Origin of the sequence: Janthinobacterium sp. NKUCC06_STL (genome assembly GCF_019345455.1) — a bacterium.
Taxonomy (GTDB): Bacteria; Pseudomonadota; Gammaproteobacteria; order Burkholderiales; family Burkholderiaceae_D; genus Janthinobacterium; species Janthinobacterium rivuli.
The window spans coordinates 115,343-230,685 of record NZ_JAHKQY010000009.1; the positions used below are offsets into that span (position 1 = coordinate 115,343).

The 115,343-nt window shown below is 61.5% G+C and carries 96 protein-coding genes, 4 tRNA genes and 1 pseudogene (2 of these 101 running past the window's edge); 47 read left to right on the forward strand and 54 right to left on the reverse strand.

The window, feature by feature from the left end:
- From KO539_RS23520 to ahpF, 8 genes are all read left to right on the forward strand, one after another.
- Positions 1-613, forward strand: the 3' portion of a protein-coding gene (locus tag KO539_RS23520; protein ID WP_035823046.1) for an ABC transporter permease. It extends 359 nt beyond the left edge of the window; 613 of the gene's 972 nt are visible here — the last part of the coding sequence; its start codon lies off the left edge, out of view; the stop codon is at positions 611-613.
- Positions 614-622: 9 nt separating this feature from the next.
- The gene (locus tag KO539_RS23525; RefSeq protein ID WP_219312067.1) at positions 623-1,678 is read left to right on the forward strand and encodes a LacI family DNA-binding transcriptional regulator; all 1,056 of its coding nucleotides are present in this window, start codon (positions 623-625) and stop codon (positions 1,676-1,678) included.
- Positions 1,675-2,583, forward strand: a complete 909-nt coding sequence (gene rbsK / locus KO539_RS23530; protein WP_219312069.1) for a ribokinase — start codon at positions 1,675-1,677, stop codon at positions 2,581-2,583. The genes KO539_RS23525 and rbsK overlap by 4 nt, the downstream gene beginning before the upstream one ends.
- Positions 2,584-2,587: 4 nt before the next feature.
- Complete coding sequence (rbsD, locus tag KO539_RS23535) at positions 2,588-2,980, forward strand: D-ribose pyranase (RefSeq protein WP_035823039.1); 393 nt, start codon at positions 2,588-2,590, stop codon at positions 2,978-2,980.
- A 134-nt stretch (positions 2,981-3,114) separates the two neighbouring features.
- Positions 3,115-5,916, forward strand: a complete 2,802-nt coding sequence (locus tag KO539_RS23540; RefSeq protein WP_257626417.1) for an EAL domain-containing protein — start codon at positions 3,115-3,117, stop codon at positions 5,914-5,916.
- 169 nt (positions 5,917-6,085) lie between these two features.
- Positions 6,086-6,484: a DUF3597 domain-containing protein gene (locus KO539_RS23545; RefSeq protein ID WP_219312071.1), complete on the forward strand. Its 399-nt coding sequence runs from the start codon at positions 6,086-6,088 to the stop codon at positions 6,482-6,484.
- Between the two features lie 188 nt (positions 6,485-6,672).
- Complete coding sequence (gene ahpC / locus KO539_RS23550; protein WP_034780873.1) at positions 6,673-7,236, forward strand: alkyl hydroperoxide reductase subunit C; 564 nt, start codon at positions 6,673-6,675, stop codon at positions 7,234-7,236.
- A gap of 98 nt (positions 7,237-7,334) precedes the next feature.
- Positions 7,335-8,930, forward strand: a complete 1,596-nt coding sequence (gene ahpF, locus KO539_RS23555; RefSeq protein ID WP_219312073.1) for an alkyl hydroperoxide reductase subunit F — start codon at positions 7,335-7,337, stop codon at positions 8,928-8,930.
- A gap of 68 nt (positions 8,931-8,998) precedes the next feature.
- Here ahpF and KO539_RS23560 read toward each other — a convergent pair whose 3' ends face one another.
- The 8 genes from KO539_RS23560 to KO539_RS23595 all read right to left on the reverse strand — a co-directional run bounded on the left by KO539_RS23560 (position 8,999) and on the right by KO539_RS23595 (position 14,186).
- Positions 8,999-9,337, reverse strand: coding sequence for a CzcE family metal-binding protein (locus KO539_RS23560; protein ID WP_219312075.1), 339 nt, complete (start codon positions 9,335-9,337; stop codon positions 8,999-9,001).
- 132 nt (positions 9,338-9,469) lie between these two features.
- Positions 9,470-10,096, reverse strand: a complete 627-nt coding sequence (locus tag KO539_RS23565) for an ATP-binding cassette domain-containing protein (RefSeq protein WP_219312077.1) — start codon at positions 10,094-10,096, stop codon at positions 9,470-9,472.
- The gene (locus tag KO539_RS23570; protein ID WP_257626418.1) at positions 10,087-11,190 is read right to left on the reverse strand and encodes a hypothetical protein; all 1,104 of its coding nucleotides are present in this window, start codon (positions 11,188-11,190) and stop codon (positions 10,087-10,089) included. The genes KO539_RS23565 and KO539_RS23570 overlap by 10 nt, the downstream gene beginning before the upstream one ends.
- Positions 11,191-11,291: 101 nt before the next feature.
- Positions 11,292-11,368, reverse strand: a tRNA-Asp gene (locus KO539_RS23575).
- Positions 11,369-11,425: 57 nt separating this feature from the next.
- Positions 11,426-11,501: transfer RNA gene (locus KO539_RS23580), tRNA-Val, on the reverse strand.
- A 216-nt stretch (positions 11,502-11,717) separates the two neighbouring features.
- Positions 11,718-11,794, reverse strand: a tRNA-Asp gene (locus KO539_RS23585).
- A gap of 54 nt (positions 11,795-11,848) precedes the next feature.
- Positions 11,849-11,924 (reverse strand) — tRNA-Val (locus KO539_RS23590).
- 99 nt (positions 11,925-12,023) lie between these two features.
- Positions 12,024-14,186, reverse strand: a complete 2,163-nt coding sequence (locus KO539_RS23595; RefSeq protein WP_257626419.1) for a S9 family peptidase — start codon at positions 14,184-14,186, stop codon at positions 12,024-12,026.
- A 185-nt stretch (positions 14,187-14,371) separates the two neighbouring features.
- On the opposite strand from KO539_RS23595, the gene dinB reads away from it, so the two are divergent.
- Positions 14,372-15,526 (forward strand): DNA polymerase IV, encoded by a 1,155-nt coding sequence (gene dinB / locus KO539_RS23600; RefSeq protein ID WP_219312080.1) that lies wholly within the window; start codon positions 14,372-14,374, stop codon positions 15,524-15,526.
- 118 nt (positions 15,527-15,644) lie between these two features.
- The gene (locus KO539_RS23605) at positions 15,645-16,541 is read left to right on the forward strand and encodes a recombination-associated protein RdgC (protein ID WP_034754435.1); all 897 of its coding nucleotides are present in this window, start codon (positions 15,645-15,647) and stop codon (positions 16,539-16,541) included.
- Between the two features lie 140 nt (positions 16,542-16,681).
- On the opposite strand, the gene KO539_RS23610 is transcribed toward KO539_RS23605, so the two are convergent.
- Both KO539_RS23610 and KO539_RS23615 read right to left on the reverse strand, forming a co-directional pair.
- Positions 16,682-19,327, reverse strand: coding sequence for a TonB-dependent receptor (locus tag KO539_RS23610; protein WP_257626420.1), 2,646 nt, complete (start codon positions 19,325-19,327; stop codon positions 16,682-16,684).
- Positions 19,328-19,935: 608 nt separating this feature from the next.
- Positions 19,936-20,421 carry an asparaginase domain-containing protein gene (locus tag KO539_RS23615; RefSeq protein ID WP_034781194.1) on the reverse strand — a complete coding sequence of 162 codons (486 nt, stop codon included), beginning with the start codon at positions 20,419-20,421 and terminating at the stop codon, positions 19,936-19,938.
- 161 nt (positions 20,422-20,582) lie between these two features.
- On the opposite strand from KO539_RS23615, the gene KO539_RS23620 reads away from it, so the two are divergent.
- Positions 20,583-21,356 (forward strand): L-asparaginase, encoded by a 774-nt coding sequence (locus KO539_RS23620; RefSeq protein WP_219312083.1) that lies wholly within the window; start codon positions 20,583-20,585, stop codon positions 21,354-21,356.
- Here the strand turns inward: KO539_RS23620 and KO539_RS23625 are convergent.
- Complete coding sequence (locus KO539_RS23625; protein ID WP_219312085.1) at positions 21,344-22,357, reverse strand: D-2-hydroxyacid dehydrogenase family protein; 1,014 nt, start codon at positions 22,355-22,357, stop codon at positions 21,344-21,346. The genes KO539_RS23620 and KO539_RS23625 overlap by 13 nt on opposite strands.
- Before the next feature lie 328 nt (positions 22,358-22,685).
- Between KO539_RS23625 and KO539_RS23630 the strand changes: the two genes are divergently transcribed.
- On the forward strand, positions 22,686-24,557 hold the full coding sequence (locus tag KO539_RS23630; protein ID WP_219312087.1) for a phosphoenolpyruvate carboxykinase (GTP): 1,872 nt from the start codon (positions 22,686-22,688) through the stop codon (positions 24,555-24,557).
- Positions 24,558-24,751: 194 nt separating this feature from the next.
- On the opposite strand, the gene uvrA is transcribed toward KO539_RS23630, so the two are convergent.
- Positions 24,752-27,601 carry an excinuclease ABC subunit UvrA gene (uvrA, locus tag KO539_RS23635; protein ID WP_219312089.1) on the reverse strand — a complete coding sequence of 950 codons (2,850 nt, stop codon included), beginning with the start codon at positions 27,599-27,601 and terminating at the stop codon, positions 24,752-24,754.
- A 380-nt stretch (positions 27,602-27,981) separates the two neighbouring features.
- Here uvrA and ssb point away from each other — a divergent pair, with 380 nt between their 5' ends.
- The 6 genes from ssb (at position 27,982) to KO539_RS23665 (ending at position 33,513) form a co-directional block, all read left to right on the forward strand.
- Positions 27,982-28,611, forward strand: a complete 630-nt coding sequence (ssb, locus tag KO539_RS23640; protein WP_374106481.1) for a single-stranded DNA-binding protein — start codon at positions 27,982-27,984, stop codon at positions 28,609-28,611.
- Positions 28,612-28,839: 228 nt separating this feature from the next.
- Positions 28,840-29,064 carry a hypothetical protein gene (locus tag KO539_RS23645; RefSeq protein ID WP_219312091.1) on the forward strand — a complete coding sequence of 75 codons (225 nt, stop codon included), beginning with the start codon at positions 28,840-28,842 and terminating at the stop codon, positions 29,062-29,064.
- Positions 29,065-29,199: 135 nt separating this feature from the next.
- Positions 29,200-30,321, forward strand: coding sequence for a hypothetical protein (locus tag KO539_RS23650; RefSeq protein ID WP_035823004.1), 1,122 nt, complete (start codon positions 29,200-29,202; stop codon positions 30,319-30,321).
- 108 nt (positions 30,322-30,429) lie between these two features.
- Positions 30,430-31,515: a DUF455 family protein gene (locus tag KO539_RS23655; protein WP_219312093.1), complete on the forward strand. Its 1,086-nt coding sequence runs from the start codon at positions 30,430-30,432 to the stop codon at positions 31,513-31,515.
- Positions 31,512-32,270, forward strand: coding sequence for a nucleotidyltransferase family protein (locus KO539_RS23660; protein ID WP_219312095.1), 759 nt, complete (start codon positions 31,512-31,514; stop codon positions 32,268-32,270). The genes KO539_RS23655 and KO539_RS23660 overlap by 4 nt, the downstream gene beginning before the upstream one ends.
- Positions 32,245-33,513: an MFS transporter gene (locus KO539_RS23665; RefSeq protein WP_219312097.1), complete on the forward strand. Its 1,269-nt coding sequence runs from the start codon at positions 32,245-32,247 to the stop codon at positions 33,511-33,513. The genes KO539_RS23660 and KO539_RS23665 overlap by 26 nt, the downstream gene beginning before the upstream one ends.
- Positions 33,514-33,519: 6 nt before the next feature.
- Here KO539_RS23665 and KO539_RS23670 read toward each other — a convergent pair whose 3' ends face one another.
- The 3 genes from KO539_RS23670 to KO539_RS23680 all read right to left on the reverse strand — a co-directional run bounded on the left by KO539_RS23670 (position 33,520) and on the right by KO539_RS23680 (position 38,592).
- Entirely contained in the window at positions 33,520-33,948 is a 429-nt protein-coding gene (locus KO539_RS23670; protein ID WP_219312099.1) for a hypothetical protein, read from the reverse strand.
- Positions 33,949-34,082: 134 nt separating this feature from the next.
- The gene (locus KO539_RS23675) at positions 34,083-37,664 is read right to left on the reverse strand and encodes a M1 family aminopeptidase (RefSeq protein ID WP_219312101.1); all 3,582 of its coding nucleotides are present in this window, start codon (positions 37,662-37,664) and stop codon (positions 34,083-34,085) included.
- Positions 37,665-37,674: 10 nt separating this feature from the next.
- On the reverse strand, positions 37,675-38,592 hold the full coding sequence (locus KO539_RS23680; protein ID WP_219312103.1) for an ABC transporter ATP-binding protein: 918 nt from the start codon (positions 38,590-38,592) through the stop codon (positions 37,675-37,677).
- Between the two features lie 258 nt (positions 38,593-38,850).
- Between KO539_RS23680 and KO539_RS23685 the strand changes: the two genes are divergently transcribed.
- Complete coding sequence (locus tag KO539_RS23685) at positions 38,851-39,360, forward strand: GNAT family N-acetyltransferase (protein ID WP_219312105.1); 510 nt, start codon at positions 38,851-38,853, stop codon at positions 39,358-39,360.
- 6 nt (positions 39,361-39,366) lie between these two features.
- Here KO539_RS23685 and KO539_RS23690 read toward each other — a convergent pair whose 3' ends face one another.
- Complete coding sequence (locus KO539_RS23690) at positions 39,367-40,215, reverse strand: MipA/OmpV family protein (protein WP_051959192.1); 849 nt, start codon at positions 40,213-40,215, stop codon at positions 39,367-39,369.
- A 225-nt stretch (positions 40,216-40,440) separates the two neighbouring features.
- Between KO539_RS23690 and KO539_RS23695 the strand changes: the two genes are divergently transcribed.
- A complete protein-coding gene (locus KO539_RS23695; RefSeq protein ID WP_219312107.1) occupies positions 40,441-41,178 on the forward strand; it encodes a metallophosphoesterase in 738 nt (245 codons plus the stop codon).
- On the opposite strand, the gene KO539_RS23700 is transcribed toward KO539_RS23695, so the two are convergent.
- From KO539_RS23700 to KO539_RS23720, 5 genes are all read right to left on the reverse strand, one after another.
- Positions 41,179-42,522, reverse strand: a complete 1,344-nt coding sequence (locus KO539_RS23700) for a sigma-54 dependent transcriptional regulator (RefSeq protein WP_219312109.1) — start codon at positions 42,520-42,522, stop codon at positions 41,179-41,181.
- Complete coding sequence (locus KO539_RS23705) at positions 42,515-44,422, reverse strand: ATP-binding protein (protein ID WP_219312110.1); 1,908 nt, start codon at positions 44,420-44,422, stop codon at positions 42,515-42,517. The genes KO539_RS23700 and KO539_RS23705 overlap by 8 nt, the downstream gene beginning before the upstream one ends.
- Before the next feature lie 121 nt (positions 44,423-44,543).
- Complete coding sequence (locus KO539_RS23710) at positions 44,544-45,536, reverse strand: porin (protein ID WP_219312112.1); 993 nt, start codon at positions 45,534-45,536, stop codon at positions 44,544-44,546.
- A 108-nt stretch (positions 45,537-45,644) separates the two neighbouring features.
- The gene (locus tag KO539_RS23715) at positions 45,645-46,958 is read right to left on the reverse strand and encodes a dicarboxylate/amino acid:cation symporter (protein WP_035822991.1); all 1,314 of its coding nucleotides are present in this window, start codon (positions 46,956-46,958) and stop codon (positions 45,645-45,647) included.
- Positions 46,959-47,342: 384 nt separating this feature from the next.
- Entirely contained in the window at positions 47,343-49,685 is a 2,343-nt protein-coding gene (locus KO539_RS23720) for a catecholate siderophore receptor Fiu (RefSeq protein WP_219312114.1), read from the reverse strand.
- Positions 49,686-49,978: 293 nt separating this feature from the next.
- Between KO539_RS23720 and nudC the strand changes: the two genes are divergently transcribed.
- Both nudC and folE read left to right on the forward strand, forming a co-directional pair.
- On the forward strand, positions 49,979-50,815 hold the full coding sequence (gene nudC, locus KO539_RS23725) for an NAD(+) diphosphatase (RefSeq protein ID WP_219312116.1): 837 nt from the start codon (positions 49,979-49,981) through the stop codon (positions 50,813-50,815).
- Positions 50,816-50,889: 74 nt separating this feature from the next.
- Positions 50,890-51,456: a GTP cyclohydrolase I FolE gene (gene folE, locus KO539_RS23730; protein ID WP_035822985.1), complete on the forward strand. Its 567-nt coding sequence runs from the start codon at positions 50,890-50,892 to the stop codon at positions 51,454-51,456.
- 45 nt (positions 51,457-51,501) lie between these two features.
- On the opposite strand, the gene KO539_RS23735 is transcribed toward folE, so the two are convergent.
- Entirely contained in the window at positions 51,502-52,320 is an 819-nt protein-coding gene (locus tag KO539_RS23735; protein ID WP_374106482.1) for a helix-turn-helix domain-containing protein, read from the reverse strand.
- Positions 52,321-52,513: 193 nt separating this feature from the next.
- Here KO539_RS23735 and KO539_RS23740 point away from each other — a divergent pair, with 193 nt between their 5' ends.
- Positions 52,514-52,948 (forward strand): hypothetical protein, encoded by a 435-nt coding sequence (locus KO539_RS23740; RefSeq protein ID WP_219312118.1) that lies wholly within the window; start codon positions 52,514-52,516, stop codon positions 52,946-52,948.
- Here the strand turns inward: KO539_RS23740 and KO539_RS23745 are convergent.
- A complete protein-coding gene (locus KO539_RS23745) occupies positions 52,942-53,307 on the reverse strand; it encodes a hypothetical protein (RefSeq protein WP_219312119.1) in 366 nt (121 codons plus the stop codon). The two genes, KO539_RS23740 and KO539_RS23745, sit on opposite strands and share 7 nt — an antisense overlap.
- Before the next feature lie 313 nt (positions 53,308-53,620).
- Between KO539_RS23745 and KO539_RS23750 the strand changes: the two genes are divergently transcribed.
- Positions 53,621-55,267: a methyl-accepting chemotaxis protein gene (locus tag KO539_RS23750; protein WP_219312121.1), complete on the forward strand. Its 1,647-nt coding sequence runs from the start codon at positions 53,621-53,623 to the stop codon at positions 55,265-55,267.
- A gap of 4 nt (positions 55,268-55,271) precedes the next feature.
- On the opposite strand, the gene KO539_RS23755 is transcribed toward KO539_RS23750, so the two are convergent.
- Complete coding sequence (locus KO539_RS23755; protein ID WP_219312123.1) at positions 55,272-55,697, reverse strand: hypothetical protein; 426 nt, start codon at positions 55,695-55,697, stop codon at positions 55,272-55,274.
- Positions 55,698-55,886: 189 nt separating this feature from the next.
- Between KO539_RS23755 and KO539_RS23760 the strand changes: the two genes are divergently transcribed.
- The gene (locus KO539_RS23760; protein ID WP_035822974.1) at positions 55,887-56,585 is read left to right on the forward strand and encodes a glutathione binding-like protein; all 699 of its coding nucleotides are present in this window, start codon (positions 55,887-55,889) and stop codon (positions 56,583-56,585) included.
- Between the two features lie 12 nt (positions 56,586-56,597).
- Here the strand turns inward: KO539_RS23760 and uraH are convergent, their stop codons facing one another.
- Positions 56,598-57,020: a hydroxyisourate hydrolase gene (gene uraH, locus KO539_RS23765; protein WP_219312125.1), complete on the reverse strand. Its 423-nt coding sequence runs from the start codon at positions 57,018-57,020 to the stop codon at positions 56,598-56,600.
- Positions 57,021-57,031: 11 nt separating this feature from the next.
- Positions 57,032-57,526: a heme-binding protein gene (locus KO539_RS23770; RefSeq protein ID WP_219312127.1), complete on the reverse strand. Its 495-nt coding sequence runs from the start codon at positions 57,524-57,526 to the stop codon at positions 57,032-57,034.
- A 138-nt stretch (positions 57,527-57,664) separates the two neighbouring features.
- Here KO539_RS23770 and KO539_RS23775 point away from each other — a divergent pair, with 138 nt between their 5' ends.
- Positions 57,665-58,375 carry a heavy metal response regulator transcription factor gene (locus tag KO539_RS23775; protein WP_219312129.1) on the forward strand — a complete coding sequence of 237 codons (711 nt, stop codon included), beginning with the start codon at positions 57,665-57,667 and terminating at the stop codon, positions 58,373-58,375.
- Positions 58,372-59,790 carry a heavy metal sensor histidine kinase gene (locus KO539_RS23780; RefSeq protein WP_219312131.1) on the forward strand — a complete coding sequence of 473 codons (1,419 nt, stop codon included), beginning with the start codon at positions 58,372-58,374 and terminating at the stop codon, positions 59,788-59,790. The genes KO539_RS23775 and KO539_RS23780 overlap by 4 nt, the downstream gene beginning before the upstream one ends.
- 115 nt (positions 59,791-59,905) lie before the next feature.
- Here KO539_RS23780 and KO539_RS23785 read toward each other — a convergent pair whose 3' ends face one another.
- A complete protein-coding gene (locus KO539_RS23785; RefSeq protein WP_257626422.1) occupies positions 59,906-63,244 on the reverse strand; it encodes a DEAD/DEAH box helicase in 3,339 nt (1,112 codons plus the stop codon).
- 213 nt (positions 63,245-63,457) lie between these two features.
- Here KO539_RS23785 and KO539_RS23790 point away from each other — a divergent pair, with 213 nt between their 5' ends.
- The 4 genes from KO539_RS23790 to KO539_RS23805 are packed head-to-tail and all read left to right on the forward strand — an operon-like array spanning position 63,458 to position 68,733.
- Positions 63,458-63,868 (forward strand): GntR family transcriptional regulator, encoded by a 411-nt coding sequence (locus tag KO539_RS23790; protein ID WP_219312134.1) that lies wholly within the window; start codon positions 63,458-63,460, stop codon positions 63,866-63,868.
- 9 nt (positions 63,869-63,877) lie between these two features.
- Positions 63,878-64,801 carry an ABC transporter ATP-binding protein gene (locus tag KO539_RS23795; protein ID WP_219312136.1) on the forward strand — a complete coding sequence of 308 codons (924 nt, stop codon included), beginning with the start codon at positions 63,878-63,880 and terminating at the stop codon, positions 64,799-64,801.
- 12 nt (positions 64,802-64,813) lie between these two features.
- Positions 64,814-66,643 carry a hypothetical protein gene (locus KO539_RS23800; RefSeq protein WP_219312137.1) on the forward strand — a complete coding sequence of 610 codons (1,830 nt, stop codon included), beginning with the start codon at positions 64,814-64,816 and terminating at the stop codon, positions 66,641-66,643.
- Entirely contained in the window at positions 66,640-68,733 is a 2,094-nt protein-coding gene (locus KO539_RS23805; RefSeq protein WP_219312139.1) for a prolyl oligopeptidase family serine peptidase, read from the forward strand. Before KO539_RS23800 ends, KO539_RS23805 begins: the two co-directional genes overlap by 4 nt.
- Here KO539_RS23805 and KO539_RS23810 read toward each other — a convergent pair.
- Together KO539_RS23810 and KO539_RS23815 are read right to left on the reverse strand one after the other, a co-directional pair.
- A complete protein-coding gene (locus tag KO539_RS23810; protein ID WP_219312141.1) occupies positions 68,730-70,436 on the reverse strand; it encodes a methyl-accepting chemotaxis protein in 1,707 nt (568 codons plus the stop codon). The two genes, KO539_RS23805 and KO539_RS23810, sit on opposite strands and share 4 nt — an antisense overlap.
- A gap of 207 nt (positions 70,437-70,643) precedes the next feature.
- Positions 70,644-71,534 (reverse strand): LysR family transcriptional regulator, encoded by an 891-nt coding sequence (locus KO539_RS23815; RefSeq protein WP_219312143.1) that lies wholly within the window; start codon positions 71,532-71,534, stop codon positions 70,644-70,646.
- Positions 71,535-71,648: 114 nt separating this feature from the next.
- Between KO539_RS23815 and KO539_RS23820 the strand changes: the two genes are divergently transcribed.
- Entirely contained in the window at positions 71,649-72,830 is a 1,182-nt protein-coding gene (locus KO539_RS23820; RefSeq protein ID WP_219312145.1) for a serine hydrolase, read from the forward strand.
- Positions 72,827-74,017, forward strand: coding sequence for an MFS transporter (locus KO539_RS23825; RefSeq protein WP_219312146.1), 1,191 nt, complete (start codon positions 72,827-72,829; stop codon positions 74,015-74,017). Before KO539_RS23820 ends, KO539_RS23825 begins: the two co-directional genes overlap by 4 nt.
- Here KO539_RS23825 and KO539_RS23830 read toward each other — a convergent pair.
- The 3 genes from KO539_RS23830 to KO539_RS23840 all read right to left on the reverse strand — a co-directional run bounded on the left by KO539_RS23830 (position 73,982) and on the right by KO539_RS23840 (position 76,063).
- On the reverse strand, positions 73,982-74,527 hold the full coding sequence (locus KO539_RS23830; RefSeq protein ID WP_219312148.1) for a DinB family protein: 546 nt from the start codon (positions 74,525-74,527) through the stop codon (positions 73,982-73,984). The genes KO539_RS23825 and KO539_RS23830 overlap by 36 nt on opposite strands.
- Positions 74,528-74,558: 31 nt before the next feature.
- On the reverse strand, positions 74,559-75,158 hold the full coding sequence (locus KO539_RS23835; protein WP_099403785.1) for a MarC family protein: 600 nt from the start codon (positions 75,156-75,158) through the stop codon (positions 74,559-74,561).
- A 116-nt stretch (positions 75,159-75,274) separates the two neighbouring features.
- Positions 75,275-76,063: a helix-turn-helix transcriptional regulator gene (locus tag KO539_RS23840; protein WP_219312150.1), complete on the reverse strand. Its 789-nt coding sequence runs from the start codon at positions 76,061-76,063 to the stop codon at positions 75,275-75,277.
- A gap of 101 nt (positions 76,064-76,164) precedes the next feature.
- Between KO539_RS23840 and KO539_RS23845 the strand changes: the two genes are divergently transcribed.
- From KO539_RS23845 to KO539_RS23855, 3 genes are all read left to right on the forward strand, one after another.
- The gene (locus tag KO539_RS23845) at positions 76,165-77,079 is read left to right on the forward strand and encodes a DMT family transporter (protein WP_219312152.1); all 915 of its coding nucleotides are present in this window, start codon (positions 76,165-76,167) and stop codon (positions 77,077-77,079) included.
- 41 nt (positions 77,080-77,120) lie between these two features.
- A complete protein-coding gene (locus tag KO539_RS23850) occupies positions 77,121-78,731 on the forward strand; it encodes a toxin-antitoxin system YwqK family antitoxin (RefSeq protein WP_219312154.1) in 1,611 nt (536 codons plus the stop codon).
- A gap of 349 nt (positions 78,732-79,080) precedes the next feature.
- A complete protein-coding gene (locus tag KO539_RS23855; protein ID WP_219312156.1) occupies positions 79,081-80,811 on the forward strand; it encodes a methyl-accepting chemotaxis protein in 1,731 nt (576 codons plus the stop codon).
- 1 nt (position 80,812) lies between these two features.
- On the opposite strand, the gene KO539_RS23860 is transcribed toward KO539_RS23855, so the two are convergent.
- Together KO539_RS23860 and KO539_RS23865 are read right to left on the reverse strand one after the other, a co-directional pair.
- A complete protein-coding gene (locus KO539_RS23860; protein ID WP_219312158.1) occupies positions 80,813-81,964 on the reverse strand; it encodes an AI-2E family transporter in 1,152 nt (383 codons plus the stop codon).
- 161 nt (positions 81,965-82,125) lie between these two features.
- Positions 82,126-83,133: a hypothetical protein gene (locus tag KO539_RS23865; RefSeq protein ID WP_219312160.1), complete on the reverse strand. Its 1,008-nt coding sequence runs from the start codon at positions 83,131-83,133 to the stop codon at positions 82,126-82,128.
- A gap of 122 nt (positions 83,134-83,255) precedes the next feature.
- Between KO539_RS23865 and KO539_RS23870 the strand changes: the two genes are divergently transcribed.
- Positions 83,256-83,399 (forward strand): hypothetical protein, encoded by a 144-nt coding sequence (locus KO539_RS23870; protein ID WP_161784189.1) that lies wholly within the window; start codon positions 83,256-83,258, stop codon positions 83,397-83,399.
- On the opposite strand, the gene KO539_RS23875 is transcribed toward KO539_RS23870, so the two are convergent.
- Both KO539_RS23875 and KO539_RS23880 read right to left on the reverse strand, forming a co-directional pair.
- The gene (locus KO539_RS23875; RefSeq protein ID WP_219312162.1) at positions 83,396-84,457 is read right to left on the reverse strand and encodes a diguanylate cyclase; all 1,062 of its coding nucleotides are present in this window, start codon (positions 84,455-84,457) and stop codon (positions 83,396-83,398) included. The two genes, KO539_RS23870 and KO539_RS23875, sit on opposite strands and share 4 nt — an antisense overlap.
- A 199-nt stretch (positions 84,458-84,656) precedes the next feature.
- Complete coding sequence (locus KO539_RS23880; protein ID WP_219312163.1) at positions 84,657-84,851, reverse strand: hypothetical protein; 195 nt, start codon at positions 84,849-84,851, stop codon at positions 84,657-84,659.
- A gap of 502 nt (positions 84,852-85,353) precedes the next feature.
- On the opposite strand from KO539_RS23880, the gene KO539_RS23885 reads away from it, so the two are divergent.
- Positions 85,354-86,100 (forward strand): FRG domain-containing protein, encoded by a 747-nt coding sequence (locus KO539_RS23885; RefSeq protein WP_219312165.1) that lies wholly within the window; start codon positions 85,354-85,356, stop codon positions 86,098-86,100.
- Between the two features lie 135 nt (positions 86,101-86,235).
- On the opposite strand, the pseudogene KO539_RS23890 reads toward KO539_RS23885, so the two are convergent.
- The 5 genes and pseudogenes from KO539_RS23890 to dnaA all read right to left on the reverse strand — a co-directional run.
- Positions 86,236-86,433: pseudogene (locus KO539_RS23890) on the reverse strand (IS3 family transposase); the annotation flags it as partial.
- Between the two features lie 277 nt (positions 86,434-86,710).
- The gene (locus tag KO539_RS23895; RefSeq protein ID WP_219312167.1) at positions 86,711-88,687 is read right to left on the reverse strand and encodes an ATP-binding protein; all 1,977 of its coding nucleotides are present in this window, start codon (positions 88,685-88,687) and stop codon (positions 86,711-86,713) included.
- Between the two features lie 296 nt (positions 88,688-88,983).
- On the reverse strand, positions 88,984-91,482 hold the full coding sequence (gene gyrB / locus KO539_RS23900) for a DNA topoisomerase (ATP-hydrolyzing) subunit B (protein ID WP_219312169.1): 2,499 nt from the start codon (positions 91,480-91,482) through the stop codon (positions 88,984-88,986).
- 153 nt (positions 91,483-91,635) lie between these two features.
- Positions 91,636-92,742, reverse strand: coding sequence for a DNA polymerase III subunit beta (gene dnaN, locus KO539_RS23905; protein ID WP_034754341.1), 1,107 nt, complete (start codon positions 92,740-92,742; stop codon positions 91,636-91,638).
- A gap of 149 nt (positions 92,743-92,891) precedes the next feature.
- Positions 92,892-94,286, reverse strand: coding sequence for a chromosomal replication initiator protein DnaA (gene dnaA / locus KO539_RS23910; RefSeq protein WP_034781304.1), 1,395 nt, complete (start codon positions 94,284-94,286; stop codon positions 92,892-92,894).
- Positions 94,287-94,799: 513 nt separating this feature from the next.
- Here dnaA and rpmH point away from each other — a divergent pair.
- The 6 genes from rpmH to KO539_RS23940 all read left to right on the forward strand — a co-directional run bounded on the left by rpmH (position 94,800) and on the right by KO539_RS23940 (position 99,274).
- On the forward strand, positions 94,800-94,934 hold the full coding sequence (gene rpmH / locus KO539_RS23915) for a 50S ribosomal protein L34 (protein ID WP_010401996.1): 135 nt from the start codon (positions 94,800-94,802) through the stop codon (positions 94,932-94,934).
- A 23-nt stretch (positions 94,935-94,957) separates the two neighbouring features.
- The gene (gene rnpA, locus KO539_RS23920) at positions 94,958-95,395 is read left to right on the forward strand and encodes a ribonuclease P protein component (RefSeq protein WP_099403828.1); all 438 of its coding nucleotides are present in this window, start codon (positions 94,958-94,960) and stop codon (positions 95,393-95,395) included.
- Positions 95,392-95,652: a membrane protein insertion efficiency factor YidD gene (yidD, locus tag KO539_RS23925; RefSeq protein ID WP_034754335.1), complete on the forward strand. Its 261-nt coding sequence runs from the start codon at positions 95,392-95,394 to the stop codon at positions 95,650-95,652. The genes rnpA and yidD overlap by 4 nt, the downstream gene beginning before the upstream one ends.
- 11 nt (positions 95,653-95,663) lie before the next feature.
- The gene (gene yidC, locus KO539_RS23930) at positions 95,664-97,400 is read left to right on the forward strand and encodes a membrane protein insertase YidC (protein ID WP_219312171.1); all 1,737 of its coding nucleotides are present in this window, start codon (positions 95,664-95,666) and stop codon (positions 97,398-97,400) included.
- Positions 97,401-97,585: 185 nt separating this feature from the next.
- Entirely contained in the window at positions 97,586-98,965 is a 1,380-nt protein-coding gene (mnmE, locus tag KO539_RS23935) for a tRNA uridine-5-carboxymethylaminomethyl(34) synthesis GTPase MnmE (protein ID WP_219312173.1), read from the forward strand.
- A 9-nt stretch (positions 98,966-98,974) separates the two neighbouring features.
- Positions 98,975-99,274: a hypothetical protein gene (locus KO539_RS23940; protein WP_219312175.1), complete on the forward strand. Its 300-nt coding sequence runs from the start codon at positions 98,975-98,977 to the stop codon at positions 99,272-99,274.
- A gap of 92 nt (positions 99,275-99,366) precedes the next feature.
- Here KO539_RS23940 and KO539_RS23945 read toward each other — a convergent pair whose 3' ends face one another.
- Positions 99,367-101,064, reverse strand: coding sequence for a M1 family metallopeptidase (locus tag KO539_RS23945; protein WP_219312177.1), 1,698 nt, complete (start codon positions 101,062-101,064; stop codon positions 99,367-99,369).
- A gap of 179 nt (positions 101,065-101,243) precedes the next feature.
- Here KO539_RS23945 and KO539_RS23950 point away from each other — a divergent pair, with 179 nt between their 5' ends.
- The gene (locus KO539_RS23950) at positions 101,244-101,444 is read left to right on the forward strand and encodes a hypothetical protein (RefSeq protein ID WP_219312218.1); all 201 of its coding nucleotides are present in this window, start codon (positions 101,244-101,246) and stop codon (positions 101,442-101,444) included.
- Between the two features lie 9 nt (positions 101,445-101,453).
- Here KO539_RS23950 and KO539_RS30605 read toward each other — a convergent pair whose 3' ends face one another.
- Positions 101,454-102,089, reverse strand: a complete 636-nt coding sequence (locus tag KO539_RS30605) for an Hpt domain-containing protein (protein WP_035822911.1) — start codon at positions 102,087-102,089, stop codon at positions 101,454-101,456.
- 108 nt (positions 102,090-102,197) lie between these two features.
- On the reverse strand, positions 102,198-103,151 hold the full coding sequence (locus KO539_RS23960; RefSeq protein WP_257626423.1) for a CAP domain-containing protein: 954 nt from the start codon (positions 103,149-103,151) through the stop codon (positions 102,198-102,200).
- 270 nt (positions 103,152-103,421) lie between these two features.
- Here KO539_RS23960 and pssA point away from each other — a divergent pair, with 270 nt between their 5' ends.
- Positions 103,422-104,162, forward strand: a complete 741-nt coding sequence (gene pssA / locus KO539_RS23965) for a CDP-diacylglycerol--serine O-phosphatidyltransferase (RefSeq protein WP_225243950.1) — start codon at positions 103,422-103,424, stop codon at positions 104,160-104,162.
- Here pssA and KO539_RS23970 read toward each other — a convergent pair.
- The 10 genes from KO539_RS23970 to KO539_RS24015 all read right to left on the reverse strand — a co-directional run bounded on the left by KO539_RS23970 (position 104,159) and on the right by KO539_RS24015 (position 113,958).
- Complete coding sequence (locus tag KO539_RS23970) at positions 104,159-105,085, reverse strand: aldo/keto reductase family oxidoreductase (protein ID WP_219312179.1); 927 nt, start codon at positions 105,083-105,085, stop codon at positions 104,159-104,161. The genes pssA and KO539_RS23970 overlap by 4 nt on opposite strands.
- A 148-nt stretch (positions 105,086-105,233) precedes the next feature.
- Positions 105,234-106,379, reverse strand: coding sequence for a D-alanyl-D-alanine carboxypeptidase family protein (locus tag KO539_RS23975; RefSeq protein ID WP_035822908.1), 1,146 nt, complete (start codon positions 106,377-106,379; stop codon positions 105,234-105,236).
- 115 nt (positions 106,380-106,494) lie between these two features.
- On the reverse strand, positions 106,495-107,148 hold the full coding sequence (locus KO539_RS23980; RefSeq protein ID WP_035828394.1) for an alpha/beta hydrolase: 654 nt from the start codon (positions 107,146-107,148) through the stop codon (positions 106,495-106,497).
- Between the two features lie 62 nt (positions 107,149-107,210).
- On the reverse strand, positions 107,211-107,528 hold the full coding sequence (locus tag KO539_RS23985; RefSeq protein WP_034781335.1) for a ferredoxin: 318 nt from the start codon (positions 107,526-107,528) through the stop codon (positions 107,211-107,213).
- 40 nt (positions 107,529-107,568) lie between these two features.
- A complete protein-coding gene (locus KO539_RS23990) occupies positions 107,569-108,756 on the reverse strand; it encodes a VanZ family protein (protein ID WP_219312181.1) in 1,188 nt (395 codons plus the stop codon).
- Positions 108,753-109,367: an ABC-type transport auxiliary lipoprotein family protein gene (locus KO539_RS23995; protein ID WP_219312183.1), complete on the reverse strand. Its 615-nt coding sequence runs from the start codon at positions 109,365-109,367 to the stop codon at positions 108,753-108,755. The genes KO539_RS23990 and KO539_RS23995 overlap by 4 nt, the downstream gene beginning before the upstream one ends.
- 12 nt (positions 109,368-109,379) lie before the next feature.
- Positions 109,380-110,339, reverse strand: coding sequence for an MlaD family protein (locus tag KO539_RS24000; protein ID WP_035822902.1), 960 nt, complete (start codon positions 110,337-110,339; stop codon positions 109,380-109,382).
- On the reverse strand, positions 110,339-111,247 hold the full coding sequence (locus KO539_RS24005; protein WP_176389450.1) for an ABC transporter ATP-binding protein: 909 nt from the start codon (positions 111,245-111,247) through the stop codon (positions 110,339-110,341). Before KO539_RS24005 ends, KO539_RS24000 begins: the two co-directional genes overlap by 1 nt.
- Complete coding sequence (locus KO539_RS24010) at positions 111,247-112,380, reverse strand: ABC transporter permease (RefSeq protein WP_219312184.1); 1,134 nt, start codon at positions 112,378-112,380, stop codon at positions 111,247-111,249. The genes KO539_RS24005 and KO539_RS24010 overlap by 1 nt, the downstream gene beginning before the upstream one ends.
- Before the next feature lie 57 nt (positions 112,381-112,437).
- On the reverse strand, positions 112,438-113,958 hold the full coding sequence (locus KO539_RS24015; RefSeq protein WP_219312186.1) for a B12-binding domain-containing radical SAM protein: 1,521 nt from the start codon (positions 113,956-113,958) through the stop codon (positions 112,438-112,440).
- Between the two features lie 133 nt (positions 113,959-114,091).
- Here KO539_RS24015 and KO539_RS24020 point away from each other — a divergent pair, with 133 nt between their 5' ends.
- Positions 114,092-115,343, forward strand: partial view of a DUF2138 family protein gene (locus KO539_RS24020; protein ID WP_219312188.1) — the 5' portion only. 356 nt of this gene lie beyond the right edge of the window; the window shows 1,252 of its 1,608 coding nt (coding positions 1-1,252); its start codon is at positions 114,092-114,094; its stop codon lies beyond the right edge, outside the window.

Sequence of the window (115,343 nt, forward strand, 5' to 3'; positions counted from 1 at the left end):
TTCCGTCGGCTGGCGCATTCCCTCGTTCATCGTTTCCCTGGGCGTGCTGGAAATGGCGCGCGGCATGGCGTATCAGGTGACGAATTCGCGCACGGAATACATCGGCAGCGCCGTTGACGGCATCAGCTCGCCGATCGCCTTCGGCCTGTCGCCCGCCTTCATCGCCTCGATCGCCATCGTTGTCATCGGCCATTTGGTGCTCACGCGCACGGTGCTGGGACGCCACTGGATCGGCATCGGCACGAATGAAGAAGCCGTGCGTTTGTCCGGCATCAATACAAAACCGTCGAAAGTGCTGGTGTTTGCGCTGATGGGCTTCCTCGCCGGCGTGGGCGCGCTGTTCCAGGTGTCGCGCCTGGAAGCGGCCGACCCGAACGGCGGCGTGGGCATGGAATTGCAAGTGATCGCCGCCGTCGTGATCGGCGGCACGAGCCTGATGGGCGGTCGCGGTTCCGTCATCAGCACGTTTATCGGCGTGCTGATCATTTCCGTGCTGGAAGCGGGCCTGGCGCAAGTGGGCGTGTCCGAACCCGTGAAACGCATCGTCACGGGCCTGGTGATTGTCGCGGCCGTGGTGCTCGACACCTACCGCCGCCGCGGCGAGCGTTCATAATAGCCGCCCATGGCAACCATCAAACAAGTGGCGCAGGCGGCGGGGGTGTCGTTTACCACCGTGTCGCACGTCCTCAACAATACCCGCCCCGTCAGCGACGAGGCGCGCCGCGCCGTGCTGGCGGCGGCGGAGGCACTGCATTACGTGCCCAGCGCGCTGGCGCGTTCCTTGCGCAGCCGCAGCACGGGCACCATCGGCCTGATCATTCCGAATAATACGAATCCGTATTTTTCGGAAGTGGCGCGCGGCATCGAAGACAGCTGCTACGCGGCCGGCTACAGCGTCATTTTGTGCAATTCCGATGACGACCCCGTCAAGCAGCGCGACTATTTGAATGTGCTCTTGACCAAGCGTTGCGACGGCCTGATTTTGTCCGCGCTGGCCGACAGCGATGGCGAATTGCTGCGCAAGATGAAGGTGCCGGCCGTGCTGCTCGACCGCGCGCCCAGTGACTTGTCCATCGATGCCGTGGCCGTCGACAACCGCGCCGGTGGTGCCTTGGCCGCACGCCATCTGCTGGGGCTGGGACGCCGGCGCCTCGCCTGCATCGCCGGCCCGCGCGAAGTGAGCATTTCCAACGAGCGCATCGCCGGTGCGCGCAGCGCCATGGCGGACGCAGGCGTAGTCCTGGACGACGCCCTGTGCGTGCATAGCGATTTTACGAGCGCGGGCGGCTATGCGGCCGCGCTGGACTTGCTGGCGCTGCCGCCAGGCCAGCGCCCGGATGCCTTGTTCTGCTGCAATGACTTGATGGCTTTTGGCGCCCTGCGCGCCGCCGCCGAGCGCGGCATCGCCGTGCCGGGTGAACTGGCCGTTGTCGGCTTCGACGATATCGACCTGGCCAGCTTCGTGCATCCAGCCTTGACCAGCGTGGCGCAAAATACGCGCGAGCTGGGCCACATCACGGCCGCCTGCCTGCTGGCGCGCATCGCCGACCCTGCGATGCCGCGCCAGCAGCGCAGCATCGCACCCGAGCTGCACGTGCGCGGCTCCAGCGTCGCCGCAGTGCCTGCTTCTGTACCTACTTCTTTACCTGCAACTGAACTGATGGGAATGACATCATGATCGTGGTTATCGGCAGCATCAATATGGACCTGGTCTTGCGCGTGCCGCGCATGCCCCTCCCCGGCGAAACCCTGACGGGCGGCGCTTTCCGTACGATTCCGGGCGGCAAGGGCGCCAACCAGGCCGTGGCCTGCGCGCGCCTGAGCGGCAAAGTGGCGGGCGCCCAGCAAGTGGCCATGGTTGGCTGCGTGGGCGACGATGCGTTTGGCGCGACCTTGCGCGCGGCGCTGGTGGGCGACGGCATCATCGACAGCCACATCACCACCTTGCCGGGCGTGGCCTCGGGTATCGCCTCCATCCTCGTCGACGACAATGGCCAGAACAGCATCGTCATCGCCGGCGGCGCCAACGATCTGCTCAGCCCCGCGCACATCGACGCGGCAAAAGAGCTGATCGAACAGGCGGACATCGTCGTGCTGCAGCTGGAAACGCCGATGGCCACCATCGTGCATGCGATCAAACTGGCCCGTTCCCTGGGCAAGACCGTGGTGCTCAATCCCGCTCCGGCGGCCAGCTTGCCGGACGGCGTGCTGGAACTGGTCGACTACCTGATTCCGAATGAAATCGAAGCGGCCATGCTGGCCGGCGTCAGCCCGGAAGGCGCGGACGCCAAGGCGCTGGCCGCCGCACTGCAAAAGCTGGGCAGCGACAACGTCATCATCACCTTGGGTTCCAAGGGCGTGCACGCGGCCCTGTATGGCGGCGATTTCACGTTCCCGGCCGAAGTGGTGCAAGCCGTCGACACGACGGCCGCCGGCGACACCTTCATTGGCGGCTTTGTGGCGGGCCTGGCATCCGGCATGGACGAGGCGGAAGCGATTCAGCAAGGTCAGCGCGCGGCCGCCTGGAGCGTCACCAAGCCCGGCGCGCAAACCTCGATCCCCCACTTGCACGAGCTGTTCTGAACCCATGAAAAAATCACCGCTGCTTAATATTGCGCTGTCGCAACTGATCGCTTCGCTGGGCCATGGCGACATGCTCGTCATCGGCGACGCGGGCTTGCCGTCGCAACCGGGCGTGCCCCTGATCGACCTGGCCCTGACGCGCGGCATCCCCGGCTTCATCGATACCGTCAACACGGTATTAAGCGAAATGCAGGTGGAATACCATTTGCTCGCTAGCGAGTTGCCGCAGCACAATCCGGCCATGGCGGCGCAGGTGGCGGCCCTGGCCTTGCCCGATGCGCGCCAGGTGACGCACGAGGAGTTCAAGCAATTGAGCAAGGGTGCGCGCGCCATCGTGCGCACGGGCGAGTGCAGTCCGTACGCCAACATCATTCTGGTGGCCGGCGTCGTGTTCTAGCGCAAACAATGGCGACATTGTTTGCCAAAAACATCAACGCTATTGTCCTCACTGAAATAATTATCCATCGGCAAAAGGGGCGGCTACAATAGCCTTACCCCTGCCAACGCGGCAGCTTCCTGTGGTGTCCCGCCATGCCGATGAAAGCCCCCGACGCTTTCCGCTGCTGTTTCATTCTGCTGCTGTGCCTGGCCACGCCCGTCCGGGCGCTGGAAGCCGTCTCCCTGCAGCTCAATTTCACGCACCAGTTCCAGTTCGCCGGCTATTACGCGGCCATCGAGCAAGGCTATTACCGCGAGGCGGGACTGGAGGTGAAACTGGTCGAAGGCAGCGGCGTGCCGCCTGCCGAGGCGGCCGTGCTGGCGGGCCAGGCCGAGTATGGCGTGGGCAACAGCACCTTGTTGCTCAGCCGGCTGGCGGGCAAGCCCCTGGTGGTGCTGGCCGTCGTGTTCCAGCACTCGCCCAGCGTGCTGCTGATGCGCCAGCAGGGCGGCGCGCCCGACGTGCGCAAGCTGGTGGGCGCGTCCGTGATGATCGGTGCGGCCGGCGATGTGGCCCTTGCTGCCGATGAAGTGTCGCTGTTCCTGGCGAAAATGGGCGTCGCGCCGCAGCAGATGCGCCACTTGCCGCCCAGCTACCGGATCGAGGATTTGATCAATGGCAAGGTCGATGCGATTGCCGCGTACTCCACCAACGAACCGGACTACCTGGACCGGGCGGGCTTTTCCTATTACCAATTTACGCCGCGCACGGCCGGCATCGATTTCTACGGCGACAACCTGTTTACCAGCGAGCAGGAACTGCGCCGTCATCCCGAACGCGTGAAAGCGTTCCGCGCGGCCAGCCTGCGTGGCTGGCAATATGCGATGGCGCATCGCGAGGAAATGGCGCGCGTGATCCTTGCCAAGTACAGCCAGCGCCACGACCGCGCGCATCTGCTGTACGAGGCGCAGCAAATGGAATTGCTGCTGCAGCCCGTGCTGGTGGAGCTTGGCTACATGAATCCCCAGCGCTGGCAGCACATCGCCGACACCTATGCCAGCATGGGCGTGCTGCCGCGCAATGCCACGGAAAGCCGCGCCTACAAGGGTTTTTTGTACCGCCCCGTGCCGGGCGCCGACCTGGGCTGGCTGTATCTGTCGCTGGGCCTGGCGGGCAGCCTGCTGGCCGTGTCGGCCGCCTTTCACTTCAATAACCTGGCACGCGAGCGCCGCCGCACGGAGGAAACCATCCGCCAGGGGGAATTGCGCTTTCGCACCATGTTCGAGGAAGCGCCCATGGGCATCGCCCTGATCGATACCGTGAGCGGACAGTTTCTCGACATCAACCCGCGCTACCTGGCCATCAGCGGGCGCAGCCTGGAACACATGAAACAAACGAGCTGGATGGAGATCAGCCATCCCGATGACGTGGCCGGTGAGCTGGAGCAGGTGGCGCAGTTGCTGGCGCGTAGCTTGCACGGCTTTCGCCACGCCAAGCGCATCGTGCGTCCCGATGGCAGTGTGGTGTGGGTCGACGCCTCGGTGACGGCCATCGCCACGGCGCGCCATGGCGGCCCGCACCACCTGTGCATGCTGGAAGACGTGACGGACAAGCGGCAAACGGAAGCGCTGATCTGGCAGCAAGCCAATTTCGATACCCTGACGCAATTGCCGAACCGGCGCATGTTCCACGAGCGCTTGCGCCAGGCCTTGGCCCAGGGCCGGCGCGATACGAGCCGCGTGGCCATCCTGTTCATCGATCTCGACCATTTCAAGGAAGTCAACGATACGCTAGGCCACCACCAGGGCGATATCCTGCTGATCGAGGCGGCGCGGCGCATCCGCGTGGGCGTGCGCGAGACGGACACGGTGGCGCGCCTGGGCGGCGATGAATTCACGGTGATCCTGTCCGACCTTGATGATTTGCAGCAAGTTGACCGCATCGCGCGGCAGATACTCGACGGTTTACTGGCGCCGTTCCTGCTGGGGCAGGAGCAGGCGTTCGTCTCGGCCTCGATCGGCATCACCCTGTATCCGGACGACGCGGGCAATATCGAGGACTTGCTCAAGCAGGCGGACCAGGCCATGTATGTGTCGAAAGGGGCGGGGCGCAACCGCTACAGCTACTTTACGCCCGCCATGCAGGTGGCGGCCGTCAACCGCATGCGCCTGGGGGCGGATTTGCGCACGGCCTTGCGCGAACAGCAGATGCAGCTGTATTACCAGCCCATCGTCGAGCTGCACAGCGGCAAACTTGCCAAGGCGGAAGCCTTGCTGCGCTGGCAGCATCCGCAGCGGGGCGTGGTATGCCCGCCGGATTTCCTGGCGCTGGCCGAAAGCAGCGGCCTGATCGTGGAGATCGGCGACTGGGTGCTGCACACGGCGGCCGCGCAGCTGCTGCGCTGGCGCGCGCAAGGCCATGCCATCGGCTTGCCGGGGCTGCAACTGTGCCTGAACCAGTCGCCGCTGGAGCTGCAGCGCGAAGTGGAGGCGCCCGGCACCTGGCTGCGCCAGCTGATGGCGCTCGATGTGCCGGCCTCGGCCATTGTGCTCGACATGCGCGAAGATGTACTTTTACCTAACGGCAATAGCATGGCGCCACGCCTGCAGCACTTGCGCGAGGCGGGTCTGCAGATCGCCCTGGACGACTTTGGCAGCGGCCATGCCTCGCTGACGCAGCTGCAGCAGTGCGGCATCGATTACCTGAAGCTCGATGGCGTGCTGGTGCGCAAGCTGGCGAACGGCAGCAGCGAGCTGGTGCTGTGCGAAGCCATCGTCACCATGGCGCATAAACTGGGCTTGCAGGTCATCGCCGAAGGGATGGAGACCGAAACGCAGCGCGCGCTGCTGCTGGAGATCGGCTGCGATTTTGCGCAAGGGGAGCTGTTTGCGCCGCCGCTGTCCATCGAAGCGTTCGATGCGCTGCTGCACGCGCAGCGGCCCTTGCACCCTTGAAACAGGCATCGCCCGCCACCAGATTTCATCCAGGCCTGCGGGACAGGGCTCCCGCCCTGAACGGGCTTATACTCGACGGGCTGGCGCCTGCGCCCGGCTTTGCTGTCATGGGTCCTGGACCTAGTGCGCAGGCAAATCTTCTTCCATTCACTCAACTCGAGGTGACCTCATGGGCATTTTCAGCAATATCTACAATAAAATCTTCCACCATTCGTCCGACGCCGCACCGGCAGCCACGCCGGCCGCCGCCACGACCGCGCCTGCCGCAGCACCGGCGGCCGCACCTGCTGCGCCAGCAGCTGCCGTGCCCGTGGTGGACGTGGAAGTGGTGCTGGTCGACCTGGCCAGCAAGAACGCGGAAAAACTCAATTGGCGCACGTCCATCGTCGACCTGATGAAACTGCTTCAACTCGACAGCAGCCTGGCGTCGCGCAAGGAACTGGCGCAAGAGCTGCATTTCACGGGTGACACCAATGATTCGGCCAGCATGAATATCTGGCTGCATCGCCAGGTGATGATCAAGCTGGCGGAAAACGGCGGCAAAGTACCGGACGAACTGAAGAACTAAACACCTGGCGGCGGCAGGGGTATCCACTGTCACCGCTATCCAATCGCGTGGGAACTGCCTATCATGGAGTTCCCATGATGTCGTGATAGCTAAAACTAATTGAAACTATTGTGACAATCAATTTTGCATATGGACTAAAACCCCTTACACTAGGGTCTTACTGATTCACCACACGAGAGGAAATGATTATGTCGCTCATCAATACCCAAGTTAAACCATTCAAGGCAACCGCATTCCACAATGGCAAATTCGTCGACCTGACGGAAGCGTCGCTGAAAGGCAAGTGGTCGGTATTCGTGTTCTACCCAGCCGACTTCACCTTCGTTTGCCCAACCGAACTGGAAGATCTGGCCGATCACCACGCTGAATTCCAGAAACTGGGCGTCGATGTCTACGGCATCTCGACCGATTCGCACTTCGCGCACAAAGCATGGCACGATACCTCGGACGCGATCAAGAAAGTGCAATACGCACTGATCGGCGACCCAACCGGTACCCTGTCGCGCAATTTCGAAGTCATGATCGAAGAAGAAGGCATGGCACTGCGCGGTACCTTCGTCATCAATCCGGACGGCTTCATCAAAGTGCTGGAAGTGCATGACAACGGCATTGGCCGTGATGCATCGGAACTGTTGCGCAAAGTGAAGGCAGCTCAATACGTTGCCGCTCACCCAGGCGAAGTTTGCCCAGCCAAATGGACGGAAGGCGCAGCAACCCTGACCCCATCGCTGGACCTGGTTGGCAAGATCTAAGTCTCGATGCACGACGTAGCAAACAAGTAGTTACCGCGATGCCGGACCGGGCGTCCGGCCCGGCATTCGCCTAAATATTTGTAAAGGAAGAAAAAATCATGTTAGATGCAACCCTCAAAACCCAACTGAAATCCTACCTGGAAAAAGTGGTGTATCCGCTTGAGCTGGTCGCTTCTCTCGATGACAGCGCAAAAGCCCGCGAGATGAAGGAATTGCTCCAGGAAATAGTCCTGTTGAGCGACAAGATCACGCTGGTCGAGCGCCTTGACGCTGGCGTACGCGCCCCGTCGTTCAGCATCAACCGTACCGGCTCCGACATCGGCGTGCGTTTCGCCGGTGTGCCGCTGGGCCATGAATTTACCTCCCTGGTGCTGGCGCTGCTGCAAGTGGGCGGCCACACCATCAAGTTCGACGAGGCCGTGATCGAGCAGATCCGCAACCTCGACGGCGACTACGAATTTGAAACGTTTATTTCGCTCTCTTGTCATAACTGCCCGGAAGTGGTGCAGGCCTTGAATGCCATGGCCGTGATCAATCCGCGCATCAAGGTCACCACCATCGATGGCGGCGTGTTCCCTAAAGAAGTGGAAGAGCGGCAAATCATGGCCGTGCCGATGATGTTCCTCAATGGCCAGCACTTTGGCCAGGGACGCACGAATGTCGAGGAAATCCTCGCCAAGCTCGACACCAACGCCGGTGCCCGCCAGGCCGAAGCGTTGAACAAGAAAGACGTGTTTGATGTGCTGATCGTCGGCGGCGGCCCAGCCGGCGCGGCAGCGGCCATCTACGCGGCCCGCAAAGGCATCAAGACGGGCGTGCTGGCCGAGCGTTTCGGCGGCCAGGTGCTCGACACCCTCGCCATCGAAAACTTTATTTCGGTCAAGGAAACCGATGGTCCGAAGTTCGCCATGGCGCTGGAACAGCACGTCAAGGAATACGAAGTCGACATCATGAACACCCAGCGCGCCGCGAAATTGACGCCGGGCAAGTTGGTGCAGATTGAAACGGCGAATGGCGCCATCTTGAAAGCCAAGACCGTCATCCTGGCTACCGGCGCCCGCTGGCGCGAAATCAACGTGCCGGGCGAGAAGGAATACCGCAACCACGGTGTCGCCTACTGCCCGCACTGCGATGGCCCTTTGTTCAAGGGCAAGCGCGTGGCCGTGATCGGCGGCGGCAACTCGGGCGTGGAAGCGGCGATCGACCTGGCCGGCCTCGTGAAACACGTGACCCTGATCGAATTCGGCGCGGAACTGCGTGCCGATGCGGTGCTGCAACGCAAGCTGCACAGCCTGCCTAACGTGACCGTGATCACGTCGGCGCAAACGACCGAAATCCACGGCGACGGCAAGATCGTCAATGGCCTCTCCTACACGGACCGGGTCAGCGGCGAGTCGAAGAAAGTCGAGCTGGAAGGCGTCTTCGTGCAAATCGGCCTGGTGCCGAACACGGAGTGGCTCAAAGGCACGGTAGCGCTGTCGCGCCACGGTGAAATCGAAGTCGATGCCCGCGGCCAGACCTCGATCCCCGGCGTGTTTGCGGCCGGCGACGTCACCACGGTGCCGTACAAGCAGATCATCATCGCCACCGGTGAAGGCGCCAAGGCAGCGCTGTCCGCCTTTGACCACCTGATCCGCTCGGATGACGAGGAAGTGGTTGAAGAGTCCGCAGCGAAAGAAGCATTGACGGCGTAAATCTTTACGCTGAAAAAAAACCGGAACGGCCGCGAGGTGGTTCCGGTTTTTTTATGTGTAGAAGAAACTTAGCTGCCCGCGTACAGGGGATTGGCGGCCACATACACCCGGATGCCATCGACGGGCATGTCCTTCGGCGCGATGTCGCTCAGGGCGAAGACGGTCGTGTTGTTGAAAGTTTGCACGTGCCACGTAAAACGCTGGCCGGCGCGCGCGATGGTGACGGTTTCGCCGCGCGTGACGTTGATGTGGCGCGTGTCGGGCTGCAACTCGATGCCGCGCTGGGCGGCGGCGTGCGGGGCGCTGCTGCCGTAGTCGGCGGCCGTGCCCGTGGGGCCGGCAGCGATGGCCGAGGTGGCAAGGGTGGCGCACAGGATGGCCAGGGCGCGGCGGTGGGTGTTCAACATGCTGATCTCCAAGAATAGACTGGACGCGGTGAATAACCGCGCCGTTTTATGGTGGTTGCACCGGGATCGCCGGTTTTTGCAACACGGCATCGTAAGCTGTCCTTGGTCGATCTGCAAAGCTGTATTTCCTGTCTATATTTCCACCGTCGCCGCCAGCGGCACGTCCGGCGCCAGGTGACTGGTCAGCACGATGCACTGGCGCGCCAGGCGGGACGGCTCGGACAGGCACTGGCGCAAGTACGCCATGGCGGATGCATCGAGGCCGTTGAACGGTTCATCGATCAGCAGCAGGCGCACGGGCAAGGCCAGTGCCAGCGCCAGTTGCAGCTTTTTGTGCTGGCCCAGGGACAGGGCGTTAATGCTTTGTTGCAAGGTGGACGTCAGGGCAAACGCGCTCAACTCGTCGTTCAGCAGGGCTTGGTCGCTGCCCGGATACAGGGCCAGGTGCAGGTCGAGAAACTCGTGCACTTGCAGCCAGGGCAGGGCGGGTAGGTCGCCGCCGCAATAGAACGCTTGCGCGCGGTAGGCCAGCGGCATGCAGCCACTGTCGATAGCGTCCAGGCGGATGGTGCCGCGCGCGGGCAGCAGGGCGCCGCCCGCCAGCTTCAGCAAGGTCGTCTTGCCGGCCCCGTTCGCGCCGCGCAGCCAGCTGATGCCGGGACCGCATTGCAGATTGAATCCCTGGAACACGCTGTGCGTGGGGAAGTGAAAATCGAGGTGCTCGATGTGCAGCACGGGAGAGGTGGCATTCAATTCCATAATTCGCTTCCGATGGCGCTCAAGGCAAGGATGGAGAAAACGACGAGGGCGACGCGTCCGCGTGCCGTCAGGCGGGGCAGGCCGACGATGGCCAGCAGGGCGGCGCTGGCCGTGACGGCGTAGACCGTGGTCACGCGCTGCTGCAAGGTTGCCGGATCGATGACGTACAGCAAGACGCCGGCGCCCAGCAGCACGGTCAACGCCGGCAGCAGGCTGGCCGCGCAGGCCAGGCGGATGAGGTTGCCGCTGGCCAGGGGCCAGGCGTTGAGCGTGGGGCACAGCACGGCGATCTGCTCGCGCACGGCCTTGTCGCCGCGGTCCGTCAGAATGACCAGGCTGGCGCTGGCCAGCAAACCGAGCAGCGGCGCGGGCACGAGCGGTGCGCGCAGCAGCCAGGCCAGCATGCTGGCGCCAGCCGTGGCCAGCAGCACGCTTTGCTGCCGGCCGGTCACATTGTCGTTGCGCCAGAACGGCAGCCAGAATAGCTGTCGCCACAGGAACACAGTGCGCCAGCGGAGCCTTTGCGGCATATATGCCGTCATCGTTGACGGGCGCGCCGCTTGGGCGGGGCGTGGCGCGCGCAGGCGCAGCGCCACGATCAGCGTCGTCAACAGCCAGGTCAGCAGCCAGACGGCGATGGTGGCGGCAATGCCGGGCGCGGCGACCGGACGCAACCAGGGTGGCGACTGCGCCAGCCAGATACTGGCCGAGACGGCATAGGCGAGGCCCAGCGGCAGCATCAGCAGGCCGGCCACGGCGATGTCGGCTTGCCAGCGCAGGCGCGGCGGCAAGGGCAGCTGGCGCAGCCAGGCGGCTATATTGGCTGGCAACAATCGCTTGCGCAGCAGCCAGGTGGGCATGCACGTCAGCAGCACTTGCGCACTCAGCAGGCCCAGGGCGGCGGGCCAGGGTAAGGTCATGGCGAGAAAACCGGGCAGGGCGATGACGCTGAGCAGGCCCAGCAAGACGGGAGCTGCCAGGCAAAAGAAGATCTCCATGGAACTCGTCAGGCTGGCGGCAAATTGCAGCAAAGCATGATGGGCCAGGCGCAAGCGCAGGGCAAGATAGGGGGAAAAGCTGCGGGGCAGGAGCATCAGGCAGGAGTGGAGTCAGGGTAGCGCTGATTCTAGAGCATTTACGGCCCCACAATGGGAAAAGCCCTTCGGTTCTGGGAACCAAAGGGCTTTTCTTTTATTGGCGGAGCGGACGGGACTCGAACCCGCGACCCCCGACGTGACAGGCCGGTATTCTAACCAACTGAACTACCACTCCAAGCTCGTATGATCTGTGTTGCTGATCCATGAAGCACTGGATAATTTTCTGTATTGGTGGTGGGTGCTGAGAGGCTCGAACTCCCGACCTACGCCTTGTAAGGGCGCCGCTCTACCAACTGAGCTAAGCACCCGCATACCCAGAAAACTATCCCGACGTTTGTCACCACGTCTGGAAGAGGCACTATTATAGGGGGCGCTTTCGTGCTTGTGCAACTATTCTTATGGGATAAAAGCATTTTTTTGCTGAAAAACGCAAAAATGTTCAGGCGAGGGGGGATTGGCGTGTTTTTGGCTGCTGAAATGGGAAAAGCCCTTCGGTTCAGAGAACCAAAGGGCTTTTCTTTTATTGGCGGAGCGGACGGGACTCGAACCCGCGACCCCCGACGTGACAGGCCGGTATTCTAACCAACTGAACTACCACTCCAAGCTCGTATGATCTGTGTTGCTGATCCATGAAGCACTGGACAGTTTTCTGATTTGGTGGGTGCTGAGAGGCTCGAACTCCCGACCTACGCCTTGTAAGGGCGCCGCTCTACCAACTGAGCTAAGCACCCGTTGCTTGTCTCAGAAAACCATCCCGACGTTTGTCACCACGTCTGGAAGAGGCGCTATTATAGGACGGCTAAAATCCTTCTGCAAGCGCTTTTTTCACTTTACTCCGTGATATTCCACTGCGACAGCATCCACGCCATATTGAATGCGTTTTCGGCAATCGCGTTATAGCGGCCCGAGGCACCGCCGTGGCCGGCACCCATATTCGTTTTCAACAGCAGGGGATTGCCGTCCGTTTTATACGCGCGCAGCTTGGCCACGTATTTTGCCGGCTCCCAGTACATGACCTGGCTGTCGTTCAGGCCCGTCGTGACCAGCATGGCCGGGTAATTCTTGCGCGCAATGTTGTCGTAAGGCGAGTAGCTGAGCATGTAGTCGTAGGCGGCCTTCTGGTTCGGGTCGCCCCATTCCAGATATTCTCCCGTGGTCAGCGGCAGGCTGGCGTCCATCATGGTGTTCATCACGTCGACGAACGGCACGGCCGCGTGCACGGCGTGGAACAGCTCGGGGCGCATGTTGACGACGGCGCCCATCAGCAAGCCGCCGGCGCTGCCACCTTGGATGATCAGGCGGTTCGGGCTGGTCCATTTTTCGCGCACCAGGTAGTCGGCGCTGTCGATGAAGTCATTGAAGGTATTTTTCTTCTTCATCAGCATGCCGTCTTCATGCCACGCTTCACCCATGTCGGTGCCGCCGCGGATATGCGCCTGCGCATAGATGACGCCCCGCTCCAGCAGGCTGATGCGGCTGATGGAAAAACTGGCTTCCGTCGAGATGCCATACGAGCCATACGAGTACAGCAGCAGCGGCGCGGAACCGTCGAGTTTCACGCCTTTCTTGTAGACGACCCACAGCGGCACTTGCACACCATCGCGCGCTTTGACCCACAGGCGCTGCGTCGTGTAGCGGCTGCCGTCAAAGCCGCCGACGATTTCCTGCTGCTTGAGCACCGTGCGCTTGCCATCTTGCATGTTGACGTCGATGACGGTGGGCGGCGTGACTGGCGACTGGTAAGACATGCGAAATTGTGTGGCGGAAAACTCGGGCGTGCCGGCCGCCGTGGCCAGGTAGACGGGGTCGTCGAACTGCACCGTCTTCCAATTCTTTTGCGCAAAATCAAGGATGCGGGCGCGGTTCAGGGCGCGCGTCTTTTCCATCACCACCAGGTAGCCCTGGAACACGTCGATGGACTGGATCACGGCATCCTTGTTGTGCGGCACGACGCTCTTCCAGTTCTTCGGCTGCGGGGCAGCCACCGGCGCGCTGACGACACGGAAATTCTTCGCCTCCTTGTTGGTCAGAATATACAGCTGGCCGTCGCGGTGTTCGATGCCGTAGCGGTGGCCTTTTTCGCGTTTTAGCACGGACTGGAAGCTGCCTTGCGACTTGCTCGTTGGCAGCAGCAGCACTTCGCTGGTATCCGTGCTGCCCGAGGTGAGCACGAAGAATTGCTTGTCGCGCGTGCGGCCCACGTTGATGGCGAACTGTTCCACCGGCTCGTGGTAGACCTGTTGCGGCGCACCGCCCAGGGCCAGGCGGAACAATCGATCCGAGCGCTTGGTGGTGGCGTCTTCCTGCGCCAGCATCAGGGTGGCGTTGTCGGCCGCCCAGGCCAGCGACGTGACTCTCGGCATGCTGTCGCCCAGCAATTTGCCCGTTTTCAAATCCTTGACATGCAGCTCGTACTGGCGGAAACCCGTCGTGTCGGTGGTGTAGGCCAGCAACTGTTCATTCGGGCTGACGCTGAAGGCGCGCACGGCAAAGAATTTGTGGCCTTCGGCTAATTGATTCTGGTCCAGCAAGATTTCTTCAGCCGCCTGCGCATCGTAGGCGCCGCTGGCGCCGACGGGGCGGCGGCAATGGATCGGGTATTGCTTGCCCGCTTCCACGCGCGTGTAATAGTAGAAATTGCCCTGGCGCGCGGGCACGGACAGGTCCACTTCCTGCATGCGGCCCTTGATTTCCGCATACACCTTGTCGGCCAGCGGCTGGATCGGGGCGGTCACGGCCGCCGTGTAGGCGTTTTCCGCATTCAGGTAGTCGATGACGGCAGGATCGGTTTTCTTTTGCAGCCAGCGGTAGTCGTCCGTGACGACCGTGCCGTGGCGTGTCTCCTGCCAGGCCGTTTTGGCGGCGACCGGTGCGCTGGCGGCTATGGTGGTGGTGTCGGCCAGCGCGGATGGCGCCAAGGTGGACAGCAGCAGGGCCGGCAGGATGGATGAGCAGACGGCCAGTCGGCGTAAGACGTGAGGTACTGTGGACAAGGCAACTCCCTAGGTTTCGTTGTTGTGCAGCGATTCTATTCTTGCTAAATAGAAAAGCCAATCATGATTTCAATCAATACCGTCCCGCCGCTTGCGTCCACTGGCATTTGCAGCGATACTGTATATAATTACAGTATCCGACAGCATCCCGCCGCGAGGTGTCCTTGACCGCATCTGCCCCTACATTGCCTGAATCCCGCCGCTGGATAGCCCACCTGGACATGGACGCCTTCTTCGCCTCCGTGGAACTGTTGAAATATCCGGAATTGCGCGGCGAAGCCGTCGTCATCGGTGGCGGGCGCCTGCAGCAGCCCGTGCTGCAGGAAGATGGCACGCGGCAATTTGCGCGCATGCGCGACTACGTGGGGCGCGGCGTCGTCACCACCTCGACTTATGCGGCGCGTGCGTTTGGCGTGTTTTCCGCCATGGGCATCATGAAGGCGGCGAAACTGGCGCCCGACAGCATCCTGCTGCCGGCCGATTTCGAGGCTTACCGCGACTATTCGGCCCGTTTCAAGCAGGCCGTGGCCCAGTTGTGCCCCATCATCCAGAACGTGGGCATCGATGAAATCTATGTCGATCTGACCGACTATGGCGAGCAGGCGCCGGCCATGGCGGCGCGCCTGAAGGCGGCCGTGTCCGAGGCGACGGGTCTGTCGTGCTCGATCGGCCTGGCGCCCAACAAATTGCTGGCGAAAATCTGTTCCGACCTGGAAAAGCCGGACGGCCTCACCATTTTGTCGCCCGAAGATATCGCCACGCGCGTGTGGCCCTTGCCGGCGAAAAAGATCAACGGCATCGGCCCGAAGGCGACGGCCAAGCTGGAAGCCTTGGGCATTGTCACCATCGGCGAGCTGGCGCAGGCCGACATGGCCATGCTGCGCACGCAGTTTGGCGACCTGTACACGGGTTGGCTGCGCCAGGCGGCGCTGGGCATCGATGAGCGTCCCGTGCAGACGAGCCGGGAAACCAAGTCCGTCAGCCGCGAAACGACGTTCGAGCGCGACTTGCAGGTGGTGCGCGACCGCGCCACCCTGTCGGAAAAGTTGGAAAGCCTGTGCACGCGCGTGGCAGGCGACCTGGATAAACAGTCGCTGGCGGGGCGCACGGTGGGCATCAAGCTGCGCTTCGAGGACTTCAGCACCGTCACGCGCGACATCACCTTGCCCAGCGCCACGGCAGACGCCGCCGCCATCCTGCGCGCCAGCCGCGATTGCTTGCGGCGCGTGCCATTTGAAAAGAAAATCCGCCTGCTGGGCGTGCGCATCTCGACCTTGTCCGATCCGGCCATCGTGACGCGGCAGGCGCCAGCCCAGGCGGAGCTGTTTCCCGCCCTGTAGCGGCATTCCCCACGCATCAACAACACCGCGCCAGTCCGCGCTTTTGACGGCATTCCCGTGTCGAAAGTGTAGAATGGCGTTCCCCTGGCACTACTGAAACAAACGGAAGACAAAAACTATGTGGTTCAAGAATCTTCAGATTTACCGCCTGCCCGCACCATGGGCCTATACGCCAGAACAACTGGAAGAGGCCTTGTCCTCGAACAAATTTACGCCGGCGACCAGCATGGATCTGATGCGCCAGGGCTGGGATACGCCACGCCCGAACGGCGGCCTGGTCCATGTGGTCAACAAGCAGATGCTGATCCTGCTGGGCACGGAAAAGAAACTCTTGCCAGCGACCGTCATCAACCAGGTGGCCAAGGCCCGCGCTGCCGAGATGGAAGAAGCGCAAGGCTTTGCGCCTGGTAAAAAGGCCATGAAGGAATTGAAGGAACGCGTGGCCGACGAGTTGCTGCCGCGCGCCTTCAGCATCCGCAGCAACGTCTGGACGTGGATCGACCCCGTCAATGGCTGGCTGGTGGTCGATGCCGCCAGTCCGGCAAAAGCCGATGAAGTCATCAAGCTGCTGTTGAAAGCCGTCGACAAACTGCCGCTGGAAAGCCTGCGCGTGCAGCGCTCGCCCGTGGCGGTGATGACGGAATGGCTGCAAGCGGACGATGCGCCGGCCGGCTTCACGGTCGACATGGACACGGAATTGCGCGCCACGGGCGAAAGCAAGGCCACCGTGCGCTACGTGCGCCACACCCTGGAAGCGGACGACGTGCGCCGCCACATCGCGGCCGGCAAGCAGTGCACGCGCCTGGCCATGACGTGGAACGACAAGATTTCGTTCGTGCTGACGGAGTCCCTGGCCATCAAGAGCGTCAAGCCGCTGGACGTGATCAAGGAAACGGAATCGAGCACGAAGAACGACGAAGAGCGTTTCGACGGCGACGTGATGCTGATGACGGGCGAATTGAGCAAGCTGATGGCCGACGTGGTCGAAGCCCTCGGTGGCGAAGCGACTGCATAAGTGTAGTCATGCCGGTACGGAAAAGGAGCTGCGGCTCCTTTTTTTTCGTCCCTTGCCTGGCACGGCGATCTTTGGACGAAAAAAAGGGCCTTGCGTTTGCAAGGCCCTTGGTCGGCTCAGCCTAGGTTGACGAGGTCAACTTAGAACTTGTACTGGGCCGTGAAGTAGAGCGAACGCATCATTGGATCGGCGTAGCGTGGATCGTAGCCAACCTGGTGACCACGCGAGCTGCGCAGCGACAGCGGCGGTTCGCGGTCAAACAGGTTTTTGATACCTGCGCGCAAGGTCACTGCTTTGCTGTACGCATAGCGGCCCTGGAAGTCAACCGTCGTGTACGAAGGCACGTGCAGACGGATATTTTCCTTCGTGCTGGTGGCCAGGTTTACCACTTCGGCCGAAGCGTCGGTATAGCCATTACGGTAGCTCACGACGACAGTGTTGGTCAGCTTGCCCGATTCCAGGCTCATGTTGAGCTTCATCAGGTTACGGAACGTCACGGCATCGGAAATGCCGTAGAAGTTCATGTTGTTGGTCCACTGATCCTTGGTGCCTGGTACGGTGTAGTCGGCCTTGAGCATATGGGTGCCGCTCAGGTTAGCCGTGAAGTTACCGAAATCAAACTTCTTACGTGCCGTCATGTCCCAGTCGATACCGCGGTTGTGTGTCTGGCCGATGTTCATCGACAGCGACTTGAACGCAAAGTACGGCTTGCCGGTCGTCGGTTCGATATAGGTGCCGAACAGGTCGCGGTACATGCCTGGGTTGTTGAATGCCTGCGTTTCGCTCACGGCTGAAACCGCGTCGGTGATTTTTACGTCCCACAGATCGGCGCCGAACGAGAATGCCGAGCTAGGCTCGATACGGAAACCGACGGTGAACTGTTTCGATTTTTCCGGCTTCAGGTTTTCGTTACCGCCAGCCATTTTATTGTACTGGGTGTTAGGCGCACGGCACAGTGCATCGCCTGGGAATGGGCAATTCCAGTTAGCACCGGTAAAGCCGTTGTTGACCAGAGGCTGACCAATGCTCAGCATGTCCGGGGCCTTGAAGCCCGTGCCGTAGGAGCCGCGCAGCAGCACTTGCTGTATTGGCTGCCAGCGTGCCGTGACCTTGTAGGTATTGGCATTGGCGTCTTTGCCGATGGTTTTGTTGATGACGCCATTGTCGATCGCCGATACGGAGTCATAGCGGCCAGCCAGGCTGACTTCCACCGTTTTGGTGATCGGTGCCAGCAATTCGGCGAAGACACCGTAGGTTGAACGGCTCAGGTCGTAACGTGGCGAGGTGTTGAAGCCGTAGATGGTGCTGGTGTTTGCACCTGCGTCTGGCGTCTGGCCGTAGTTGTACTCGCGGTAGTCGGCGCCGATGCCGATGTTGGCTTTGCCGCCTGGCAAGGTGAACAGTTCACGGGAGCCGTGCGCATCGATGCCGCGCATGGTGGTCGATGCCGTACGGATCGAGCCGTTGAATTGCGAATTGTTGATCAACGTTTGCATTTCCGACGATGGAGTGCCGGCCGGCAGGAACGGGTCGAACGACGGATTTTTCAGCAGGGCCTTCATATCGGCCGTTTTCGCATAGCCACCGACGTAGCGTTCGTTGATGGCATTTTGCGACCAGGTCAGGCCCGCATCAATGTTCCACGCGCCAATTTCGCCTTCGACGCCGATGACGAAGTGCTTGGTCTCGGTGATGGTGTTGGAGTCGCGGGTACCCCAGTCGCTCATGCGATAGTTGGCTGACACGGAGGTGATGTCCTTGACTTGCTCTGGTGTCAGGTAAGGCAGGACATACTTGTTGTACTGCGCACCGTTAAGCGCAATCGGGATTGCCACCGGATTGGCCGAGATGCGCGCGGTCAGGTCATAACGCGAGTAGGCGACTTCGGCAAACGCATTCAGCGAATCGTTGAGTTTGTAGGTGGCGCGGGTAAACAGGCTGTCGCGCTTCGATTCAGGCACGATTTCAACCGTCGAACCACCATCGTAGCCGCAAGCCAGCTTATTGGCTGCCAGTGGGGCATTGGTCGCGGCGCCACAATTATTATTCTTCGCCAGGTATGGATTGAAGAGGTAATCGTCTTTGCCTTTGACGGACACGGTGGCGTTGGCCGGTGCCGTGCCTATGGCAGTCTTGTCGAAGACATATTGTTTGCCGTTATGGCTCACTGGAATACGCGACGAACGGGCGAACGTGCGGTCGGTAGCGCGCAAGTTCGATTGCTCGTCATGGCGGTACGATACCAGCACGTTGAAACGGTCTTCGTCGATATCGCCGAAGCCATAGGTCACGTTGGTGTTCCAGGCGTTGCCGCCCTTGTCTTCCGGACCGCCGTAGGTGGCTTCCAGGGAGCCGCCTTGCTGGTTCTTCTTCAGAATGAAGTTAATCACGCCGGCGATGGCGTCCGAGCCGTACAGGGCCGAAGCGCCGTCGGTCAGCACTTCAACGCGTTCAACGGCGCTCATCGGAATGGCGTTCAGGTTGACGGAAGTGCCCGAGCCTTGTGGCGCGATGCGGCGGCCGTTCAGCAGGACCAGGGTGTAGTCTTCGCCGATATCGTGGATCGACGCGCTGGTGCGGCCGCCCGAATTGGTGCCAGCTGCGGCGGCACCGACGGTAAAGCCTTGCATGGCGGGCAAGGCCTGGAGCAGGTCGGCGACCGTGGTGGCGCCTGTCTTGGCGATCGCTTCTTGCGTCAGGCGCTGCACAGGCAAGGCGCCTTCGACAGCGATACGCTTGATACTCGAACCGGTAATTTCAACTTTTTGAATTGCTTCGTCCGCCATGGATTGGCCAGAGAACAAGACGCTACCTGCCAGAACGGTCAGGGCCAGGCGTACGCTGCGTACGCCAATTTTTTCTTTAAATGCCATTGTAACAATTACTCCGTAGTAGTTTTAATAACGACAAGCAGTACACGAACACGTATAAGCCATCGGATAGATGACCAGCGGTGCTCGTGTACGGTAGGCGGAACCACGTCGGTGGGAAGTGGAAGACTACTTAGCGCAATATTGTTATAAATGCACTTTTGACTTGTCGAGGCGAACATTATGTCGTCTCAGCAAGAAAAAATGCATATCAACCGTGTCGGATTTGGCAATAAATTACGGATACAGAAGAATATTTAAGTTAATTGTTAAATTGCAGTTTTATATTTAATAATATCGGTGTTTTTAAAAATGATGAATGGCGTTTTTTTACAACATAAAATTATTGTATTGGCAATTCGATGTTTTACCTGCAATAATTCGACGAAATCTGTCGTATTGCAGAATTTTTGAAAGGCAAAAAAACGTAAAAAAAGCCCGTTGAAAACGGGCTGGTCGAATTGTGACAGCGTGCCAGTCAGACCGTGTGCCGGTCTGCCTGCCGCGTCCTGTCCGGCATCGGCTTACAAAGGCTGGAATACGCCGGCGGCGCGGTTCTTTTGCACATTGTCCCACGCGAAGATCTGGCCATTCATGGCCACGTACACGCCGGCTGGCAAGGTTTGCGCCACGCCGCAGGCAAAGCCGAGGTTGAACAGGGCGTCGGAATTGTCGATTTCGTAGGGAATCATGGCGCCCGTCAATATCACCGTTTGCTGCAGGTTCGCCGCGCCCAGCACTTGCGCCGTTTCGCGCATGGTGTCGGTGCCGTGGATGATGACGATGGCTTTCTCTTGCGCTGCGCGGCACGAGGCCAGCACGCGCTGACGGTCCGCATCTTGCATGTCGAGTGAATCGAGCAGGGGCAATTGCTCCAGCGCCACGGGCGCCGTCATGCGCGCGCGGGCAATCGCTGCCGGCAAATGACTGTCGGAAAAGCCCAGGGTACCGTTCAATTCGTTGTAGTGTTTGTCGAAAGTGCCGCCAGTGGCGAGTATGCGCAAAGTCATGATGTGGTCACGATGTCAGTGGAGAATGACGCGCATGATAGCGTGGATTGTGTGCCTTGCGTGAATGGCGGACCGCGGCGGGCCGTTGCGGATCGCATCTGGAAAATTTGGCCATCTGTGAGTACACTGGTTTCTTTGTTTGCCTGCCACCCCGACTCCGTATGAAAGCGCTCGCTCCCGGCACCGTCATTTTTCACCGCCACCGCGGTTACGGGGTGATCACGTCCATCAATTTGCTGACGGGCTGGATCGCCGCCCGTTTCGGCAGCGAAGCGCGGACCCTGGACCTGAACCTGTCGACCGACGACGTGCAATTTGCCGATGGCGAAGCGATCTTGTTTCGCCGCGCGCCGCCGGACCGCATGCCGCATGCGCGCCTGATGGCCATGGTGCGCGAACTGCATCAGGCCGGCTATCAAAAACTGTATCTGTATTCCTGGCCCAAGCCGTCGGGCCTGCACTGGCGCTGGCATTTGTTTACGGGACCGCGCGACTGGATGCAACGGCCCTGGCGCGAAGGCTGGTATGGTTCGGGCGCCGATTACAACGTCAACCCCGTGATGGGCTGGGGCGATACGCCCGGCGCCACCACTGGCGAGCTGATCGACGCCCTGGCCCGTTTCGACCCGCAGGGCCTGGCGCAGGCGCTGGGACGCGACGACGACCATAGCGACTGGTTTGGCCGTGTCTGCGACGCTTTATTACCCAATTACATGTACAGCCTGGACATGCAGCGCACGCCAGGCGAGCCCTTGCCCGACATGCCGCCCGTGCCGATCGTGGCCGTGCGCGCCGGCGTGGCGCCATACCGTGGGCCGGACATCGCCTGGCCGCCCGGCTGGGCCGGCCTGTGGCGCGGCCGGCACGTGCTGCCCGCGCCCGCCATCCGCATCACGGGCGAGCCGGACTTGCTAAAGGGCTTTCAGCGTTCCTGAGGGGCTTGCCGCGCATGCTGCAATGCTTCGGGATTGAGCAGGCGCGTGCATTGACCCTGCGTAAAATCAACGATGTTTTGCAAGGCGTAGCGGAAATACAGCTCATAGCTGTCACGCTCGACGTAGCCCAGGTGTGGCGTGGCCAGCACGTTCGGTAGCAGCAGCAATGGCGAGCCTGGCGGCAACGGCTCGTCCGTAAACACGTCCAGCGCGGCGGCGCCAGGGCGCCCCTGCGGCAACGCCGCTTCCAGCGCGCCATCGGCGACCAGCTCGGCGCGGCTGGTGTTGACGAACAGGGACGTCGGCTTCATGCGCGCCAGGTCCTCGCTTGTTACCAGCCCGCGCGTGGCGTCGGACAGGCGCAGGTGCAAGGTCAATACGTCTGCCTGTTCAAAGAAGGCCTCGCGCGATGTTGCCGCCGTATCGCCGGCCGCCACGGCCGCCGCTCGGCTCGCTTCGCTGCCCCACACGAGGATGGTCATGCCGAAAGCGCGGCCATAGCCGGCGATCAATTGACCGATCTTGCCGTAGCCCCAGATCGCCAGAGTGCACCCCTTCAATACCGTGCCGAGCGTGTTGAGCGTTGGCTCCAGCGACGACGTCTGCCACAGCCCTTCCTGTAAATGTTGCGCGTAGGGCACGATCTTGCGCTGCGCCGCCATGATCAGCGCCCACGTCAGTTCGGCCGGCGCCGTGGGCGAGCCGATGCCTTCCGCGATGGCGATGCCCAGCTCGGTGGCGGCCGGCACGTCGATGTGTCCACTGACCTTGCCCGTTTGCGAAATCAGTTTCAGGTTCGGTAACTTCGACAGCAAGGCCCGGTTGAAACTGCTGCGTTCGCGGATCAGCACCAGGGCGTCGAACGGCGCCAGGCGGATCGCCAGCTGGCCCAGGCCCCGCGCCGTATTGCTGAACACTTTGACCTCGTGGCCATCGAGCAACTGGAAGCAATCGAGGCCGCGCACGGCATCCTGGTAATCATCAAGTATGGCAATTTTCATGGTGGATGGCCGATTTTAGTGAGGATTTGGTAGGGAAATAACAGGATACGGAAAATGCTGAATAGCCTACTACATTAGTCAAGCTATTCTCCTACATTTTTGCGAGAATAGCTGTTTGGCGGGTGTACAATCGCCGGCACTTTTGAAGCTTCCTGATTATAGTTATAGCGCAAACTGTTCCTGCAGCCTGGGTGCATGATCCAGGTACACGACACCAGAGCCCTGCCCGCGTGGACACACCGCCCGCAGTGAGCCGCAGCCACTTCTCAACGATGCTGCCTGTTTTGCCGGAACGACCAGAATTTCTTTTATTGGTATTGGAGGTAATATGAATCAGCCCGTCATGGGTGGCGTCGCCGCACTCAACGTCCCAGCTTATATTAAACAACAGAAACTGATCAACTGGGTGGCCGACATTGCCGCGCTGACCAAGCCAGAGCGTATTTACTGGTGCGATGGTTCGCAAGAAGAGTACGAGCGCCTGTGCGCTGAAATGGTTGCCAGCGGCACCATGAAAAAACTGAATGCCGAAAAGCGCCCGAATTCTTACCTGGCCTGCTCCGATCCGAGCGACGTGGCCCGCGTCGAAGACCGCACGTATATCTGCTCGGCAACGAAAGAAGCGGCGGGCCCGACGAATAACTGGACCGAACCTGGCGAGATGCGCCACACCTTGAACGGCCTGTTCGACGGCTGCATGCGTGGCCGCACCATGTACGTCGTGCCATTCTCGATGGGCCCGCTGGGCTCGCCGATCGCGCACATCGGCGTGGAACTGTCCGATTCGCCGTATGTTGCCGTCAACATGAAGATCATGACCCGCATGGGCCGTGCCGTGTACGACGTGCTGGGCACGGATGGCGAGTTCGTGCCGTGCGTGCACAGCGTGGGCGCACCGCTGGCTGCTGGCCAGGCCGACGTGAAATGGCCGTGCAACAGCACCAAGTACATCGTGCATTTCCCGGAAACGCGTGAAATCTGGTCCTTCGGCTCCGGCTATGGCGGCAACGCCTTGCTGGGCAAGAAATGTTTCGCCCTGCGCATCGCCTCGAACATGGGCTACCAGGAAGCGCAAGCATCGGACAGCAATCCGGGCTGGCTGGCCGAACACATGCTGATCCTCGGCGTGGAATCGCCGGAAGGCAAGAAGCATTACGTGGCGGCGGCGTTCCCGTCGGCTTGCGGCAAGACCAACTTCGCCATGCTGATCCCGCCGGCAAGTTTTAACGGCTGGAAAGTGACCACCATCGGCGACGATATCGCCTGGATCAAGCCGGGCGCCGATGGCCGTTTGTACGCCATCAACCCGGAAGCCGGTTATTTTGGCGTGGCGCCGGGCACCAACGAAAAAACCAATTACAACTGCATGGCCTCCATGCGCGACAACACGATCTTCACCAACGTGGCGCTGACGGACGATGGCGATGTCTGGTGGGAAGGTTTGACGAAAGAAGCGCCTAGCCATTTGATCGACTGGCAAGGCAAGGACTGGACGCCAGCGTCCGGCACCAAGGCCGCGCACCCGAACGCGCGCTTCACGGTGGCGGCAACGCAAAACCCGGTGATCGACGCAGCCTGGGACGATCCGGCCGGCGTGCCGATCTCGGCCTTCATCTTCGGCGGCCGCCGCTCGACCACCGTACCGCTGGTGACCGAAGCGCGCAACTGGGTCGAAGGCGTCTACATGGCCGCCACCATGGGCTCGGAAACGACGGCCGCGGCCGTGGGCCAGATGGGCGTCGTGCGCCGCGATCCATTTGCCATGTTGCCGTTTATCGGCTATAACATGAGCGATTACTTCCAGCACTGGCTGGACATGGGCGTCAAGGTGGGCAAGGTCAACCCGGCCGCTCTGCCAAAGATTTACTGCGTCAACTGGTTCCGTACGGACGAGGCTGGCAAGTTCGTCTGGCCTGGCTTCGGCGACAATATGCGCGTGCTCAAATGGATGCTCGAGCGTATCGAAGGCAAGGCGGGCGGCGTGGAAAACCTGTTCGGCACGACGCCGCAGTATGGCGATCTGAACTGGGATGGCTTGCCATTCACGCAGCAACAGTTCGACACCATCACCTCGATCGACAAGGCCGCGTGGGTGGAAGAGTTGAAATTGCATACGGAGTTGTTTGAAAAACTCGCGTATCATCTGCCGCAGGAATTGGCAGATCACAAGGCTGCGCTGGAAAAGCGGCTGAGTGCATAACTAAGTTAGCGTAAAGCGGCGCCTGACCAGCGCAGTAGCTTGTCAGGTGTTGAGAGTTGTAGTGGGGGAGAAACACGCCGGCAAAGACTGGCGTGCGATAAATGACACGCCGGCAATGACTGGGGTGCTATCAAAAAGAGAAACGGCGCGGATTGCATGAGCAATCCGCGCCGTTTTTTATTGTGCTGCCACCATTATTGCTTGAGCAGCGGCCCCAGGTACTTGCCCGTCACGCTGGCCGGGTTCAGCGCCACGTCTTCGGGCGTACCGGTGGCGATGATCTGCCCGCCGCCGGCGCCCCCTTCAGGACCCAGGTCGACGATCCAGTCGGCCGTCTTGATGACGTCGAGGTTGTGCTCGATGATGACGAGGGTATTGCCCTGGTCGCGCAGGCGGTGGATGACTTTTAACAGCAAATCGATGTCGTGGAAGTGCAAGCCCGTCGTCGGTTCATCGAGGATGTACAAGGTGCGGCCCGTGTCGCGCTTGGATAGTTCCAGCGACAGTTTCACGCGCTGCGCCTCGCCGCCCGAGAGGGTGGTGGCGCTCTGGCCCAGCTTGATGTAGCCGAGGCCCACATCGAGCAGGGTTTGCAGCTTGCGCGCGATCAGGGGGACCGGCTTGAAGAATTCATGCGCCTCTTCCACCGTCATGCCCAGCACTTCCGTGATGTTCTTGCCCTTGTATTGCACTTCCAGGGTTTCGCGGTTGTAGCGCTTGCCATGACAGACGTCGCACGGCACGTAGACGTCGGGCAAGAAGTGCATCTCGACTTTGATCACGCCATCGCCCTGGCACGCTTCGCAGCGTCCGCCCTTCACGTTGAACGAGAAGCGGCCCGCGCTGTAACCGCGTTCCTTGGCCGTCGGCACGGTGGAGAACAAATCGCGGATCGGCGTAAACAAGCCCGTATAGGTGGCCGGGTTCGAGCGCGGCGTGCGGCCGATTGGCGCCTGGTCGACGGAGATGACCTTGTCAAAATGCTCCAGGCCGCTGATCGAGTCGTGCGCCGCCGGTTCCGTCTGCGAACCATACAAATGGCGCGACAGGGCCGGATATAACGTATCGTTGACGAGCGACGATTTGCCCGAGCCGGACACGCCCGTCACACACGTCATCAAGCCCACCGGCAAGCTCAGCGACACCTTTTTCAGGTTGTTGCCCGTCGCGCCAGTAATGACCAGTTGCTTTTCCGGATTGCTGGCGTGGCGCTTGGCCGGCACGGCGATTTTCAGCTTGCCGTTCAGATACTGTGCCGTCAGCGATTTCTTGTTCTTCAAGATTTCGGGTAGCGTGCCTTCGGCGATGATTTCGCCGCCGTGCACGCCCGCGCCGATGCCCATGTCGACGATGTAGTCGGCCGTGCGGATGGCGTCTTCGTCATGCTCGACCACCAGCACGCTGTTGCCGATGTCGCGCAAGTGTTTCAAAGTTTCGATCAGGCGGTCATTATCGCGCTGGTGCAAGCCGATCGACGGTTCATCGAGCACATACATGACGCCCGTCAAACCGGAGCCGATCTGCGATGCCAGGCGGATGCGCTGTGCTTCGCCACCGGAAAGCGTGTCGGCGCTGCGGTCCAGCGACAGGTAGTCGAGGCCCACATTGTTGAGGAATTTCAGGCGCGAAATGATTTCCTTGACGACCCGGTCCGCGATCTCTTTCTTGGCGCCCGTCAGTTTCAGCTTTTCAAAGAATTCCAGCGTCTCGCGCAGCGGTTTTGCCGCTACTTCATAGATCGCCCGTTGTTGCTTGCCCGTACCGACCTTGACGAAGCGCGCTTCCACGCGCAGGCGCGCGCCGTCGCATGAGGGACAGCATTTTTCATTGATGAACTTGGCCAGCTCTTCCTTGACGGCCATCGAGTCCGTCTCGCGGTAGCGGCGCTGCAGATTGTTGACCACGCCTTCGAACGTGTGCTCCTTGATGACGGTGCGGCCCCGTTCGTTCACATAGCTGAACGGAATCACTTGCTTGCCGGAACCGTACAGCACGGCTTGCTGAGAATTGAGGTCCAGCTGCTCGAACGGCATGTCCAGGTCGAACTCGTAAAAGGCGGCCAGGTTCGACAGCATCTGGAAGTAAAACTGGTTGCGGCGATCCCAGCCCTTGACGGCGCCGGAAGCGAGCGACAGGTTCGGGAACGCGACGATGCGTTTCGGGTCAAAGAATTCAATGTGTCCCAGGCCGTCGCATTCGGGGCAGGCGCCCATGGGGTTGTTGAACGAGAACAGACGCGGTTCCAGTTCCTGGAGGGAATAGCCACACACATTGCAGGCGAACTTATTCGAGTACACGTGTTCCTGGGCCGTATCCATCTCGTAGGCAATGGCGCGGCCGTCTGCCAGGCGCAGGGCTGTCTCGAAACTTTCCGCCAGGCGCTGCTTGATCTCCTGGTTCACCTTGACCCGGTCGATGACGACGTCGATCGTGTGTTTTTCCGTCTTCTTTAATTTCGGGAGATCATCGACTTCATAGATCTTGGCCGCATGCGTGCCGCTCTGCACGCGAAAGCGTACGAAGCCCTGCGCCTGCATCTGCTCGAACAGATCGACGTGTTCGCCCTTGCGGTTGGCGACGACGGGCGCCAGGATCATCAGCTTGGTGTCTTCCGGCATGGCCAGCACGGCGTCGACCATTTGCGACACGGACTGGGCCGCCAGCGCGTTTTCCGGATGGTCGGGGCAGTACGGCGTGCCCACGCGTGCATACAGCAGGCGCAGATAATCGTGGATTTCCGTCACGGTGCCGACCGTGGAGCGCGGATTGTGCGACGTTGCCTTCTGTTCGATGGAGATGGCAGGAGATAAGCCTTCGATCAGGTCGACGTCGGGCTTTTCCATCAATTGCAGGAACTGGCGCGCATACGCCGACAGCGATTCGACGTAGCGGCGCTGGCCTTCCGCGTACAGGGTGTCGAAGGCCAGCGAGGACTTGCCGGAGCCGGACAAGCCGGTAATCACGATCAGCTTATTGCGCGGCAAATCGAGATTGATATTCTTGAGGTTATGCGTGCGAGCGCCGCGAATGCGGATCTGTTCCATGTGATTGCCTTGCTTTCAGTGAGTGGTGCGGCCGCGCATTGTGCCTGGGTGCGGATGAGGAGCCACAACGGGTCAACCTGTAACTATAGCCGGGTTTTGCTCTGCATGCCTGAGGCAGTCACGGGCGGATTGCGCCGCCAGGCGAACGTGCCCCGACAAAGTTTGATACAGATGCGTGCAGGCGTTTAAACACTGTATATAATACCAGTATTCAAGTTTCTTGTTTTCACCTGCCGTGAAAAAAACGTGCTGCCGCACGGGAGAGGGCGTCCGCCAGAAAGCGGGTGCTTTGCGCCGCGTGGTCGCTTATAATCCTCGTTTAGTACACTAAACTAACGCGCGGGACACCGGCTCCCGCTGCAGTTCATCAGGAGTTATTCATGGCATCAGTCAACAAAGTCATCATCGTCGGCAATCTGGGCCGTGACCCGGAAATCCGCTACATGCCTAGCGGCGACGCGATCGCCAACATCGCCGTGGCCACTTCGTACAAATCGAAGGACCGCAACACGGGCGAACAAAAAGAATTGACAGAGTGGCACCGTATCTCGTTCTTCGGCCGTCTGGCGGAAATCGTCGGCCAATACCTGAAAAAAGGTTCGTCCGTCTACGTCGAAGGCCGTCTGCAAACCCGTAAATACACGGACAAGGACGGCGTCGAGAAGTACGCAACCGACATTATCGCGGAACAGATGCAAATGCTGGGCGGCCGTTCCGGCATGGGCGGCGACGCCGGCGGTGGCGATGACAGCTACGGCGGTGGCGGCGGCTACGAAGCCCCGGCCCCGCGCCAGGCGCCAGCCCCGCGTCCAGCCCCGGGGGCCGCGGCGCCGCCCCCCCCCCCCCCCCCCCCCCCCCCCCCCCCCCCCCCCACGCCCGGCACCGAAGCCAGCACCGAACTTCTCGGACATGGACGACGATATCCCGTTCTAATCGGAATACATCATTTCATCAGCAATGCCCTGCACATCCTTGATGTGCAGGGCATTTTTCTTTTGCGGCGCCTGTGACGGGCTGCCACGCCAAGAGGCCGGCATGTCCTGCGTGTAAGCTGCAGCGCAATATTTTCCAGGGGTAACAAAAAGCCGTGACTTGCCGCTTTACTGTCCAGTCGTGACAAAACGAGAGAATGTCGTAGATGAAAGCTTATAAAATAATCTACGCCACCGTTTGCCGGTGGCCGGAAGCGTGCTTTTTTTGCGGTTCCGAGCGCAGGTCCATCACTCAAGGAGAAACTTATGATTAGTAACACCCAAGTGGTTCATGGTACCGGGTCTTTCAACACCTCTGGCTATTCCCTGAAACGCGCCAGCCGCGACATCTCTGCTGCCAGCAATGTCGCCGTGGCCGCACTGGATATTGCCGCGCTGGAAAACAGCCGCATGCACGGCGCCGCGCCGAAATGCTCGCGCAATAACCTCGAGTGCATCGTCGGCCCGAGCACCGTGCTGTCGTCGATGTAATCACTGACTGTGCCCAAGGTGGTGCTAGCCCCTAGCCCACCTTGGGCTTTCTCCGAGGGAGGCTCAATGAATCGAGAATTAATTGTAGTAACGACCCATGGAACATCCAGTTTTGACATCGGCGAGGATGAGCGCGTGCTCGATGCCCTGGCGCGCAATCATGTGCCCTGGACGGCGGTGGCCACCTACCTGCGCGATCCCTCCGGCGCCTATAGCCTTTTTCCTTGCTTGAGTGAAACTGGCAGCGCGATCCCGCCGGACCGGCAAGTCTATGCATTTTTTCAAAGAAATATTGATCCTTTCCTGCATACCAACAACACCTTGCAGGTGTCGCCGCCGGCCAACAATGAAGAAGCCGTGGCTGAATATATCTACGCCAACGGCGCGGCAAAGGGCGGCCCGAATATCCTGAAACGCCTCTCGTCGAACGAGTGCAAGCTGGCCGTGCGCGATGCCGTGGCACAAACGCTGCGCGACACCCTGTCGCCTGGCGACAAGCTGGTGGTCGGCGTGAGCGGCGGCGGCGACAGCAATGCCTTGCTGTATGCCTTGTCGCAATTTGACGAATTTCCAATTGACATCCACCCGGTCATCATCGAAGGGCCGGGCGAGTGGAATTCCGGCGTGCCGCGCGCGCGCGAGCTGGCGCAGGCCTACAATCTGCCGCTGACCGTGGTATCGGAAGAAGAATCGAAAGCGATACTCGGCGCCAGTGCTGGCGGCCTGGGCATCACCGACCGTTTTGCCCGGGAATTTCCCGACGATGACTTCGAATTCCTCGGCACCCTGATCATCCGACGCGTACTGACGAGCGTGGCCAAATCGCTGGACGCGAAATTTATCGCCACCGGCCTCAACTTCGAAGACTTGCTGGGCGAGATGTTCGCCATCATGGCCACCGAACGGCGTTTATTGCCGCTGCCGGCCCGTCCGATCGGCGATGTCACACTCGTCTATCCGCTGTGGATGACGCCCAAGAAAATTATCGACGGCTGCTTCCCCAAGTATTCGTTTTCGAATTACGCAGACCGTTATCCGGGCTATGCGGAGGGACGCAACGCGTACTATTCGATGGCGTACTGGATGGCGTCGGCGTTTCCTGGCCTGCCCGAAAAAATGTTGCGCTGGGCGGCAAAGGAAGGCTCCGCCGGGGAGACGGTGTTCCCTGTGGATGAGGTGCTGGGCTATGAGACGCTCGAGCCCGTGAACTGGGCGCTGAGGGAACGCTTCCTCAGGATGTTGCGCACCACCGCCTAGGCTGCCGGACAACCGCTGGCGCGCCTTGCCCAGGGCAAGCTTCGCATCGCCGCGCGCCACGGTTGTTCGGCCGTTATTGATACTCGATTATCTACCGTTGGGAATGCTATGTCCGTCATCACAGAACACACGGCACACCTGGCCGCCGCCGCACACGCCCTCACGGCCATCCGGAACGCCTCGGCGCACGCGCTGATCACGGAGCGCGAGGTGGCTGGCAAGATCGCGTGGTCCATGACCTTGCATGCGGCGCAGCAGGCGCTGTCGACGGTACAGGATTGCTGCCAGAGTTTTGCCCTGGGCGCGGCACCCGCCAATCCACATGGCGCGGACGAGGGCGTGCACATCGACGCGCATTTCGCCACCCTTCGGCACAGCATGCAGGCGCTCGCCTCGCTTGGCTTGTGGGCCAAGAGCGAACTGGCGGCACAGAAAGTCCTGTGGCTCCTGCCTGCCATGCACAGCGGCTGCCAACGCCTCGAAGGCCAGGTGTTGCCGGCGCAGTGGGATTGTCCGGAGTTGCCCGGGCGCCCCGAGCAACTGGAAATCGTCGACTACGTGCGCTATGAGCTGGACCGCGATTATCCGCGCAGAAAATTGCACCAGCAAATTTTTAATGTGGAAGTGTGCGCCGGCGAAGTGTGCGCCATGCTGGTGCTGCGATTCCCGGAGTTGCCGGGCGACGTGTCCGAATCGCTGACCTTGCAGTGCGTGGAAGAATTCCGGCACGCGCAGCTGCTGCTGGGCGCATTGGCGAACGAAGGGGGCGGCATCGGCGAAACGCCGGTGTCCCTGGGCATCTGGAAAAGCTGCCGCGCGGCGCAGAATGCGGCCGACTGCATCGGCCTCGAGCAAGTCATCGGCGAAGGCTTTTCGCTGGGCGCCGACCTGTACTACGCAGAGCTGTACCGTGCCATCGGCCGCGCCGATATTTCCCTGCTACATGAATGCATTTATATCGACGAGGTCAACCACGTGAAGAATGGCCTGGCCAGTTTTCACACGCTGCTGGGAGCGCAGGCCGTGCAGCGCCTGCGCACGCTGGAAGAGTCGTCCAAGGTGAGCGTGGTCGGCGGGCGGTTTTTCAATGCCGCCGCGCGCCAGTATGTCGGTTTCAGCGCCACGGAAATCGAACGCCAGCGTGACCGTTCGCAAGCGGTGGAGTTACCTGACCTGCAGGGGATGATGGAATGAATTTCGACGCAGCCCGCCAGTTGGTGGAGCAACACATCCTGCCCGCCTATCCGCATGCCGTAGCGGCGATCATCGGCGGCTCCATCGCGCGCGGCCAGGGAACGGCCACCTCGGATATCGATCTGCTCGTGTTGTTCGAAAACGTGCCGCATGCCTGGCGCGAGACGCTCAAGCTGGGCCAGCAGACGGTGGAATTGTATGGCCATGACCTGCGCTCCTTCGATTACTTTTGCCGCAAGATGGATCGTCCCGGCGGCCGCATACCGATGGCGATGATGGTGATCGAAGGCAGGAATCTCTTGCCGCAGACGACCACATCCGCCGCCTTGTACCGGCTGGCGCAAGCCATGTACGACGAAGGCCCGCCGGCGCTGACGGGCGATGCCCTGGCCAGCCGGCGCTATGAAATCACGACCTTGCTGGAAGATCTGGTCGACAGCACGGTTGCCGAGGAAACACTGGCGATCGCCACCAAGCTGTATGACGTGCTGGCCAATTTCGTGCTGCGGGCCGGGGGCGCGTGGAGCGGCGTCGGCAAGCATCTGGCGCGCCGGCTCAGGGCCTACAGCCCGGTGATCGCGGACGACCTGCATGCCGCCATGCGCGCGATCCTGCTCGACCCGCCAGCCGGCAAGCAGGCGTTTGGCGACCTGGTCGCGCGCGCCCTGCAGCCGTATGGCGGACCCTTGCTCGACGGGTTTGCCCTGCATGCGCCGGCGGAATGGAAGAGTGACACGCCAGCGCTTGCCGCCTGAGGCGGCTGGCACCGTGTTGATGCGCACGGTGCAGGGGCGGCCGGTACAGCTATTCGGTTTTCCGCTGGTCTTCATGACCGTCCTTATCGACGTCCTGTGCGCGGGACTGGTGGCCCCCGTCTTGCCGCGCCTGCTGCTGCAATTGAGGGACAGTCCCGCCCAGCCCGTGTTATGGCTCGGTTACCTGGGGATGCTGTTTTCGCTGTCGCAAATGTTTGCCTTGCCACTGCTGGGGGCGCTGTCGGACCGCTTTGGCCGGCGCCCGCTGCTGCTGCTGTCGAACCTTGGCGTGGCCGTGTATTTTTTCTGTCTGGCCGATACGGAAACGCTGGCCCAATTGGTGCTGGGGCGTATCTTGTGCGGCATCACCGCCTCCAGCTTTGGCATCGCCTATGCGTTTATTGCCGACTGTTCCGAGGGCGCCGCGCGCAACCGCGCGTTTGCCTCGATGGGCGCGGCCTACAGCATGGGACTGGTGGCCGGGCCGGCCCTGGGCGGTTGGCTGGGCAATATCGACGTGCGCCTGCCCTTCTATCTTGCCGGCTGGCTGTCGCTCGGCAATCTCGTGTACGGCGTGCTGGTCTTGCCTGAATCTTTGCCGCCGGACAAGCGCGTTCCCGTCAGCTGGCGCATGAGCAATCCATTCGGCGCCTTGTGCGAGCTGGCCAGGCGTCCCGAACTGCGTTTCCTGACCCTGGCGTATCTGCTGGTGGCCAGCGCGCACTGGTCGATTGCCGTGGCGTTCGTGTTTTACACGCAGCAGCGCTATGGCTGGGACTCCACCCAGGTCGGCTTGATGCTTGCCGTGCTGGCAGGCTGGGGCGGCGTAGCGCAGCTGAAATGCGCCCCCTTTCTGATGGCGCGATACGGCCCGCGGCGTACGGCCATGCTGGCCTATGCCGGCTGCTGTGCCGGCTTCTTGTGTCTTGCCCTGTCGCGCCAGTCGGCGGGGGCGTATCTGGCCATTTTTTTGCTCGGCGTGGGAGAAATGGCCAACCCGGCGCTGCAGGGTCTGCTGACCAGTGCCGTGTCGGCGCGGCAGCAGGGCTGGCTGCAGGGCGCCGTCAAGAGCGCCGGCAGCCTGGCGGGGCTGGCGACACCGGCCCTGTTCGCCATGCTGGTCGCCGTCGATCCTGCCAGCCACGACAGCGGTGCGGCATTTGTCCTGGCTGCCATCCTCTTGCTGGCCGCCTGCCTGGCGCTCGCCGCCAGCAAATACGCGGCGGGCAGCAAGCCGGCGTGACGTGGGTCAATGCGCCGCGGCTTCTTTGATGCTCATTTCCAGGCTGTAATTCGCCACCGCATTCCTGCGCGCCGCATTGCGCATCAAATACACCTGCACCGTGTACTCGCCATCGGCCGGCAGTGCCGCCTGGTAAGTGTTGCCGCTGGTCGAGCCGATGAACAGGGCTTCATCCTGGCCTGGCTGGCGGATGTTGAAGTAGTTCGATGGCTGATTGGTTTTCAGCTTGACGCTGAGAGTCTGTCCCGCCTTGCCTGACACCGTGTATTCGGCCGTGGCATAGCCCTTGATCTTGCCCTTGACCGTATGCGTGGCTTGGTTCGCCGTCAATGTCACGTTTTCCTTGTGGATGGGATCGGCGCTCCAGGCGGGCGTGGCAAAGACGAGTGCCGCCAGCAGCAGGCAGGCGTGGATGGGCAATGGACGATGTGGCATGCGGTTTTCCCCGTGAAGTGGACACCAGCGCGGTTGCTGGCGATGCTTGCCATCTTACGCCAGGCACAAAAACAGGCCGCGCACTGGTCGAAGGCGCGGCCGGTTTGTGTTGCATCCATTGCGTTGACGCAAGCCTAATTGAAACTGACTTCCTTGCGGTTATCGCGCGCCACCCGGTCGATCATCTTGTTGTACGGATCGACACCCATCTCAAACGGTTTTTCCTTCACCGTAATCGTCACCACGGGGTCGCTGCCCGACAGCACGCGCTTGTCCGTAAACAGGACCTTTTCATCCTTCTCCTTGCCGCCCGGCGCGCGCGCGAAGATGGCGATCTCTACCGGTTCGTCGTAGGCGCGCGGGCTTTCCTTGCCCTTGCCGTCCGACTCCAGCTTGGCCAGGTGCAGTTGCATGGTGACGTCCCACTGGCCATCGGGGCGCTGCACGGCTTTCGCTTGCGTCACGCGGTTATCGTAGAAGACGATTTTCTCGAACAGGTCGGTGATCAGGGCCTGCTTGTCCTGCGATGCTTCGGCGCGGATGTAGGCCAGCAATTCCGACGACGTGGTGAACGGCGCCTGCTGGTAACCCTTGTCCTGCAGATAGCGTTTCAGGGCACGGTTCAGCGCTTGCTCGCCGATTTCATCGCGCAGGCGGTAGAACACCAGGCTGCCCTTGTTGTAGTGGATGTATTGCTGTCCCTCCACGCGCGCCAGCGGCAATTCCTCGATGGCTTCGCCGCCGCGTCCGCTCAGGTAGCGGTCCAGTTCATAGCGCAGGAAGCGGCGCATCTTGTCGCGGCCGTATTCCTTTTCCATCACCATCAGGGCCGAGTATTGCGCCAGGGACTCCATCAGCATGGTGGCGCCCTGCACGTTGGCGCCGATCACCTGATGGCCCCACCACTGGTGCGCCATTTCATGCGCCGTGACGTAGAACACATAGTCGATGTCCTCCTTGTCGCGCAGGTCGGCAATGAAGCCGATGCCTTCCGAATACGGGATCGTATTGGCAAATGACTGCGCGAAGCTCTGGTAGCCCGGGAATTCCAGAATACGCACCTGCTTGTGCTGGTAGGGCGTGAACTCGGTGCTGAAATAGTCGAGCGACTTTTGCACGGACGTGATCATGCGGTCCGTGTTGTAGCCGTGTTTCTTGTCGAAATAGACCTCGATCGGCACGCCGTGCCAGTCGCCCTTCTTCACGTCCCAGCGCGCCGACAGGTAGGCGAAGAATGGCAGCATCGGCTGGTCCATCTTGTAGCGGTAATAGCGGCGGCCATCCTTTTCCCAGCTGCCTTGCAGGTAGCCGGGCGCCAGGGCGATCTGCTCGCCGCTGGTGGACACCGTCGTGTCGAAATGGATCCAGTCGGCATCGCCACCCAGCACCGTGTCGCCATACGCTGACTTGTCTTCCAGCTTGGCCATGCGCTGCGGCTCGCCCAGGCCCCGCTTGCGGCGCTCGTTGCGGTCCGTCAACTCCATTTCCTTGGCATAGCCGAAGTGCGGAAAATACGCCTGGTTGTTGAAGAAGCTGCCGTTCAGGTTGACCTGGTCCGGCGTGCCGCTGTTGGTAAAGCCTTCATGCGTGACGGCCACCGTGAAGTCGAGCGGCAGGGTGGCGCCCGGCGCCAGCGGCTGCGCCAGCTTGAGGATGCTGAAGCCGAGTTCCTTGTCGTTCAGCGTCACCTTGTGCTCAGGCAAGTTCAACCAGTGCGTTTCCAGGTCTGGGTTGCGCTGGATGCGCAAGGTATCGAGCGCTTGCTGCGTCTTGTTTTGCAGCACGTAGTGACCCTTGATCAACACTTTGCGCTGTTCCGGATAGATATCCACGTTGGCCTGGATGTCGGTGATCTTCGGCTGCGGCAAGTCCTTGTACTGCTTGTACAATTTCTCGTAGCGGGCCTGCTTGTCCATGCTGACGTCGGACGTTTCGTACTGGTTCAGCACATTCGTGTTGTAGAAGATCCAGCCGCCCGTGCCGGCCCAGCACAGCAGCACCACGGCCAGCGCGGCGCCGGCGCGGCCGTGCAGACGCTGGCGCGCCAGACGCACGCGCGCACGCCAGTCGGCGGACAGGCCGCGCACCCAGAAGGCCCGCGCCAGCATGACCAGCGCCACGGTAAACAGGCTCCAGTACAGCGCAAACCAGGCCCAGCCGGTCAGGAAGTGGCCATAGCCATTCATGTCCGAATACTTGATGGCCGGCGTGGCGGCGAAGTTGTACAGGTTGTGCTCGAAGTGCAGCATGCCCAGCACGGCTTGCGCCACCATCAGCAGGATCACCAGCAGGTAGCCGATGAACTTGTTATTCGACAGCACTTGCAGGGTGAGGGCGCACAAGCCCATCAGCACGAAGAAGAGGGCGCCCAGCAGGGTGCCTTTCAGGTACAGGCCCAGTTCCACGGGCGCGCCGCCCTTGACCAGCTGGAAACCGATGGCGGTGATGATGCCCGCCAGCAGATAGCCGGCGATGACGCCGATCAGCGCCGTGCACTTGGCCAGCAGGGGTACCCAGTTGGGCACGGGCATGGCGTCGCTGACGTCGGCGATCCTGACGTGACGTTCCTTGAAGATCAGTTCACCCGCGTAAAAGGTGACGATGATGATCAGCATGAAGCTGAAGCTGTTGCTGATATTTTGCAGCATCAAATGCGTCATCGGATACACGGCCGTGCCGTACATGTTCTTGCCGACATTCGCGCCGGCGATCAGGTTGATCACGGCGAACAGCAGCATGACGAGGAAGGGCACGCTCTTGAAGACGCCGGCCGCGTCGAAGCGCAGGATTTGCCACCACTGGCGCCAGGCTGTCGCCGCGGTGAAGCGGGGCAGCGTGCGCGGCAGGTGCAGCGGCGCCGAGATGGCGGGGGCGGCCGTCTGCACCTTGTGCTTGCCGAACAAACGTTTGCCCGTACCCGTGCGCTGCGGCTTGAACAGCGCCACCGTGGCGAGGAACAGCACGGCCGTGATGCCGATCCACAGCAGGCGGTTGGCCAGCAGGAAGCCGGACAGGGGCGGCAGGCTGGCATTCGATTCGGCGGACGTGAAGTAGCGCGTCATGCGGCCAAAGGCGCGCAAGCCGAACGGGTCGAGCAGGACGGCAATCCATTCATTGTTGATGTCGCGCGTAAAGACGCCGGCCATGGCCCACAGCACGAAAAAGCCCAGCACGCCCACGTAGACGAGCATCATCGAGCGCGTGGTGGCGGCCAGCAGCATCAGCAGGGCGCCGATGAAGAGCAGGTTCGGAATGACGATGACGGCAAAGCTCCACGCATACGTGTGCAGCGAAAACGCGCCCACGCGCTGTGCATCGACCCAGGGCATGAGGGGGCCGAGCATGGTGGCCAGGGCGATGGCGGCAAAGATCACCAGGCAGGCGACAAAGCCGGCGGCGAAACGGCCGAACAGGTAGTCCCACTTGCGCATGGGTGTGGCGAACAGCATGTCGGCCATGCCCACTTCGCTATCGCGCAGCACGGCGCCGGCGATGAAGACGGTGACGAGGAACATCGACAGCAGGCTGAAAATGCCCAGCATCTGCGCCACCACGGTGGGTGCATTGCGGTTGATGTTGCCGATGGCACCGCCGATCTGGATCGAATCGCTGCTGCTGGCGCCAAAGGCCAGCAAGGCCATGATGGCGGCAAATACCCACAGCAGCGGCTGTTTCAGCTGATAGCCGAGGTCAAACTTGAAAAATTCCTTCCACATGACGCGCTCCTCAGGCCAGAACGGCGACTGGGGCTGCGGCTGGCGCGGCGGCGCCATCGCGGGCAGCGTTGCGCACGTGCAGGAAGTACACGTCTTCCAGGTCCGGGGCGATCTGCGCGAAGCCGCTGTCGGGCTGGTTGTCGGCATACACATTGATTTGCGGCTTGCCGCCCACCAGGCGCGTCGACAGCACATTCAGGCTTTGCTGGTATTGCGCCAGCTCGTCCGTCGTGACGCTGCGGCGCCACACCTTGCCCAGCAGTGTATCGATGGCCGCCTGCGGCTCGCCCTGCACCAGTACTTGACCCTTGACGATCATGGCCATGCGCGGGCACAGGTCCGTCACGTCGTCGACGATGTGGGTCGACAGGATGACCACCACCTGCTCGCCGATCTTCGCCAGCAGATTCAGGAAACGGTTGCGCTCGTCCGGGTCCAGGCCCGCCGTCGGTTCATCGACGATTACCAGGCGCGGCGCGCCCAGCAGCGCCTGGGCGATGCCGAAGCGCTGGCGCATGCCGCCCGAATACGTGCCCAGGTTGCGCTTGCGCGCTTCCCACAGATTGGTTTGCTGTAACAACGCTTCCACGGCTTCCTTGCGCGGACCCTTCTCCGTCAAGCCTTTGAGCACGGCAAAGTGGTTGAGCAGGGTTTCCGCGCTGACCTTCGGATACACGCCGAAATCCTGCGGCAGATAGCCGAGCTGGCGGCGCAGGCCGGCCTTGTCCGTGAGTACATCGACGCCATCGAAATGGATGCTGCCGCTATCGGGATCTTGCAATGTCGCAATGGTACGCATTAGCGAGGACTTGCCTGCGCCATTCGGCCCCAGCAGGCCGAACATCCCGTTGGGAATCTCCAGGCTGACATTGTTGATGGCCTTGACGCCATTGGCATACGTTTTGTTCAGCTGTTTGATCGATAGCATGTGCAGCACTCTCCAGAGCTTGGGTATGAAAGCCGGCAGATGCATGTCTGCCGGTCTGTGGAAGGGGATCGCCCTTGTTTTGCAGCCGCGATGGCGGATGTTACTTAAAAACAATAATATATAGCCAATTGGGAGAAAATTAATTTTTTTGCGACCAAGTGAGGAAAGGCAGGCATGAAATGCCGGAGGGCGGGGATGAGTGACGCAGTGCTACCCTCGCCCGCTTCAGTGACGCCATGGTGCGGAAAGGATGGGGATATGCCTGCAATGCCAGTAAACATGACTTTGCGCGCCATTGCATCGGGCGAAGAGGCGGCATTGGCGCAGCTGTTTCAACTGTACTGTTATGACAATTCCGCCTGGAGCGGAGAAAGCGTGCTGGCCGATGGCCGCTACGACGTCTGCGATGCGGGGCTGGCGTCGTATCTGCATGCCACCGGCCACACGGCCAGCTGGATCGAGGTCGATGGCGAGTTGGCCGGTTTTTTCCTGACGGAGCCTGGCATGGCGGGTGGGTTGCCGGTGCAGGAATTCAGCGACTTTTTCATCCTGAAGAAATACCGGCGCAGGGGAGTGGCGCTGGAAGTGCTGCGGCGTGTGCTGCTCGGTAGCGCGCAGACGTGGCTGGTGGCGACGTTTCGCGACGATGCCGCTGCCTGCGCGTTCTGGCGGCACGCGTTTGCGCGCCTGCCGTTTGCCAGTGTCGAGGCGTACGACGATCCGGCCTTGCCGCAGTTCCAGCTGACCTTGCTGAAACCGGCGGCCTGAGCGCTTTTAGAAGCGCACTTTCACATACGCTGACGGTCCCGTCAGGCGCACGTTCAAGTCCGCATCGCGTTCGCTGTCGCGGTGCAGCTTGATTTTCGAGATGCCGTAATCGGCCACGAAACCGATATTTTTGAACGGAAACCATTCCACGCCGATATTGCCGCCGTAGATGTGGCCGTTGATGCGCCCGCCATTTTTCTTGATGCCCGATGCTTCCGCATACATGCGCAAGTCCGGTGTAAACGCATGGCGCCAGCCCACTTCCAGCAGCGGCGCGAACGCGTGCTCGCCGATGGAATCGCGCGCCGTGGCCGTCTCGCCATTGACGATGCCGGTAGCCGTGCCGTTCAGGTTTGCATTGTAATAGGCCGCGCCCAGGCCGATGCCGAAAGTGTCGTTGCCGCTGCCCAGCCACCATCGGTACGACATCTTGGCCAGGTCCAGTTTCAGATCGGCATCTGCGCTGGCCGTGCCCGTCACGGGCTGGCCATTGATGGTGGTCTGGCCGCTGAGCGTGGGGGTATAGGATTTGTCATAGCGGTAGTAGTCGAATGCCAGGCCGTGGCGGTCGCCGATCAGCAATTCGGCCTTGATGCGCGGAATGGTCGTATGTTTGGGATTCGATTCGGGCGCATCGATGCGGCCAAACTGCGTGTCGGCGCCGATATTGATGCGCGGATCGGCGGAAAACGCCCCCACCGACAGACTGACACGGTCCAGTGCCGGCGATGGCTCGGCCCGCGCCGTGGCGGCCGCCGTGGCAATACCCAGCACACCCAGCATCATGGCGCCGCGCAAGGCGAGGTGGTGCGGGCGTGGTGGGGACAGGCGGGTGGACACGGACATGGCAGACATGGGCAACTCCTTAAAATAAAGTGAAAACTGTCGCGACGCTTGGGCGACCAACGCTGGGCAACAGTGCGATGAGGAAATGGTAGCAACTGTTACATTTCAATCACGTAGCCGCACGGCGCAAATTACCGTCGGATTTGTCCTACCGCGTGTAACGGCTGGTACATGCCGACATTGCCTGCGATGGGGAACGCGGGCAAAATGGTGCGCAAGAGGAGGAGACACCGCATGAGAATCGCCGCCATATCCGATATCCACGGCAACCTGGACGCGCTGGACGCCGTGCTGGCCGACATCGCCCGGCGTGGCGTGGACGTGACCGTCAATCTCGGCGATATCGTCTCGGGCCATCTGCAGCCGCGCGCCACGGCGGCGCGCCTGATGGCGCTCGGCCTGCCCACCATCCGCGGCAACCACGAGCGCCAGCTGCTGGGCGACCCGGCCCGCATGGGCGTCTCGGACGCCTATGCGCGCGCGCAACTGTTGCCGGAGCAACTAGCCTGGATCGCGGCGCTGCCCGCCACCTTGCGCCTGCGGCATGACGTGCTGCTCGTGCATGGCACGCCCAGCAGCGACCTCGTGTATTTTCTCGACAGCGTCACGCCGCAAGGCAGCCGCGCCGCCACGCCGCAAGAGGTGGCCGAACGGGCCGGTTCGGCCGACGCGGCCTTGATCCTGTGCGGCCACACGCACATGCCGCGCCAGGTGCGTCTGGCCGATGGGCGGCTGATCGTCAATCCGGGCAGCGTGGGCTTGCAGGCCTACGACGACGACCATGGTTACCCGCACGTGATGGAAAACGGCACGCCGCATGCGCGCTATGCCATCGCCGAACAGGGAAGCGATGGCGCCTGGACGGCGCAGCTGCACGCCGTGGAATATGACTGGGAAAAGGCGGCCCGGCTGGCGCTGGCGAACGGGCGGCCCGACTGGGTCACGCCCTTGCGCACGGGCCGGGTTGGTTGATCAGCGGAACTCTTCGGCCACCAGGTTGTACTTCTGCATCTTGTGATACAAGGTCTGTTTCGGCAAACCGAGCACCGCGCTCACTTCGCTGACGTTGCCGGCATATGCGCGCAGTTCCTGCTCGATCAGCGCGCGTTCGAAGCCGTTGACCTGCTCCGCCAGCGACAGGGGGCTGGCCAGTCCGGCCGCCAGCAAGCTCGAGGCGCCGCCGGCGATGCCCAGCACGAAGCGGTCGGCGATGTTGCGCAATTCGCGCACATTGCCGGGCCAGGAATGGGCCATCAGGTTGCGCATCTGCGCGCTGGAGACCACGGGCGCGGCACGGTTGTAGCGGGCGGCGGCGGCCAGCACGAAGTGTTCGAACAGGATGGGAATATCCTCGCGCCGTTCGCGCAGCGGCGGCAGATGCAGCACGATCAGGTTCAGGCGGTAGTACAGGTCGCTGCGGAATTTCTGTTGCTGCGACAAGTCTTCCAGGTCCAGCTTGGCCGCCGCGATGACGCGTACATCGACGGGCGTGGGCACGTTCGAGCCCAGGCGTTCGATATAGCGTTCCTGCAGCACGCGCAGCAATTTGACTTGCAGGGACAGGGGCAGCGATTCGATTTCGTCGAGGAAAAACGTGCCTTGATCCGCGTGCTCGATCTTGCCCACCTGCCGCTTGGCAGCGCCCGTAAACGCGCCCGGTTCGTGGCCGAAGACTTCGCTTTCGAATATGCTTTCGGGAATCGCGCCGCAGTTGACGGCGACGAAGTTGTGCTTGCGGCGGTGGCTGAAGTCGTGTAGGCAGCGCGCCACCATTTCCTTGCCCGTACCCGTGTCGCCGTAGATCAGCACATCGGCCGGTTCGTCGGCAACGTCGAGTATTAGGCGCCGTATGTCGCGCATCGCCACGGAATTGCCCAGCAGGCGCGATTCGATGCCGCCGCCGTCTTCGAGCTGGCGGCGCAGGCTGTGCACTTCCAGGGTCAGGCGCCGCGTTTCCAGCGCGCGCAGGATGACGTCGACCAGTTGTTCGGAAGAATACGGCTTTTCGATGAAATCATAGGCGCCCGTGCGCATGGCGTGCACGGCCATCGTGATGTCGCCGTGGCCCGTGACGAGGATCACGGGCAGGTTGGCATCGAGCGTCTTGACCGCTTGCAGCAATTCCAGGCCGCTCATGCCGGGCAGACGCACGTCGCTGACGACGATGCCGGGAAAATCGGGCGTCAGCAGTTTATAGGCCAGCTCGGCCGAGTGAAACGCCAGCACGTCCAGGCCGGCCAGCTGCAGTGCCTGCTCGCTGCCTTCACGTACGGTGGGGTCGTCCTCGACCAGCAAGACCTTCAAGCCGTCAAACATGTTTTTCCTCCTGCATTGCAATCTGTAGTTCGATGGTGAAGATGGCGCCGCCGCCAGGGGCATTTTCGGCGCGCAGCACGCCGCCGAACTGGCGCGTGATTTGTTCGGAAATGGCCAGTCCCAGGCCCAGGCCCAGACCCTGCGGCTTGGTCGTGAAGAACGGTTCGAACAGGTGTTCATACACCTCCGTCGACAGGCCCGGTCCCGTGTCGGCCACGTGGATCAGCACGTGCTCGGGCGTGCATTCGACGGCCACGCGCAGGCTGCGCACGTCGCTGCCATTCATGGCGTCGAGCGCATTCGCGTACAGGTTCACCAGCACTTGCTCGAGGCGGTTGCTTTCGCACATGGCGAAGATGTCTTCGGGCGGCAGTTGCAGGGTAAAACGCACATTTTCCACCTGCAGCCGGCGTTCGACGAGGAACAGGGCATTGCTGATCGCCGTGGGGATCGAGACGGAGGTCAGGCTGGTCGTCGATTTGCGCGCAAAAATTTTCAATTGACCCGTAATAGTCCCCATCCTGGCCGCAATTTGCGAGATCTTCGCCAGGTTGCGCCGCGCGTCGTCGAGCCGTCCCCGTTCCAGCAGGATGACGGCATTGTCGGACATGGTGCGCAGCGCCGTCAGCGGCTGGTTCAGCTCATGCGTGATGCTGGCCGACATTTGTCCCAGCACGGCCATCTTGCCGGCTTGAAACAGTTCATTTTGCGTGATGTGGAGTTTCTGCTCGGCCTTGCTGCGCACCTCGATTTCCTGGCTCAGGCTTTGCGTCATGGCATTGAGTTCCGAGGTGCGTTCCTCGACCATGGCTTCCAGGTTGTCGTAGGCGTGTTGCAAGTCTTCGCGGGCGCGCAATTTTTGCGCCACGGCCGCGCGGCGCTGGCGCAGGTAAAAGAACAGCAGCATGAAAAAGCCCAGCAGCACGCAAGAGAAGGCGGCTGCCGCGCGCGCGCTGGCCTTCGCCTGGGCCAGGTCGGACAAATAAATAAAAGTCCAGCCTTGCGGCGACTTCAGCTTGATCTGCGTCATGACGCTGGAACTGATCTTCGGTGGCGTGTCGGCATGTTCCTGCTCGCGCACGCTGATCACGCGGGCGCCATTGCCCAGCTGGCGGTCGGAAACGAAGGGGATGGCGGCCAGCTGCTTCGAATAGTACTGGCGCGTGCGGTTGAGTTCTTCGACGATCGCCGGCGACAGCGGCGCCAGGGTTTTGTATTTCCAGTCCGCCATGGAACTGAGAAAAATCACGCCGTGCTCGTCGGCCAGCATGACTTTGTCGGCGCCCTGCACCCAGCGTTTTTCCAGGGTTTCCAGGTTCACCTTCACCGTTGCCAGGCCCAGCATGTGGCCATTCTGGTAGATGCCGTGGGCAAAGAAGTAACCGGGTTCCAGCCGCGTCGTGCCCACGCCATAGAAGCGGCCCGGCGTGCCGCGCAGCGCGTCCTGGGCGTAGGGGCGGAACGAGATATTGTCGCCAATAAAGCTGTCGGGCTGCTGCCAGTTGCTGGCGGCCCGCGTGTTGCCGTCGAGGTTGCTGATGAAAATGGTCGAGGATTTCGCCTGGGCATTCATCTGCTCAAGGTAATGGTTGACCGTATCGACCAGCACCGGGTCTTCCGGGTGCTGCAGCAAACGGATCACGTCGCGGTTCAGCTCCAGGGTCTTGGGCAGGAAGTCGTATTTTTCCAGCGCATTTTCCAGGCTGCTGACATACACCTCGAGGCGTTGCGCGCCGCTGGCCTGCAGCTTGCCGATGGCGATGCGTTCGGTCCAGAAATACACGAGCCAGACGGTGGCCAGGCAGGCGGCCAGCACCACGCCCCAGGCCAGCGTTTCGCGGCCAGACCGTTGCGACAGGCGCTGGCGCCAGGAAAGGGAGGGTTTACTACTGCTATTCATAAAATCAGCTGCCAACTTGCAAGAACCCACAGTATCGCATTTAAATATTGCGTAAAAAGAAAAAGCCGCCGGATATGCATCCGGCGGCTCACGCTTTTATGTCACGGACAGTTCAAAGTCCTTAGAACGTATGGCGCATACCTAAGTTGAAACCGCTGTTACCGGTGCCATCGTCGGTGGCATTGCCAACCTTGTAGGTAGCGCCGTTCTTGTTGCTGATGTGGCCGTAACCTGTGTACAGGTCGCTGCGCTTGGACAGCGCATAGAAGGCGCCGATGGCCCACTGCTGGGCGTCACGGTTGGCATTGCTCTTGTCGTTGTGGCGGATGTACGACGCGACCAGCTTGGTGGCGCCGAACGGGGCGCTGAAGCCAACGAGGATGTCATTGCTCTTGCTGTCGTCGAGGGCGCGGTTGTCGGCGTAGCCGAAGTTGCCTTGCAGCACGCCAAAGTCGTAGCGCGTGGCCAGCAGGGTGTTGCGCGTTTGCTGGGTCGCCAGCGCATTTTCCTGGCGGTGGTGCGTCAGGGTCACGTTCAGCGGACCGTCGATGTAGTGCACGGCGCCGCCCATGCTGCGGTTTTTCGCATTGTCGCCGGCTACTTCGCCAAAGCCATACGCCAGGTCGGCCGACAGCTTGCTCCAGGTCGGCGTGCTGTATTGCACCATGTTGTCGATGCGATAATTCGGCGCCATAATGTTCGATGCCGTGCCGGCCAGGCCGATGACAAACGGATCGGCCACGTCGCGCAGGGCCAGGTAGTACGGCGTATATTGGCGGCCCAGGGTGACGGCGCCGGCGCTGCCGGTCAGGCCCACATACGACTGGCGGCCGAACAGCCGGCCGCCCTGGCCCGAGGTGCCGGTATCGATATTGAAACCGCTTTCCAGCACGAAAATGGCGGCCAGGCCAGCACCGAGGTCTTCCTTGCCTTTGAAGCCGATGCGCGAGCCGGAGGCGACGCCGGAGGCGACGCGGTTCAGGCGGTCTCCAGCCGCATCCTTGTCGAACACCAGGCCGGCGTCAGCCACGCCATACATGGTCACGCTCGATTGGGCCATGGCGCCAGTGGAGGCTGCGCCGAGGGTCAGCAGGGTAAACAGGACTTTTTTCATGAAAATCTCTCTAATAAGTTGGAATGACTACTGATCGCACTACCTGACTGCTTGTTACTTAACATCGACAACAAATAAATGGCCCGCTTGTGGCGGGCCATGGCGCTATCAGGCTTTGCTAGCGTGATCCGCTTCGCCCCAATGGCTTTCCGTGTTCTGGCTGGCCGCGTTGGCGGCGGCGGCTTCTTCCTCGGTGGCCAGGCCACCTTCCCACTTGGCGACGACGGCCGTGGCGACGGCATTGCCGACCGCGTTCGTGGCCGAACGGCCCATGTCGAGGAATTGGTCGACGCCCATCAGCAGCAGCAAGCCCGCTTCCGGAATATTGAACTGGTTCAGGGTAGCGGCAATCACCACCAGCGAGGCGCGCGGCACGCCTGCCATGCCTTTCGAGGTCAGCATCAGCAGCAGCAGCATGGTGATCTGCGTGCCGATCGACAGGTCGATACCGTAGGCCTGCGCGATGAACAGCACGGCGAAGGTGCAGTACATCATCGAACCATCGAGGTTGAAGGAGTAGCCCATTGGCAACACGAAGCTGGAAATCTTGCGGTCCACGCCGAACTGATCGAGCGCCGTCAGCAGTTTTGGATACGCCGCTTCCGAGCTGGCCGTCGAGAATGCCAGCAGGAATGGTTCGCGGATCAGGCCGACGAGCTTGAAGATGCGTGGGCCGATGACGACGAAGCCGGCGCCGATCAGCAGGGCCCACAGGCACAGCAGGCCCACGTAGAAGCCGCCCATGAACTTGGCAAACGTGACCAGCACGCCCAGGCCGTGGGTGGTGATGACGGAAGCCATCGCGGCGAACACGGCCAGCGGGGCCAGGTTCATGATGGTGCCGGTGATGCGCAGCATGACTTGTGCCAGCTGGTCGACGACGGCCGTCAGGGTCTTGCCCGATTCGCCCAGGCCGGCCAGTGCGCCGCCGAAGAAGATCGAGAATACCAGCACTTGCAGGATTTCATTGTTGGCCATGGCCTCGATCGGCGACTTCGGCACCAGGTGCGTGAAGAAATCTTTCAAGGTGAAGGCGGCCGTTTTCAGATTCGTCGACGCGTGTACGTCCGGTAATGGCAAGCCCAGATTGGTGCCCAGTTGCATCAGATTCGACAGCACCATGCCCAGCGCCAGCGAAACGAGCGAGGCGACGACGAACCAGCACATGGCTTTCAGGCCGATGCGGCCGGCCGTCTTGCCGTCGCCCATGTGGGCGATGCCGACCGTCAGGGTGGAGAACACCAGCAGCGCAATGATCATCTTGATCAGGCGCAGGAAGACGTCGGTGACGATGGAAATATTGCCAGCGATTTGAGCGCTGAGCTTGGCATCAGGGAAGGCGGTGTTGCATCCATAGCCCACGGCAATGCCGAGGATCATGGCAATCAGGATGTACAGGGTTAATGGCCGTTTCTTTTTCATTTTGACTCCTCCGGTGAAACGCCGCTGTGAGCGGATTATTGATAGCGAGCAACTCAAGCTTGGAGTCAATATTTCTCAAAAACAAGCCCTTGCGTGCCAGCGATTATTTGCAGCAAAACCTGTACATAGCAAAGGATATGCCTGAAATTGGAATTTGCTACATAACTTCTTAAGTTGTTGATTTAAGGTCGATTTTTTGTTGCTAGGATGTTGCAACTTTGCACGCTTGCGCGAAATATTGGACGCGCAAGCGCATCGCTGTATGACTTTTCATACGCTAGTCGCGGCGGGTGGCGGTAGGCCCAAAAGGGCAAGATTATCAGGACAATAAAAAAGCCCCTCCGAAGAGGGGCCCGATGTGGCGCAGTTTCTATGCTATTGATTTCAGAACTTGATATTCGCTGTCAGGCTGAACGAACGCGGCTGGCTTGGGGTGTAGCGGTAGCCGGATTTGTTGATGGCCGCCACATAGGTCTTGTCGGCCAGGTTGTAGGCATTCAGCTGCAAGTCGAGGTTCTTGTTGACGGTATAGGTTGCCATGGCGTCGAAGACCCAGTAGGCATCCACGCGTGCCGGCGTGCCGACGGCGCCATCGGTGCCGCGCAGCATTTCACCCACGTAACGCGCGCCGCCGCCGATCTTCAGGCCGAATGGCAGGGTGTACGAGGTCCAGCTGGTGAACGCCTGTTTTGGCGTGTAGGTGAGGCTCTTGTCGCCGCTGGCCGTGAAGACCTTGTTCGATTCGACCTTGGTATTCATGCGGGTGTAGCCGGCGCTGACCAGCCAGTTCGGCATGATCTCGCCCACCACACCCAGTTCCAGGCCTTGCACGCGCTTCTTGCCGGTCTGGTAATAAATGGTCGAGATCACCGGATCTTGTTCCACTTCATTCTTGACGGTGGTCTGGTAGACGGCGGCCGACAGCGACAACTTTTGCTTCAGGAAGTCCCACTTGGTGCCGATTTCCTTGGTGATGGTTTCCTGTGGGTCATAGTTCGGGTTTTGCGCGCTGTTGGCGGCGGCGCTCAGGGCGAAGTTGACGCCAGGTGGCGCTTTCGACGTGGCCAGCAAGGCATACACGCTGCTGTCCGGCGTCGGCTTGTACATGGCCGAGATCTTGCCGTTGGCCAGGGTGTCGCTCAGGGTCAAATGGGTAGGAATCGGCGTGCCGACCGGCAGTTTTTGTACCTGATCCTTGCCCACGGCCGTTTGTAGGGCGACGGCGTCATACGTGGTGTTGAAATGGTCGAAGCGCACGCCGCCGTTGAAGATCCACTTGTCGCCGAACTTGACGGTGTCGAACACATACAGGCTTTGCGTGTTGACTTCGCCTTCCGTGAAGGCGCCGCTGCGCACGGGATTGTGGCCGGTGACGGTGTCGCGTGGATTCGGATTATACAGATTGGCGTCCGGCAAGGTGCCCAGGCTGGCTGGCACATAGCTGTAGTTGGTCTGTTTTTCGCTGGTGAACTCGGCACCGGCCACCAAGGAGTGCTTCAGCACGCCGGTGTCGAATTGCGCGCTGACCACGGTCTGGTTGGTCAGGATCGTGTTTTCCTGGTCCTTCACGGTGCGCAGCGAGCGCGCCAGGGTCCAGGTCGAAGGGTCTCGCATCACCCCGTTCGTCTCCGTATTCAGGTTGCCGGCGCTGCCCATGAAGGCCGTCAGCAGGTAGTCCTGCTGGGTCTTGCCGTAGCGCGTGGTGTTCTGGAGCTGCACGTTGGACGAGAAATCATGGTCGATGCGCAAGGTGCCCATGTCGGCCTTGATTTTGTCGTAGTCCGAGGTGGAACCGTAGAAATTCTTCGGATCGACCTTGGCAGCGCTGTTCAGGTAGCTGCGGATGATCGGTTTATCCTTCGTGGCGACGTCCGGCGTCGAGTAGCCTGGCAAGCCGATGGTCGGCACGCCGCCGTCGGGCACGTTGTTTTGATCCACGTGCAGGTAGCTGGCCGTGATGCGCGTTGGCTTGCCGATGCCGAAGGTGACGGTGGGCGCGAAGGCCCAGCGCTTGTTCTTGACTTCATCGCGCGCCGCGTTGCCGCTGTCCTGCGTCATCAGGTTCAGGCGCAAGGCCGTGCCGGTATCGCTGTCGAGGACGCGGTTCCAGTCGGCCGTGGCGCGTTTCTGCTTGCCGCTGCCCGCCGTCAGCAGCGAATTGAATTTGTTTTCCATGGTGGCCGTCTTGCTGACCAGATTGATCGAGCCGGTCGGCGAACCGCGGCCGCTGTCGGTGCCCGCGGGGCCCTTCAATACGTCGATCTGTTCGATGTTGAAGACGTCGCGCGAGATGGAGCCCACGTCGCGCACGCCATCGACATAGATGCTGCCGGACGAATCGAAACCGCGCATGTAGACGGCGTCGCCCGTGTTCGTGTTGCCGTTTTCACCGAGGAAGAAGGTACCGACGCCTGGCGTGTTGCGCAGCGCTTCCGTCAGGGTCAGCGCGCCTTGCTGTTCGATCAATTCCTTCTTGATCACGACGATGGTTTGCGGCGTATTGACCAGCTCTTCCGTGTATTTCGGCGACGAGGCTTTTTCGGCCTTGAAGTCGTTTTCCTTGGAACCCACGACCTTGACTTCGTTCAGCATTTGCTGCGATGCCGGGGCACTTTGACCGGCCGGGTCGGCCGCCTGGGCGGCGACGGGCAGCAGCATCACGGCCAGGGCGGCGCCGATGTGCTGGTTGAAACGGGTTGGGGCGTGTTTGCGGCTCTTGATTGCCATCTTGCTCTCTCGATAAGGTCAGGGTAGTGGTTCCTGGCTGGCTCTGCGCCGCTGTGCTTGGGCACGCAGGCAAGTGGCTGGCGATGGAGACGGAATAGGCGGTATTGTAATAACTGGGCGCTATTTCGTAAATGAGAATCGTTATCAGTATCGTTTACGCAACGGATTGGGTGTGCCGCAAAAAAAACACTGTCATGGCCCATGAATGCTTGCTTTGCGCCCCGGCCGCTGCTATGCGCGCAAGGCTCCGCCGGCGGGAGTATGATGAGCAACCTTTACTAGTTACGCCAAGCATGCTGCAGACTCCCGATGCCTTTGTCCCCCTGATCGATGCGCCCGAACCGGCCCCGTCCGCCGAGCAGACGCTGACGTTTGTCTTTCACCGCGGACGTTTATTGTTGCGCACGCCCGAATTGACCCTGCCCACTGCCGCCGAGGCGGCCGCGCTCGATATCGACCTGAGCCGCGCACAGCCCGTGGGCCTGTGGCAGGGCCGCTATTGCCAGACGGTCTGGACGGACGAAGAGTTGCCGCCGGGCGCCGGCCTGGCCTGGCACGGCATGCGTTCGTTGTTCAATGCCGTCGACGACGCGTTCCTGGGCCTGGCCAGCCGCGCCGTGCAGCTGGCCGAGTGGGCGCGCACGCACCGCCATTGCGGCGTGTGCGCCACGCCCATGCAGCGCACGCGCGGCGAACGCTGCTTCACCTGCGCCGCCTGCGGCATGCTCGCGTATCCGCGCATTTCGCCCGCCATGATGGTGCTCATCCGCAAGGGCGACCAGGTGCTGCTGGCCATGCACAAGCACTCGCCGTCGCAGCGTTTCAGTCCGCTGGCCGGTTTCCTGGAGGCGGGCGAATCGATCGAGGAAGCCGTGCACCGCGAAGTGATGGAAGAGGTGGGCTTGCGCGTGCATAACTTGCAGTACTTCATGAGCCAGTCCTGGCCATTTCCCCATTCGCTGATGATCGCGTTTACGGCCGATTACCTCGATGGCGAGATTCGTCTCGATGAAAACGAGATCGCCGAGGCGCGCTGGTTCGGCCCCGGCGATGCGTGGCCAGAAGCGAGTTCGAGCGTGTCGATTTCCGCGCTGCTGGTGGGCGCGCACCGGCCGCCGGCAGTGCCGTAAAGCGGGAGCTGCTCGGGCAGCTTGCCGCATTTTCTATATACTGGCGGCAATTGAAAATTTTAGGGTGGTGTAGCATGTCTCAAGAAGAATTCTCCGAAAACGACTGGCGCCGGCTGATCAGCAGCTTTGGCGAAGATCCGCAGCGTCCTGGCTTGCTGGAAACGCCGGCGCGCGTGGCCAAGGCGTGGAAGCACTGGACGTCCGGCTATGGCCAGGACCCGGTGGATTTGCTGAAAGCCTTCGAAGATGGCGCGGAACAGTACAACGAGCTGATCGTCGTGCGCGGCATCCCCGTCTACAGCCATTGCGAACACCATCTGGCGCCGTTCTTCGGCAAGGCCACCATCGGCTATGTGCCCAACGGCAAGATCGTCGGCCTGTCGAAACTGACGCGCCTGGTCGATTGCTTCTCCAAGCGTCTGCAAGTGCAGGAACGCATGACGATGCAGATCGCCAATGCCCTGATGGAAGTGCTGGAACCGAAATCGGTTGGCGTGGTCGTACGCTGCCGCCACCTGTGCATGGAAAGCCGCGGCATCCGCACGCCGGGCGAAGAAACCATCACCTCGGCCATGCTGGGCGAGATGCAGCCGAACCTGGCGCTGCGCACGGAGTTTCTGGCACTGGCGCGCGAAGTCTGATCTTCGGCGACGATGCGGGACGAAGGCGGCATATGCCGCCTTTTTTTATATTCTTCCGGACTCCCGCTCCGCCAGGTAGCGCGCCGGCGGCTTGCCCACCGCCTTGCGGAACATGGTGACAAAACCGCTGGTGTTTTCATAGCCGAGTTCCAGCGCCACCGCTTTCACGCTGCGCCCTTGCGCCAGCCGTTGCAAGGCCAGGATGACGTGCAATTGCCGGCGCCAGCGGCCCACGCTCATGCCCATTTCCTCGAGTGACTGGCGGGTCATGCTGCGCTCGCTCATGCCGATGCGGCTGGCCCACTCGGCCAGGGTGCTTTTATCGGCGGGCTGCGCCAGCAGCAGCGCTGCCAGGCGGCGCAAACGCGCATCGCGCGGCATCGGCAAATGCAAGTCTTCCACGGGCGCGGCCGCCAATTCATCGAGCAGGGTAAGCACCAGGCGTTCCTGCGCGCCCTGCAGCGCGGCCAGGGTAGGAAAACCGGCCGCCTTGGCGATCAGTTCGCGCAGCAACGGCGAAACGGCCACGGTGCAGCAAACGGTGGGCAAGGCCGGCGCCATGGCTGGCTCGACAAACAGGCAATAGCACTCCGCTTCGCCCACGCCCTGCGCCGAATGCATCAGGCCGCCCGGTATCCACACGGCGCACTGGGGCGGCACGATCCACACACCGCTTTCCACCTTGCAATGCATCACGCCGCGCGTGGCATACAGCAACTGCCCCTTGCGGTGCTGGTGCGGCGCCTGCTCCGCCTCCTCGGGCACGCTGGCCAGGCCCACGGCCAGCAGCGGACGCAACACGCCATCGACGTCGAAATCCATGAGCGAGGCGGTGGCGTCCAGGCCCAACTCGGTGGTGAGCATGCTGGGCTGCAATAGATGGGGCATGGGGACGCTTTGGCTGGATTGAATAATATTGTGGCTATTTTATGCAATGACGTTCGGCCGCGCCATCGGTATCGTGTGCTGATCCGCAGCCCCGCTTCAACGGCAACCGCCGCCGCCAGTGTTCTGATGAAGGTAAGGAGGAACGGCAACCCCCGAAGGAGTCATCACCATGCAGCTTGATCTATCCACTTTTCCCCTCGTCTGGATGCGCCGCGAGGCAGCGCCTGTCCAGCCCGATATTCTGTTTGCCCAGTTTGACGCGCTGCTGGCGCGCCGCCAGGCGTTTGTCATTCTCAGCGAGGAAGGTTTTGACGAGGAGGGGCATGAACACCCGCAGGAAGAGCGCAAGCGGGCGTCACTCTGGATGAAGCAGAACAAGGCGGCCATCCGCGCGTATATCCAGGGCATGGTGCTGGTTGAACCGAGCGCCGCCAAGCGCCTGGCCGGCAAGGCTTTTGCCGTGATGTTCGGCAAGTTCTGGGGTTATCCCCTGCATTTCGGCACCAGCCGCGACGACGCGCTCGACATCGCGCAGCATTTGCTGCACGCGTGGCTGCCGTCACAACTGCCGTCAGGCAATGGCGGCACGGCCACGCATCAGTAGCGGTAGTCGTTGACGAAATGTTTTGTGAAGTTGTACTTGCTGCCGCCGTCGAGCAAGTCGACCAGGCGTTTCGGCGCCGAGGCCGACATGAAGGCGTCAGCCGCGCCGCCCGTGCTGCGGAACTTCATGCCGGGGCTGAGGATCTGGTTGGCGCCGATTTTCAGGTGCTGGAAGCTTTTCGTTTTCTCATTGTTGAGAATGAAATGCAATTCCTGCTTGAAGGTCAGGAAGGGGATCTTCAGCCACCAGCCTTCGTCCGTGCCATAGCTGGCGACGCTGGAAAAATGCGTGTTCTTGTCCGTCAGGGTGGGTTTGCCCAGGCGGTCGTTGATGCGTTTCATGGCTTCATTCTTGGTCATGCTGTGCTTTCGTGATTCATCAAGTATATGGCGTGCATTTTGACACAGGCACGTCCCCCCCGCCTGCCTTGCCGCCCCTATCTGCAGGCTTTTTTACTGCAATGCAGCATCAATTCTCATCAATTGTCGCAACGCATTAACAACACCGGGCAAAAATCATTGCTTCCCGGCATTGTAAATATCGGTCGTTCGAGCGTATGCTGGAGTCGTCTGAACGGTGCCGCCAGAGCACCGTCGCCGCCGCATTTCTGGCCAGCCGGGCAGGAAGCGGGCCACACCCCTTCGCCGCACAATAGAGAGTTGGAGACACAGCATGAAGAAATTGACGTTCCAGCAGAAGTTATGGATTCCCCTGATTTGCAGCCTGTTGTGCATCACCGTTATTTTTGTCTATAACGCCCTGGAAGTGCGCAAGATCCGCATCGAAGAGCGCAGCGCCGACCTGAGCAATGCCGCCGACCTGGGCCTGGGCGCCGTCAAGATGTTCGGCGACCTGGCCGCCAGCGGCGCCCTGACGAAGGAAGAAGCGCAGAAGCAGGCCACGGCCGTCATCAAGAGCATGCGTTTCGGCGAGACCGGTTATTTGTCCATCATCAACCTCGACGCTGTCGTCGTGATGAATCCCGCCGCGCCGCAAACGGATGGCAAGAACATGTCGGACTTTAAAGATGCCAACGGCACCTATCTGTACCGCGACATCGTGGCCGTCGGCAAGACCGATGCGGGCAAGGGCTTCGTCCACTATTATTTCCCCCGTCCCGGCCAGAAGACCCCCGAACCGAAGATGAGCCGCGTGGTGGCTTACAAGCCATGGAGCTGGACCATCGTGACGGGCGTGTACATGGACGATATCGACGCGGCCTTCCGCCAGTCGCTGTTGACCTCGCTGGGCGTGCTGGTGCTGGTGTGCGGCCTGCTGGCGGGCGTCGTCGTGGTGATCAACCGCAGCTTGCGCCATGCGCTGGGCGGCGATCCTGAGTATGCGGCCGATGTGGCGGAAAAGATCGCGAATAACGATTTGAGCGGCGTCGTGCGCACGCATGCGAACGACCGCCACAGCGTGCTGTACGCGATGAAAACCATGCAAACCAACCTCGTCGATGCGATCAGCGAAATCCGCCACAGCGCCGAGACGATTGCCACGGCATCGAGCGAGATTGCCAGCGGCAATATGGACTTGTCGGCACGCACGGAAATGCAAGCCAGTTCGCTGGAAGAAACGGCCGCCTCGATGGAGGAATTGACCTCGACCGTGACGCAAAACGCGGGCAACGCCGTGCAGGCGAATGAACTGGCGCAGTCCGCTTCCGCCGTGGCCCGCCAGGGCGGCGCCGTGGTGGCGCAAGTGATCGGCACCATGGACACCATCAACGCCTCGTCGCGCAAGATCGTCGACATCATCGGCGTCATCGATGGCATCGCCTTCCAGACGAATATCCTGGCCTTGAACGCGGCCGTGGAAGCGGCGCGCGCAGGCGAACAGGGACGCGGCTTTGCCGTCGTGGCCAGCGAGGTGCGCAATCTGGCGCAGCGCTCGGCGGGTGCGGCGAAGGAAATCAAGGAACTGATCGGCGCTTCCGTCGACAGCATCGCGGCTGGCAGCACCCTCGTTGCACAGGCGGGCACGACCATGGATCAGGTGGTCGCTTCCGTCTCGCGCGTGACCGACATCATGGCCGACATCACGGCCGCCTCGCACGAGCAAAGCACGGGCATCGGCCACGTCAACCAGGCGATCACGGAAATGGATAGCGTGACGCAGCAAAATGCGGCACTGGTGGAAGAGGCGGCGGCAGCGGCGTCGAGCATGCAGGACCAGGCGGCCGTGCTGGCGCAACTGGTGGCGCGCTTCAAACTGTCGGCGCAGGAGCCGGGAACATCGCCGCGCCTGGCGGCCACTTCGGCTGGCGCACCGCGCGCCGTGGCGAAAAAGCCGCTGCGCAGCCTGGCGGCGCGCTAAGGTTTTACTGGGCTGGCGCTGCCGCTTGCGGCGCCGGTTCGAATTCCAGCTTGTCATCAACGACCACGTATTGCCCGACCGGCTGGCCCAGGTCGGCTTTCGGGTCGTTTTCCATTTCCGTCAGTTCATTGCAGGTATTCGTTTCCGCCTGCCACAACTGCTTGCCCATGCGGATATTCCATAGGCCATCGCCGGCCGCAAACAGCTCGACCGTGATGTCGGCCGGTGCATCCGTCGACAGGGTATGCAGGCGCTGGCATTGCGGCAGATTGGTCGCCATCAGCTGCACTTCCACGGTATCTTGCCAAAAATAACGTTGCTGGCGGCGCACGGTCAGGGAATGGTCCTGTCCATCGAACATGTAGATGGCGAAGTCCTGGACACAGCCTGACAGCAGGACGGACAGCGTGACGATCAGGAGTTTGCGCATGGTCGGCTTTCGTTGATGGTTCTCGGGAATGGCGGCGTTCAATTCTTGCGGCGAGAGTGGGCGCTTGCGCTGCCTGGGCGCCGTCTTGTTTTTCGCTTACGTGGCATTATATCCATGCATATCAGTTGCGGCGCGACAATAGTTATGCCAAGTGCGCCTGCCCCTACTTATCTACCTGGAAAGACCACGATGATCGACCTGTATTACTGGACCACGCCCAACGGGCACAAAGTGACGATGTTCCTGGAAGAAGCGGGCATCCCCTACAAGCTCATTCCCGTGCATATCGGCAAGGGCGAGCAATTCAAGCCCGAGTTTCTTGCCATCGCGCCCAACAACCGCATCCCCGCCATCGTCGACCAGGCGCCGGAAGATGGCGGCGCACCGCTGTCCCTGTTCGAGTCGGGCGCGATTTTGCAATACCTGGCCGAGAAAAGCGGACAATTCCTGCCGGATGACGTGCGGGGACGTGCCGAAGTCATGCAATGGCTGTTCTGGCAAATGGGCGGCCTCGGCCCCATGGCAGGCCAAAACCACCATTTCGTGCAATACGCGCCCGAACCGATCGACTATGCGATTACGCGCTACGTCAATGAAACGAACCGGCTATATGGCGTGCTGAACAAGCGCCTGGCGGACCGCGCATTCGTGGCCGGCGACAGCTATTCCATCGCCGACATGGCGATCTACCCGTGGATCGTGCCGCACGAGCGTCAGCGCCAGAAACTGGAAGATTTCCCGCACCTGGCGCGCTGGTTCGCCGCGATTGCCGCCCGTCCCGCCACCGTGCGCGCATATGCGCGGGCGGCGGAAATCAATGTGCAGCCGACCGTCAGCGGCGACGCGAAAAGCGTGCTGTTCGGGCAGACGGCGAAGACGCTCGGCTGACATTGTTTAAGCTTAATTTCCCCGGTACGTGGAAAAACCGAAAGGGCTGAGCAGCAGCGGGATGTGATAGTGCTGCTCGGTCTTTTCCACGTGGAATTGCACGGGAATTTCCGGGAAAAAAGTTTCCTGCTTCAGGCGGGCATAGTGCTCGCCTGTCTTGAACACGATACGGTAGTCGCCCGCCTGCATGGGCGCATCCACCGGATACATGGCCGCGATGCGCCCCTGCGCATTCGTCACGCCGCTGGCCAGTTGTTTCCAGTCATTGTCCTGCCCCTTGCCCTGCTTTTGCTCCAGGGTCACCGTCACGCCGGCCGTCGGCAGGCCACTCTGCAAGTCGAGGATGTGCACGCTCAAGGGATTGGCGGCGGCCAGGGCCATGCCGGACAGGCTGGCGAAGGCCAGGGCGGCGGAGATTTTTTTCAAATAGGTCATCGTTGCGTCTTTCAAAGGGTTGGGGAATCGAGTTCAGGAATGGCGGCCAGGGCGGCATGGGCGCAGGCCCGGTCTTGCAGGGCGCCGCCGCCACCGGCCACGCCGATGGCGCCGACTACTTCGCCCTTGGTTCGCAAGGGCAGGCCGCCGCCCAGCAGCAACAGTTCCGGCAGTGTCGTCAAATTGGCCATGTCGGGGTTGTCGCGCGCGGCCACGGCCAGCGCCTGGGTATCGTTTTTCGTCGACAGGGCCGTGTAGGCCTTGCGCCGGCTGGCATCCGTGTTGTGCGGTCCGACGCCATCGGCGCGCTGCACAGCGACAATATTGCCGCCACGGTCCAGTACGGTAACGACGATATGCCGTCCTTGTGCCTGGCAAGCGGCCATGGCCGCGTTGGCCAGCTTGTTGGCCGCCGCCAGAGAAAGATCATCGACCTTGCGCAGCTGGGCGTGGGCTGGACCGGCCAGCAGGCACAGCAGGGTACTGCCGAGTAACAGGGTTTTCATGTGGCTGTCCGTTGAGTAAAGTGACGCCAGTATGGCCAGTGTTGCCCTACGAGAAGATGATCGCCGCATGACATTTTTATCATCCGCGGCCGTCTGCACGGGGCGTAAAATGGTTTTATATTCTTTTAGAAAGTAGCCATGCGCATCCTGGTAATCGAAGACGAACCGAAGACGGGCGACTATCTGCTGCGCGGCCTGGCCGAGTCCGGCTTTACGGTGAGCCTGGCGCGCAATGGCCGTGACGGCTTGCACATGGCAAGTATGGAGTCCCCCGATCTCATCGTGCTCGACGTCATGCTGCCCATCATGGACGGCTGGCAAGTCTTGCGCGCGCTGCGGCTACAAGAAGGCGGCGCGGACGTGCCCGTGATTTTCCTCACGGCGCGCGACGAAGTGCAGGACCGCGTGAAGGGGCTGGAGCTGGGCGCCGACGATTACCTGGTCAAACCGTTCGCGTTTGCCGAACTGGTGGCGCGCATCCGCACTTTGCTGCGGCGCGGGCCGCCGCGCGAAGACGACGTCATCCGCATTGGCGACATGGAAATCGACGTGATGAAACGCAAGGTCAGCCGCCAAGGCCAGCGCATCACCCTGACGGCGAAGGAATTCGGCTTGCTGCATTTATTGGCGCGGCGCCAGGGCGAAGTCTTGTCGCGTTCCATCATCGCTTCGCAAGTGTGGGACATCAATTTCGAGAGCGACACCAACGTCATCGACGCGGCCATCCGCCGCCTGCGCAGCAAGCTCGACGACCCGTTCGAACCCAAGCTGATCCACACCTTGCGGGGCATGGGCTATGTCTGCGAATTGCGCGCGCCCACGGTGGCTGACAGCGGCGCGCCCGCATGAAACTGGCGCAACTTCGCCGCTCGCTGACCCTGCGCGTCACGCTCGTCTTCGTGCTGATCGTGGCCCTCGTGTCGGCCGGGCTGGGCATGCATTTGTACCGCTCTTTTGTGGCGGAAATCGAGCGCCGCGACGATATTTTGTTGCTGGGTAAACTGCGGCAGATCCAGCAATTGCTCGGTAATGCGGGCACTCTCGACATCATCCGCGAGCGGCCCCAGTATTTCCGCGACACCATGAGCGGACAAGAGAACTCCCTGGTGCGCATCGTGCGCGCCGATGGCACGCGTTTGATCGATGTCAATCCGAACGGCGAGACGGTGGCGCATGCTGTTCCTGTCGCCGTCGATGCGCCTGTGACGGACAGCGCCATCGTCAGCTGGATCAGCCGCGACGGTTATCCGGCCAGGGTGGTGGCTGCCAGCGCGCGCATTGGCGAGCCGGCGCAGATGGCCGACATTTCCGTCGCCCGGGTCTACGGCGACCGCACGGCCATGTTTGCCGCCTACCGCTGGCAGATCGTCGTCTCGGTGGCCGTCAGCGCGCTGGTGGCGGCACTGCTGGCGAGCTTGATGCTGCTGCGGGGCTTGCGGCCGCTGCGCAATATCGCGGCCCATGCGGCCCTTGTGCGGCCGGGCAAGCTGGAGCAGCAGCTCGATGCACGCGGCGCGCCCACCGAATTGCTGCCTTTGATTCAGGCCTTGAACGCCATGCTGGCGCGCTTGCAGGAAGGCTATGCGCGGCTGTCGCAGTTTTCCGCCGACCTGGCGCATGAATTCCGCACACCCGTCACCAATCTGCTGGGGCAAAGCCAGGTGATGCTGGCCCGCCCCCGCAGTGCACACGAGTATGAACAGCTGGTGTCGTCGAATGTGGAAGAGCTGGAACGGCTGTCGCGCATGATCGACAGCATGCTGTTTTTGGCACGCGCGCAGCAGGATGAAATGGTACTCGTCAAGCAAGTCTTGCCCGTACAGGACGAGTTTTTAAGGCTGGCCGATTTCTTTGAAGGCCTGGCCGAGGAGCGCGAGCTGGCGCTGGCTTGCCACGGCAGCGGCAATGTGACGGCCGAACCGCAACTGCTGCGCCGCGCGCTGGGCAATTTACTGTCGAACGCCATCCGCCACGCGGCGCCCGGCAGCACGATTTTGCTGCGTTCGCACGCGACGAACGAGGGCGTGGAACTGAGCGTGAGTAACCTCGGCCCCGCCATCCCCGCGCGCCACTTGCCGCACCTGTTCGAGCGTTTTTATCGCGCCGACCCGGCCCGCAGCGATTCGGCCGCCTCCACAGGGTTAGGATTGGCCATCGTCACGGCCATCATGCAATTGCATGGTGGCAGCGCGAGCGTGGCGTCGGATGCGGCCGCCACGACGTTCACTTTAGTGTTTCCGCTCGAGGACTGTAGGTCGGATTAGCGCGCAAGCGCGTAATCCGACATCACGCGCCAACCATATTGTCGGATTACGGTCCTGCGGACCTCGGCGGCCCCACCTAATCCGACCTACGCCGTAAAGCATGGTCATGGGGCCGTCAACCCATCTCCACCAAAAACTCATGCATCCCCGTATGCGCCAACTGCGCACACGCCGGCGCAAAGTGCGGCAACTGTCCCCACAGCAGCGGGTTGCCGACGATGTACACATAGTGCTGCGCGCGCGTCAGGGCCACGTTGAGCAGGTTTGGCGTGGCGGCAGCCCATTGCGCGGCGCCGACCGTGCTGTCGTCGGCGCCGAGGACCAGCATCACCACGCTTTGTTCCTTGCCCTGGAAGGTATGCACGGTGCCCACCATCTGGTTGCTCCACTGGCGCAATTCGCGCGCCGTCGGCGCCTTGCCGTAGCCGAGGCGGCGGTCCCAGTCCATGTCGACGATGCGCGAGCGCAATTCGTTGCGCACGGCCTTGAATGGCGTAATCACATACATGTCGGGCAGCTTGCCGTCGCGGCGATACAGTTTCAGCAGTACTTCCAGCACGAAATCAAGCTGCACGGGCACGACCTGCTTGTAGCTGACGGGGCCGACGGCGTCGATCCAGCGGCTGGGGCCACGCGTGAGTCCCCGCGCGCTGGCCGGCGGCGTGCGGTCAGCCAGCCCGTAGACCATCTTGTCTTCGTAGGCGATGCTGTTGGCCAGCGAAAACATCGGTTCCACGCAGCGGCGGTGCACGCGCAAGGGGCTGCCTATCCACAGCGGCTGTGCGCTGCCGGCGCCGACCTGCGCGCCATAGCGGTTGGCCTTGTCCGCCAGTGTTTGCACGGAAACGGAGGTTGGCGCGTAACTGCCATCCTGCGTGTGCGGCGACAGGGCGGATAACGTTTGCACGAGACGGCCAGGTACCGTGAACACAGGTTCGATCTGCAGCGGGTCGCCCACGACGACAGCACGTTTCGCGCGCCACAGGCTGCCCAGCGCCGCTTGCGGCACGGCCTGGCCCGCCTCATCGATGAACAGCCAGCCCAGCGATTCAGGACCCATGCCCTGGAACTGGCGCGCGAACGAGGCAAACGTGGTCGACACGACGGGCACCACCATGAACAGGCTGTGCCAGACCATGGCGATGTGCGACTGGTCATAGGAGCGCTTGTTTTTCAGCAATTTTGAGACGGCCAGCAAGTTGCCGCCAAAGCCGGGGCCACCTTTCTTTGCCACTTCCGCCAGCCACGCTTCATGCAGGGCCAGGGCCTTGGCGAACAGGCGCGAGCGCAGGCGCGCCAGGGCCGGTTCATGCCACAGGCCGCCAATTTGCAGGGCGTCGCCGTCCAGCTCGTCCAGGGTGGCCGGCGCGATGATGGTGGGGAAGCGCATGCGCGCGCGGCGCAGCAGTTCCGTGCTGTCATCCCATTCGCGCTGGCGCGATTGCGCCGTGCGCAGGGCGATGTGCAGGCTGTTGCGGGCGCGTTCGCAGCGCGGCTCCAGCTCGCCTTTGAGCAGCAGCTTGATGGCGGACACGTCGCGCGCGGCCTGGCGTTGCGCCTCGGCATTGGCCACGACGGCCTCTTTGTAGGCGCGCGCCGGTTTTGTTCCGAACAGCCGGGCAAAGAAACCCGGTTGCGTCAGCGCCACCAGGCGTTCCTCTTCCAGCAATTCCTTCTTGCTGGCGAGCAGGGTGTCCTGCTGCGCCAGCGCGCCGGTCAGGGCACCATTCGCCGCATCCATTTCTTGCTCAGCGGCGATCAGCGCTTGCTGGCTGGCCTCGATGAAATCGGCTTCCGTGCAGGTACCCACGGCTTGCCACAGGGCCGCGTACTGGGCGTGCTCGGCCAGGGCTTTTTCCACCACATGTTCCGTCTCGCGAAACTCGCGCGCCGCCTGGGCGAAGCTGACGCCCTGGTAGCTGGCCAGCCACTGGCGGATATTTTGCGCGTTCGGCGTCTTGCGCGCCGTGGTCTTGTCCCAGTCGTCGTCATAAAAATTGCTGACGAAGCGGCGGCGGTTGGCGCTATTGCCCAGCGCACAGGACATCAAGCCCCACGGCGCTTCCTGCTCGCCCAGGGCGCGGTTGGCGCCATTGCCGTCGGCCACGACCCGGCGCGCCACGCTTTCAAAATAGCGCGTGCGCGCCCATTCCTTGCCTAGCTGCTTCGGTTTTGGCAGGTCGCCGGAAATGTTTTCCACCGCTGCATTGTTCGACGAAGCGACGACCATTTCAAAGCCCGTCAGTTCCGGACGCAAGCGAGCGATGGTGATCGGGTCGCGCACGCCTTCGAAGGCCACGGCGACCTTGCCGATGAAGGCGTCGCCTGCGCGGTCCAGGCAGGACAGCACGCTGGCGCGGCGCACGATGTTGTCGGCGAACAATTCGCGCAACAAGGTCGTCTTGCCTGTGCCCGGCGGACCGTTGACGGAAAAGATGCCGCGTTCGCTCAATCCCGTGCGCGCGCCATGGATGGCGAACTGCTGCATCAGGCTCATGGCGTAGCTGGCGTCTTCCAGCCAGTGGCCCCGGTTCATGTTCGCCGGATTGAGCATGGCGGCCAGCGCCTGGCGTCCGGCCGGGCTGTACAGATCGATGCGCTCATCCTGCGCCAGCGGCGTCAGATAGGCGGCGACCGTCGCGGGCAGCTTGCCGCCACGCAGGGCGCGGATGATCTGTTCCAGGTCATCGAGGTAAAAACTGTTGAGAATGTCGACGCTTGGTTCCACCGCGTCGCCAAAATCCAGCGTACGGTTCTGGCTTGCTTCAGCCAGGTCGGCTTCCGAGACCGCAGCGCGTTTCTTGCGCGTGCGCACTTGCAGCACGGCCAGCGGTTGGCCGGCCGACGAATGGAAGCCGGCCCAGTCGCGCAGCAGATCGGCCAGGGCCGCGATTTCCATGCCGGACAGGGGCGACGAGACATTGCCGGCTTCGTCCGTCACTTGCTGCGGGGCACGAGCGGCGGCGAAGTTACGCAGGCTGTCTTGCAGCGCCAGCTGGCTGTCGCTGAAGGCGTCCAGGCTCAGCCCCGACCAGTCCGGCGTACGGGCGCGGCCCAGCGCCCACGGCAAGGTCGACACGGACACGGGGTCGAACTGCGGCTCGCCCAGCGCATTGAGGTTCAGGCGGGCAAAGCACGAGCGTCCCAGCAGTTCTGTTTTTTCTGTTTCGGCCATGTTTTCCGGGCCGTTGGCCGGCGGGCAAGCCTTGTTGATTTCGGCCTTGTCGAACACGCCGAGGAACAGCGAGTAGCCGTCGATCTCGCGGTCGGATGGCACTTGCCATTGCGTGGCGAACTGCAGCGGCAATTGCGCCAGCTGTTCGCGGTGCAGGAGACGCACGGTGGACTGGTCTTCAACGTCCGTGATTTGATTCAGGTCAAACGGGATAAAGAATTCGATCTTGTGCCAATACTCCAGGATAGCCAGGAGGCGCTGCTGTTCTGCCTGATTCATGATGACCAATATTTTGTAAAGCGAGCGAGGATTGTAAAGCGTATGCGCGGTGCACGTTTTGCACTTTCGCCTATTGCGCGGGCTTTGCCGCAAAAAAAGTGGGCCTGTCAGTAGAAAGAAGCCGGCTGGCAACTTTGAACACATCATTGTCGTTGACAGCTTGTCATTTTCACTGTTACTGTACTGTCTGTAATAGTACAGTGGAGTCATGCCATGCACCGTCGTAGTCCCTTGATGCTACAGATCGCTACAGGCGATCCGCGTCCCATCCACCGCCAGATCGTTGACGGCGTACGGCGCCTGATCGCCAGCGGCGAGTTGACGCTGGGCGCGAACTTGCCCAGTGTCCGCGGCCTGGCCTTGCAATTGGGCATTAATCCGAACACGGTGGCCAAGGCGTACAGCGAACTGACGGCGGAGGGCTGGCTCGATGCGCGCGCCGGCCTGGGCCTGTTCGTGGCCGCACCGCGCCAGCGCCTGTCCGACGAGGAACGCGCGCGGCGTCTGGACGAGGCCTTGAACCGCTTCGTCGGCGACGTCATCGCGCTCGACTATCCCGCTGGCGTGGTCCTGGAGCGCGTCGCAGGCGAGCTGGCCTTGTGTCTTCCCAGGAAGACGGCCTGAGAGCGCCCGATGATGACTGAACCCATCTTGCAGACCGACAAGTTGTCGCTGCGCTTCAAGGACAAGCATGCGCTCGACCAGCTCAGCCTGAGCGTGGCGCGCGGCGGCATCCATGCCATCGTCGGCGCGAATGGCGCCGGCAAGTCCTCGCTGTTCCGCGTGCTGCTGGGCTTCGAGGCGGCGACCGGAGGCAGCGCCCGGATTCTCGGTTGTGACTGCGCCCGGCTGACGCCGGACTTGCGTGGACGCATCGGCTATGTCAACGAGGAGCACACCTTGCCCCTGTGGCTGACGATCGCTGAACTGACGGCCATGCAACGGCGCCTGTATCCGGGCTGGAATGAGGAACGCTATGGCAGTGTGTTGCGCAACTTCAATGTACTGCCAGGCCAGCGCATCGCGCAGCTGTCGCGTGGCGAACGTGCCGGCGTGAACCTGGCGCTGGCGCTGGGGCAGAATCCCGAACTGCTGATCCTCGACGAACCCACGCTGGGCCTCGATGTGGTGGCCAAGCGCCTGTTCCTGGGGGCCATGATGGAAAGCAGCTATAGCGATGGCATGACCATTATCTATTGCTCGCACCAGATGGAAGAAATCGAGCGCGTGGCCGACCAGCTGATCATTCTCGAGCGCGGGCGGTTGTTGCAGGCGTGCGCACCGGACGTGCTGTGCGAGCGGGTACTGCTGTGGGTGGCCGAATTTCCCTTTCTGCCACCCGATACCGGCGTGCTGCCCGGCATCTTGCATACCGAACATATCGATGGCCTGAGCCACTTCATGGTGCTGGACCAAGGGCCGGAATTTGCCGCGCGCCTGCGCCTGCTGGGTGCGCGCAGCGTGCACAACATGCCCGTCGGCCTGGACCGTGCCATCAATGCCTTGCTGGCGCGTGGCCATATATCCTCTGCTAACCCCGCGCTGCACGCGGCCTGAGAAAGATTCTTCATGCGCGACCTGTACCTGAGCGAGTGCCGCCGCTACCTGCGTGCCACCCTGATCTTTGCTGCCGTCCATATACTGCTGCAACTGTTCCTGGCCCGCCTGGGCAATATCTTCCAGCAAGGCTGGCCCATGCAACTGGTCATCCTGTCCGTGTGCATGCTGGTAGGTCTGGGCCTTGCGCTGCATCAGCTTGGCAGCTATCGCCAGCCCAGCCGCTGGCTGTGGCTGCTGCACCGGCCGCTGGCTCCCGGCGCCATCCTGGGAAGCTTGATGCTGGCGTCGGCCACGCTGATCGCCCTGGCCATCGGCCTGCCGCTGTTGCTGACCGTGCTGGGCACTGATTTCCTGTCTCCGCGCACGGTCGACATGCGCCACTACCTGGCCGTGCCTTACCTGGCGATGATGACGCTGATCGCCTGGTTGTGCGGCGCCGCCATCATGGTCAGCCGCCTGCGCTGTGCCTTCCTGCTGGTTCTGCTGCCCTATCTGATGCTGATGCACGCGGCCAGCGCGCTCAGCCTGTTGCTGGCGACGCTGCCTTGCGCAGCATTGTTGATGTGGAACGTGCACGCCAGTTTTACGCCCAGCCGCATGCCGCTTGCCGGCGGTCGCGCCGCCACGCTGGCGCAGGCGGTACCCCTGGTGGTGGGCATGTATTGTCTGTTGCTGTGGGGTACGTTGGCGCTCTTTCACATCGCCCAGGTCGGCCTGGGCCAGCATCCGCAGACGATGGCCATGCCGCCGGCTGGCGGCTACGCGGAAGTGAGCCGCGCCGATGGCCGCAGCCTGATGCTGGCCGGACTGGCCGGCGCCCAGGATGAGCGCGCGCCGCTGTGGCGGCGCCAGTTGCCCTTGCTCGAAGTGGGGACCTTGCAAGCGACGCTCACGCGCCATGCCGTGCGACAGCAATTGTCGAACCAGAACGCACCGCCGCAAGCCGAACTGACCGATCTGCAGCAGCGCCTGACCTTCAATCACGGCAGCATGCGTTTCGACGTGCACGACATGCGCACGGGGGCGCTCGTCAATCAGCTGGGGCTGCACGGCCTGGGAGACTCGCAGGCGTTTCCCGGCGTACCCGTACTTGCCGGGAGTGTACTTACCGGTAACATGGTGCTGGCATTCGAGCCGGCTGGCCATGCGCTGCGGCTGCAGGCGCGCCTGCCAGCTGGCGAGCAAGCGGTGGCGGCACCGAAGACAATCGGCGAACGCGTGTATGTGCTCAGCAACGGCCACCTGCTCGCCTATGCGCCTGCCGCGGCGGCGCAACGTGGTGCTGCCGATACGGAAGTGTTCCGCCTGCCATTGTCTGTTCCGCTGAGCAACCTGGAGCGCGTTGACATCGCGCCATTGCTCGACGGTACGCTGCTGTCCATCACGGGCGGGCGCGCCATGCAGTCAGGCGTGCCAGGCAGTACGCAAGCATTGCTGTTCATCGACGCCAGCGGCCGCGCGCAGCCGCTCGCCACGCGCGCCATCGGCCACGATTTCCCCCTGCTGTTCGAACACGCGGACTGGTGGCTCTCACCCGTGCTGCATGCGCTCGTCAATCTGCCGCAGCGGATGTATGCCGATGGCGTCATGCCGGATTTGAATGACGGCGATGCCCGGCATGCCACCCGTCCGGCTGCCGTCTGGAGCGCCGCACTGCTGGCCGCATTGCTCAGCGTCATGGGCGCGTGGTACTGGCGGCGGCAGGCCGGCGGCGTGCCGCGCACTTGGCTGCTGGCCTGCGCGCTGCTGGGGCCGCCCTGCCTGCTGACGCTGCTGACCTTGTATCCGCGCTCGCCAGTATCGCAGGCGCGCCCGCTTGCCGCTGCGTTGGCCGCATGATGGGACTGGGCCGCCGGCACCGTCTCCGGTGCGCCGTCCTGACCCTGATCCTGGCCCTGGCGGCTGGCTTGACCCTGACGCAGGCCGTGGCGGCGCCCGCTGCCGTCACGGCAACCTTGACCTTGGCGCCATTGCTGGCACGCAATGCCGCGCTGCCATCTGCGCCGCGCATTCCCAGCGCTGCCTTCGAGCGTCGGCCGCGTCTGCATGCGCTGCGCCTGTCGCCGGACGGCGCGTCGGTCGCGTATCTCGATGGCGAGGGGGCAAACGCCAGCCTGCATGTGCTCGACACACGCACGCAAGCGACCAGGCGCCTGCTGGCCTTGCCCGGCCCGGTGGCCTTGTTCTGGTCCGGCGACAGCAGCACGCTGTTCCTGGCCATGCCGGACGGCGTGTCGGTGGTATCCGTTGCCGACGGCAGCAGCTACAAGCTGGCCGCCTTCGACGGCAGGGCCGAGCATCGCTTGTTCCCTGCGGATGCCGGTCACGCGCACCATGTGCTGATGGCAAGCCAGCATGCGGCCAGCGGCGTTTATCGCCTGGAACGCATCGACATGCAAGGCCAGCGCGAACTGCTGTACCAGGGCGTACCACTTGCCGGCTTCCTGCTGGATGCCACGGGCCGGCTGGGCTTTGCCATGACCGTCGCCAGCGATGGCACGCGCAGCGTCCGGCGTCGCCAGGCCGCAGGCTGGCAAGAGGTGCTGCGTTGCCAGCGCGTCGATGAGTGCACCCTGGTGGCTGCCGCGCCCGACGCTTCCCGGCTGAGCATGCTCATGGCGCAGCATGGCGACCGCAGCGTGCTGGTGGAGATTAATCTGGCGCAAGGCAAGAGTCGCGTCGTGCATGCCGACCGCGCCGGCCTGGCCGATATCCGCCGGGTGATCAGCGATGCGGATCAAGGTACGCCGCTGTTTGCCCTGTTCGAATCGCCCATGCCGCACCATGCCGGGCTGACACAGTTGGCGCGCCGCGCCGTGGCTGATATCGACCGGCAATTCGGCCACGGTGGCGTCTTCATCGAAGCGGCGCGCGGCGGGGCGACACTGTTGCTGACCGAGAGCGGCTCGCGTCTGCACCACGACCGCTACTGGCTGTATGACGGTGCCCGGCGCAGCACGCGCGAAATCCTGCAGGCGCAGCGCGCGGCTGGCCAGCCTTTGCCGTCAGGCCAGCTGGCGCAGACCAGCGCCATCCATTACCGCGCGTCGGATGGTGTGCTCGTCCATGGATATTTGACCTTACCGCCCGGAAAGGTAGCGGCGTCGATGCCGCTGCTGACCTTGGTTCATGGCGGACCGTGGGAACGGGTCAACGCCGCTTACGCACCCCTGGTGCAATTGCTGGCGAATCGCGGTGTCGCCGTATTCCAGCCGAATTTCCGCGCTTCCGTCGGTTATGGCCTGCATTACATGACGGCGGCCGGTGGCGACCTGGGCAACGGCCGCGTGCAGGCTGACATCGTCGATGGCGTGCGCTGGCTGCTGCGGCAGGGGGTGGGCGACCGGCAACGCCTGGCCATTGCTGGCCATTCCTTTGGCGGCTATGCGACCTTGCTGGCGCTGAGCCACACGCCCAGGCTGTTTCAGTTCGGCATGGCCATCGCGCCGTCGCCGGACTTCGCGCGCACCCTGCGCTTCATCGCCAGCGCGCCGGGCGGCGACCCGGCATTGCCGCTGCGCCTGCAGGATCTGGGCGTGGACTTGCGGGATGGCGCCGCCATGCGGACGCTGGAGGCTGCCGCGCCCGTACGCCACACAGACCAGGTCGGCAAGCCGCTGCTGATCATGGCTGGCGCCAGGGACAGCACGGTGCAGATCGCCTTGGTGACGGATTATGTGGCGCGTTTGCAGCTGTCCGGCAAGCCCGTCAGCCTGCTGGTCGATGCTGATGAGGGGCACAATCCGCGCCTGCCTTTGTATCGCCAGGCTACGGTATATCTGCTGGAACAATTGCTGCATCAGTATCTTGGCGGGCCGGCGCCAGCTGCACCGGGAGCGCAACTGGACGCCTATTTGCGGCAAACGCTGAAGGCGAACCGGGCTTTGCCAGCCCTGTCCGCCGTGCCGGGTGCGGGGCGTACCCCTTAAAACTCTTCCCATTCGCTCTCGGCGGCCGCATTGCCGCGGCGCGCCGGCGCGGCCGCGACGGCCTTGCGCACGGGGGCGGGCTTGGCCGCGGGGCGTGCGATGGCGGGTGCTGCTGGTGCTGTGCGCACTGGCGTCAGCTTGGCTGCGCTGGCGACATGGTTGCCGGTTTTAAAGAATCCCACCACGTGCGCCAGTTCACCGGCCTGTTCCTGCATGCTTTGCGAGGCGGCCGCCGCTTCTTCCACCAGGGCCGCGTTTTGCTGCGTCACTTCATCCATCTGGGCAATGGCCATGTTGATCTGCTCGATACCGATGGTTTGCTCGTGCGTGGCGGAGGTGATTTCGCCCATGATGTCGGTCACGCGCACGATGCTGTCGACGATGTCGCCCATGGTCTGGCCCGCTTCGTTGACGAGGCGCGAACCCGTGTCCACGTTGGCGACGGAGGCGGCGATCAATTCCTTGATTTCCTTCGCTGCGCCAGCCGAGCGTTGGGCCAGGTTGCGCACTTCCGACGCCACGACGGCAAAGCCGCGTCCCTGCTCGCCCGCGCGCGCCGCTTCCACAGCCGCGTTCAAGGCCAGGATATTCGTCTGGAAGGCGATGCCGTCAATGACGCCGATGATGTCGACGATCTTGCGCGACGAGGCGTTGATGGTGCCCATGGTGTCGACCACTTGCGAGACGATGCTGCCGCCGCGCACGGCCACTTCCGACGCGCTTTTCGCCAGCTGATTGGCCTGGCGCGCATTGTCCGCGTTCTGTTTCACGGTCGAGGTCAGCTCTTCCATGGCCGACGCCGTTTCTTCCAGCGAACTGGCTTGCTCTTCCGTGCGGGACGACAGGTCGAGGTTGCCAGCGGCAATTTCGCTCGATGCCGTGGAGATCGCATCCGTGCCGTGGCGCACTTGCGCCACCACGCCCAGCAGACTGTCGTTCATGGCTTTCAGTGCGCCCAGCAGGCGACCCGTTTCATCGCTGGAATTGACGACGATGTGCGACGACAAGTCGCCCGAAGCCACGGTTTCGGCCACGCTGACGGCTGCATTGATGGGCTGGGTGATCGAGCGCGTGATGATCCACGCAACAAAAGCGCCCAGCAGCACGGCCACGCTGCCCAGGGCAAGCATGGAGGCGCGCGCGCTGGCGCTCAGCGTTTCGGCGTCCGTTGCCGCCTGCGCCGCCTGCTGCGCTTCATACGCGACCAGGCTGTCAAGCGCGCCCAGCACGATCTTCAGGCTCGGTGCCGCCTGCTGCGTCAGAAAGGCGATCGCCTCTTCCGTCTGGCCCGCATTGCGCAGCTCGATGACCTTGTTGTTCAGCGGCGCGCCCGATTTCAGGGCGGCATCGAGTTCGGCCATCAGCGCCGTTTCCTTGTCCGTCGAGATTTTCTTTTGCAAGGTTTCCTTGGCGGCGCCGTATTTCTTGCGCGCTTCGCCAATTTTCGCCAGTTCCGCCTGCACCAGCGCTTCCGTCGGCGCTACCACAATGCTCGTGATCGCCAGGGTAATGTTGCGCACGTTGTCGCTCATGGTGTTGGCGGCCGCCATTTTGACGTTCTTGTCGGCCACGATGTCGTGCGTGCGCGCGCTCAGTTGCCCCATGGAATACAGGCCGACGAGCAAGACGGCGACCAGCAGGCCGAGGACGACAGCAAACCCGATCCCGAGCCGGGTGCCGATTTTGAATTGTGTGAGTGACATGATTGCTTTCGTGTTGCGGAAGTGAGGGAAAACGGCGACAGGCCACGGCTACGGGTTTATACGTAGCCACGGCCAGTCTGTAATTGTTCCTCAAAATTCCGCACTGCAATACAAAAACTTGTATCAAGTCCGCGAAAAGCTGAAAAACTGGTAGCAACTTAACTAAGTTGTCGTGTGGAAACAACGAGCGCGGCGCTGGATGCGGGCTTAGTTTTTCGGAAACACGTGGGTGGCGAGGAAATCGATGAAGGCGCGCAGTTTTGGCGTCAGGTGGCGGCTGCTGGGCCACAGGATGCGGAAGGCGCCGTCGTGCTGGCGGTGCGCGTCCAGCACCGGCTGCAGGCGGCCAGCGGCGAGCGCCGCACGCACGGTGAAGTCGGGCAGGGCGGCGATGCCCAGGCCGCTTTCGGCAAAGTGCAGCAGGGTCTCGACATTGTTGCAGTGGAGCAGGGCCGGCAAGCCGGCCGCGTGCAGGGCAGGCCACTCGGGCAAGGGCCAGGCCTCGACCTTGCCGCTGCTGGGAAATTTGTACAGCAAACAAGTGTGATGCCTCAGGTCGGCGGGCAAGGCTGGCGTGCCGTGTTGCGCCAGATAGGCGGGCGCTGCCACCAGTTGCAGCTGGAACTGGCCCAGCTGGCGGCTCATCAAACGGCTGTCGGCGCTCTCGCCAGCGCGCACGACGGCGTCGTAGCCTTCTTCGATTACGTCGACCCGGCGGTCGCTGAAATCGAGGTCGAGCTCCACCAATGGATAGGCGCGCGCGAACGCTACCAGCACGGGATTGAGCAGGCTGCCCACCTGCGGCAGGCTGACGCGCAGCCGCCCTTGCGGTGCGCTCTTGCTATTGGATAACTCCAGCTCGGCCGCTTCGATCTCGCCCAGGATGCGCCGGCAGCGTTCGAGAAACACCGTACCCTCGCTGGTGAGCGCGATGCTGCGCGTGCTGCGCTGAAACAGGCGCACGCCGAGGCGCTCTTCCAGCCGCGCGATGCTCTTGCCCACGGCCGAGGCGGAAATGCCGAGCACCCTGCCCGCCGCCACGAAACTGCGCGTCTCCGCCGCCTGCACGAAGGCCGTGAATCCCGCCAGGTTGTCCATGTGGTTCCTCTTTGATTGCGGATGCCAACGTCCGCACAGACAGAAACTATAGCCTGTTTTTCTTTGATCGTGCCTGCCTTACCTTGGCAGCCTGATCATTTGAAAGGCTGAGCCATGATGTACAACTTCTCTCCTGCGGCTTTGTCCGCCCGCATCGACCCCTTGCTGGACTGTGTTTTGCACCAGCAGCGCCTGGCGGGCGCCGTCGTGCTGGTGCGCCAGCGTGGCCAGGAAATTTACCGCCGCGCGGCCGGCTACCTGGACCGCGAGGCGGGCACGCCCATGGTTGAGGATGCCGTCTTCCGCCTGGCATCCGTCAGCAAACCCATCGTCTCGACGGCCGCGCTGGCGCTGGTGGGGCAGGGCCGGCTGGGCCTGGACGACCTGGTGACGCGCTGGCTGCCGTATTTTGCGCCGCGCGAGCCGGACGGCGCCGTGGCGGCGATGACCGTGCGGCATCTGCTCACGCACACGGCCGGCCTCGACTATGGCTTTTTCCAGCCGCCGGGCGGCGCGTATGCGCAGGCCGGGGTGTCGGACGGCATGGATGCGTCCCGCATTTCCCTGGAGGACAACCTGCGCCGCCTGGCCACGGTGCCGCTCGCGTATGCGCCCGGCGAGCGCTGGGCGTATTCGATTGCCACCGACGTGCTGGGCGCCGTCATCGAGCAGGCGGCCGGTATGCCGCTGGCGCACGCCGTGGAATATCTGGTGACCGTGCCACTGGCCATGCGCGACACGGGTTTTATGGCGAGCGACCCGGCGCGCCTGTCCGTCGCGTATGCGGACCGCGCAGCGGGAGAATCCCGGCCGCGCCGCTTGCTCGACGAGGGCGAAGAGCATCTGCCGTTTCTTGATGGCATGGCAGGTTTTGCCTTATCTGCGGCGCGTGCCCGCGATGCGCAAGCGTATCCGTCAGGAGGTGCCGGCATGGTCGGCTCGGCACCTGACTTCATGCGTTTGCTGGAAACCTTGCGCCTGGGCGGCGCGCCGCTGCTGCCGTCGGCGCTGGCGCGCCAGATGGGAGAAAACCAGACGGGCGGCTTCGACTTGCCGTTCTGGCCTGGCCGTGGCTTCGGCCTCGGCTTTACGGTCTTGAGCGATCCACAGCTGGCTGCCACGCCGGAGTCGGCGGGTACATGGCGCATGGGCGGCACGTATGGCCACTCGTGGTTTGTCGACCCAGCGCAGGAATTGTCCGTGGTGGCGTTCACGAATACGGCACTGGAAGGCATGGCGGGGCCGTTCGTGACGGAACTGTGCCAGGCTGTGTATGGTGCAAAGGAAATGCCATGACACGCCCGCACCCGATTGTCTTCCTTGCGCTGGGCCTGTTCGGCGTGTACTGCATCGAGTTTGGCGTCGTCGGCATCTTGCCGATGATCATGCAGCGCTACGGCGTGACGGCCGCGCAGGCGGGCTCGTTGGTGAGCCTGTTCGCCCTGGTGATCGCCGTGGGCGGCCCCTTTCTCGTGCTGCTGGCCACGCGCTGGCGCCGCAAGCGTGTGTTGATCGCGTCCCTGCTCGTGTTCGCGCTGGCCAGCGTGATGTCGGCATATGCGCCCCGCTTCGGGCTGCTGCTGGCGTTGCGCATGGTGCCGGCCCTGTTCCACCCCGTGTATTTCTCGCTGGCCATGGTGGCGGCCGCCGCCCTGTACCCGCCGCAACAGGCGGCGCGGGCCGGCGCACATGCGTTCACGGGCACCAGCATGGGCATGGTGCTGGGCATTCCGCTGACCACGTGGATTGCCGCGCAGTATGGCTACGAGGCATCGTTCCTTGCCTGCGCCCTCGTCAATGCGCTGGCGGCGCTGGGGCTATATCTGTTCCTGCCCGACACGCCGCAGGAAGCGCCGATGGCGTATGGCCGCCAGCTGGCCGTGCTGCGCAAACCGGCCCTGTGGCTGACCATTGCCGCCGCCGTGCTGGTGTTTGCCGCCATGTTTGCCGTGTATGCATATGCGGCCGCGTATCTGCAGCAGGAAGCGGGCTTGTCGGCCCGCCAGACGGGGCTGGCGCTGGTGGTGTTTGGTATCGGTGGCGTGGCCGGCAATCTGTTCGCGGGGCGCCAGCTGGGCACGCAGGTGCTGCGCACGGTCCTGCTGCAACCCGTGCTGCTGGGCCTGGCGTACTGGCTGCTGTACCGTTATGCGGGCAGCGGTATCGGCTGGGCGCCCATGGCGGTGCTGTTGCTGTTTTGGGGCGCCGCGCATACGAGCGGGCTGATCGTCACGCAAGTGTGGCTCAGCAGCGAAGCGCGCGAGGCGCCCGCGTTCGCCATCGGCGTGTATATCGCCGCCATCAACCTGGGCGTGACGGTGGGCGCGCTGGCCGGCGGCATGGCCATCGAGTCCTGCGGCATGCCGGGGGCGCTGGCCTGCGGCGCGCTGCTGGGAGCCTTGGCGCTGGCGGCGATTAGCGTGAAAGCGTGGCTGTACTGGCCGTCGTCAGTCTTCGATATGGTTGGGGATGCGAAACAGTAAATCCGTGTCGCCGATATCCACGCCCGCTTGCGACAGCAGGGTGCTGGCCTGGCCCCGGTGGTGGGTCTGGTGGTTGAAGAAATGCATGAGCAGGCTGAAAAATTCGCGCCGGTTCGGCCCCTTGCTGTTGCGGTAATCGAGCAAATGGTCGAGGTCCGCTTCCGTGATCGAGGCGGCCCAGGCTACGATGAGCTGGTCCAGCCATTGCCGGTGCGCGTGCATGGCGGCAAAATCCTCGGCCGCGAACAGCGGGTGCGTGAGCGAGGCGGGCGGCGTGATGGCGCGGATGGGGTCGAGCAGGGGGAAGCCGGCCGGGTGTTTCGCATAGCGCTGCAGCCACAAGGTGTCGCCCACCATCACGTGGTTCAAGGTGGCCAGCAGGGAGCCAAAAAAGGCGCCCCGCTCGCGTTGCAGCTCGCCGGGCGGCAGGCTGGCCGCCGCTGCGTAGACCTTGGCATTCATCCACTGGTTGTAATCGGCCATCAGGCAAAGGTGGGCGCAACGGCTCATGCTGGACTCCTTCAGTGGAAGAATGACAATATTAAACGGACTTCAGGAATGCGCGTATGCCGGCCAGCAACATTTCTATGGCCATCGCCGTCAGGATCAAGCCCATCAGGCGCTCGAACGCCGTCATGACCCTTGGACCCAAGGCCCGCTGCAAGCGTTCGGCGCACAGGAAGACGGCCAGCCAGACGACGGCCACGGCCGTCAGCCCCGCCACGTGGGCGATGACTTCGTTCATTTCATGCGAGGAAAACAGCAGCACGGTGGCCAGCGCCGACGGGCCAGCCAGCGCGGGGATGGCCAGCGGCACGATGAACGGCTCGCCGCCCATCTCGTGGTCGCTATTGCCCGCGTTTGGCTGCGGAAACACCATGCGCATGGCGATCAGGAACAGGATCACGCCGCCGCCGATGCGCAGCGCCACTTCCGACAATTGCAAGGCGTTCAGGAAATGACGGCCGAAGAACATAAACAACAGCAAGATGCCGAAGGCGATCAGGCACTCGCGCACGACGACTTTCCAGCGCCGCTCAACCGGCACCCGTTTCAGGGCATTGACGAACAGGGAAACGTTGCCGAACGGATCGGTGACGAGCAAGAGCAGGATAAATGTCTGGAAGAAATTCTGTGTCATGGTGGTATGAATGAGGTCAACACCGCTGCCAGGATGGGCGCGGTGCGATAAGGCTTGCGATGATAACAAGAGCGGCGGCTATCGCCCATGATTATTGATGCATAGCAGCATTTTTTTTATGCGGCGATGACTTTAGCCTGGTAAAACGCGGTGGGCGTGGTGCCGAAATGCTTTTTGAACATGGCCGTGAACGCGCTTTGGCTCGTGTAGCCATTGTCCATGGCCACGTCGATGACCTTGCTGCCATGCGCTAATTGTTCCAGCGCCCGCAGCAGCCGGGCCTGCTGGCGCCACTGGCCAAAGCGCATGCCCGTCTGTTTCTGGAACAATCGGTGCAGGCTGCGCTCGGTGATCGCCAGCTCCTGCGCCCAGTGCGCCACCGTCTGCTGTTCGCCCGGTTGTTCCATCAGCCGCGCGCAAATGCCGCGCAGGCGCGCATCGCTAGGTAATGGCAGATACAGGGGCAGCACGGGCAGGCTGTCGAGCTCGTGCAGCAGCAGCTGCAGCAGATGCCAGTCGCGGCTGCCTTCCGTGAAATCGGGCGCGATGTCGACGGCCGCCACGATCAATTGCCGCAGCAGGGGACTGATGTCGAGCACGCAGCTGTGGCCAGGCAGCAATGGAGAATTGGCGCAGTTGACGAACACCGTGCGCATTTTCACCGCGCCGCTCATGCGCACCCGGTGCGCGATGCCGGGCTGCAGCCAGACGCCGCGCGTGGGCGGCACCACCCAGCGCCCGCCCTGCGCCTCGATGGTCATCACGCCTTCGATGGCGTACAGCAACTGCGCATGCGTGTGGCGGTGCGCGGAAATCACGTGGCCGTGCGCATAGTCGACGGCCAGCGCCATGGCGCGCGCCGTGACGGGCAGCAATTCCTGAAAGGCGTGGGAGGAACAATCCATCAAATAAGGTCAGTTTTGCGATAGGTTCGGACATCTTAGCGCGAGAAAGCACAATGTGCCTGCGGCATGATGGTTCCCCGCAATGATTTATGGAGTTACGCATGCCTGTGCGCGCTTATCTGTATCCGTTCCTGGCCATGTTGCTGTGGGCCGGCAACGTCGTCGTCTCGAAGCTGGCCGCGTCCAGCATCGCCCCCACGGCCATCACCTTTTACCGCCTGGTGCTGGTCTTGCTGGTGATGACGCCGTTTATCATTCTCCCCCTGTGGCGCAACCGCGCCGCCATCCGCCGCCAGTGGTGGCAGCTGGCCCTGTGCGGCCTGATGTCGATGGCGCTGTTCCAGAGTTTGTCCTACCGCGCCGCGGAAAGCACCACGGCAACGAATATGGCCATCGTCACGGCGCTGGCGCCTCTGATGACGGCCCTGCTCAGCGTGTTGCTGCTGGGCGAGCGCCTGACGGTCGGCATGGCAGCCGGCGGCGTGCTGTCGTTTGGCGGCTTGCTGTATCTGGTGGGGCGTGGCGACGTGCTGGCGCTGCTGCATCAAGGTGTGCATGCGGGCGACGCGCTGATGCTGCTCGCTTGCCTGAGCTTTGCACTGTACGGTGTGCTGCTGCGCCGCTGGCGTCTGTCCATTCCTGCCTGGCAAGCTATTTATTGCCAGGCGCTGGCGGCGCTGGCGTGCATGCTGCCGTTCTTCCTGCTGCTGCCGCCCGGCAGTGCCAGGCTGGACGCCACCACCTTGCCGCTGATCGGCTACGCGGGCATCGGTTCGTCCATCGTGCTGTCCTACCTGTGGATCGAAGGGGTCAAACTGCTGGGGCCAAACCGCTGCAGCATCTACGTCAACCTGCTGCCCCTGCTGACGGCCCTGCTGGCCATCGTCTGGTTGCACGAAAGCATGCATATTTATCATCTGGTTGGCGGCGGCATTTCGCTGCTGGGCGTGCTGCTGGCGCAGACGGTGCAGCGGCCGCTGTTTGGCCGGCGTCCTGGCGTGAGCGGTCTGGCCTGAACGACCATGCATAATGGCGGTTTTTCGGCAGTGGAGTTGGCATGCGGCAAACATTTTGGATAAGCACGATGGCGGCGTTGCTGGCGCTGGGTAACTTGGCGCCAGCACAGGCGGCGGCGCGGTTCTACGAGGGTAAGCCGATGGCCACCGCCAGCGTTGTCGAGCGCCGCGATGGCGGCGTGGTGCTGGCCTTCCTGCGGGAAAGTGGCGAAGTCAACGGCTACTACTGCCAGTGCAACGGGAGCAGTGAAAAACGCATGAACCTGGACAAGTATGGCCAGGCCAGCATCGCGGCCGTGTTCCAGCTTGACCTCGACAGCGAGGGCGAAACGACGTTCGTGCTCAGCCGCAACGGCGGTCAGTACGGCTTGCATGCCTACCGCTACGAGCGCAACGGCGGCAGGATGTTCAAGGTGGCCACCTTGCAGCCGACCCTGGACGCCATCGTGCGCGGTGCGAAAACCATGGACGAGGCGCGGGTGCGCGCCGCGCTGGCCCGCTTGCAGCTGATCGACTACAGCATCGCCTACGCGCCTACCGGCGTGGCCGAGTTTGACGCCATCGAGCATGGCCACGGTACTCTGGTCGGCTATTTCAATATCGATGGTGACTTGTTGCCCGGCAAGCCGGCCGATGCGCCCGCGTTTGCCTATAAAAAAACCTTCGGGGAAAAGGATGGCCATTTCCTCACGGTGACCTATCTGCTGGGCAAGGGATGGGAAGGGGGCCGCGCGCCCAGTTATCACATCAAGTGGATCACCTGGGAAACGCAGCCGCAGCGCTTTGCCGCCAGCCAGGATGGACTATTTATCGAATACGACGTGAATTGCTGCAGGGGCAGCGTGTTTGCCCGCGGCCTGTATGCGCAGGGCAAGCGCACGGGGCAGTGGCACTATGAAGAGCCGCTCACCATCCGCTCGTCTGGCGCCTTTGTCGACGACAAGGCTGAAGGGCCATGGACGTATGCCAGCGGCGAAGAAACGACGACGGGCATGATGCAGCGTGGCCAGCGCACTGGCCACTGGGAAGTGAGTCCGGGCGTCGAGGAATGGCGCGACGAGGGCAAGGGTAACTACCAGGGCTTCGATACCTATCTCAAGGACAGGCTGGATGGACCCAGTGAGCGCCGCGTCGAAGGCGTGGTGCACTGGCAGGGCAACTATGTCAATGGCAAGAAGCAGGGCCAGTGGGTCGAACCTGGCGGTGGCGGCAACTACGTCAATGATGTAAAACAGGGGCCGTGGAAGAAAGCGACGCCGGACGGCGGCTGGCAAGTGTTGACGATGGTTGACGGCAAGCCCGACGGCAAGCTGGAGCAATACGCGGCCAGCGGCCAGCTGGAACTGGCCGAACATTACCGCCTGGGCGAGCTTGAGGGCCCGATGGAGAGTTTTTATCCGGACGGCAAGCGGCGTTACCAGGGCAGCTTTGCCGACGGCAAGCGCGACGGGGCGGAAACCCTGTTTTATCCCGATGGCGAAGTGCCGCAATTTCACCGCAACTGGCACAAGGGCGTGCTGCATGGCGTCAACATCGAAAATTTCCAGAACGGAAAACCGAAGCAGATCGGCGCCTACACCATGGGCAGGAAAACGGGCCGTTTCCAGTATTTCCGCGACGATGGCCAGCTCATCGAAGAAACCATGTATTAACTAATTGGCTAACATAAATGGCATTCCGGCGCGAGCGCGCACGATTGCGGAATGCCAGTTCTGCGCAAAAAACATCATCTGCTTGTTACAAAGCGTGAAAATCCATGCTGGATGTTGCTACTAGTAATCTTTCCCTGTATCTTGCAGTCAGGAAATAAAAATACAGAAAACCTCAACCCTGTTGATCTGTCTTTCACTCCTGACGATATGCGCGGGCCGCCTTCCCCCCTGCCGCCGCACACGCCGTATCGACCTGTCCTGAACAATTCACGTGACCCGCCCATCTGGCGCTTGCTGCTATCCCGTTTGGTGAACGCAGGCATGGTTGCGCCCTTACCAAGGAAACTGCATGCTGTCGAATATAACAATAAAAATGCGCCTGATCGCCACCATGAGTGTGCTGGGCCTGCTGATCGCCTTGCTGGGCGTCATGAGTATCATCAGCCTGAAATCGGCCAACAACAGCCTCAACGAGGTCTATAGCAATCAGCTGGCATCGACGCAAGCGATTGGCGAATCGCAGATTCTGCTGGGCCGCGCCCGGTTCACGATGGACCGCGTGATGGTGCATCCCGATGCGGCCGACGCCAAGGATATCCTGGCCCGTGCGGAACAATTCATGGAAGCCTCGAACAAGTCCTGGAAGGTGTACCTGGCCTTGCCGCAAAGCACGGACGAAAAGCGCCTGTCCGACGACATGGACAAGAAGCGCAGCGATTACATGAGCAACGGCTTGCTGGTCATGAGCAAGGCTTTGCGTGAAGGCAACGTTGCACAAGCGGACGGTTTGATGATGACGGGGCTGACGCCGCTGTACCGTACCCTGGACCAGGCCGCCGAAACATTGACGCAATACCAGGCCACTTCGGCCGCCGCGATGTATGCGGCCAGCCAGTCCAGCTACCGCAGCCAGGTGGCCATGGCCATCGGCGGCATGATCGTCGGCGCCTTGCTGACCATTATTTCCAGCTTTTTGCTGCTGCGCGCCATCTTTAACCCGCTGGACCAGGCCCTGCGCCATTTCGGCGCCATTTCCGACGGCAACCTGGCCAACGACATCGTCATCACGCGCAACGACGAAATGGGCGCCTTGCTGACGGGCTTGCTGAAAATGCAGGAACGCCTGTCGACCACCGTGCGCGGCGTGCGCGACGGCAGCGGCGCCATCGCCACGGCCAGCAATGAAATCGCCTCGGGCAATCTGGACTTGTCCAGCCGCACGGAGCAGCAAGCGTCGAGCCTGGAAGAAACGGCGTCCTCGCTGGAAGAGCTGACCTCGACCGTCAAGCAGAATTCCGACAATGCGCGCCAGGCAAACCAGCTTGCCGTGTCGGCCTCGGACGTGGCGGTGAAAGGTGGCGCACTGGTGGCGCAAGTGGTCGATACCATGGGCACCATCAGCGAATCGTCGAAAAAGATCGCCGACATCATCGGCGTGATCGATGGCATCGCCTTCCAGACGAATATTTTGGCCCTGAACGCGGCCGTGGAAGCGGCGCGTGCCGGCGAGCAAGGCCGCGGCTTTGCCGTCGTCGCCACGGAAGTGCGCAACCTGGCGCACCGCTCGGCCAGCGCCGCCAAGGACATCAAAATGCTGATCGAAGCGTCGGTGCAGAACGTGGGCGCCGGCAGCGAACTGGTCAGCCAGACGGGCACGACGATGGACGAGATCGTGGCCAGCATCCGCCGCGTGACGGACATCATGGGCGAAATCAGCGCCGCCGGCCGCGAACAGGAACTGGGCATCGGCCAGATCAATCAAGCCGTGGCGGAAATGGATACCGTGACGCAACAGAATGCGGCGCTGGTGGAAGAAGCGGCAGCCGCCTCGGAATCCATGCAGGAGCAGGCGGCGGCACTGGCCGAGATGGTCAGCATCTTCAAACTCGACGCCAGCCATAGCGGTCCTGCCGCCAAGCCTGCCTTGCGCAAGCCTGTCGTGGCTGCCGCCAGCACGGCCTTGAAACGCCCGGCGCTGCGCCTGGCGCCAGCCCGCGCCACGGCAGCACCTGCCGCTGCCGCAAAACCGCGTCCAGCCAAACCCGCAGCGGACAACAGCGGCGAGTGGGAAGAGTTCTAAGTTACTGCGCCGGCAGGGTGGCCTTGCTGCCCTGTTCCTGCAAGTGCGCCGCCTCGGCCAGGGCCTGGGCGCGCGCTTCTTCCGCCGCCTGTTCCGCTTTCTCATGCGCATCATGGCGCGCCTGCAATGCCGCACGCGCGCGCACGAAGACGATCTTGATGGCCGCCATCACGGGCACGGACAGGAAGATGCCCACCACGCCCCCCAACTGGTCGCCGGCCAGCAGGCCGACGATCACCATCAGCGGGCTCACTTCCACGCCTTCGCTCATCAAGTACGGATTGACCACGTAATCCTGGAACAAACGGTAGGCGGCGATAAAGCCGATCAGCCAGAACACGTGCTCGAAGCCGCTGAAACCGGCCACGACGACGGCGATGACGGCTGCTGCCAGCGGGCCCGCAAACGGGATGAATTCCAGCAAGGCGGCCGCGCCGGCCAGCAGCAGGCTGTATGGCACGCCCATCAGGGAAAAGGCGATGCTGTAGGACACAAACGTGGCGATCGACAACAGCAGCAGGGCGCGCACATAGCGCGACAGCAAGATGTCGAGGTCATCGATGATGGCGCCCCAGAGCTTCTTGTTCGGGCGGTTCAGCAGGGACAGCAAGCCGTCGCGCATGTCCGGCCCTTCCTTGATCAGCAAAAAGCTCAGCACGGGCACCAGCACCAGATAGATCAGGTTGCTGGCCGCATGCATGACGGTCAAGCCCAGTTCTTTCGCCAGCGGCATGGCTTGTCCTGTGCCGCTGCTCAGCTGCGACTGCATGAACGACAGCAGGCGCGCGCGCAACGGTTCCATGAATTCTGGCAACGGGATGCGCTCGGCAAAATTATTCCCCTTGAGCAAGGTCGGCAACTGATCGCTGAGCTTGATCGCCTCTTCCTCGATGCGCGCGCCAAAGATGGAGCCCAGTATCGCCACCAGCAAGATCACCACGAGAAAGACGATGCCGATGGCAGCCGTGCGCGGCAAGCGTTTCGGGCCATGACGTTCCAGCAGGCCGATCAGTGGATACACGAGGTAGCTGAAGAAAATCGCAAAGACCACGACGATCAGGGTCGACGAAACCTTGTAGGTGAGAAATAGCAGGAAGGCGATGAGGAACGCCGTCCACACCATCTTGGCAACGCGCAAGTTAAAACCGAACATATGAATTCCTTAGGGCAGGAGGCGACGCAAGCGTGACTGGCTTGAAGGGCAGGGTGGACAAGGCAGGGACAGGGCCGCGCCGCACGGCCGGAAATCATACCGCAAAATGCCAAAATGCCATGCTCCTGTGCGTAATGGCAATGCTTTCCCTGCTCTTGCGCTTATTTTTCCCGCCAGCTGGCCACGGTGATGACGACGCCATCGTCCTTGTTGGGTTCGCGCAAGGTCACCGTGTAGCGGCCGCTGGCATCGCTACCGGTGAACACCACCTTGTCGTCATGGCCCTTCACTTGCGCGCCCTTGGCCAGTTTCGCGTAGGTGTTGAGCACCCAGTGGAAATCGGCATAGCTGCGCATGGTGATCTCGGCATCGGGCATGGGCTCGTCGCCCGCCTCGGCCGCTTCCGTGGGCGTGCGCATGGGCAAACCGGCCAGGCCGGCCGGTGTGACGATCTTTCCGCCGCTGGAGCTGTTGTTCAACTCCGCATTCGGCAGCAGCAGGTGCAGCAAGCTGGCGGGAAAGCCGGGCGGCACGTCGCGCGGCTCCCAGCCGGGCTGGCCGGGGCGGGTGGTGATGTATTCCACTGCTGCAATGCTTTGCCGCTGTTCCGGCGCAGCCTGTGCCAGCATGGCCGGCACTTGTCGCGCCCAGACCAGCAGCGGCGCGGCCGTCTCGTCCTCCGCGCCTGGCGGCAGGAACAGGGTCAGCACGGCGTGCGTGGACGGCAGGCAGGCGGGGGCGGCGTCGCCAGTGGCCTGGCAATGGCCGTTGACGAGGCCCAGTGCCAACAGCTTGCGTTGCGGATCGAACAGCATGGCGGCGCGCCATGCACCGTGCGTGCCGGCATCGATGGAGGCCAGCACCGAACGTCCGTCAGGCAGCATGGTGCGCGTGATGTCATCGAGTGAATGCATGCTGTCGAGCACCTGGCGCGCGATCAGGGTGTTGCCTTGTGTATAGCTGCCGCGCGCATAGCCGAGCAGCTTGAAGACGTCGGCGCGGATCTCCGGGTGCGCACTCAGGCGCAGCGGCGGCGACGGCACGGGCACGGTGGCGGCCACGAAGGCGGCATCTTCGGCAGAAACGGCTTGTGCCATGCTGGAAAGCGGCAAGCACAGGGCGGCGCACAGCGTCAGCATGCGCAGAGTGATTTTTCCTGGGGTGTTCAATGGACATCCTTGTCGAGACGCCATGCCGGACCGGTTGCCGGCATGCGCGGGCCGCGATCTTAGCATTTCAGGAATAAATCCCTTTCTGCCAAGCTTGGCTATTGAATCACTGTCCCGTTGTCATGGCCAAGATCACCATTTCCATCCTCAAGATCGGCGCCCTGGACAGCTGGGACGAGGTGGACCCCGAGCAGCGCGACCCGTGGAAGATGGCGCCGCAAGCTTTGCTGGCGCTGCTAGATGCCAAACCCGGCGGCAATGCCTAGGCGGCGTTGAGCACGTAGCGGTTCTTGCCGCTTTTCTTGGCCTGGTACAAGGATTCATCGGCGCGCCGGTAGCTGTGCGACAAGTCCGCTTCCTTGATCAGTTCCGCCATGCCGATGCTGACGGATACCTTGCGCTCCGGCACAAAGGCCGCCTCGACGCTGTCGACCAGCTGCGCGGCAAAGGCGCAGGCCGCGTTCTTTTCGCCCAGGTAAATGACGGCAAACTCCTCGCCGCCCAGCCGGCCGCACAGGTGCTCGCCCGACAGTTCAGATATCACGTCGGCGATCTTTTTCAGCACCTCGTCGCCCACGTCATGGCCGTACACGTCGTTGATCTGCTTGAAGTCGTCGATGTCGATCATCAGGAAATACGCGGGCGTGCGCGCCGTGCGCTGCAGGGCGCGGGCGCCTTGCGTAAACATGCGGCGGTTGTTAAGCCCGGTCAAGCCATCCTTGTAAGCCATCGTCGCCAGGTCGCGCTGGGCACGGTAGTTATGGATGCGCAAGACGAGGAAATAAATATTCAGCGCCAGGCCGATGATCACGCTGATGGTGACGGCCAGCACGGGCCAATGCTGGTCGGCCTGGCCCGCATGCACGGGAAACTGCCCCAGCCCCAGAATGGCCCACACGCACAGCGACACCCCCAGGTAATACGCGATGCCGCTGAAGATGGGCGCCGTCGTCAGGGTGATCATCACACCCAGCGGCAACACCCAGAAAGCGGGATCGTCCGTGCCCAGCATCAGCACGCGAAAACTGAAAGCGATGAACAGCACGCTGATGGTGCCGCTGACGATGATGGCCTGCAAGGACTTCGCATACTTGGTCAACACCAGCCCGAGCACCATGCCCGTCACGCCCAGCGCCGCCTGCGCATGATCGAGCGAGGCGCGCGGCAAGGTCAGGCTGAACGTGACCAGCCAGCAGACCAGGCCAAACGTCAGGATGGCTATCGAAATGAAATGCAGTTCCTTGAAAAAGCGCTGCTGCTGCTCCCGTTCTCCTGAAAAGAACAGGTAATAAAAGGCAGGAGACAGGCTGCGCGAAGTGAACATTGCATTTGTCCAGGCAGACAACACGCCTTGCGGCAGGGACGCCTCCCGGCAACGGCAGGCGGCATGGCGCGCGCACAAAATAGTTGCGCTCAGGAACTAGTGTACTGGTTTCTGGGGGGCATGGGGGATTGAGGCGAGGAAAACGATGGGCAGTGTCCTGCTGCCGCCACAGTATGAAGGAAGGGCGCTTATTGCTCCATCAGTACAGCCATACCGAAGCCATGCTGACACCGCCAGCATCGTCGGCGTCTTGACGCGATGTTGGGCGGCAAGTTGGAACAAGTGTTGTAAACCGTTTGGGAAGTGCTGCTGCCGAAGGCGGCTTGATAGCGTCAACATAAAATAAGGATTTCATTATTTCATTTTTCACCTCAAGTTGAAATAATGCTTCCATTCATGTTAACTTCAGCGCACCTATGCAACGTGGACTCACAGGGATCTACACATCGACCATTGCCGGCGATGTGGCGTGGCAGGCCTCTGTGCCCTTGCCACTGCGCTTGCACTGGAACGCGGCAGCGTCGTTTTTCTTGACCAAGCACGAATTGGAGCGGCACTGAGTGCACGTTCTTCTTTGGCAGTAGTGATTATTTCATCTTTCGGTGTTAGCGTTCACGCTGCGATAGATCAGATGCTTATAGTGTAGCCAAGCTAAATACGACACTCATCGGACTGTAGTGGTCCACTAGAGCTGATCGCCCATGAGGCGCTTGCATTGAAAAAAATGGACTGAAATAACGATGCGCTGTATGACCCAGTACCGGTGAGCATTCGGTACTCGCAAAGACTGGCCCGGACTATCGCGAACGTACCGGACTTGCCGGGAAAAGTTTACCCATACCGATTGTTTATGTAATCGGTTTATTGTCGAACGAACCCCATCAGATCGAGGAACTATGGCAACCGCAAAAATTTCAACAATTGAAGTAAATAGTCTAGAAGAGTATCTCGGTTACGTAAATAGAAATCATGCAAGTGATAAGCGATTTCTTTCAATGTTCCGCGGTCAAAGCGAAGATTTTCCATTGCTACCAAAGTTGGCGAGGCTATATAACGATGCTCGTATTATGGGAGATTTTTTTGATACCGAAAGGGCTATGCTTGATGAGTTCGAAAGACAAGCTGCAATATATACGAATTTTTCGATGACACAGTGGGAGCTTATGTCACTAGCGCAGCACCATGGCATGGCGACCCGACTATTGGACTGGACAGAGAATCCGCTATTAGCTATGTGGTTCTCGGTTGCCAAACCAGCAAAAGATAAAAAGCCCGCTGTGGTTTGGGTTTTAAACCCTTCAGCCGAAGATTATATGGATGTAAAAGACACTCAAACGGTGGATGATATTGCACGGACAAAGATCGTGATTCCTCGGCACTCAAATGCGAGGGTGCGTGTACAAGCAGGGCTTTTTACAGCTCATTTTATTGGACAGCGCGAGCAAAAATTTACGCCGCTGGAAAGGAACAGGAACTTCAGAAGCAAGCTTGATAAATTCGTGATTCCAGCCGAAAGTTTTCCTGCGATTAGAAGTGACCTGGACCGATGTGGAATAAATTCAGGGACGATGTTCCCTGATCTATCCGGGCTTGCTGCCCATATCGAATGGAAACATACTGACTTGGAAGATGAAGGCTTATAACTAGTGTCTAAAGAGCGCGCGCAATCCGGAATCCTAATTCAATGAGGAACTTCTTCTACCAGAATTCATTCAGCCGTTGGCGGAGGACGCTGAATCGCCACGAGTTTTCTAGACATTCGGCAGTCGTTCGAAATACTATTTTTCGTAGTTCATCGGCGATAGCTGTTTGCTGAAGCTATGCCGACGCTTTGGATTGTAGAACATCTCAATGTAGTCAAAGATATCGCGACGGGCTTCTTCTCTTGTGTTGTAGGTTTTTCTGCGGATGCGCTCGCGTTTAAGCAATTGGAAGAAGCTCTCGGCGACGGCATTGTCATGGCAGTTTCCGCACCTATGGGGGTATGGATGCATATCCACTCTCTGACTACTTGTTCTTTCAAGCCAAACAGTTTTACCGTCCGGGAGATTGTAGTGGTTTAATGTACCCGGACACCCAAGTCGTCGTGCTGGCGCGTGCATGACCGTGCCGCGCGGGAGAGGGGCGGACCGGAGCGGCCGCGCCGCTCTCAGCCAATATTGTGGCAATGGACGGGGTTGGCCGAGGTGACTGGAGTAACAACATTCTTGTTGCCTCTGCATTTCGGTTAGCCCATGCGCGGCAGCGCCAGCATTAATCGTCCTTATAGACCTGTTTTTGACGAGCCTCTTCGTCCTCACGGTCTGCGAGGTAGTTTAAGAGATCTTTCAGGACGATCACCTCGAAAGCAAACTCCGAAGAGGAATCCGGGAAAGCCTGATGGGTCGCGCCGAAGTGGAAGCGTTCGGATCCCTCATCACCCACAAGTAACGACTTGAAATAGTATTTGTCACGATATCGACTTGACGCGGACCAGCATATGACGAGGTGAATATGGGATTGACTCTTAACCTCTTGTTCTAGGTCGTCAAGCAATCCGTCGAAATCATATTTGTATTCAAGGACTCGTGGTTCCGTCGATTCTCCAATGTATCTATCGGCGACGCCGATGGGGCGGTGCTCCCGGTCGAAACGAAACTCCGGATTATCGGGATAATGCAATTCATACAGCGAATCGTATGTTTCGCTCTGCGACGTGGCCAGGATCTTGTAGCCTTTTAGCACGTCCATTCCCAGCAATTCATGGAACAACGCGATAACATCCTGTTCTTGTTGTGGTTCGGATACAAGTGCAAGTTTCCGGCCATTTAGCTCCAGGCTTAGAGGCTTTCTATCACGGTGGGCGTCTTGTGCCTTTTTCCACTGGTGCAAGGCAAGACCGGCGGAAACATTCGGTGGACCTGCTTCTGGTCGTCGATGCTGGAGGTAACGCTTGAATATTGTCACGACCCTGACGGCAAGTTTCTCAGCAAGTCTTTTTAATTCAGGCTGGAACACCTTCCGCCCCATATCCGGATTGCCCTCGCTCATATGGACGATAATGTGAGCGTTAGCTTGATAGCCGATTGTACTTGTAAGTGGAATCACCAAGGGGTCGCCCTGGACCATACCGTCGCAGGCCAGTTGCAATCCGCCATAAATTATCTTTTGCCCTTTCCTCAGCCCCAGAGTATTGTCATTGAAATCGTTCCATTGCTTGGACGACGAGAGAAAAGATCCGTAGATTGCGACTTTGTGCCGCTCGACCAGAATTAGTTCATCAGGATCTAGCGCCGATGCGAGATCCGATTTCTCGTCCAGGATCTGATCCCTATCCCAAATCTCATACATGCAATCTAATTTCTTGAATTCGTTCGAAAGTTTGGCAAACTTCGTGGTTGTATCACCCGGAATTTTTTCCAGGGAGTGTTTAAGGTCGGTCAGCGACGCTACCTTCCCGCCAAATTCATGGGGGTAAAAATACTCGACGTTATGAGAAGATGTCAAAGTTGGGTTGCCGTCAGTATCAATAACCTGGACAGATATTTTTGGTCGAAAAGGGGCAGTGTTGAGGTTTACAGCGCCTAATGGTGTCTTAATTCGCAGAACTTGAAGCCATTGTTCGGCGTTTCGTGCTCCAATCCAGCCCAAGTCACGCGGGCGGGCGCCAGGAGAATCGCCAAGAATAATTTCGAAGCACGCTCCGCTGTCCTCGCTAATCAGCTCAGGAACATCGAAGGTTTTCACTTCTAGCGTGGGACGGGGAACGACGCCACTGCTATCTTCGGCCCAACGACGTCCATTGCGAAGTATCGCCGCTAGCGAGGTACCATCTTTTTTCGCCTGTATACGGACCATGGAAAACCCGTAAGCCAAGTAAGTGGCTCCGACGCCCTTGTTCCCTCGCAATCCCGCGCCACGTTTAAAAGTGACATTGGGTCGGAAGCAATATTTAAACTGTTGCAGGTCCATTCCGACACCATTGTCGGCGACCCGGACCATGCGACCCTTCATGTCAATCTTTATCCAAATGTGCGGCTGATATCCTGGCTGCGAAGCACGCACTCTTAATTGGACTGCATCTAACGCGTTCTGGACCAGTTCGGAAAACAGGTCGAAGAAGCCGGTGTAAGAATTTAGGACGTTCAAAACAACTGGCTTGTTGGGATCTTCCGATGTTATAACGCTGAAAGATTCCTGCAACGGGTCGAACCCGTCGAGTTCGAGATGTGATTCAATTGTCGGCGTCATGTCGCGCTTTCACAGAGGTATGGATGGCAATGTTTCTTGTAAGCAATGTAGCATACCAGGCTGCGGAGCGTAAGTAGTTATTGAATGTCCTAGTTGATGAACAGTCATTCAGTTCTTTGCAGGCGGTGCAAGCTCCACGCCCTCAGAATCGCGTATCCTGCGCATGAAAAAAGGCCACCTCAATGAGGTAGCCTCCTTTTCATGCGCAGCCACTCTGGCTATCGAAGGGCATCAATCCATAAATTTCTCAACGAATGGTTCCCAAAATCTCAGGTTATGGGTCCTGCTACACAAGCTTAAACGTCAATATTCCCCGCCCGCAGCGCGTTGTTTTCGATGAACGCCCTGCGTGGTTCCACGTCGTCGCCCATCAGCGTCGTGAAGATTTGATCCGCGGCAATCGCGTCTTCGATCTGTACCTTCAACAAGCGGCGTACGGTCGGGTCCATCGTCGTTTCCCACAGTTGATCCGGGTTCATTTCGCCCAGACCTTTGTAGCGCTGTTTCGAGACGGTGCGTTCGGCTTCGTCGCGCAGCCATTGCATGGCCTGGTGGAAGTCGACCACGGCGATTTCCTTGATGCGCTCGCCTTCGCCGCGGCGCACGAAGGCGCCTTCGCCGATCAGGCCTTCGAAGGTGGCGGCGCCGCTGCTCAGCACGGCGTAGTCCGGGCCTTGCACGAAGTCGGCGTCGATGGCCGTCACTTTGATGTTGCCGTGGTGCATGCGCTCGACGCGCAGCATGTGTTTTTCCGACAAATCGTCGGAACGCACGTGCACGCGCACGGCGCTGTCGTTGATGGCCGTCTGCAGGGCCAGGGCGGAGGTTTCCGCCAGGTCCAGGGTCGACAGGTCCAGCTGCACGCCCGTCATGATGGCCGTCAGGGCGGCGCGGTCGATGACGCGCGTCAGACGGGTCATGATGGTGTTCGACAGGTTGAACTTGCGCACCAGTTCCGTCAGCGTTTCGCCGGAAATGCCTTCCGCGCCGGTGCGCGGCACCAGCACGGCCGTGTTCAGCGCCACCGTCATCATGTAGCTCGCTTCTTCGGCGTCATCTTTCAGATAGCGCTCGTCGCGGCCGGCTTTGACTTTGTACAGCGGCGGTTGCGCGATGTAGATGTGGCCGCGCTCGACCAGTTGCGGCATCTGACGGTAGAACAGGGTCAGCAGCAGGGTACGGATGTGGGCGCCGTCGACGTCCGCATCGGTCATGATGATGATGCGGTGGTAGCGCAGTTTTTCGACGTTGAATTCGTCCGGTCCGATCGAGGTGCCGAGCGTGGCGATCAGGGTGGTGATCTGCTCCGACGACAGCATTTTCTCGAAACGGGCTTTTTCCACGTTCAGCACTTTACCGCGCAGCGGCAGAATCGCCTGGAACTTGCGGTCGCGTCCCTGTTTTGCCGAGCCACCTGCCGAGTCACCCTCGACGATGTACAGTTCGCACAGGGCGGGATCTTTTTCCTGGCAGTCGGCCAGCTTGGCCGACAGGCCCAGGCCGTCCATGATGCCTTTGCGGCGGGTCAGGTCGCGGGCCTTGCGGGCCGCTTCGCGCGCACGTGCCGCTTCGACGATCTTGCCGCAAATGATCTTGGCGTCGTTCGGTTTTTCTTGCAGGTAGTCGGCCAGGGTCTTGGCGACGATCTCTTCCACCGGGCCGCGCACTTCCGACGACACCAGCTTGTCTTTCGTCTGCGACGAGAATTTCGGTTCCGGCACTTTTACCGACAAGACGCAGGTCAAGCCTTCACGCATGTCGTCGCCGCTGATTTCCACTTTCGCCTTCTTGGCGAACTCGTGTTCATCGATGTATTTGTTGATCACGCGCGTCATCGCTGCGCGCAGACCCGTCAAGTGGGTGCCGCCGTCGCGTTGCGGGATGTTATTCGTAAAGCACAGCACCTGTTCGTTGTAGGCATCGTTCCACTGCATCGACACGTCGACCGAGATGTTCGTTCCCTGGTCCGACAGGCGCTCGCCCGTGGCCTGGAAAATGGTCGGGTGCAAGACCGATTTGGCCTTGTTGATGTACTCGACGAAGCCGCGCGTGCCGCCTTCGAAGGCGAAGATTTCTTCCTTGCCCGTGCGCTGGTCGGACAATTTGATCTTGACGCCATTGTTCAGGAAGGACAGTTCGCGGATGCGCTTGGCCAGGATTTCGTAGTGGAATTCCACGTGCGTGAAAATCTCTTCGTCGGCCCAGAAATGCACGTCGGTGCCGCGCTTGTCCGTCTCGCCGATGACCTTGATCGGCGAGGTGGCGATGTCGCCCACCATGACGATCTGGCGGTCTTGCGGCACGCCGCGCACGAATTCCATGTGATGCACTTTGCCATCGCGGCGGATGGTCAGTTTCAGCAATTTTGACAGGCCATTGACGCAGGACACGCCCACGCCATGCAAACCGCCCGATACTTTATACGAGTTCTGGTCGAACTTGCCGCCCGCGTGCAGCTCGGTCATGACGATTTCCGCCGCCGAACGCTTCGGATCGTGCTTGTCGTCCATTTTCAGGCCGGTCGGCACGCCGCGGCCATTGTCGGTGATCGAGATCGAATTGTCGCTGTGGATGGTGACGTTGATGTCCGTGCAGTGGCCGGCCAGCGATTCATCGATGGAGTTGTCCAGCACTTCGAATACCAGATGGTGCAAGCCAGTGCCGTCCGAGGTGTCGCCAATGTACATGCCCGGGCGTTTGCGCACGGCTTCCAGGCCTTCCAGGATCTGGATGGAGGAGGCGCCGTATTCTTCCGTTTTGGCCTGGATCGGGGTGTCTTGTGGATTCTCGGACATGGACTGCTTTCTCAAATAACGATTGCTGATTGATTCGGGGCTGCTGGCTGATGACCGTAGGTCGGGTTAGCCGGAACGGCGTAACCCGACAGACGGCGATTCAGCATGTCGGATTACGCTGCGCTAATCCGACCTACGTCACTGCTGTGGTCTTTAGATCCGCATCGGCATGACGACATACTTGAAGTCGGCATTGTCCGGGATGGAGATCAGGGCGGACGAGTTCGAATCACCGAGCGCGATGTTGACGTATTCGCATTTCAGGTTGTTCAGCACGTCCAGCAGATACGTCACGTTGAAGCCGATGTCGACGGAGTCGCCACCGTAGTCGATTTCCAGCTCTTCGACGGCTTCTTCCTGGTCCGCATTGGTCGAGCTGATCTTCATGCTGCCCGGGGTGATGATGCAGCGCACGCCCTTGAACTTGTCGCTGGTCATGATGGCGGCACGTTGCAGCGAGCGCAGCAGTTCATCGCGGCCGATGGTGAAGTCGTTTTTGTAGCCTTTTGGAATCACGCGCGTGTAGTCGGGGAACTTGCCTTCCACCAGCTTCGAGATCAGCTCGATGTCGGCAAAGGTCAGTTTCACCTGGTTGGCGGCGATGTCCAGTTGCACCGGCTCATCGTTTTCTTCCAGCAGACGCTGCAGTTCGATGATGGTCTTGCGCGGAATAATGACTTCCTGGCGCGCGAAGGTCTGCTCGGTGGCGACCTGGCAAAACGCCAGACGGTGGCCGTCGGTGGCCACGGCGATGACATTATTGCCATCCAGAACCAGCAGCAAGCCGTTCAGGTAGTAGCGGATGTCTTGCTGCGCCATCGAGAAATGCACCATGTTGAACAGGTGCTTCAGCGTTTTCTGGGGCAGGGTGACGGACGCGTTGTAGCTTTCCGCCTGTTGCACGGTTGGAAACTCTTCCGCCGCCAGGGTTTGCAGGGCGAAACGCGACTTGCCCGTTTGCACGGTCAGGCGCTTGTTCAGCAGGGTCATCGTGACGTCGCCCGATTCGGGCAGGGCGCGCAGGATGTCCAGCAGCTTGCGCGCGGCCACGGTGGTGCCGGTGACGTCCGCGCCGGAACCGATTTCCGCGTGCGTGGTGATCTGCACTTCGGTGTCGGTCGACAGGAAGGAGACATTTTCACCGTCTTTGCGGATGAGGATATTGGCCAGAATCGGCATAGTGTGCCGACGCTCGACAATACCGCTCACGATCTGCAGTGGCCGGAGAAGGGTATCTCGGGTGGTTTTGACCAATTGCATATTTATCCTCAATGTATAGGTTGAACAGTACGACGTTTAACGTATTAATTTAACAATTGTTGCCATGGGGAGCCCCGACAGACCGGCTGCGGCGCCCTCCCAGATGATAAGGGTAAAGCACGTTTTGAGCCAGTCTTGCCCAAGCGGCCTTAGCCTTTTAGTGTTTGCTCCAGCACATGCAATTCATGGTTGCATTCCGGGTTCTTGGTGCGGTCCAGTGCGATCTTGCGCACGGCATGCAGCACCGTGGTGTGGTCGCGGCCGCCGAACAGCTCGCCGATCTCCGGCAGGCTCTTCTGTGTCAATTCCTTGGCCAGGTACATGGCGATCTGGCGCGGCCGGGCAATATTCGCCGGGCGGCGCTTCGAATACATGTCGGCAACCTTGATATTGAAGAAGTCGGCCACGGTTTTCTGGATGTTTTCCACGGAAATCTGTCGGTTCTGCACCGACAGCAAGTCCTTCAGCGCTTCCTTGACGATATCGATCGTGATGTCTTTGCCATGGAAACGCGAATACGCGAGGATCTTGCGCAGTGCGCCTTCGAGCTCGCGCACGTTCGAGCGCAAGTGCTTGGCGACAAAGAAAGCCACGTCGTCGGAGAAGGTCACGCCTTCCTGCTTGGCTTTTTTCAACAGAATCGCCACGCGCATTTCCAGCTCCGGCGGTTCGATGGCCACCGTCAGGCCCGAGTCGAAACGCGAGATTAGGCGGTCGTCCATGCCCGTGATTTCCTTCGGATAGGTATCCGAGGTGATGATGATCTGTTTCTTCGCGGCAATCAATGCCTCGAACGCATAGAAAAACTCTTCCTGCGTGCGGCTCTTGCCGCCAAAGAACTGGATATCATCGATCAGCAGCATGTCGAGCGAGTGATAATAGTGCTTGAAGTCGTCGAAACCCTTGCGCTGGTAAGCGGTCACTACGTCGCGAACGTACTGTTCCGCGTGGATGTAGCGAATTTTTGCACCCGGATTGTCGGCCATCACCTGGTTGCCGATGGCGTGGATCAAGTGGGTTTTACCGAGGCCGACGCCGCCATAGAAGAACAGCGGGTTATACGACACGCCCGGATTGTTCGCCACCTGGATGGCGGCGGCGCGTGCCAATTGGTTGGCCTTACCAGTCACGAAGCTGTCGAAGGTCAGGTCGGTGTTGATGCGGCTCTGCTCGCGGCGCGGCGCCGCGCCAATGCTCAGTTCCGGCACGCTGGGCTGCGGCTCCGCGGCGCGCGCGCTGGGCGCGCCGCCATTCGGATCGCTGGCCGGGGTGCTGGCGGTGACGGGTTTCTTCGGCAGGGCCAGGCGCGGGTCGAGCACGAACTGCACTTCCGTCGGCGCTTCGAAGTACTGAATGGCCAGGGCAGTGATGCGGCTGGCGAACTGGGTCTTGACCCAATCGAGCTTGAAGCGATTGGGCGCAGCAATGCGCAGCTTGCCCTCTTCGTAATCGAGAGGGATAAGCGGTTTGATCCACGCACTGAATTGTTGCGGTGTCAGCTCCAGTTCCAACTGCGCGGAACAGGCCTGCCAGAAATTATCCATGTATGTCTATGTGAAAAGGTGTGGGAGGGCGTATCGATTCTGCCCTGCGTTCACCGTGTTGCAAGGCCGGCGTCGCGCGAGGGCTCGCCACACGTAACGCGCTATTCTACTCCCGACTGAGAAAGTTATCCACAGGCACGACGCTTATTTTTCTGTGGCGGGGTGGGGCGCCGTGTGCATAAGAGGCGACTTATCCCCCGGTTATCCCGTCACAGGCAGTGCTGGCGCGGCCTGTGGCGGGGCCTTGCAAGCAGATGGGGGCCGGCGCGCAAATTTCCAGACGATCACGGCAATCCTTGACAAGAGGGGGGCATATGCTGAATAATTCAGGGTTCCCCGCCCGTATTCCGTGTTTATTCATTTGGAACGACAATATGGACTAAGCGTGGATTAAGCGGGCGATGAGATTGGCCAGCTTGTGCCTTGGCATAAGTGCGCGATTGTCATTGGCACCAAAAACTGACGGGACGTCAGACCCGATTTTGCATTTTTTTTGTTTTTAGCGAGACCAACATGAAACGTACTTACCAACCTTCCGTCGTTCGCCGCAAGCGTACGCACGGCTTCCGCGCTCGTATGGCTACCCGTGGTGGCCGTGATGTGCTCAACGCACGTCGCGCAAAGGGCCGCAAACGTCTGGCCGTCTAGGCTTGTCGTTGACAGCTGATCGCGTGGCTAGCTGTACTCCAGTCGGCAATCAACGCGAAGGTTCACACGACTTCGCGCGCGTTCGGCGTATCGTTAAAACGGATGAATTTTCATCCGTTTTTCGTTTGCGCCCTTCGCAAAAAACAGCGCATTTTGTGCTGTACACCCGACACAATCAATTGCCGCATGCGCGGCTGGGCGTCGTTGTGGCCAAGCGTTTCGCGCCGCGCGCGGCGACCCGCAACACGATCAAGCGCGTCACGCGCGAGCTGTTTCGCAACAGCGCGATGCCGCCGGTCGACTGCGTGGTGCGTTTGTCGCGCGCCGTCAACAGCAAGGATGGCCCGGCCACCACGACCAAGCTCAAAGCCGAGCTGCGTGAGGAATTGAGCCGCCTGTTCGCGGCGCAAATCGCCGCCCAGGCCCGTTCTGTTGCTGCGCCACCACCATCCGCGCCATGAAAACCCTGCTGCTGTTCCTGCTGCGTGCTTATCAGTTGCTGATCAGCCCCATGCTGGGACAGAATTGCCGTTTCTATCCGAGCTGTTCGCATTACGCGATGGAAGCGCTGCGCGTGCACGGTACGGCCAAGGGCAGCCTGCTGGCTGCCAAGCGCCTGTGCCGTTGCCACCCCTGGAATGAAGGGGGCGTCGACCCGGTGCCGCCGGCCGATGGCAAACAATCTTCAACGACCGCTTGCGGTTGCAACCACTCCTGACAAATACCCTAATGGATATCAATAAACGTACCATCCTGTGGATCGTGTTTTCCGTCTCGCTGGTAATTCTCTGGAACGAATGGATGATCTCGAACGGCAAGCCGTCGATGTTCTCCGCGAACACGGAACAAACCGCCAAGGCGCCTGCGACCCCTGCCAAGACGGCTGCTCTGGCTGCCTCGGCTGCCGCAGGCGTGCCTGCCCTGCCGGGTGAGGCTGTCGATCCCGCCGCGTTCAAGCGCGAAGTGATTACCATCACCACCGACGTCATCAAGGTCGATATCGACACCCTGGGCGGCCAGGTCAAGCGTCTGGAATTGCTGAAATTCAAAGGCGCGGGTAATCCGGGCTGGTTTGGCGGCTGCTTCGGCCTGTTCAAGGTATGCCAGCCGGACGATGGCAAGCAAAACGAAGTGCTGTTCGACGAAGGCGCGAACCACACCTATCTGGCGCAATCGGGCCTGGTCGGCGGTCCTTTCCCTACCCACGCGAGCGGTTTCACCGTGCAGCCTGGCGTGCGTACTTTGGCCGACGGCAAACAGATTCAATTGGTGATGGAAGCGGTCGAAGGCGGCGTCAAGCTGACCAAGACGTTTACCTTCAAGCGCGGCGACTACGTCATCGACGTGCGCCACGACGTCTCCAACGTGGGCGTAGCCCCTGTCACGCCGCAGCTGTACCTGCAACTGACGCATGACGGCAACAAGCCGGTCGGCGATTCGTTCTTCAACAGCAGCTTCACGGGGCCGACCCTGTACACGCCGCAAGACAAGTATCAGAAGCTGACGTTCGAGAAAATCGAAAAAGCGGCTGCGGAAGACGAGAAGAAGGGCAACGACAACGCCATGAAGGGCCTGCACCCGGCCACGGCGAATGGCGGCTGGTTTGCGATTTCGCAACACTTCTTCGTGTCGGCTTTCGTTCCGCCCGAGAACGCCAAGCGCGACATCTTCACGAAGAAAGTCGGCACCAACCTGTACGCCATCGGCAATGTGCTGCCCCTGCCTACCCTGGCGCCAGGCGCCTCGGCCAGCATGGACAGCAAGCTGTACTCTGGTCCGCAAATCGCGCACCTGCTGGAAAACGTCTCGCCTGGCCTGGAACTGGTCAAGGATTACGGTTGGCTGACCATCATCGCCAAGCCGATGTTCTGGGTCATGGAACAGATTCACAGCGTGCTGGGCAACTGGGGCTGGACCATCATCGCCTTCACGATCCTGATCAAGCTGCTGTTCTTCCCGCTGTCGGCCGCCGGCTACCGCAGCATGGCCAAGATGAAACTGGTCACGCCGAAGATGCAAGCGATCCGCGAACGCTTCAAGGGCGATCCGCAAAAGATGAACCAGGCCACGATGGAGCTGTACAAGACGGAAAAGATCAATCCGCTGGGCGGCTGCCTGCCGATCCTGATCCAGATGCCCGTCTTTATCGCGCTGTACTGGGTCTTGAACGCGTCCGTGGAAATCCGCGGCGCGCCATGGATCGGCTGGATCACCGACCTGGCCCAGCATGACCCATGGTGCATCCTGCCCGTGCTGTACGCGATCTCGATGTTCATCACGACCAAGCTGAACCCGGCCCCGGCCGATCCGATGCAAGCGAAGATGATGCTGTTCATGCCATTGGCATTCTCGGTGATGTTCTTCTTCTTCCCGTCGGGCTTGGTACTTTACTGGGTCGTCAACAACGTCCTGTCGATCGGCCAGCAATGGGTGATCACCAAGAAATACGCGCCAGCCGTCAAGTAAGTCCGGCCAGCGAATCGAAAGCCCGCCTCGCGCGGGCTTTTTTTTGACATCGGACCCACTGGATCCGATGTCAAAAAAAAGTGGGTTTTGTCGGCTTTCCACTGAGCGCCCCCTTCATGTGCACCGGTTTGTCGCTGACAATAGCGCGGCCCTGCAGCCTTCCCCGAATACATTACAATTACCCCATGAAACTCGACTCTTCCCCTATCGCCGCCATCGCCACCGCTCCCGGCCGTGGCGGCATCGGCGTGGTACGCGCCTCCGGCAAAAACCTCGCTCCGCTGATGACGGCCCTGTTTGGCGCGCAGCAACTCAAACCGCGCCACGCCACCTATTTACCGTTCACGGAAGCCGACGGCGCCATCATCGACCAGGGCATCGCCATCCATTTCAAGGGCCCGCAGTCGTACACGGGCGAAGACGTGCTGGAATTGCAGGGCCATGGCGGCCCCATCGTGCTGCAACTGCTGCTGGCGCGCGTGCTGGAAGCGGGCCGTGACAGCGGCTTGCGCCTGGCCGAACCGGGCGAATTCACGCGCCGCGCGTTTTTGAATGACAAGCTGGATCTGGCGCAAGCCGAAGCCGTGGCCGACCTGATCGACGCCTCGACGGAAGCGGCGGCCAAGTCCGCTTCGCAATCGCTGTCGGGCGCGTTCTCGAACACCATCCACGCGCTGGTCGAACAGGTGACGGGACTGCGCATGCTGGTTGAAGCGACCCTCGACTTCCCGGAAGAGGAAATCGATTTCCTGGAAAAATCGAACGCGCGCGGTCAATTGAAAGCCGTCATCGAAGCGTTAAATAAAGTGTTTGCGCAGGCGGCGCAGGGCGCGCTGCTGCGCGAAGGCTTGAATGTCGTGCTGGCCGGCCAGCCGAACGTGGGTAAATCGTCGCTGCTGAACGCGCTGGCGGGCGCCGACGTGGCCATCGTCACGCCGATCGCCGGTACCACGCGCGACAAGGTCAGCGAAACCATCCAGATCGAAGGCATTCCACTCAACATCATCGACACGGCCGGCATCCGCAGCGCGGGCGATACCATCGACGCCGTCGAGCGCATCGGCATCGAGCGCACCTGGGGCGAGATCGGCAAGGCCGACGTGATCCTGCACCTGCTTGACGCCGACCACGGCCCCACGTTGGCCGACGAAACCATCGTCGCCGCCTTCCCCGAAGGCGTGCCCGTGGTGCGCGTGTGGAACAAGATTGATCTCTCTGGCCACAAGCCCGGCGTCGACAGCATGCCTGACGCCACCCACGTGTATCTGTCGGCGCACGAGCACATCGGCATTGATCTCTTGCGCGCCGAGCTCTTGCGCATCGCCGGCTGGCAGCAGACGGGCGAATCGCTGTACCTGGCGCGCGAACGCCATCTGATCGCATTGAAATCGGCCGGCAAGCACCTGGACATCGCCGCCGAACACGCGGCGCAGGACGACCAGTCGCTGGATCTGTTTGCCGAAGAACTGCGCCTGGCGCAGGTGCAGCTGTCGAGCATCACGGGCGAGTTTTCGCCTGACGATTTGCTGGGCGTGATTTTCAGCCGTTTCTGCATCGGCAAATAAGGAGGTTCGATGAAGCTGCTGCTTGCTCTGCTGTTCAGTTGCCTGCCACTGCTGGCCGGTGCGCAGGAAAAGTTGCCGAAGGACGTGGCACGGTTCGTCGAGAACGCCCAGATGTGCGAGCATTTTGCCGGCGAATGGGATGACAACGACAAGGCGCGCCAGCGCGAGATCACGCAAGCCGTGGCCAGTTCGTGCGGGCAGGCGCAGCGGCAGTGGAAGCGGCTGCGCGTGAAATATGCGGGGCAGCCGGCAATTCACAAAGTCATCGACGCGCATGCGAATGATGCGGTCAGGAGCTTTCGGAAATAAGTCCGAACCGTGAAAGACCGGGGGTCAGACCCTCAACACCGCTAACACAAAGGTCATTGCTAACGTGCGAGGGGGTCTGACCCCAGGTTTTGTTACCCCTTCTTCCCCTTCGCCTGTTCTTCTCTGAACTTCTGGAACATCTCGATATGCTCGGCCTGGCGCAGCACGCGCGAGCGCGGGTCGAGCGTGTACGTGGCGCCAGCCGGCAGGGGTAGTTCGCCAAAGCCCAGCGACATGGGAACGGTATGGATTTCCTTGCCGATACGCACTTCCACCGGCATCGGAAAGGCGATGTCAGCCGGCGTCTTCCATACCAGGCGCAAGGTGTCGCCGTCACGCACGGCGGACAGTTCCGGCAGTGCGGCCTGGTACAGATAGGTCTGGAAGAACCAGTCGTAGTTGCTGCCCGTGACTTTGTAGACGATGTCCATGAATTCCTTGGTGCTGCCATAGCGCGGCTGGAACTGGCCCGGCTGCGGCTGTTCCGTGCCGTAGACGAGCAGGCGCACGGCGCGGAAGAAGGCGTCGTCGCCGATCAGGCCGCGCAAGGTGTGGAGTACCAGCGCCCCTTTCACATAAATATCGCCGCCCGGTCCGCCCTTTTTCAGGTCATACACTTCTTCCTCGGTTTTCGGCTTGCCCGAGACCATGGGGGCCTTGTTGACGATGCCGGCGCGCATTTGCTGCAATGAAGCGTAATACTCCTGTTCTCCCCGCAGATATTGCATGTACAGCGGCTGCATGTACGTGCCGAAGCCTTCGTGCAGCCACATGTCGTCCCAGTTGCTGTTGGTGAGCTGGTTGCCGAACCATTCATGCGCAAACTCATGCTGCAGCAGATCGTCGTAGCCATAGCTGGTCCTGGCGAATTTGTTGCCATAGGCATTGATGGTCTGGTGTTCCATGCCCTTGTGCGGCGTTTCGGCGACACCGACTTTTTCATCGCCAAACGGGTAGGGGCCGATGACGCTTTCAAAAAAATCGAGCATGGGCGGCAATTCCGCGAACAGGGCGCCCGCCTTGGCCTCGCTTTCCGGCAGAAACCAGAATTGCAGGGGGATGCGGTTGCCGTAGCGGCTCGCATACTCGCCCTGCAGGCTGCGGTAGGGCGCCACGTTGAGGGCGATGCCATACGTGCTCGGGTGTTTGGCGCGCCAATGCCAGGTGCGCCAGCCGTCGGCCTCATCCATGCCAAGCGCGATGCCGTTGCCGGCCGCCACCAGCGGTGCCGGCACGATGATGTGCTGGTCGATCAGCTGTGCCTTGCCCATCGGATGGTCGATGCAGGGCCAGAACAGGTCGCAGCCTTCGCCTTGCACGGCGCTGGCGATCCATGGCGCGCCATCGGCCGTGCTCGACCACACCATGCCGCCATCCCACGGCGCTTTCACGGCGACGTGCGGCACGCCGTGGTAGACGATGCGGATGGTGGTGCGCGCGCCGGCCGCGAGGGTGGCGGGCAAGGTCATGTTCAGGCGTCCGTCCGGGTTGGCATAGTCCTGCGGCCGCAGCGCCTTGCCGTCGATTTCGATGGCATCGACGGGCAGGTTGCGGTCCAGGTCCAGCGCGAAGCGCGAGATCGGCTGCGTCGCCAGGAAGGTCAGGCGCGCATCGCCGGCGATGCTGCGGCTGGCCGGGTCGATGCGCAAGGTCAGGTCGGCGTGTTCGAACACCACCGCCAATTGCTCCGGCGTGCGTTCGGCGCCCGAATTGAGGGTGTAGGCGGTGGGCGCGCGCGTGGCGCAGGCGCTAAGCAGCAAGCAGGAGAGCAGCAGGGGGATGTGTTTCATGGCGGACGCGCAAGTGAACGGAACATTGATTGTAGTGTGAAGTGGCAACGTTGTCGTTTGGAAATTTTAAGGCGTCGATGGGGCAAGCGTGGCCGCCGTTGAGAAATGTCATGGGCTTCAAACGGTGCTGACGTAATCTTGCTGAGCGGCCTTGAAGTGCCGCTAGGAAAGGAAGCGCCATGGACAGCAAACAGCCCGATGTCGTGGAGTGCGAGGATGAGGTAGTGGCGCGGCCACTGCCGGCCATGCCGGAATTGATCGCCTCCTTGCCGCCAAAAGGCGCGTGCTGGTACTGCGACAAGCCGCTCGACGCCGTGCGCCGCTTTTGCGGCAAGAGTTGCGGCATGGCGTACGCGGAAGAGGCGCAATACCACCGTTGAGCGTGAAGATTAGCGGCGCCGCAGCAGCGCCGCCAGGGCGCCGTCGAAATCGAACTCATGCGCGGCCGCCGCCACTTCCTGGTAGACGTGCACGCCCAGGCTGGCCGCCAGCAGGCTGGCCGAGTTTTCCAGGATGTCGATGGCCGCGCCGTCGCCTTCGCGCAGGTGGCTGGCCAGGCGCGCCAGCAGCAGCTGGATGGCAGGTGCGGCCGGATCGGGCGCTACGTCCTGCGCCGCCGTGTGGGTTGCCTCCGGCGTGCCCAGCATGCTGCTGACCGCGCCGAGCAATTGATCCTGGGCCAGTTCCAGCTGCAGCATCTGCCGGGCCAGGTCGGGCGCTTGCGCGCGCAGTGCCGACTCCAGGGTGGCCGCCAGGCCGTGCACGTGGCGCGCGCCGATCATGCCAGCGGCGCCTTTTAATGTATGCGCCTTCAGGCGTGCGGAAGCGTAATTGCCCGTGTCGAATTCGGCGCGGATCTGGCACGGCGTGGTGCCGTGGTCGTGCAGGAAGCGGCGCAGGATTTTCAGGTACAGGATGCGGTCGCCCATAATGCGGCCCAGTCCGTTCTCGACATCGAGAATCCGGACCATGTCGGATGCCGCAACGGCGGCATCATCATCGCAAGTGGCGTGTGGTTTCATCATGCCTGGTGTGCAGAGGGCCCCAAAACTTGTCAATTGCATTCATGCAATATCCGCTATTTTACATCCAGTTGCCCTCGCTACTGCGTCCGCTTGGCAGACACTGCCAGACTAACGCGTCGTGAATGACCAGCTGCGCGTGACGTTCGCGCCATTGACTTTGCCGATGAAACTCACCTCGTACGTGGTGGCCGCCAGCAGGGGGGCCAGCGGGATGATGGCGGCCACCGAGCGCGATGTATTGATGGCATCGTTCTCCTTGCTGAGCAGGCGTACCGTCAGGTCCGCGCTGGCGCCACGCGGGCGCACGGTGAAGGTCGTCACGCTGAGGGTGGCGTCGAAATTCGCATGGACGCTGATCGGGTAGCCGACCACGTTCTGGTTGGGCACGGGATCGGGCTCTTCTTCATCGCTGGAGAAACTGGTGGCGACCTTGGTCTGTCCGTTGAACGGGTAGCTGACGATCTGTCCGGCCGGCAAGCCGGGGCCGTAGCGGCTATTGCCGGCCAGGTCGGTGGTGAAATAGGCATAGCCGCTGTTGTTGACGGCCGCACCGGCGCCACCTTCCTTGAAGATAGGTTCAAAGATGAGGAAGCGGTGATACACGGCCGTGATCAGGTTTTCCGCCATGTAGAAACCGGAGTTGGTCGCCACGCCCGCGATGACTTCGCCCCAGACGGACGTGACGCCATAGTTGGACGCAGTCAGGCGGTCATACAATGTTTCGCCGGTAAAGCCGGGTTTGCCTTTAACTTGATTGTGCACCACCACATTATTGCTGTTCAGATAGTTGGAGTGGCCGAGTGCCGCGTTGTCGATCAGGCTATTGCGTACCAATGGCGCCAGGCCGATCTGGCTGCGCCGGTAATTGATCCAGTTGAAACCATCGGTGGCGATATTGTTGCTGACGACGGGAGCGCCCGGCTCCTGTGTCAGCTGTCCGGCCTGGGTCGAGGTGCTCAGCGACGTCTTGCCGCCGCTATCGCCGCCGCCACAGGCGCTCAGCAGGGCTGCGCTCAGCAGGGCGGGTATCCAGTATTTCCAACGCAGTGACGAGGCAATCAAGTTGACTCCTGTATAGGTAGGCGGACAGCGGTGGGTGCCAGCGTGCTGCCCTGTGAAATGATTCTAAGGCATTTTTATATGCCGTAGAGCATCCATGACAAGATATGTCGCGCGCTCGTGCGCAGACGGTGCCGCAGCTGCGCAGGGTAGAATGAGCATAGTGCAGCGTTTGCCGCTGCGTAGCCTCATTACCGATTTCTTTGATTGCCCACAAATTTGAACACATTGCCCAAGTCGCGCCTGCAGCGCGCCAAGTACGCCTTGCCCAGCATGGTGACTTTGCTTTCGATAGCCTGCGGTTTTGCCAGCATCGTCATTTCCGTCGATAACGCGACTGTCGGCGACGCCGATGCCTACCGCCTGGCGGCCGCCTTGCTGGTGCTGGCCGGGGTATTTGACGCGCTCGACGGTTATGTCGCGCGCCTGACGAACACCAGTTCGCAGTTCGGCGTGCAGCTCGATTCCATCGCCGATGTGATGAATTTCGGCTGCGCCCCGGCCGTCCTGTTGTACTGCTATGGTTTTGTGCAGATGGGCGTGCACGATCCGCTGCTGCTGCGCTTTGGCGGCATGGCCAGCTTCTTCTTTGTTGCCTGCGGCGCCATGCGCCTGGCGCGCTTCAATGTGAATGTGGGACGCACGGATCCCCTGTATTTCGTCGGCATGCCGATCACGGCCGGGGCCGCCTGCGTGGCGGCCGTGGTGGTGGCGTGGCCGGCGCCCATCGATTCCATGCTGCACAGCTATCTGCTGATGCTGCTGCTGGTCGGCGTGGGCAGCCTGATGGTGTCGACCTTGCGTTTCCCCAGCTCCAAGCAAAAGAAAAGCCTGGCTGCGCTGCTGGTGCTGATCGTCGCCATCGCCCTGCTGGTGTGGCTGAAGACCAGTTTCTTCGCGCTGTTCTTCGCCGTCTACATCGCCGCCACCCTGCTGCTCAACCTGGCGTGGTACCTGGGCTGGCGCGGTATTGCGCTGCCTCAGGTCTTCAACGATCCGGACGAGATAGACTAGGCTACCTCATGGCCGCGCGCGGCGCGCAGGATGGCGAACCAGTCGCTGCGGCTGAGAGTAAACTGCGTGCCTTCCACGGCTACGCCGACGGCTTCGATGCGGCCCGTGCCCGTCAGCGGCAGGGGACGGCATGGCAGTTGCATGATCCAGGCAAACACCACGCTGGCAAACGGCCGCTGCAGCTGATCCGCGATCTGCTTGATGACATTGCGCAAGTTCTCCACATTCGCATCGCCGCCCTGGAACAGCCGGCCGCCCGCCAGCGGCGACCAGATCATCGGCGCCACCCCCACGTCCTGCAAGCCGTCGAAGGTTTCATCGAACAGGGGCGCCACGTGCAGCGGCGAGCATTCCACCTGGTTCGTCACCAGCGGGAAGCGCCGGTGCAGGCACTCGAACTGATGGCGGCTGAAATTCGACACGCCGAAGTGCAGCACCTTGCCCGTCTGTTGCAGCTGAGTGAAGGCGCCGGCGATCTCGTCGAAATCCATCAGCGGATCGGGACGGTGGATCAGCAGCAAGTCCAGGCGGTCCGTGTGCAACTGGCGCAAGGTGTGTTCCACGGAACTGGTGATGTGGGCCGCGCTCGTGTCGTAATGCTGGATGGCATGGCCGGGACGGTGCGGCGACAGCAGTTTGATGCCGCATTTGCTGACCAGTTCCATCTTGTCGCGCAAGCCCGGCTGCAGGGCCAGCGCTTCGCCAAATAGCCCTTCGGCGCTGTAATCGCCATAGATGTCGGCATGGTCGAAACTCGACACGCCCAGCGCCAGGCATTGCTCTATGAAAGCCAGGCGTTGCTGCGCCGACATATTCCACTCGCCGATGCGCCACATGCCGGCGACGATGCGCGACAGTTCGGGACCGTTGCTGCTCAAACGGCTGCGCGGCGCTTGCAGGCTGGCGGGAAATACATGGCTCATGGGCTGGCTTTCTGGTGGTGGAGACGAAGGTGACGCCACGATTATAGCCAGCTACGCTACAGCATGCTGCGGAGAAAGCGGCGGCGAGACAGACGAAAAAAATGCCCGCAGCATCTGCGGGCATTTTTCATGGGGAAACGCTAAAGACTTATTTCATCCACAGGCGCATCGAATCCCAGGCGCGGCCGAAGATCGTTGCCTGGTTGATGGTTTCCAGCGCCACGACAGGCAGTTCCAGCAGAACTTTGTCGTCAACCATCATTTTCAGTTTGCCGACCGGCGCGTTTTCAGCCAGTGGCGCGACCAGCGGGTCCTTGCGTTCCAGCACCGGTTTCATCTTGGCAGCCGTGCCTTTTGGTACGGTGACGAGCACATCGCGTGCGAAGCCGATTTTCACGGTGCCTTTCGAGCCCTTCCACACTTCCGGCGTGGCCACGGCCTGGCCCTTCGAGTACAGCTTGACCGTATCGAAGTTCTGGAAGCCCCAGTTCAGCAGCTTCTGGCTTTCCTGCGTGCGGGCCTGGTCCGACGTCGTGCCCAGCACCACGGAGATCAGGCGGCGCTCGCCGGTGCCGCCCGGACGGCGTGCCGAGGCGATCATGCAATAGCCGGCCGCTTCCGTGTGGCCCGTTTTCATGCCATCGACGGTTGGGTCCAGCCACAGCAGGCGGTTGCGGTTAGGCTGGGTGATCTTGTTGTACGTAAAACTTTTCACGGAATCGATTTTGTAGAATTCCGGGTAATCTGCGATCACGCGCTTGGCCAGCACGGACAAGTCTTGCGCCGTGGAATAGTTATCGGGGCTAGGCAAGCCATGCGGATTGGCAAAACGCGTGTTTTTCAGGCCCATGCGCTGGGCTTCGCGGTTCATCAGCACGACGAACGTGCCTTCATCGCCAGCAACGGCTTCCGCCAGCGCCACGGCGGCGTCGTTACCCGATTGAATCATCAGGCCGTGCAGCAAGTCGTCGATCGAGACGGGGGTGGCCGGGTCGATGAACATCTTCGAGCTGCTCGAATCGACTTTCCATGCACGCACGGACACGTTCACTTTTTGGTCCAGCGCCAGTTTCTTTTCGCGGATGGCGGCAAACGTCAGGTAAGCCGTCATGATTTTGGTCAACGAAGCCGGCTCGATGCGGGCGTCCGGATCTTGCGAAGCAATGATCTGGCCGCTGGTGGCGTCAAGCAACAGCCAGGACTTGGCGGCGATGGTCGGGGCTGGAACGCTCTGGGCGTAGGCGGCGGAAAAGAAAAATACACTGGAGGCCAGTGCCGCTAAAAGTTTTTTCATGGAGGCTGGTCTGCGAGAAAAAGATGAAGGCTGAGGGCCATGTCGTTGCAACTTACATGGCCGCGTGGAAAAAACGGATCAATTATAGCCGTGGAGGCGCTAGTAAGCCCACACTTCAATGATCATCTGCTGCTATTGCGGGTTTGTCACCATGCCACAGCGCAATCACGAGGTTCTTGATGTGATTGAGCTTGCGGTGGAAAAAGTGGTCGGCGCCGGGGATCACGATCACGGGAATGTCTTGTGGACGGGCCCAGTCGAAGACGGCGGACAGGGGGATCGTGTCGTCCAGTTCGCCGTGGATCAGGATGGTGTCGGCGGGAATATCGGCCATGGCCCACTTGCCGGCCGCGCTGCCGATCAGCGCCAGGCGCTCGACGGGCGTGCCGGCGGCGGCCAGGCGTTCCTGCAGTTTCGACTGCACAAAGGTGCCGAACGAGAAACCGGACAAGGCCACGGGCAAGCCCGGATACAGGCCGCGCATGTGTTCATACAGCAATTGCATGTCGTCCGTCTCGCCCGCGCCATGGTCGTGTACGCCTTCGGAAGCACCGACGCCGCGGAAGTTGATGCGCGCCACCACGTAACCGAGGGCGACAAACGCGCGCGCCAGGGTTTGCGTGACCTTGTTGTCCATCGTGCCGCCGTACAGCGGGTGCGGATGGGCCACGAGGGCGATGCCGCGCGGGGTGTCTGCCGGGAAATCGAGCAAGCCTTCCATGCTGCCTGCATGGCCGGCGAGGGTAAATTTTTCCGAGTTTCTGTTCATGATGCTCATACTGGTGGCGTAGGCTTAATTTGAAGTTAAAACGTTGAAATTAAATATGCGGCTCAGATTTTCAGGCGTTCGACGATCTTGCCGCCCACCAGGTGCGTATCGATGATTTCATCGATATCGCTGGTGTCGACATAGGTGTACCAGGTCGCTTCCGGATAGATCACCAGCAGCGGGCCTTCCTCGCAGCGGTCCATGCAGCCGGCCTGGTTGATGCGGATCTTGCCCGCGCCATTCATGTCGAGTTCCTTGATGCGGCGCTTGCAATGCTTTTGCGCCGCTTCCGCGCCATGGTCGCCGCAACTGTTGCGGCCGTCTTCACGTTTATTCATGCAGAAAAAAACGTGGCGTTCAAAATACGGTGCGTCGCTCATACTATTCTCCCGCTGATTCATCAATGCGCCATGATAACGCTTATGGGTGGTCTTCGCGACGCTGGCGCTGCGCGTCATCCTGCCGGTTCAGGCGGTGCGAGGGCAGGCACAGGAACCACAGTGCCATGAAGGGCCACAGCAAGGCGAGGAATTGCGCCGCGCCATTGAAGTTGAGGAACTTGCCTTGAAACCAGCCTTGCAAGGTCGACATGAAGTAGGGGTTGATCGGCGTCGTATTCACCATCACCAGGCTCAGCAGCAAGGTGGCGGTCGCGATGCGGCGCTGCGCCACGTGCGGCGCGAACGCCAGGCCGCCCAGCATGATCAGACCGATCAAAAAGCCGCCCTGGGCGCCCGGCGTGATCCAGACGAAAGCATTTTCCGGCGAAAACAGCAGCGCGCTGGCCATCGAGCGCACGGTCAGGGCGGCGGCGATGAGGGCCAGCATTAATATCGTGCGCGGCGCGGCACGGCGCAGCAGGCACAGCAAGGTCAGCACGGCGCCCGTCATGCCGCAAGCCGTGATGATGGTTTCCGAAAGCCAATATTGCTCGACGGTCAATATCACGTCGGGGCGCAGATACGCGGCCAGGTCGATCTCCATGCCCGCCAGGCGCGACAGCCAGTCGGACAGGATGGGCAGCAGCTGGCCCAGGCCGAACAGATAGCCTTGCGGATAGATCTGCGCCAGCGGCCACAGGGCTACCAGCACCAGGCCCTGGCTGGCGTGCTGGGCAAACCAGCGCTGGCGCAAGCGGTACAAATGGCTATGGTCGAGCAGCTTGCGCGCCGTCAGGGCGCCGATGATGGAACCGATGCAGCAGCCGGCCGCATTCGTGTAAAAATCGAGGTTCGACGAGACGCGGCTGGGCAAATAGGTTTGCACGGCTTCCATGCTGCCGGAAATCAACATGCCGCACAGGCTGGCGACGATGACGGCAAAGAATCCGGTGATCCTGGGAAACAGCGAATACACGATCAGCGCGCCCAGCGGGATGTAGCCGACCACGTTGATGCCCACGTCAAAGCCCGTCCAGTAACGGGGCATGCGCGTGTTTTCCAGGAACGTCAGCGGCGACAGGCCATTGCTGTGCCAGCCCGTGAACGGAAACCAGCTGGCGTACACGATCAGGAAGACGTAGGCGAGCAGGGTCGCGCGCGACACGGGCGAGGAACGGACGGGCGGCAGCGGCGCCGCCGGACTGGCTGGGGATGCGGACTCGGTCATTCTTTCGTGATATTCAGCGTGCCCAGCCAGGTCAGCAGGTCGGCGGCGATGGCGTCCGATGCCGCGGCCAGCGCCTGCGCGCCGCCTTGCGCGTCGGCGCTGCCGGCCGGGCCGCTGCGGCTGAAGGTTTTCTGGTCGATCAGGCGGTGGCCGCGGAATACCGAGGCGCGCAGCGACACGTGGCCACTGCTGTGCGTCTGCGTGTCGAAGTTTTGCGAAAAATCATCGACGTCGATGCGCAGCAGGGGCATGCCGGCGGCCGCGTCCGTGGTCGACAGCACTTTCACGCCGCTTTGCGCGATGCGGGTTTTCAGGCGCTGGCTTAATAGTTGCAGCGGCGGCGTGTTCCAGCGGTTGTAGGCGTACGGACGCGATTGCTGCGCATCGGCGTACAGCAAGCGGTAATACATGCGCTGGCTGTCCAGCCAGGACGGACCGTTGGCGTCGGCGATCACCAGCACGGGCACGGCTGGCGCGGCCGGCTGCGCAGCCGTCAGCGGCGCGGCCGGTCCGAAATCATAGAAGGTGGGGATGGGGCCGCGGCTGGCGCAACCGCCCAGCAGGAATGCGGCGGCCAGGATGAGTGCGCTGAAATGGCGTGGGATAGGCATGCGGTGTTCTCCTTATTTGCCCGGTGCCGAAAAACCGGGCTCGCCCGGGCCGGGCGGGATGTCTGGGGCGCCGAACAAGATGCTCTGCGGCTGTTCATTGAGCGTGCTCATGGTGGTTTTCAGGGCGCGCATCGAGGAACGCGCTTCGCCGCTCAGCTCGATTACTTGCGGCAGCACTTCCAGCGACACGCCATTGGCCACCGTTTCCACGGAAGTGCCGACCCGGTCGACCGTGCCATTGACCTTGTCGAGCACGCCGCCGGGCGCCTGGATGTCGTTGCCCAGCTTTTTCCACGTGGCCGTCAAGTCCGACACGTTCTTGCTGGCCGTACTGACGGCCGTCAAGGTTTGCCGCGTTTGTTCCGTCAGTTGCGGCAATTGCGTCAGGGTCGGCTCCAGCTGTTGCGGAATGGCGCCAAAGGCCTTGGCCGCCTTGCCCACTTCCGTGAAGGCGCCCAGCATGGCCGCCTGGTTGTCGGGGCTGAGCAGATTATTCACCTTGTTGGTGATCTGTTCGGCCTGGTCGAGGATGCGCTTGCCGCGCTTTTCCAGCTGGTCGAGCAAGCCCGCGCGCAGGGGAATCTGCGACGGCTTGTCCTTGCTGGTGCCCAGCAGTTTCGAGCCCACGTGTTCATCGTCGAGCTGGATGTAGGCGATGCCCGTCACGCCCTGGTAGCCGAGGGTGGCAAAAGTGGTATTGGTGACGGGGGTGTCGGGCGCCACGCTGATGTGCACGAGGATTTGCCCCGCCTTTTGCGTGTCGAAGTCGATGGCGTCGACCTTGCCCACTTCCAGGCCCCGGTAGCGCACGGTGGCCTGCGGGTTCAGGCCCGGCACGGACAGGGTGGTGGCGAGCAGGTAAGGCACCCGTTCCACGCGGTCGCGGTTGAACCAGACGCCGAACAGAATCGCGGCCACCAGCAAGGTGAGTGTAAAAAATCCCGTCATCAGGGCATGTGATCTGTTTTCCATTACTTCTCCGCTTTCTTGTCTGTGCCGGCGTCGTCGCCTGGCTGCGCCGCCTTGCCCGCTACCGCCGCCTGTTTCTCATCGAGGACGGCCAGCGCGCGCTTGCCGCGGTCGCCGAGGAAAAATTGCTTGATGAACGGGTGGTCGACTTCGATCACCTCGCGCGTGGGGCCGATGGCGATCACGTGTTTTTCCGCCAGCACGGCGATGCGCGTGGACAGGGCGAACAAAGTGTCGAGGTCATGCGTGACCATCACCACCGTCAAGCCCAGCTCGCGGTGCAGCGACTGGATCAGGGCAACAAAACTTTCCGACAGGTCAGGGTCCAGGCCCGCCGTGGGTTCGTCGAGGAATAATAATTTCGGTTCCAGCGCCAAGGCGCGCGCCAGGGCCACACGCTTGATCATGCCGCCAGACAAGTCCGACGGCATCTTGAGCGCATGTTCCGGGCCCAGGCCCACCATATTCATTTTTAATAGTACCGCGTCGTGCACCAGCGCTTCGGGCAGCACGCGCAATTCGCGCATCGGCTGGGCCACATTGTCGAACACGGTCAGGGCCGAATACAGGGCGCCTTGCTGGAACAGCATGCCCCAGTGGTTGCGCAACTGTTGCAACTGGTCAGAACTTGCCTGGTTGATATCTTCGCCAAACACTTTGACGCAGCCGCGCGCCGGATGTTCCAGGCCCAGCATCTGGCGCAGCAGCACCGTCTTGCCCGTGCCGGAGCCGCCCACGATGGAAAGGATCTCGCCCCGTTCGATTTCCAGGTTCAAGTCCTGGTGCACGACGGTACGGCCGAACTTGGTCCACAGATTGGTGATTTCCACCACGGGTGCGCTGCCATGCAGGTTGAACTGCCCCCCGTTGCCTTCGCTCACCTTGCAAGCGATTTCGGTATCGTCCGTCATCAGTAGCCCACTCCATTGAAGACGATGGCGAACACGGCGTCGGCCAGGATCACGACGGTGATGGCCGTGACGACGGCGGTGGTGGTGCCGTGTCCCAGGCTTTCCGTGTTGGCCTTGATGCGCAGGCCGAAGTGGCACGAAACGAGCGCGATCAGCATGCCGAAAATCACGCCCTTGCCCAGGCCGATCATGTAGTTGGCCAGCGGCACGGCATCGGGCAGTTTCTGGATGAAATAGCGCGCCGACAGGTTCAGTTCCACCTTGGCCGCCACCATGCCGCCGATCAGCGCGGCCGTATCCGTCCAGATGACGAGCAGGGGCATGGAAATGGCCAGGGCCAGCACTTTTGGCATGATCAGGCGGAAACCGTGCGAAATGCCCATCACCAGCATGGCATCGAGCTCTTCCGTGACGCGCATGACGCCCAGCTGCGCCGTGATGGATGAACCGGAGCGGCCAGCCACGAGGATGGCGGCCAACAAAGGCCCCAGTTCGCGGATGACGCTCATGCCCAGCAGGTTGACCAGGTAGATGTCGCCGCCAAAGGCGCGCAGCTGCTGTGCGGACAAATATGACAGCACGACGCCGATCAGAAAGCCGACCAGGGCCGTGATGCCCAGCGCCTGGAAGCCCGCATGGAAGATATTGGCGGAAATTTCACGCCATGGCCCGCGCATGGGATGGCGCGCGAAGCGGCCGATATCCTGTGTCACCTGGCCGACGAGGGCAATAAAACCCTTCAAATGCTCGAAAAACAGCAGGATGGCCATGCCCAGCTTCATCACGGGCGTGAGGCGGTTGGCGCGCGAGGGCGGCGTTTCCAACGGCCCCGTTTCTTCGATGCGCCGGAAAAACTCTTCCTGCGATGGCGCCAGGGTCAGCTGCGCCGGGCGCTGCTTGCCCCAGGCATTCCAGAACAGCTGGGCGCCGATATGGTCCATGCTGTCGATGGCCGACAGGTCCCATTGCACCTTGGCATCGCCCTGCAAGGGCTTGAGCTGGGCATCGATGGCCTTGATGGCATTGTCATGCGCCAGCGCGTGCACCTGCCAGGTGCCGCTGGCAGTGACAAGGGCTCCCTGTTGGGAGCTGGTCTGGGAGAGGGTCAGTTTCGGCGATTGTACAGTCGGCATCGTGCCAGTTTAAGGGAGAATGGCGCAGACCGCCACCGCTGTTCAATCGCCGGCCCCTCAGGACGCCAGGTGGCGCGCCTGTCGCTGCGGCAAGGCGACGTCCGGGCGCAGCTTGGCGTTGCCAGTACTCACTTCGGCTGGCTTGGCATGTGCGGCCGCTTGCGCGCCGCCCGCATAGTCGCTGGCTACGAGGGCGTTGGCCTCGACCGCGCTCATGCCGCGCGTCTGCAGCCATTGCGCCACCAGCTTGGCCAGGCGTTCCATGGCGATGCGGTGGGTGGCGTCCGTGTGGGCGTACAGCCAGTTCGAAAAATCCATGAAGTTTTCAAACGGCGCGTCGCCCAGCATCCATTGCACCGTATTGGCGAAGCGGCCCGAGTTGGCGACCAGGTCCCAGTAGCGGGCGAAGCGCACCAGGCGCTGCATGCTCATGAAATCGAGCTGTTTATTCGCCAGGATGGTGTACGGCGGGTGCGGGTCGAACACCATGCCATAGTTTTCCGTATGGCGAATGATGGGCGTGCCGCGCAGCCGCTTTAAGATGCCGAACTGAATTTCATGCGGTTTCAAGGCCACCAGCTTGTTGAAACCAGCCGCGAAGCTCGCTTCATCCTCGCCCGGCAAGCCGGCGATCAAGTCCACATGCAGGTGGGCGTTTGATTTTTCGCAAAGCCAGCGGATATTGTCGGCCGCCTTTTGATTATCCTGCTTGCGGCTGACCCGCGATTGCACGTCCGGATTGAAACTCTGGATGCCGATCTCGAACTGCAGCGCGCCGGGCGGGAACTTGCTGATGCCTTCCTTCAAGGCATCAGGCAGGTGGTCGGGCACCAGCTCGAAGTGGGCGTAGATCGGATCATCGGGATTTGCCTCGATCTTGTCCAGGAAGAACTGCATGATCTTCAAGCTGGTCTTGATATTCAGGTTGAAGGTGCGGTCGACGAACTTGAACAGGCGCGCGCCGCGCGCATGCAGGGATTCCATTTCGGCCAGGAAATTTTCCAGCGCAAAGGGCCAGGCCGTCTTGTCCAGCGCCGACAGGCAGAACTCGCACTTGAACGGACAGCCGCGCGACGCTTCCACGTAAATCGTGCGGTGGCGGATATCGTCGTCTGTATACAAGGAGTAGGGTAGTTGCAGTTCCGCCAGCGGCGCTTGCACGCCCGCATGGATCTTCATCAGCGGTTTTGGTCCGTTGAGGATCTCGCCGCACAGCTTGGGGAAGGTGACGTCGCCCCAGCCCGTGATCAGGTAATCGGCCAGTTTGACGATTTCCTGCTCGCCCGCCTCATGCGACACTTCCGGCCCGCCCAGCACGATGATGACCTCGGGCGCCACCCTCTTGAGCATGGCCACCAGTTTGGTTGTTTCCTCGACGTTCCATATGTATACGCCAAAACCGATGATGCGCGGCTTGTTGACGAGGATGCGCTCGACCAGCTCCGTGGTTTTCGTGCCGATGACGAATTCCTGCAGCCGCGTCTGCGCTTGCAGCGGCCCCATATTGGCCAGCAAATAGCGCAATCCCAGCGAGGCGTGGGTGTAGCGGGCGTTCAGGGTGGAGAGCAGGATGGTCATGGCGGCGATGGAAACGGCGAAACCGCTATTTTACGCTGTCGCGTCAGCTGTGCGCTGCGGCCACAAATGCCATGTTACCATTTGTCAATAATTACTAACTTGTCAATGCTGCGGCAGGGTAAAGGGATACACGGTGCTGGCGAAAAAAGTACTCAATAAAAAAGTCCTGGTCGGGACGCTGGCCGGGGTGGCCGTGGTAGCCGCCGCGCTGGTCGGTTACCGGGTCTTCGGCTGGGGCGCGATGGGGCCGGTCAACGGCTTGAAGCTCGATTTGTCGCGGCCCGACGCGCTGGTCCGCACGAAAAGCCTGTCGGCCTTGCCGCGCGACTTGCTGACGGTGCCGCTGGCGCGCGACGTGCTGCGCGAGGATTTCCTGTTCTATTACGAGCAGAGCGAAGACCGGCTGGGCCTCAAGGGCAGTTTGCGCCGCATCGCTTATGAGCATGAATTGGGCTGGGGCGACCAGCTGCTGCGCATGGTGCTGGATCAGCCGGCGGAAGTGGCCTTGTGGCGCGATGCCGACGGCTCGCTCAAGCACTTTGCCATTGCCGTGTCGCGCAGCCAGCTCACGCGTTTGCTGGAGGAAGCGGGCAAGATCGCCTTGAAGGATACGCAGATGCGCGTGGCCGGCAGCTTGCGCGTCGATGGCGACAGCGTGCCCGTCTACGCGCTGAACTATGCCTATCAGCGCACCTTGCTGTTTGCCGCGCACGGCCAGCGCCTGGTCATCCTGTCCCATCCCGGCATGCTGTATGGCGGCAGCGATGGCAAGCATGGCGATGGCACGGCCGAGAAAACCGTGGCCAGCCTGCTGGCGCCGGAAGCGGCCAAACAAAACGTTTTTCATCCGCAGTTCCATCTCGACGGCGCCGCGCCCGAGGGGCACAGCATCGCCGTCAAGGCCGATTTCCTGTCGTTCGGCTACCAGCCCTTCTTTGGCGCGCTCGAAGCGTTGCGCTTCGACTTTCAACAGGGCGCCTGGCAATCGAAGGTGCTGCTCAATGCCGATAAACTGAAAAACGGCGGCTATGACAGCAGCGCCTTGTGGCCGCAGCTGCCGCACAACCCGAGCGCCTGTTTCAGCGTGCCGGTCGACTGGACCGCGCTGCAGCCCGTGCTCAAACGCCTGGGCAGCAAGACCTCGGAGCCGGTGGCGCCGCTGGCCGAACACTTGCAAGGGCCTGCCGCCGCCTGCTGGTACGGTAGCTCGCGCCTGCATACGCCCGTGTTCGTGGCCACGCGCAGTGCGCAGGCCGGCGATGACGCTGTCTATGGCAGCCTGTTCGAAGCAGCCATCGGCGGCAAGGACCCCGTGCGCAAAACGACAGGTAAAGATGGCGCCGTTCGCTGGGAGCGCAGCGTCGCCACAGCGCTGGGCCAGTCCA

Bases quoted from the DNA above. Each gene is read 5' to 3' on its own strand.
- KO539_RS23525 (WP_219312067.1), top strand. From the start codon at position 623: ATGGCAACCATCAAACAAGTGGCGCAGGCGGCGGGGGTGTCGTTTACC.
- rbsK (WP_219312069.1), top strand. From the start codon at position 1,675: ATGATCGTGGTTATCGGCAGCATCAATATGGACCTGGTCTTGCGCGTG.
- rbsD (WP_035823039.1), top strand. From the start codon at position 2,588: ATGAAAAAATCACCGCTGCTTAATATTGCGCTGTCGCAACTGATCGCT.
- KO539_RS23540 (WP_257626417.1), top strand. From the start codon at position 3,115: ATGCCGATGAAAGCCCCCGACGCTTTCCGCTGCTGTTTCATTCTGCTG.
- KO539_RS23545 (WP_219312071.1), top strand. From the start codon at position 6,086: ATGGGCATTTTCAGCAATATCTACAATAAAATCTTCCACCATTCGTCC.
- ahpC (WP_034780873.1), top strand. From the start codon at position 6,673: ATGTCGCTCATCAATACCCAAGTTAAACCATTCAAGGCAACCGCATTC.
- ahpF (WP_219312073.1), top strand. From the start codon at position 7,335: ATGTTAGATGCAACCCTCAAAACCCAACTGAAATCCTACCTGGAAAAA.
- KO539_RS23560 (WP_219312075.1), bottom strand. From the start codon at position 9,337: ATGTTGAACACCCACCGCCGCGCCCTGGCCATCCTGTGCGCCACCCTT.
- KO539_RS23565 (WP_219312077.1), bottom strand. From the start codon at position 10,096: ATGGAATTGAATGCCACCTCTCCCGTGCTGCACATCGAGCACCTCGAT.
- KO539_RS23570 (WP_257626418.1), bottom strand. From the start codon at position 11,190: ATGCTCCTGCCCCGCAGCTTTTCCCCCTATCTTGCCCTGCGCTTGCGC.
- KO539_RS23605 (WP_034754435.1), top strand. From the start codon at position 15,645: ATGTGGTTCAAGAATCTTCAGATTTACCGCCTGCCCGCACCATGGGCC.
- KO539_RS23610 (WP_257626420.1), bottom strand. From the start codon at position 19,327: ATGGCGGACGAAGCAATTCAAAAAGTTGAAATTACCGGTTCGAGTATC.
- KO539_RS23615 (WP_034781194.1), bottom strand. From the start codon at position 20,421: ATGACTTTGCGCATACTCGCCACTGGCGGCACTTTCGACAAACACTAC.
- KO539_RS23620 (WP_219312083.1), top strand. From the start codon at position 20,583: ATGAAAGCGCTCGCTCCCGGCACCGTCATTTTTCACCGCCACCGCGGT.
- KO539_RS23625 (WP_219312085.1), bottom strand. From the start codon at position 22,357: ATGAAAATTGCCATACTTGATGATTACCAGGATGCCGTGCGCGGCCTC.
- KO539_RS23630 (WP_219312087.1), top strand. From the start codon at position 22,686: ATGAATCAGCCCGTCATGGGTGGCGTCGCCGCACTCAACGTCCCAGCT.
- uvrA (WP_219312089.1), bottom strand. From the start codon at position 27,601: ATGGAACAGATCCGCATTCGCGGCGCTCGCACGCATAACCTCAAGAAT.
- ssb (WP_374106481.1), top strand. From the start codon at position 27,982: ATGGCATCAGTCAACAAAGTCATCATCGTCGGCAATCTGGGCCGTGAC.
- KO539_RS23645 (WP_219312091.1), top strand. From the start codon at position 28,840: ATGATTAGTAACACCCAAGTGGTTCATGGTACCGGGTCTTTCAACACC.
- KO539_RS23655 (WP_219312093.1), top strand. From the start codon at position 30,430: ATGTCCGTCATCACAGAACACACGGCACACCTGGCCGCCGCCGCACAC.
- KO539_RS23660 (WP_219312095.1), top strand. From the start codon at position 31,512: ATGAATTTCGACGCAGCCCGCCAGTTGGTGGAGCAACACATCCTGCCC.
- KO539_RS23670 (WP_219312099.1), bottom strand. From the start codon at position 33,948: ATGCCACATCGTCCATTGCCCATCCACGCCTGCCTGCTGCTGGCGGCA.
- KO539_RS23675 (WP_219312101.1), bottom strand. From the start codon at position 37,664: ATGTGGAAGGAATTTTTCAAGTTTGACCTCGGCTATCAGCTGAAACAG.
- KO539_RS23680 (WP_219312103.1), bottom strand. From the start codon at position 38,592: ATGCTATCGATCAAACAGCTGAACAAAACGTATGCCAATGGCGTCAAG.
- KO539_RS23685 (WP_219312105.1), top strand. From the start codon at position 38,851: ATGCCTGCAATGCCAGTAAACATGACTTTGCGCGCCATTGCATCGGGC.
- KO539_RS23690 (WP_051959192.1), bottom strand. From the start codon at position 40,215: ATGTCTGCCATGTCCGTGTCCACCCGCCTGTCCCCACCACGCCCGCAC.
- KO539_RS23695 (WP_219312107.1), top strand. From the start codon at position 40,441: ATGAGAATCGCCGCCATATCCGATATCCACGGCAACCTGGACGCGCTG.
- KO539_RS23700 (WP_219312109.1), bottom strand. From the start codon at position 42,522: ATGTTTGACGGCTTGAAGGTCTTGCTGGTCGAGGACGACCCCACCGTA.
- KO539_RS23705 (WP_219312110.1), bottom strand. From the start codon at position 44,422: ATGAATAGCAGTAGTAAACCCTCCCTTTCCTGGCGCCAGCGCCTGTCG.
- KO539_RS23710 (WP_219312112.1), bottom strand. From the start codon at position 45,536: ATGAAAAAAGTCCTGTTTACCCTGCTGACCCTCGGCGCAGCCTCCACT.
- KO539_RS23715 (WP_035822991.1), bottom strand. From the start codon at position 46,958: ATGAAAAAGAAACGGCCATTAACCCTGTACATCCTGATTGCCATGATC.
- KO539_RS23720 (WP_219312114.1), bottom strand. From the start codon at position 49,685: ATGGCAATCAAGAGCCGCAAACACGCCCCAACCCGTTTCAACCAGCAC.
- nudC (WP_219312116.1), top strand. From the start codon at position 49,979: ATGCTGCAGACTCCCGATGCCTTTGTCCCCCTGATCGATGCGCCCGAA.
- folE (WP_035822985.1), top strand. From the start codon at position 50,890: ATGTCTCAAGAAGAATTCTCCGAAAACGACTGGCGCCGGCTGATCAGC.
- KO539_RS23735 (WP_374106482.1), bottom strand. From the start codon at position 52,320: ATGCTCACCACCGAGTTGGGCCTGGACGCCACCGCCTCGCTCATGGAT.
- KO539_RS23740 (WP_219312118.1), top strand. From the start codon at position 52,514: ATGCAGCTTGATCTATCCACTTTTCCCCTCGTCTGGATGCGCCGCGAG.
- KO539_RS23745 (WP_219312119.1), bottom strand. From the start codon at position 53,307: ATGACCAAGAATGAAGCCATGAAACGCATCAACGACCGCCTGGGCAAA.
- KO539_RS23750 (WP_219312121.1), top strand. From the start codon at position 53,621: ATGAAGAAATTGACGTTCCAGCAGAAGTTATGGATTCCCCTGATTTGC.
- KO539_RS23755 (WP_219312123.1), bottom strand. From the start codon at position 55,697: ATGCGCAAACTCCTGATCGTCACGCTGTCCGTCCTGCTGTCAGGCTGT.
- KO539_RS23760 (WP_035822974.1), top strand. From the start codon at position 55,887: ATGATCGACCTGTATTACTGGACCACGCCCAACGGGCACAAAGTGACG.
- uraH (WP_219312125.1), bottom strand. From the start codon at position 57,020: ATGACCTATTTGAAAAAAATCTCCGCCGCCCTGGCCTTCGCCAGCCTG.
- KO539_RS23770 (WP_219312127.1), bottom strand. From the start codon at position 57,526: ATGAAAACCCTGTTACTCGGCAGTACCCTGCTGTGCCTGCTGGCCGGT.
- KO539_RS23775 (WP_219312129.1), top strand. From the start codon at position 57,665: ATGCGCATCCTGGTAATCGAAGACGAACCGAAGACGGGCGACTATCTG.
- KO539_RS23780 (WP_219312131.1), top strand. From the start codon at position 58,372: ATGAAACTGGCGCAACTTCGCCGCTCGCTGACCCTGCGCGTCACGCTC.
- KO539_RS23785 (WP_257626422.1), bottom strand. From the start codon at position 63,244: ATGAATCAGGCAGAACAGCAGCGCCTCCTGGCTATCCTGGAGTATTGG.
- KO539_RS23790 (WP_219312134.1), top strand. From the start codon at position 63,458: ATGCACCGTCGTAGTCCCTTGATGCTACAGATCGCTACAGGCGATCCG.
- KO539_RS23795 (WP_219312136.1), top strand. From the start codon at position 63,878: ATGATGACTGAACCCATCTTGCAGACCGACAAGTTGTCGCTGCGCTTC.
- KO539_RS23800 (WP_219312137.1), top strand. From the start codon at position 64,814: ATGCGCGACCTGTACCTGAGCGAGTGCCGCCGCTACCTGCGTGCCACC.
- KO539_RS23805 (WP_219312139.1), top strand. From the start codon at position 66,640: ATGATGGGACTGGGCCGCCGGCACCGTCTCCGGTGCGCCGTCCTGACC.
- KO539_RS23810 (WP_219312141.1), bottom strand. From the start codon at position 70,436: ATGTCACTCACACAATTCAAAATCGGCACCCGGCTCGGGATCGGGTTT.
- KO539_RS23815 (WP_219312143.1), bottom strand. From the start codon at position 71,534: ATGGACAACCTGGCGGGATTCACGGCCTTCGTGCAGGCGGCGGAGACG.
- KO539_RS23820 (WP_219312145.1), top strand. From the start codon at position 71,649: ATGATGTACAACTTCTCTCCTGCGGCTTTGTCCGCCCGCATCGACCCC.
- KO539_RS23825 (WP_219312146.1), top strand. From the start codon at position 72,827: ATGACACGCCCGCACCCGATTGTCTTCCTTGCGCTGGGCCTGTTCGGC.
- KO539_RS23830 (WP_219312148.1), bottom strand. From the start codon at position 74,527: ATGAGCCGTTGCGCCCACCTTTGCCTGATGGCCGATTACAACCAGTGG.
- KO539_RS23835 (WP_099403785.1), bottom strand. From the start codon at position 75,158: ATGACACAGAATTTCTTCCAGACATTTATCCTGCTCTTGCTCGTCACC.
- KO539_RS23840 (WP_219312150.1), bottom strand. From the start codon at position 76,063: ATGGATTGTTCCTCCCACGCCTTTCAGGAATTGCTGCCCGTCACGGCG.
- KO539_RS23845 (WP_219312152.1), top strand. From the start codon at position 76,165: ATGCCTGTGCGCGCTTATCTGTATCCGTTCCTGGCCATGTTGCTGTGG.
- KO539_RS23850 (WP_219312154.1), top strand. From the start codon at position 77,121: ATGCGGCAAACATTTTGGATAAGCACGATGGCGGCGTTGCTGGCGCTG.
- KO539_RS23855 (WP_219312156.1), top strand. From the start codon at position 79,081: ATGCTGTCGAATATAACAATAAAAATGCGCCTGATCGCCACCATGAGT.
- KO539_RS23860 (WP_219312158.1), bottom strand. From the start codon at position 81,964: ATGTTCGGTTTTAACTTGCGCGTTGCCAAGATGGTGTGGACGGCGTTC.
- KO539_RS23870 (WP_161784189.1), top strand. From the start codon at position 83,256: ATGGCCAAGATCACCATTTCCATCCTCAAGATCGGCGCCCTGGACAGC.
- KO539_RS23875 (WP_219312162.1), bottom strand. From the start codon at position 84,457: ATGTTCACTTCGCGCAGCCTGTCTCCTGCCTTTTATTACCTGTTCTTT.
- KO539_RS23880 (WP_219312163.1), bottom strand. From the start codon at position 84,851: ATGGAAGCATTATTTCAACTTGAGGTGAAAAATGAAATAATGAAATCC.
- KO539_RS23885 (WP_219312165.1), top strand. From the start codon at position 85,354: ATGGCAACCGCAAAAATTTCAACAATTGAAGTAAATAGTCTAGAAGAG.
- KO539_RS23895 (WP_219312167.1), bottom strand. From the start codon at position 88,687: ATGACGCCGACAATTGAATCACATCTCGAACTCGACGGGTTCGACCCG.
- gyrB (WP_219312169.1), bottom strand. From the start codon at position 91,482: ATGTCCGAGAATCCACAAGACACCCCGATCCAGGCCAAAACGGAAGAA.
- dnaN (WP_034754341.1), bottom strand. From the start codon at position 92,742: ATGCAATTGGTCAAAACCACCCGAGATACCCTTCTCCGGCCACTGCAG.
- dnaA (WP_034781304.1), bottom strand. From the start codon at position 94,286: ATGGATAATTTCTGGCAGGCCTGTTCCGCGCAGTTGGAACTGGAGCTG.
- rpmH (WP_010401996.1), top strand. From the start codon at position 94,800: ATGAAACGTACTTACCAACCTTCCGTCGTTCGCCGCAAGCGTACGCAC.
- yidD (WP_034754335.1), top strand. From the start codon at position 95,392: ATGAAAACCCTGCTGCTGTTCCTGCTGCGTGCTTATCAGTTGCTGATC.
- yidC (WP_219312171.1), top strand. From the start codon at position 95,664: ATGGATATCAATAAACGTACCATCCTGTGGATCGTGTTTTCCGTCTCG.
- mnmE (WP_219312173.1), top strand. From the start codon at position 97,586: ATGAAACTCGACTCTTCCCCTATCGCCGCCATCGCCACCGCTCCCGGC.
- KO539_RS23940 (WP_219312175.1), top strand. From the start codon at position 98,975: ATGAAGCTGCTGCTTGCTCTGCTGTTCAGTTGCCTGCCACTGCTGGCC.
- KO539_RS23945 (WP_219312177.1), bottom strand. From the start codon at position 101,064: ATGAAACACATCCCCCTGCTGCTCTCCTGCTTGCTGCTTAGCGCCTGC.
- KO539_RS23950 (WP_219312218.1), top strand. From the start codon at position 101,244: ATGGACAGCAAACAGCCCGATGTCGTGGAGTGCGAGGATGAGGTAGTG.
- KO539_RS30605 (WP_035822911.1), bottom strand. From the start codon at position 102,089: ATGATGAAACCACACGCCACTTGCGATGATGATGCCGCCGTTGCGGCA.
- pssA (WP_225243950.1), top strand. From the start codon at position 103,422: ATGGTGACTTTGCTTTCGATAGCCTGCGGTTTTGCCAGCATCGTCATT.
- KO539_RS23970 (WP_219312179.1), bottom strand. From the start codon at position 105,085: ATGAGCCATGTATTTCCCGCCAGCCTGCAAGCGCCGCGCAGCCGTTTG.
- KO539_RS23975 (WP_035822908.1), bottom strand. From the start codon at position 106,379: ATGAAAAAACTTTTAGCGGCACTGGCCTCCAGTGTATTTTTCTTTTCC.
- KO539_RS23980 (WP_035828394.1), bottom strand. From the start codon at position 107,148: ATGAACAGAAACTCGGAAAAATTTACCCTCGCCGGCCATGCAGGCAGC.
- KO539_RS23985 (WP_034781335.1), bottom strand. From the start codon at position 107,528: ATGAGCGACGCACCGTATTTTGAACGCCACGTTTTTTTCTGCATGAAT.
- KO539_RS23990 (WP_219312181.1), bottom strand. From the start codon at position 108,756: ATGACCGAGTCCGCATCCCCAGCCAGTCCGGCGGCGCCGCTGCCGCCC.
- KO539_RS23995 (WP_219312183.1), bottom strand. From the start codon at position 109,367: ATGCCTATCCCACGCCATTTCAGCGCACTCATCCTGGCCGCCGCATTC.
- KO539_RS24000 (WP_035822902.1), bottom strand. From the start codon at position 110,339: ATGGAAAACAGATCACATGCCCTGATGACGGGATTTTTTACACTCACC.
- KO539_RS24005 (WP_176389450.1), bottom strand. From the start codon at position 111,247: ATGACGGACGATACCGAAATCGCTTGCAAGGTGAGCGAAGGCAACGGG.
- KO539_RS24010 (WP_219312184.1), bottom strand. From the start codon at position 112,380: ATGCCGACTGTACAATCGCCGAAACTGACCCTCTCCCAGACCAGCTCC.
- KO539_RS24015 (WP_219312186.1), bottom strand. From the start codon at position 113,958: ATGACCATCCTGCTCTCCACCCTGAACGCCCGCTACACCCACGCCTCG.